Below are 115,343 nucleotides of genomic sequence, written 5' to 3' on the forward strand. Positions count from 1 at the left end.
GCAGGTGCAAAGTGGATCATTGTTAACATTCATAAAGGTCCTTACACTACCTCTAATCATGCAACAGATTCTGACATCATGGATAAGAATGGAGTTCGTAACCAAATCGCTCCACTAATGGCCGAACTTGATATCGACTTTGTCGTGCAAGGGCACGATCATATTTACGCTCGTACGAAACCAATCAACCAAGAGGGTAAAGCAACAACGCCAACAAAATTAAAAGATACATTAAATGATAAGACGATTGAATATAGTGTGAATCCAGATGGAAGTATCTATGTCATCCCAGCAACCGCTGGCCCCAAAGTCTACTACAAAAACCCAAGTGAAAAACTTGGAGATAAGTACTATAATCTCTTTGAACTAGCTGAAGAGAATCATGCGGCAGTATATGGCCCAGATCCGAGTGACAATCGTAGACCAACACGTGGACAGGTACAGAATTTTGTTGGCATTACTGTAGACGGAAATAAACTTACAGCCGTAACGTATGAAATTGATCAAAACAAAAATGATGCCAAACCTTTTATTGTGGATCAATTCGGAATCATCAAAAAAGATTAGTATAATTGATTTAATAGTTTCTAAATGATCATAAAAGGATATCCTACAGTCTGGTTGGCTGCATGGATTCCTTTTTCATTTTCTTAGGGGATATCTACTATTGTACTTGTAATACTTACGCCCTGTTCGGAAGCTGGTAAAACGTACATAATGCAATTAACGACTTTACAAGTTTAAACATGGAGTGACTTACAGGAGGATGAAACGACGATGGCTTATCAAGAAATCAATGGAGTACGCGTATGGGGAGTACCTGATCCAGGGGCATTATCTCAAGCTCGTACATGTGCCGAAAACGGTAATGTAATTCAAGCGCTGCTGATGGCAGATCATCATAAAGGCTACAGTCAGCCGATTGGCGGTGTGATGGTGTATGACGGACAAATTTCGCCTTCAGGTGTCGGGTATGATATCGGTTGCGGAAATAAGGCGGTAAGAACCAAGCTGTTTGCAGCAGATATTATGCCGCGTATTTCAGCCGTGATGGATGAGGTTGCATGTCATATTTCGTTTGGCGTAGGTCGTGTGAATGCAATTCAGATAGACCATGAGCTGTTCGATGACCCGGATTGGGCAGTATATGCGGCGATTGGGAAACAAGAACATGACAAACTGAAGTCCTTGGCGAGAGAACAGCTGGGTACAGTAGGGAGTGGTAATCATTTTGTTGATGTATTCGTCGAGGAAGCGACAGGACAGGTCTGGATTGCCAATCATTTCGGCAGCCGGGGCTTTGGACACAAAACAGCAAGTGGGTTTCTAAATTTGGCCGCTGGACGAGAGTTTCTCGGAAAGGCGCCGGGAGAGCATATGGATCAGCCGCCTGTGCTGCTGGATATGAACAGTGAGTTGGGGGATATGTACTACCGTGCGATGCGCCTTGCCGGACGCTATGCGTATGCGGGACGTGACTATGTGATAGAACAAGTGCTTGGTATTATGGGGACCGAAGCGGACTTTACTGTGCATAACCACCATAATTACGCATGGAAAGAACAGCATGATGGGTGTGACACCATTGTGGTCCGTAAAGGCGCTACTCCCTCGGCACCTGGCCAGATGGGCTTTATTGGAGGAAGCATGGGCGATATTTCGGTGATTGTACGCGGAAAAGATTCGGTAGAAAATCGGGATTCCTACTATAGTACAGTTCATGGGGCAGGTCGTATTATGAGTCGTACCCAGGCAGCTGGTAAAATGAATTGGAAAACCCGCACACGGAGTGGTGGACAAATCACGGACGTACAGATGAAGGAGGCCGTTCTGAACTATAGTGTCGAACTGCGCGGAGCCGGTACAGATGAAAGCCCGTTCGTCTACCGTAAACTGCGCGAGGTACTGGACGCTCATTCCGAGACCGTGGAAGTTATGCATGAACTGAAGCCCATTGGGGTATGCATGGCTGGGGCTAATGAATTTGACCCTTATAAGGATTAATAAAAAGACTATGCCAGGCAGAAGTGTTCATTCGCCGAGCATAGTCTTTTGAGTACATAAATGAGTATATAATAGAAGGAATTCATTGCTTGATGCGTTTGTTAGTAGCTCTATGTTTACAGCTTGTCAGCAAAAAGCTGTTCTTTAATATAAGCGACTGGCATTTCTTGGCCTGTCCACAGTTCGAAGGCAAGTGCGCCCTGCCACAGCATCATGCCCAGACCGTTAATGGCAGTTGCACCTACGGATTCGGCTTGTTCCATCAACTTGGATTTAGCTGGGCTGTACACTACATCGGTTACGATCAGGTCGGAACGAAGCATGGACACATCTTCAATCACACTTTTGCCTTCCAGTGGTTTCATACCAACACCTGTACCGTTAGCGAGAATGTGACTTGTGCGGATCTCTTCACGTAGCTGTTCTTGATTTTCCAATGGATAGATATTCGCCTTAACTTGGGTGTGTTTCATATCTTCATTAATAATACGGACATTCTCTTCTGCACGAGCAAAGAACTGATCGTTACGGGCAAAGATTGAAATTTCAGCCAGACCTGCTTGAGCCGCTTCAATAGCAATCGGTGTAGCTGCGCCGCCAGAGCCCACAAGTGTCATTTTCTTGCCTTTCAGGTCAATGCCGTGTTCACGCAAGTTACGAACATAACCAGATCCATCTGTACTGTAGCCTTTCAGTTTACTATCTGTGTTCACGACGGTGTTGACGGCACCTGTAAATTTAGCGCTGTCGTCCAGCTCGTCAAGATACTGTAGAATAGCTGTTTTATTAGGCATAGACACGTTATAACCGCGTATGTTCAGAGCGCGCATCCCCCGTACCACTTCTTCAAGTTGTTCATTTCCTACTTCAAAGGCCATATACGCATTATTCAGGCCCAGCTTTTCAAACGCAAGATTATGCATAGCCGGGGACAAAGAGTGTCCGATTGGTGTAGCAAGCAGTCCGATTAGTTGTGTTCTTCCGTCAATACGTCCAGCATTTTTCATTATATAAGCCTCCAAGTAATCTGTGTAGTTTAATGAAATACTTTTTTATATCGATAAGCAACAAACACGGCCAGCAAAATACTGACTACAGCAATCGCAATATCCAGAATGAATACCGAGGTAATTCCCAAACTTTTGGACATGCCCCCGGTAGCCAAAGGCATCAGGATGAACGAAAGACTGGCTGCTATGTTCACGAGAGAAGTCGTAGTGCCTTTGTTCTTGCGGAAAAATTCCGTCATAACCGTGAGGGCAATTTGGAATATGCCTGCGGTAGACAAGCCGATCAAGAATGAACTGATCAAAGTAGCGACAGGATTGTGCCATGTAATTAAAGCCAACAAAGAAAGTAGGGCAATAAGCGGATATACAATCATGACAGTAATCGGTTTAATGAATTTACCAAGTACCACTGCTAACAAAATAACGGAAACCAATGAACCTATACTATAGTAGCTCAGCAGTTTAATGGCACTGGCTTTGTCCATGCCCAGGGCCTCTTGTCCAAAGGTAGGAAGCCATAGCTGCACGATCATGAACAATACAGTAGAAGTAAAACCGATAATAATCAGAGATAAACCTTCTTGCCAAAACTTAGGCTCGCTGCGGAAAGTATCTGTGGATTGAGCAGCCTCGGTTGGAGCCTTTTGTTCCTCAGCTTTGTGGTTGGGGAAAGCTGTCATCGATAAGAAGATACCGTTCAGCAGATAAATCCCTGCTGGAATAAAGAAGGAATATCCATAGAACATATCGTGATTAATAAAGAATGCAATCATGAACGGAATCACAATAGCACCGATAGAGATGGATGCTTTGACCAGTACAGTTGCAGATCCAGCTTTTTTTCCAAAGCCTTCAATTAATGCAGGATACGTTCCTGAATCCATCATAGAGTTGCAAAGCCCTGCGATAATGGCAAACACGAATGCCAGCGAATAGTTAGGTGCAAGCGGAATGCCAATCAGAAAGATTAAATAAGCAAATGATGCAATAACAATGAGTGGTTTTCTTCCGTATTTGTCTGACATTTTTCCGGCTACCCCGAGAGCGAGCAGCTTACCGATCCCAATCGCGGACACCAGATAGCCGATGGCTGCTTTATCCGTGTTCAATTGGACGGTCAGGAAGCTCATATTCGACGAGAGAATAACATTGATCATACCCAGAAGAAAATAGTTGATGTAAAGCCCTGCTGCCATTCTGATATAAGGATTTTTCATAAGTGTAACTCCCAACTTAAATTTTAGATCAATGGCCTAGGTAGGCATCGTCCAGCGGTATTGCATTACGCCTACAGATAAGTGAAATTATTCACATTCTTTCTATGTCATTATTATATAAGGAGTGTTATTATAAATCCAATGCATATTTCTATCGTTTTTCATAGTTTGGGTCTATAATTTAAAATATGAATTAAAGAAGGAGATTACATAATTATGAACCTGAAGCACTTACAATATTTTCGTGTACTTGCGGAGATGGAGCATTTTACCCAGGCAGCTATGCGACTATGTATTACTCAGCCCAGTTTAAGTCATGCGATTTCAGAATTAGAAAAAGATTTGGGAGTTCATCTGTTCGAGAAGCAGGGGAGAAATATTCGGTTAAACAAATACGGACGATTTTTCCTGAAGTATGTGGAGCACGCGATGGATGAATTAGAAAAGGGAGAACACAATTTACGGGAGCTAGTGAGTCCAAGCCATGGAAATATAGATTTGGCGTTCATTTACACGTTAGGCTCACACTTCATTCCAGCGATCATTCAGGCTTTTTCAGCTCTAGATGCCCGTAAAGATATCTCCTTTTCGTTTCACCAAGGGAATACGAACGATATTATCAAGGGGCTGAAGCAGGAACATTATGATGTGGCGTTCTGCTCTCACATGGAAAATGAACCGGATGTGGAGTTTATTCCGTTGGCTCAGCAGGAACTGGTTGTCATTGTTTCGCCTGATCATCCACTGGCGACTCTAGACCAAATTGATCTCAAGGATACAGCGGATTATCCGGTGATCTTCTTCAACAAAAAGAGTGGGGTTCGGCCCATTATTGAGAATTTGTTTGTCAAAGCGGGCGTCACGCCACAGATTATTTGCGAGATTGAAGAGGATACAGCAATGGCAGGGCTGGTGTCTGTCAATTACGGAATTGGGGTTATGCCTCGAATTTCATCGTTAGATTATTTTAACGTCAAAACATTGCCTATTGTAAATCCAGAATACGAGCGTTTTATCTACCTGGCCAGCATCAAAAATAGATATTTATCCCCGGCAGTAGTGGACTTTCGGAACTTTGCACTAAGCTACGGCAAGGAGTTTTATCTGAAAACGCATCAGCGCGTCTAGGTTGGGGTCCCGCAATATTTAAACTTGATAAATCTTAAAATGTGTTCTATACTTCATCATCGACACAGGTAATGTGAAATGATTCACATTTTAATACTACAAGACTTACTTACAAAAGCAGGTGAATTCATGATGAAACGTTCTTCTTTTCCAGTGGCGACAGGCCTTTATGTAAACTATCTTTTGTTCGGCATGTTTAATATTATGCTGGCGTCCCACATGTCCTTTTTAACAGAGCATTTGCATACAGATCAGGCGGGCATCAGTCTCTTGGTTTCTGCGATGGGATTTGGCAGGTTGTTTACGCTGTACATATCCGGGGTGCTCTCCGACCGTTATGGTCGTAAGCCGTTTATTGTGGTAGCAGGGCTACTAATGGCTGTATTCTTGGTCGGTATACCGCTGAGTCCCAGCTTTGAGATGGCGATCGTACTGGCAGTGCTGGCAGGCGTAGCGAATTCTTTTCTTGATTCAGGTACTTATCCAGCGCTGATCGAAGCTTTCCCCCAATCCTCTGGTTCGGCTACAGTGTTGGTGAGAGGCTTTATATCCATCGGGGCGGCATTTTTACCGTTAATGATTATCTTTTTTATGAATCACGACATTTTCTACGGATTCTCTTTCTTTTTACCAGCCTTCATATTTGCTTTGAATGCAATTTACCTGTTCAAGATGAAGTTCCCAGACATGCGGGTTCAGTCACCCAAGGAGCCAGTTGGTGATACTTCTGTATCGAGCGTTGAGCAAGCGGGAAAATTGGAGGCAAATGATCGGAGTAAGCCGCGGTTTTGGCAGGAAGGGGTATGCCTTATCTTGCTCGGATTTACCGGACCGACTTTGCTTTATATTGTGCAGTTATGGCTGCCTACTTTTGGACAACAGTTTATCGGTATGACCCAATCAGAGTCTCTCAGATTATTAGTTTATTACAATGTCGGTTCACTGATTTCCGTGTTTGTATTGGTAATTGTGTTAAGAAAATGGGTTAAACCTGTTCACATTATTCTTATTTATCCATGTATTTCCCTGTTGGCTTTTGGAGCGCTTCTCTTATTCAAGTCAGGGGCTGCGGCCATTATTTGTGCGAGCGTCATTGGGTTTTCAATATCAGGTGTACTTCAGCTGACATTAACCGTAATGAGTGAATTTTTTAGTCAACGAAAAGGACAGATTACCGGGTTTGTGTATACAGCAACCTCGCTGTCATACACGGTCATTCCCGTGTTTACAGGCTTTCTTTTGAAACATTCTCAGATATCGAGTGTTTTTATGCTAGCTATTATTGTGAATGTGCTAGGGATCGTACTGGCGGTGTTTGTTAATTTTCGGTACAGTTTAGTTTTTCCAGCAAGTCGCAAATTGTCCCCTAAAATCGTACTTGATACCAAATAAATGACGACTGGACCTAATCATCTGCATGCTTATTCAGAATGCGTTATACTATGAATTATTGTACATGTTCGACTTGAAACTGTAATTTGGGAGTGAGATAGAGATGGCTAAAATCGTAAAGGTGAAAGATGTTCTGATCGGTGAAGGAGCGCCAAAAATTTGTGTGCCCATGGTGGGAGAAACGTTGGAGCAGTTGAAGGAAGAGGCCACTTATTTACGTACGCTCGACCTGGATATCGTGGAGTGGAGAGTCGATTTTTTCGAGCATGTGGAGGATCTGGAAAAGGTTAAAGCTGCCTTACATGAAATTCGGTCTATTTTAGCAAATGTTCCGCTCGTATTTACGTTCCGTAGCGCTCGGGAAGGCGGAGAAAAGGAAATCAGTGCAGCGAGTTATGTGGAATTGAACCGTACAGTAGCCGAAACGGGGCAAGTCGAACTTATTGATGTAGAGCTTTTTAATGAGGAAGCTGATGTGAAGACGCTGGTAGAAGCAGCACATAAGCATAACGTATATGTGATTATATCTAATCATGATTTTCATAAGACGCCGTCGAAGGAGGAGATTGTGTCCCGGTTACGTAAGGCGCAGGAATTGGGAGGCGATCTGCCTAAGATAGCAGTGATGCCAACCAATACAGCCGATGTGCTCACTTTGCTGGATGCCACGCGTACCATGGCAGAAGAGCATGCAGATCGGCCGATTATTACGATGTCGATGGCGGGGAAAGGTGTCGTGAGCCGCCTGACCGGAGAACTGTTTGGTTCGGCTCTGACCTTTGGTGCTGCTAAGAAAGCTTCCGCTCCGGGGCAGATTCCTGTCACTGAACTGAGAGAGATATTGACGGTGCTGCATAGCCATTCTTAAAAGATGGATAGCATTACTCGCTAGTCAGTAATATATCCGCAGTGAACCAAAAAGGAAGGCCCCCATGCGGTAAGCATGCGAGCCCTCCTTTTTGTGTAACTCTTAATTCAATCCCCGAGTAGGTTCATACAACTCCCAACCTAGATTCAGCGTTTGAATAATATAGTCTGCGACTTCTTCCGCATCCAACTGATCCGTATCGATCTTGGAGTGATTCACCGCGTAAATGTCCTGTCTGGAACGGAAGAGATCCTCAATTTCCCCTAAAGTCTTGTTTTGTAGATTGGGACGGGTGTCAATCAGCATCTTGAGCCGATCTTTCCAGGAATCCCAATTTAAATCCAGGAAGAAAACAATCGATGAAGCCAAACAAGCTTGCTTCACCTCTTCCTGTAAAAATGCACCACCGCCAACGGAAATGATTTTGAGGCGTGTGTTGCTGCATAGCTTCAAAATATGCTCTTTTTCAATCTCACGGAAACGCTTCTCTCCATAAGTTTTGAAAATCTCTGTTGTTGGCATGTTGTATTCTCGTTCAATCTCCTGGTCAATATCCACGAAATCGCGATACAGCTTGCGAGCTAGATGGGAACCGATCGTTGTTTTGCCTACACCCATAAAGCCGATGAGCACAATATTTTGTTCTTTTAATGGAATCTCACTATTGTTTTGCACGATAACCACTCTTTTCTCACCAGTAATGTTGAGATGTGACGCTTCAAAGCACTAAATACATTATACGTTCATCAAACGTGTCATTCAATAGTATAGACTACATCAAAAATGAGGTATAGAACGAAATAAGGTTCTGATTACCATTGTAGTGACATAGAGCACGCATTCGAGACTAGATACTCAGTAATTTGATGCGTAAATTGTCAAAAAATAAACTTATACAAGTATAAAAGAGGCAATATTGTGTACTTAATTAAAAAAAAGGACATATTTTGGCGGGAAATATATTGAAATTACTGGAAGTATGATTATAATAGAGTTATGCAAATTGTAAATGTAATCGCTCTCTTTACAATTTGTGCTTTGTATTATTTATAAGACAAGATTGCTTTGAACCAAAAACCAAGTATACATATGCAAATAGTTAAATAATGCTTTATAGACATGTATCGGTTAATGGGTTCATTGTGCGAAGGTGGTGATACGGTCTACGCGTTCTAGTCAACGAAGAATTGGAACAATAAAAAATTATCTACGAGAGGGATGAATTGAAATGAAAACAAACACAGCTAAAGTATTGAAAAAGGGAATCAGTATCGCTTTATCAGGAATGTTGGTTGCTTTATTTGTCGGCAATTATTCTGCTCATGCAGCTCCAGAAGTCGTTCATAAGACCATACTTGTTAAAGCTGGAGAAGTATACGATGGTAAAGGCAAGACTGTAGTGGCTGATCCTGATACCTTGGGAGACGGAAGCCAGAAAGAGGCTCAAAAGCCTATTTTCAAGCTTGAAAATAATGCAACACTGAAAAATGTGACCATCGCTGCACCTGCTGCGGATGGTGTGCATGTATATGGCAATGGAACTATCTCCAACGTAACGTGGGAGGATGTAGGTGAAGATGCATTGACGCTTAAAGAACCAGGCACGGTAAACATTACGGGCGGTGGAGCGTTCCATGCGTACGATAAAGTATTCCAAATTAATGCCGAAGGCACGATTAACATTAAGAACTTTAGAGCCGATGATATCGGAAAACTGGTTCGCCAGCTGGGGGACTCTACTTTTAGAGTGAATATGACTTTGGATAACTCGGATATTTCCAACGTGAAGGATTCGATCCTGAGATCGGACGGTCCTAACAGCAAAGCTAAAATTACGAACACTCGTTATCACAATGTGAAACAATTGTTCAAAGGCTTTAAATCCAGTAATACGAGCGAGTCCGGCAATACTCAATATTAATCGGAGTAAGATAGGAGTAGAGATATGATAAGGGGCTGTCCAACAGGTCTTGTGATCTGATTGGACAAGCCCCTTTTTTGGTACGGCGAGTTTCCCCAAGATGATCTGGACTTCGTTCGGAACGAGGACTGTGATATGATCGTGCTATTACATTTTATACAAAAAAGTTGGGTAGCTATGAATCCTTTTCATCAATATGTGAATGTTGACGGCACTTTGAATGATACGCTGGCGCGGAATCGTGAAATTTTATATACAGGTACGAATGGTCGGCATGTGGAACGTTTTTACGTGTCTTCCTCTGAAAGTTATATATTCAAACCGCTAACCAACGATGATCAGGAGGGGCGGGAGAGATGGGTGTACGAGCATGTGCTTCCTGCGTTATCACCAATCTATCCCCGATTGCTAGCCTGGTCTGACGCAGACGCGGATGGCGGAGGAGAATGGATGGTTTTTGAGGACCTTGGTCCGTTACATCATCTACACGCAGACGAAACCCTGTTACGGGCTATTGGACTTGTTGCATGGTGGCATGCTTTGCCGACGGATCGTTTTGCTGGAATGCCGCTGCGGGGACCGAAGCCACTCATTCAGGAGATGGTTTCCGAGCTATACACGCGCAAGCCGGATGTGTTAAAGCTTTGCAGCTCACTGGGATTATCTAAGCAACAGATGCAGCGTATGTATGTACAGCTGGAGCATTTATCTTTTTCACAGCAGCTAGTACTGTCTCATGGTGATCTTCATCCGGGGAACTATGCGCTGAGCGGGGAACGGCTTATGGTACTGGATTGGGAGCATGCTCATCTGAACACACCGCTGTGGGATGTATATCACCTGATCGACATGTCCCATCCGTTGTTTCCCCGACGGATGACGTCCGAATTGCGTATTCGTATACTGGACACATACGTGGAGCAGCTGGAGCTGTTGGGGATAAGAGTGGATCGAACGGCATTTATGCTGGAATATGGCATGTTTGCGGTGGTATTTTCGCTCTGGATGCTGTTGTTAATCACAAGTGATTTGCAAAGGATTGGAACGAACCTGCATAGAAACGGCGATAAATGGTCAAAAGAGCAATTAGAGTCCCAGTTGGATGAAACGTTAGCCTGTTTGAACCAATGTGCAGCGATGATGGATTGGGGACAAGCCCAACAATGTAGATAGTAGCTTAAGACATAGACTGTATTTAGTTAGTAAAAGAAGGTGGGGAAATAAATCCATGAAAAAAGTCGGTTTGGTCATGAGAAAAATACAATTTGCTGAAGCACAGGGTCCTCGTATTTTTGCAGAACGTCTGAAGCAGATCGGGTTGGAATTGGGGGTGGACATCGTATTTGTATCACCAGAGCGCCATGTGAGCAGCCATGACTGGCTTCCTGGCTATGAGCACGAAAAGGGCGACCTGGTCAACTATGACGTCGTACTGGACCAACTCCATGAGCAGCAGATTGAGCACGTTATTTATACGGTATCTGGCTTTACCTATTTGAACATGTTTTTTAAAAACAGCGTGCTTTTTCCGCATAGTTTTCCTGATCCGGCACTTACAGGCTACGAGATGATGAAGCCTTTTTATCAGATCGTGGACAAGGCTATCGTACAGACTGCCTTTCTCAAGCAGGAGATGGCTTCGAAGTTTGGCGTAACCGATGTGACAGTCATCCCGATCGGATTTAATGAGCCGCTGGTGGAAAAGCATTTTGATCCCTCGCAAGTGGTAGAGAACCGGGTGATGTGGATTGGTAGAGATGAGGAGAACCGACGTCCGGATTTGGTGCTGGAGTATGCGAGGCATAATCCTGACAAGGATGTCTATATGGTATTTGGCGGTGAACGCTACAGGGAAAGTATGAAGAAGTACGATATCCCGGACAATGTTAAACTTCAATTTGCGTTGACGCAAGATGGGGTGTTTGCACTGATGAACACGGCAAAGGTGTATTGGAGCTGCTCCAAATTCGATACGTTCGCGATGCCACTGACCGAAGCGCTGGCTATGGGTAAAATCGTCGTGAAGCCAGAGCATCCTTGCTATGGACATATCAGCTCTACGCATTCTTTTTCAGGGAATGAGAAAAACTGGTTCGAGCTGGTCAATATGGCTGCCGCCTCACCGCGCCGGGTTTCTACAGAAAATCAGGCATACGCTATGGAACAGTTTTCAAGTCAGGTGATGAAGCAGGGCTATCGGGACTTTTTTGATCATTGGTTAAGCTGAACGGCGAGGCAAAACACTGTGGTTGCAACAAGCGTCTGAATGTCCAGAGTGAAATAAAAATAACCCGCAAGGTGGTCACTTTTTTTCAAATATCCATCATGCGGGTTACGGTTCGGTTCTTTGACTTATCGTTTGGACTTTACTGGAACCGGGGTTCCTTTTTTAAAGCGAGCCGGTCTTCTCGGAATTCTGCGAATGCCGGAGTCCTCCGATTTAGAAGGTAATGCTTTATGAGTTGTCTTTGTTGACAGTTGGCTGGTTCTGCCGAACTCGACAGTGTAACTGTCTACAGATGAGTCAATGGAAAGTCTACGCATCCCCACTCGTCTGGATGATCCGCTGCTATAGTTCCAACACCAATGAAAATCACTGCTAGTGCTTCTCGGAAGCCGTGTGCGGTACGTACCACGCCACGAATTGGAGTGATCTTCAGCATAATAATAGAATGTGGTTCCCCCGACAGAACCGCTCCATACTTCTCTCGTATCACCAGGTTCTATCCGATACCAGCCCATTTTAGAATAATTGGTGGGATGACAGTCGGAACTAGGATAAGCATAGGCGGCATAGATGGTATTACTCGTGTTGTTTGTAAAAAAAAGGCTCATCATACACACTTCTTTCCTCATAAATTTGTATTACAATGTCATACTATGAGGAATTTAGAAGAAGAGAGTGGACAATATCTCTCAATCTATGAAAAATGAACCATTCGTTTACTTCCAACCTACTAAATGATTCTATGACTGTATCTCAGCTATCGCTTCAGTATGAGCCGTCTTGCGATCCTCAATGTAGCTAACTATCATGAGTAGCAGACCGCCGACAGTGATTAGCGATGCAACCCATGGAATAGCGGCTAGCCCCATTTGATTAATAACAACTCCCCCGATAAAAGCACCGCCTGCGTTGCCCAGATTTAATGCGGAATGGCTGGAGGTAGAGGCAAGTAAAGGAGCCTCATAGGCCAGATTCATGATGCGAACCTGAATACCCGGCATGATGCCGAACGCAGCAATGCCCCAGATAAAGACTGTGATGACGGCCAATATCTTGCTTTGAAGCGTAAATGTCAGAATGGCCAAAATAATAGCCAGCACAGCATAGTTTGCGATCAGGGATGGAAGTAGTTTCCAATCTGCGAGCTTGCCGCCAACGATGTTGCCGATCGTTACCCCTAGGCCAAACAGGACGAGAATCCAGGTAATGCTATGCTCGGCAAAGCCACTAATATCCGTAAGCAAAGGCGTAATGTACGTAAAGACAGTGAACAGGCTACCACAACCGACTGCACCTGTGAGCAGCATCAGCAGCACTTTTGGATTAAACAGGCTTTTGACTTCTTGTTTGAGACTGGAAGGCTTGTCCTGATGAATCACCGGAATGTAGCGAATGATACCAAAGAGAGAAATCAAGCCGATGACCACAATGGCTCCAAAGGAAGCACGCCAGCCGAGCTGTTGTCCGATAAAGGTACCAAAGGGCACGCCAATAATGTTCGCCACGGTCAAACCGGTCAGCACCATAGAAATAGCACCCGCGCGCTTGTCAGGACGAACCAGTCTGGCAGCGATCAGGGAACCGGCTCCCAAAAAGGTTCCGTGCGATAATGCAGTAGCCATACGGGCCGCAATCAGAAGTTCGTAATTGGGAGCAATGACAGAAAAAAGATTGCCTAAAATGAATATGGTCATTAGGAGGCATAGCAGCTTTTTCTGCGGAACCTTATGGGTTAATACAGTAAGTACAGGTGCGCCAATGGCCACACCAAGCGCGTAACTGGTGATTAACTGCCCGGCTTGCGGAATCGTAACATGAAGATCATGGGCTACATTGGGCAGAAGTCCCATAATGACGAATTCGGTCATGCCGATGGCGAAGGCACCAAGGGTCAACCATAGCAAGGAGGGGGGGAAGCGATTTGCTGTCATATTTTCTTGATTACTCATAAGTGTCTTGTATCCTCCTGAAAAAATAGTAATGCGAGTATATCATTACAGGCGATATCTGGCGACCCATTTTGCAAGAATTTTACATACTAAGTTGATAAGTTTTATGTAATTTACAAAAGCGACAGGTAGGAAGGAGCCAAGTATGTTATTTTGGTAGTATGATATTAAGATCGTAAAATGACGCTGTAAGGAACGATCCAAGGAGGATATAACAATGGCACCTAAAGTGGTACATAGTATTACAGATTTAATAGGAGATACACCTTGTGTAAGACTCCAACGGCTCACACGGCCGCAGGATGCGGAAGTGTATGTGAAGCTGGAGTATTTTAATCCAAGCGGCAGTGTTAAAGATCGGGCGGCGGGCAACCTGATTGCCGAGGCGGAAAAGGCAGGACGTCTAAAGCCGGGAGGCACCATTATTGAGCCGACGAGTGGCAACACAGGAATTGGTCTTGCGATGAATGCGGCAGCCCGAGGTTACCGTGCAATTTTGGTGATGCCTTCGAATATGACGAAGGAACGGATCAATATTTTGAAAGCCTACGGGGCTGAGGTCGTACTGACACCAGCGGAAGAACGGATGCCAGGAGCGATTCGCAAGGCACTCGAACTGGGGGCTGAAATTGAAGGGAGTTTTATCCCGCATCAATTTGAAAATGAGGCAAATCCGGATATCCACCGTACGACGACGGCACTTGAGATTTTGGAACAGACAGAAGGGAAGCTGGATGTGTTCGTCGCTTCTTCGGGAACGGGCGGTACCATTACGGGAACAGGTGAAGTGCTGCGTCAGCATTTGCCGGATCTGCGGATTGTTGTAGTTGAGCCTAAGGGCTCGCCAGTGCTATCTGGAGGAAAACCCGGTCCACATAAGCTGGTTGGCACCAGTCCAGGCTTTGTTCCCACCGTGCTGAATACGGAAGTGTATGACGAAATCGTGCAGGTTTCCGATGAGGATGCGATTGCAATGACACGGGCGATTGCTGCCCAGGAAGGGATTCTGGTTGGCCCCTCTAGCGGAGCTACGATATGGACGGCGATTCAGGAAGCTCGGCGTTTGGGAGCAGGCAAACGGGTACTTTGCATTGCCCCGGATACCGGAGAGCGTTATCTGAGCATGGGGATATTCGGATAAAAAGATGTGGATTGGGGCCAAAGTGATACACGACCGTAAGTAAGTGGTAAAATAGGTGTGTGATAGCGGTTCCACGAACTATTCATATGTGGATGAAGCAGGGAATATTTTGAGGGTTGAAGGAGGAGCAGCATGAAGATTATGCCTTTACAGAAACGTGGAATCTCCGATAGTCGGCTGGCGCTCGGTTGTATGCCTTTTGGTGGAGAATGGAGCCATGCACCGTTTACGCAGGCGCATGTCGTTGAAGCGGAAAGAGCTGTAGAAGCTGCACAATCTATTGGGATTACGATGTTCGATCATGCGGATATCTATCGTATGGGGAAAGCGGAAGAAATTTTCGGTCGGGTTTTAAAGGGACAGCCGGGCTTGCGTGAACAAATCGTAATTCAGTCCAAATGCGGCATTTTTCTGCCGGATGGTACGCTCCCGGGCCGTTTTGATTTCTCATATGCACATATTATGGAGTCCGTGGATGGTATTCTGAAGCGTCTGGGTACGGAATATTTGGACATCCTGCTGCTGCATCGCCCCGATCCGCTGGTAGAGCCGGAAGAAGTAGCGAAGGCGTTCAGCGAGCTTAAGACGTCTGGCAAAGTACGGCATTTTGGCGTTTCCAATATGAATGTAAGCCAAATTCGTTTTCTGGAGCGGAGCCTAACGGAGCCGCTGATCGCTAATCAGCTGGAAATGAGCCTGGCGCATCTGCATTTTGTAGATCAGACAGTACATGTGAACCAGCAGGCGGGGACGAATGTACATTTTGGCGAAGGTTTGCTGGAATATTGCCAAACCGAGGATATTCAGCTCCAAGCCTGGGGACCGCTGGCGCAGGGACGTTTTAGCGGAGGTTCTTTGAAAGGGGAGCCTGAGCATGTCGTTAAGACGGCAGAGCTGGTGCAGAAGCTAGCTTCTGAAAAGGAAACGACACGTGAAGCGATCGTCCTTGGCTGGCTTATGAAACATCCGGCACGGATTCAGCCTGTCATTGGCAGCGCCAATCCTGAACGAATCAAGGCATGTCAGGATGCGGAACGCCAGAGCGAGCTGATGACCCGTGAGGAATGGTATGAATTGTACGTCAGTGCGCGCGGACAAGCCTTGCCATAACTCGTATAGCGGACCAGCTTGTTACAGCAGGCGTATGTGGATGTAAGTGTATGACTTCGTTTATACGAACCGTAGTTTAATAGCCCCTCCCTTCGTCTCATTAACAGACGGAGGGAGGGGCTATTTACATGGCTGCATCTCATATTGTCTCAGCAGCTATTCCTCTTCGTAGCGTGCAAGGGCCTTGGCCGTTGTTTCCTTCATTCGTGAAATCAGCCGGGAGCCTTGGACGACCTTGACACGTTTGCCAAGGAAACGGATTTTAGATAGTACATATTCACATTCGTCTGCCTGGAAAGTGAGCGTAATACGATAGGTATCTGCTTCCTGAACATATTCGACCTCTTTTTCAAAGCAGGAAAAAGCATATAAAATACGTGACATTTCCCCGTTGTATACAGGAATAATTTCGATGATGCCCTGTTCTTTTCGCGACTCCAGTATACCGAGTATACGTTGGGTGAATTTTTCGGCCTCTTCAGGCAGAAGCTCATCTTCCGTGACGTTCACGATATTAGACAGCTTGGTAGACATGAGCGCGCGGTGTCTGCGGTTATACCACAGCAGGCTCCATTCTTTTTTGACCATGGAAAACTCCAGCTTATATGGAAAACCCGACATCCGTTCATGCATACGCCCGTTGCGCAACCTGTAGCTCAGGCAGATGCCTGAACGGGAGCGTAGGATCGGACGCAATGTGAGCAGAAGCGGATGATATACGGAGACAGCAGGGATACCTGCTTTTTCCCGCAAAATTCCATCGGCCTCCAGAGGCTCGTCGTCTGCGAGCATCTGCCGAAGCTTATCAAGCGTAGACGGGGTGAAAGCGTCTATTGCTGCCGAGTCTGTCAGCATAGATTGGAGCCAGACTCTTTCCTGCGATGTGGTGGCAAAAGCGCCCGATTCATCCAGCCGAGAGACGATCTGATAGTTAAATATTTTCTCGAACAGGCTCATAATAGGCTTGCAGCTCCTTCCATTCCTGTCTGAATTCCTTACGCAGCCGCTGAGGCTCCAATACCTCACAGCTTGATCCGAAGCTGCGAATCCACGGTTTAATCTCGGTGATTCCATTCACTGTGATTTCATAGATAAAGGATTCACTTTCTTCCTGTACGATCGTACCCCATTGTCCCTGTGACAGTACACGTTCCCGAATAAAGTTGCGCTTCGCGCCCTCAGGATTAAAAAAACGTACCCGTACCTTCACAGGACGACCGGTATCAACAAGCCAGCTGTACCGCATTTTTTCTTCCAACACCGCTAGCAGGTCGGCATGAAACTGCTCTGGTACAGGCTTGCCCTCCACCAATTGAGTCATGCCCTCCATACGAAACTTCATGATTCCTTTACCGCCTACATGACCAAGAACATACCAACGTCCATATTGATGATCATAGATGACTTGCAGGGGCAGAATGGTATGTTCACGGCCCTCCGTCTCTTTTTCAAACAGCGGGTTTGTGTTCTGTGACCCGTACATGCTTCGTTTGGACGTCGAAAAATATAAAAAAGTTACACAGCGACGTTGCCGAATCGCGTGTAGAAGCGGATGAATATGGGCTTCGTCCAGAATGCGTGAATAATAGTGGTATTTATATAAAAAAGGTTCGGCCAACTCCCGATCTCCGGCCTGACGGCGCATGGCTTTTTTTAGATGATCTCGCAACAGATATCCCTGAACAGAGGGAAGCTGGGTGTTGGCCATAATGTCTACAAAATCATATAAGTCCAGTAATTCCTCGTCCGTCAGTCCTGTCACCAGATCGTTGCGGACAGCATAGCGATAAGGTCTGCCGCCGGGTTCCTTGCGAACCACGCCGACTTCGACCAGATATTTCAGATCGGAACGAATCGTTTTCTCATCCGGCAGCGAACTGTCGGAAGGCAGCCCGTTGCAGCAAGCATCCAGCAATTCCATAGTGGTCAGAGGCTGTGACTGTAGCGCTGTCAGCAGAAGAGATAAGCGGACGCTTTCTGATTCCTTGAGCGATTTGGCCCGAAACAAGAATAGTAGTAATGGATCAGCGGATTCATAATAATTAAAGCGCAGCATTTCATTAAAATCATGTCCCTGGTCCTCAGGCAACTGCTGTTGTACGGATTGGACGATTTCCTTGAGACGCCGGATTGTTTTATCAAAGGTATGCACTGAAATGCCCAGTCTGTCTGCAAATTGCTGCCGATTATAAGCGCCGCTGGTCAGTGTGAGCATGCGCAGGAATTGAATTTCTTTATCAAAACTCTCTCTCGCCATGATGCATTCCCCGTTTCTGTTGCCGTTCTCCGAAAGCAATTATCCCTTTATTCTAACAGGGAAGGGATGCTGGAAAAAGGGAAATTATTCTTCTTTGTAATACTTTCACCATGTTCACGATTTCCAAAATAAAGCATCATAGAAATATAAGATAGCACGATGAAATAAGAAGCAATACATAACAGAAGGGTGATGCAACATGTTTGGACGACGCAAAAATGAAGTGTTATATCCATGGGTAGGCAAGCTTTCGATTTATGAAACGATTATGCAGGGAATGGATACTCAGGGCAGGCTTACTGATGATCAATTACCGGACGATGAAGAATATTGGGCAGGTCACACGATGCGTTGGGTGGCAGGAGGATTAGATGGAGCATTTGGGCATCATGGTGCTGGCGAGCATGTAGCCGATAAAATCAAGGATCTGGTGCAGCTGTTGTCCAGACAATGTCGTAAGCCAGGAATGAAGACGAGACGTGAGACGTATGTACGCTTGATGGAGGAAAATGCGCTCAGTCTGATTGATCCGTTGCTGGATGCGGTGCGCCAGCATCCAGCAATTCAGCCGGATCGTTTGTATGAGGAAGCGCGTTGGCTGGCTGAACACGGAGCACACCGCAATGTGGTGAAGATTGGTATTGCGTTGCTTGGATTGCTGGAGACAGAGCAGCATCACGAGCTTATTTTAACGCTGGCAAAGCATGATGAATTCACGCTATATGCGGCTGTAGCTATCTGTAATATTTCGGAGCAAGCCAACGAACAGTTGTATACGTTAGCCCGCCAGGTACATGGCTGGGGACGTATTCACGTAGTGGAACGGCTGGAACCTACGCGTCAGGAAATACGTGATTGGCTACTGCGGGAAGGATTCCGCAATAATGTCATGTATGAATATCTTGCTTATGAGTGCGCTCATAAAGGCGAGCTGCATACAGCCATCGCCGTTCCGCAGATTGATCAGGAGTTGTTTGACGGAGCAGGCGAGATTCTGTCGGCTTTGCTGGCAGCAGGCGGACCTGCGGAAAGTATAGACGATTATGAGCATGCCGCTATGGTTATAGGTAACTACCTTCGTCATGCCAAGGCCATGTGCACGACGGTGCAGCATTTTACGATCATCATGGATATTGCAGACTTTCTGGATGAAGAGGACGATTCATGGGAGACTCGTTATGAGCATGAATGGACACCGGAATTGCGTAGACGTTACGCGTCGCTGTGCCAGCAGATGATGGACGATCCGCAGTGGGTGCAATTGGTGGAGCAGGAATTGCAGCATGCAGATTCATCTCATCTCCACTATGCCATTCGTGTAGCTCGAATGCTGACACTAGATGTATGGCCCGTGCTATTTGATCAATTAAGCAGATACCCAGTCAAGCCTATTTTGTACTTTGAACTCATCAAGACAGAGGATGAACAGCGGGTGCGCAAGTTGGTGGCTTTTGCAGAACAGCACTTGCCCTTGGGAGAGATTGCTTCCGGCCCTGCTGATGTGCCAGGCTTTGGACCGGAGTATGAAGCGCATCAATGTCTAGGTATGCTGCTGCAACTATTGTCTTCTTACGAAGGAATGGGACAAGAGCTAGTTGCTGCCGGACTTTGGAGTCCGGTGACCTCCAATCGCCGTGCAGCGCTTCATGTACTCAAGGTATGGTCTTCTGAGATGTGGGGAGAGAAAACGACAGAGCGCCTTCGCCGCTTATCGGTAGCTGAAACGGAGGAGTCGATTAGAGAACAGATTCGGGAAATACTTTAATGATAAGGGAGGGAACAACATGACAGATGTGAAGCATGGGCAGGGTTTCATTCAACCGGACATGTGCGAGACGATTTTGCGTGAGCTGCGCGCGTTGGAGCAGGCGGAGCAGGTGCGCATTGTATACGCTTGTGAATCAGGCAGTCGGGCATGGGGGTTTCCTTCAAAAGACAGTGACTATGATGTACGATTTATCTATGTAAGATCCGTAGAATGGTATTTGTCTATTTTTGATAAGCGGGATGTGATTGAGCGACCCATCAGCAATTTGCTGGATATGAACGGCTGGGATTTGAAAAAGGCACTCCATTTGTTTCGCAAGTCCAATCCGCCTTTGCTGGAATGGCTGCAATCTCCGATTCCCTATCTGGAGCAGTATTCAGTGGCTGACCAGATTCGTGCGATATCGCCGTTAACCTTCTCTCCGAAGTCCTGTGTGTACCATTACCTGAATATGGCGCGGGGGAACTATCGGGATTATTTGCAAGGAGAACAGGTGAAGATTAAAAAGTATTTTTATGTACTGCGCCCACTGCTGGCCTGTGGCTGGATTGAACGTTACAACATCATGCCTCCGATGGAATTCGTAGACTTGCTAGAGGAATTAATTCCGGCCGATACAGAACTTTATCAGGTGATCGGGCATTTGCTGCAACGTAAAAAAGCGGGCGAGGAACTGGATATGGAGCCACGGCTTTCGGTGGTGAATGATTTTATCCAGCAGCAAATTGCTTATTTTGAACAAAAGGCACCCTTGCTTCAGCATATGGAGAGTGGACTTGATCAGCAGTTGGATGATTTGTTCCGCGCTGCGGTGAATGAAGTATGGAAAGCATAAGCTGGGAAGGAGAAGTGGAGTATGCACATCACGCTAAAAGCAACCGGAACCCATGCAGGGATGATTTCGCATTTGCTTGCTAAGAATCCTTACAATACGTATGATCGCACAGAAAAAGGCGCACGTGTACGCATGGTGTACACTGTTTTTACCGAGGAAGAGGCTGAGATCGTCATTCAGGCTTCGCCAGATTCGATTGATTTGGTCAAAAACAGTCCAGACAGCTATGATATTACACAATATATAAATGATCGGGAGTTTGTAACCAGCAGCTTATTTTGCACCTATATTCGTGGCTCGCTTGGCACAGCCCTGAACGGTAAACCCAAAGAAGATTATGCAGGATGGGTGACGCACCCTTTTGCGCTGGAGTTATCGTTTGGCCCCGTTGCTTCGGATTTGCCGGATTCAGTGGTGGAGGGGCTATTCGCTCCGCTGGGCTATCAAGTGGCCATAGAACGAGGGGAAGCAGATTATTCTTTTCAGCTGAAAAATCGAAGCACCGTCAGATATGTCACGTTAAGTGGCCACCAGACGGTGCAGTATGCGCTGCGTCAGTTATTGCTGTTGATTCCGGTGCTGGATAATTATAAGCATTACTATATTAGTGAAGAAGAGTTCGACAAGCTGAGACGTTACGGTGAAGGCTGGCTGCCAGAGCATCCGCTACGCGAGCTCATCATTCGACGCACGCTTCGTTTTACCAATCTGATTGAGCAATTTGAGCAATCTGATTCTGCTGAAACAGGTACTCAAAAACATATTGAAAAACATACTCAAAAACATATTGTCCAAGCTCAAAAGGATAAGCACGAACAGGTTCAACAGCAAGAACAGCCACAGGAGGAAGGGAAGCAACAGCCTACTGTACGGCTGAATGAGCTGCGGTATCAAGCTATTATGGACGTGATTCGCAAGCTGCCTCGAAGACAGAAAATCGTAGATTTTGGTTCAGGAGAAGGGAAGCTTTCGGCTCGGATGGCCCGAATGACGGGCATTGAAGAAATTTGGGCGGTGGAGCCGTCTGCGTATGCACAGGTGAGAGCCATGGAGCGTTTTGCCAAGCTGGAAAGGCATACCGACGCGATCATTCCTACACCCATGATGGGCTCACTCTTTTATTATGATGAACAATTGCGGGGCAAAGATGTGATGATCCTATGTGAGGTCATTGAGCATGTGGACGAGCATCGTCTGAACCGGGTGATGAAGACGATTGTGACGGAGTATCAGCCGGGCGTGCTGATCGTGACGACTCCCAATCGTGAATATAATGAAGTGTATCGTATAAATCAGCAAGAGCTACGGCATGGCGATCACCGTTTTGAATGGAGTAGAAGCGAGTTTCAGGAACGATGTGAGCAGTGGATTGCGGAAGCTCCTTATTCGGTAGCGCTGAAGGGGATCGGAGAAGAGGTCGAAGGCTTTGGACAACCGACCCAAATGGCTATATTTACGCGCAGAAAGGAGCAGAAGGAAGCATGAGCAATTCATCCAAACGTACGATTCATTTACCGCATGCTGGACTGGTTGTGTTGGTGGGGGCCTCCAACAGTGGCAAAACCACATTATTGGACAGGCTGGTGAGCGAAGGGATTCTACTGGAGACAGAAGTGGTATCCTCGGATCATTTTCGCAAGCTGGTCGGAGATACGGAATTTATAGACTGGAGTGGACTTCCAAGGCTGGAATCGGACGTACTGTTCTATGAGTATCAGCAAATGTCAGCCAAGGCGTTTGAGGCGATGGATACGATTCTGGCTATGCGTTGTCGCTTGAATAAGCTAACGGTTGTGGATGCCACCCATTTGTACGCTGAGGATCGCCAGAAATATGTACAGCTGGCAGCCAAGGCGCACGTTCCTGTTATGGCCTGGGTACTGGATGTACCCGAATCTGTGCTGCTGGAACGTGATTTAGGCAGGGAGCATCCGCGTGGCCGCCAACGGGTCAAGCAGCAGGCACAGCTGTTAAAGCGGAATCTGCGTGGTATCCGTGAGGAAGGCTTTAACGCTTGCTATGTTATTAAGGATGTAGAAGAAATGAACTTTGTTCGCCGTGTGCAGCCACTGTTTCATGAGATTGGCTCAGGTATTGACATCATTGGTGATATCCATGGGTGCTACCGTGAGATGCTGGAAGTGATAGAGCAGCTAGGATATACGGAAGATACGGAAGGACTATACCATCATCCAGATGGCAGAAGACTGGTATCTGTCGGGGATGTGATGAGCCGTGGCCCAGAATCGTTACAAGCGGTGCAGTTCTGGAAAAAGCACGTGGATGCCGGACTAGCGTATATGATTGACAGTAATCATGGCTGGAAAATCGGCCGTTATCTCGATGGAAGAAAGGTGACTCTCAGTCATGGGGATGAACGATTTGCAGAGGAACTGGCCCAATATGAACAAAAAGCGGGCAAGGCAGCGGCGGAACAGCTTAGAAGCGAGTTGAGAGATTTTCTGCTACATGCACCCTCTCATCTTATTTTTGGCAGAAATGGATTTCGACACGTGGTCGTGGCTCATGCCGGGATTAAGGATCATTTTATTGGCAAACAGTCGGCACGTATTTCTGATTATTGCCGCTATGGAGATACGGAGGGGCAGGATGCGAACGGAAAACCGATTCGCAAGGATTGGTTCGTAGACCATGAATCGGGAGAAATAGTAGTATGGGGACATGATCCGAGACCGCAGCCTACCCTTGTGAACCAGACGGTGAATATTGATCAGGGTGTGGTATTTGGCGGTATGCTGACCGCTTATCGTTATCCAGAAAAGGAATTTGTCAGCGTTTCGGCACATGAGAATTATGCGAATGATCCCGATAGCCCACTTGTCCGGTGGCAGAGAAAACGGTTTTCCCCGCCGAACTTACGCAAGCTAATCGCTGGTTACAGTGTGCTGACGGAATCGTATGGCGAAGTGCGCGTACAAGGAGAATGGATCAAATCCGCTATAGATACCGTGTCACATGTGACTGTACCCATGGAGGAGCTGGTGTATATTCCACCGACGATGAGCCCTGCTCCAGCGGTGTCTGCAGAGGAAGGATATCTGGAGCATCCACGTGAGGCGCTGGCTTATTATCGCGGGCAAGGAGTACAAACGATGGTGGCCGAGAAAAAACATATGGGTAGCCGGGCTATTTTGCTATTATTCAAAAACGAACAGGCCGCTGTTCAATATGTAGGCTACCCGACATTGGGCACGATCTATAGTCGGAGTGGGAGAGCTTTCTTTGAACAAAGCCTTGGGAAGCAAGTGATGGAGAAGCTTAATGTGGATTTACGGACTGCTGGATATTTTGAACGGAACCAGACGGATTTTGTATTGCTGGATGCGGAAATTGTACCGTGGAATCTCAAGGCTCGGGAACTGATTGCTGCACAGTATGCGCATGTGGGGGAGGCAGCTCTGTTGGATCGCAGTAAGCTGGTAGACAAGCTGAAGCAGGCGAAGGTTGCAGGTCGAGAGGTTGGAGACTGGTTGGAGGAAATGGAACAGAAGTACGCGAATGCCGTAACGTTTCAAGATGCTTTTCAAAAATATTGCTGGGATGTGGACGGTCTGGATGAAATTCGTATTGCACCGTTCCATACACTGGCACACAGCGGAAAGACTTTTTTCGACCATTCTCATATTTGGCATATGGAGCAAAACCGGGAGCTGGCTGGGCTGTCTTCCCTGTTTATGGAGACAGAGTACCGCGTGATCACGGACGAAGCAAGCGAGGAAGAGGTCATTCGCTGGTGGAACGAGATGACAGAGGATGGTCATGAAGGGATTGTGATCAAGCCGGAACGCTTTTTGATGAAAAATCGGGACAAGATGATTCAGCCTGCAATCAAGGTGAGAGGCCGGAAGTATTTGCACATCATTTACGGTATGGATTATCTTGCCTCTGAGAATTTAAAGCGTCTGAAGCAGCGTCGAACGAACAAAAAGGAGCGTCATGCCCTGATGGAAGGAGCGCTTGGTATGGAAGGCGTGGAACGTTTTGTCCGCAAGGATACGGTAGATCGTATTCATGAATGCGTCCTTGCCGCGCTATCTCTGGAATCGGAGCCGATTGATCCGAGATTGTAGTTTGCGAAGGAGGGATTGAGATGGAAAGGGGTACACCGTTAATTGATATTGGCGTGAACTTGATGCACCGTTCGTTTCATGCGGATCGGGAACAGGTGGTAGAGAGAGCCGCAGCTGTAGGGATTTCACCCCTGATTATTACCGGGACCAGTGTCCGCAGCAGTCGGGAGGCTTCTCAGTATGCAGCACGTTATCCGGGCAAGCTGTATGCGACAGCTGGCGTGCATCCCCATGATGCCAAAGACTGCAGCGCAGAGACGGTTCAGCAGCTCCGTCAGCTGGCGAGTCAGCCGCAGGTCGTATCCATAGGGGAATGCGGATTGGACTATAACCGTGATTTTTCGCCGCGTGATGTGCAGCGCCGATGGTTTGGCGAGCAAATCCAACTGGCGGGTGAGCTGAATATGCCGTTATTTCTGCATGAACGAGATGCACATGAGGATTTTGCCGCTATGCTGCGGGAGTATCAAGGGCTTGTCGATAAAGCAGTGGTGCATTGTTTTACAGGCACGGAACAAGAATTGCATACGTATGTAGAGATGGGACTGTATATCGGGATCACCGGCTGGATTTGCGACGAACGGCGTGGCAAACATCTGCGTGAACTGGTCAGAGATATTCCCTTGGACCGTCTGATGATTGAAACGGATGCTCCATTTTTGACCCCGCGTAATTTGCCCGTGAAGCCCAAAGAAGGGCGTAATGAGTCGATGTATCTCGCTCACATTGCTGCTACGATAGCCGAATGTACAGGCCGAAGCATGATGGAGATCGAAATCGCCACGACGGAGACAGCCAAACGTTTCTTCGGATTATAGGATTGTCAAAGCCATAGATGTGGTATATATTATAGTGAATTAAAAAAGCATTGTCGGGAGCTTGAGAAAGTCAGGCTGAGAGGGTGGCCCTTGCCACTGACCGTGAAATCTGATCTGGGTAATGCCAGCGTAGAGAAACCAAGAACACTATACAGGAATGCCGCTTGTTTCGCGGTTGTCGATAGATACAATGTATGTCCTAGCATTTTACCTTGACCCTGACTTTGGCTTGGTATCAGTGTAGTAGCTTAGACTACTGGTTATATAAGGCATATCGACGAATGATGTTTTGTATGGTGCTTCACCTTTTACTGCGCATAAAGCTTGCCTGGAGATTCAGCTCCAGACAAGCTTTTTTTTATGGCCAAGAGGCCAATTATAAGGATAAGGGGAGCACGCAATAATGAATACTGCTGTAAGAGCGTCCAAAGGGTTGAAGCTGACTGATATTTTGGTCACGATTGTGATCGCTGTTGTGTTCGGGTTAGTCTACAAAATATGGGGACCTGCCTATGATTTGATGAAACCATTCGGTCTACACGCCGAGCAACTGATGTATGGCATGTGGTTTATGGCAGGCACGTTTGCTTATCTCATCATTCGCAAGCCGGGTGTTGCAATTTTGGCAGAGGTGGCAGCGGCAACGGTCAGTGCTTTTTTGGGAAGCGAATGGGGGATGTCCACCTTGTACTATGGCCTGCTGCAAGGCTTGGGAGCGGAGCTGTTTTTTGCAGCTTTTCTGTATCGGAACGCAAACCTGTGGGTTGCTTCGCTAGCTGCGGCTGGGGCGGCTGTCGCTTCTCTAATTCTAGACTTCAGCTACGGGTATATTGATCAGCTTTCGACCTGGAACTATGTTTTGTATATTGGTTTTCGCATGATTGGCAGCATTGTGATTGCCGGGGTATTCGCGTTCTATCTGGCCAGGGCATTGGAGGTAACCGGAGTCACGCGAAGTTTGAGACCCGCAACGGAACAAGATTATAAGGGGCTGGATTGATGAGCCAGGCAACCGAAGATGTGGTGGCTTCGATCACCCGTCTTCGGTTGAAATTTCCCGGTGAGCAGGAGCTGCTTTTTCACAATATGTCTTTGTCTGTCCGCAAGGGGGAAAAGCTGCTGCTGCTGGGACCGAGTGGATGCGGTAAATCAACGCTGCTCCAAGTGTTAAGCGGTCTGATTCCACGCACGATAGAAGTGCCTATGAAATGCGATGCTGCTGTAATCCCAAGTGTCTCAGGTATTGTATTTCAAGATCCTGATACGCAGTTTTGTATGTCATATGCAGACGAGGAACTGGCTTTTGTGTTGGAAAATAATCAGGTTCCTCGTGAGCAGATGCGATCCCGTATTCGCGAGCTGCTGATACAGGTTGGTCTATCAACGGATGATATACACATGCCCATTGGCAGCATGTCACAGGGAATGAAACAGCGGCTGGCGATTGCGTCTGTGCTGGCTATGGAGCCAGAAGTGCTTTTTCTGGATGAGCCCACGGCTTTGTTGGACGAGGAAGGCACTACACAGGTGTGGGATACCATTCGAAACATTTCGGTAGACCAGACACTGGTGATCGTGGAGCATAAAATTAATGAAATTGTCCATGATGTGGACCGGATTGTGGTGCTTTCTGCTCAAGGGGAGATCATTGCGGATGGAAGGGCGGAAGAAGTATTTCATGGGCAGCGGCAGGCATTGTCCGAGTATGGCGTGTGGTACCCGGGAGTATGGAGTGAATCGTCTTCGCCGCGTTGGAGTGAATCAGTGACACAGCAGAATGGTACGGGGAATGGTACAGGGATTGATTTGCTGGAGCTGGAACATTTTAGTGGCCTCCGCGGTTTAAGTTCAGTGATTTATGTGGAGCATGCGCAGGTGAAGCCTGGCGACTGGATTGGCGTGGTCGGTGAAAACGGGGCTGGCAAAAGCTCACTGCTGCTCTCCATGATGTGCTTACTTCGCACACAGGGACGTTATAGCGTGCGCGGAATTGAGGCAGGCAGTACGGAACAACTGGCAGAGCGTATCGGGTTCGCGTTTCAAAATCCCGAGCTGCAATTCGTAGCACACACCGTACGAAAGGAACTAGAGTATTCGTTACCCAAGAGCTTGTTCACCGTTGAACAGTGCCGGGAACGGGTCGATCGGATGCTCGTACAGTTCGGACTGGAGCGGCTGGACGAGCGTCATCCGTATCAGCTTTCATTGGGCCAAAAAAGGCGGTTGAGTATTGCTACGGCTATGATCCGTGAGCCGGAAGTGCTGCTGCTGGATGAACCGACTTTTGGGCAGGATGCGCGTAATACCTTTGTCATGCTGGATATGTTGGAGCAGCTGAGAGCGGCAGGCACGGCCATTGTGATGGTCACGCATGACCCGGAAATTGTCCGTCGATATTGTACCAATATATGGCGGATTCAGAAAGGGGAACTCCAGTATGAACCTATCCTTTCCCCATCATAAAACATGGCTGCATCGCGTGAATCCGGGCCTAAAGCTTGTTATGTTTTCCATACTGTTTGTGGTCGTTATAGTCATCCATGATCCGAATGTCATGTTTAATGTTGCGTGTGCTATGCTGCTGCTGCTTGTCTGGTCAGGCCATCCATGGAAGCGGCTGCTGCTGTATGGATCTCCCTTTATATTGGTGTTTATTTCAACCTCAACGGGCATGATGATGTTCGGCAAAGGGGTGACGACCTGGTGGACATGGGGCCTGATCCATATTACGCAGGAAAGCTTTTATCGGGGTATACATCTGGGCTTTCGTGCGCTGAGTATGGCGGCGGTAGGGTTGCTGTTTGGTTTAACGACTCGTCCAGTGAACCTTTTTTATTCACTGATGCAGCAATGGAGGCTCTCTCCGAAGTATGCGTATAGCTTTTTGGCAGCCATGCGGTTGATGCCCATGATGGTGGAGGAATTCCAGGCATTGAGACAAGCCCATCGTATTCGAGGTTTACATCAGCATGTGTCCAAATGGAATATGTATGCCACGCTTCGCAGGTATGCAATTCCGCTGCTCGCTCAAAGTATCCGGCGTGCACAGCGAATTGCTATTGCCATGGAAGCCAAGGGTTTTACCAATGAAACCAAACGCACGTATTATTATGCGATTGGCTATTCGGCTGTAGATATTGTGTTCATATTCTATTTTGTCATCATGCTTACGCTGGCTTGGGGACTCGGTATCTGCTTTCCTTACGTGGGGGTGTGGGATGTACGTTAATTGTTGTCAAAAGGCTTTGCCCGTTTTCTGCTCTGTGGTATATTAATGCAATGGGAATTGACGGCTCGTACAGACCCGCCTGGGCTGGCGGGCTTATTACATTTTCCCTGAGAAATGGATCATCAGGAGGCCAGGTTTCATGATTACGCTGCATCAGGTAAGCAAGCATTATACCACCTCAAGCGGCCAATTTCATGCGGTTCAATCCGTGTCCCTTCAAGTGGAGGAGGGGGAAATTCACGGTATCATAGGTGCCAGCGGTGCCGGTAAGTCTACGTTGCTCCGGTTGATGAATGTATTGGAAAGGCCGGATGAGGGAAACGTGGTTGTAAACGGGGAAGATCTGACTCGCATGCCGGAAAAACGTCTCCGTGAAGCGCGGCGATCGATAGGGATGATTTTTCAGCATTATCATCTTGTTCACAATCGGAAGGTCAGTGGAAATGTGGCAATGTCGTTGGAGCTGGCAGGTGTCGCGAAAAAAGAGAGAGCGGAACGTGTGCGCGAATGCCTGCAATTCGTCGGTTTAGCTGATAAAGCAGAACAGTATCCGGCACAACTGAGCGGAGGCCAAAAGCAACGTGTGGCGATAGCCAGAGCGCTGGCGAATCGACCTGCGGTGCTGCTGTGTGATGAGCCGACCTCGGCGCTTGATCCGCAGACGACCGCGGATATTCTGGGCGTGTTACGGGAGATCAACCGGGAACTGGGAGTTACCATTGTAATCGTAACGCACGATATGGACGTGGTACGCAATATTTGTACCCGTGTATCAGAAATGCGGGATGGGCAGCTGCTTTCAACGCAACGTGTAGTTGACGCTGCGGTAGGTTCAACAGCGGAAGCAGGTGAAGCTGATGAATGAAATGCTGAGCATCATTGTGCAATACCAGTCAGAGATATGGAAAGCCATCGGGGAGACGTTTATCATGGTGGGGATTTCTATCGCAGCAGCTGTACTGTTAGGGCTTCCGGCAGGAACGATTTTGTATTTGTGCGGCAAAGGGCAAAAATATGAAAATCGACTGCTGTTCACCTTATTGAACAGTGTGGTCAATGTCATCCGCTCGTTCCCGTTTTTGCTGCTCGTCGTGTTTATGATTCCATTTACACGTCTGGTCGTAGGGACGGCGCTGGGCACGATGGCTGCAACGGTTCCCTTGTCAGTGGTGGCCATCGCCTATTATTCGAGGCTGGTGGAGCAATCATTGCTTGAGGTGCCCAAGGGTGTAATTGAAGCCGCTACTTCTATGGGGGCATCCACCCTCCAGCTTATTTTTAAATTTCTGTACGTGGAAGCTCGTTCCGGGCTTGTACTGGGTTTGACCACGTCCACCATTAGCTTCATCTCCTACTCCACGGTGATGGGCATTGTGGGCGGCGGCGGGGTAGGCGATTTTGCCATCCGCTACGGTTACCAGCGTTTTGAAACAGGCTTGATGGCGTTCACCATCGTCGTCATGATTATTTTCGTACAAACGATCCAGTTCACCGGAAGCACCATATCCCGCCGGATCGACAAGCGATAGGGCAAAAATGTAACTTTTCGCTACACTTGCACCACCCACTATGGGAAATAAAAATGACTTTACAGTACCTCAAAAGCGGAGCGGACAGAATTGTTCTGGAGAAGCGTCAGCGTTCGCCTTTGAAATGGGATTCTAACCTATAAATTGTGTTATAAATCAGAGAGAATCCCATTTCAACAGCGATCGGAAGAACAATCTGCACGCGAAGCGGCTGCGGCTGTACTGTAACTCATTTTTATCTTCCCAATCACAATTTACTTGGAGGTTCCTCATCAAATGAGTCGGAAAAACAACATGAAAACGAACTTGAAACTACTCACACTATTTGCTGTCGTTATGCTACTGGTTGCCGGATGCGGTGGTCAAAAGCAGGCTGCTCCAGAAACACAGTCTAAAGAAGCAACTTCCCAAAAAGAAGTGACCTTGAAAGTAGCAACGCTAATCCCACCGATGACAGATGTGCTGGATATCGTGAAGCCGCTGCTTAAACAGGACGGAGTCAATCTGGAAATCGTCGTGCTTTCAGACAATATCCAACCGAATAACGCATTGGCAAGCCATGAAGTGGATGCTAACTTCTTTCAGCATGCTCCTTTTATGCAACAATATAATGAAAGCAACAAGTCCGATTTGGTAGCGGTAAAACCAATTTACAATGCCATTTATGGCGCGTACTCCAAAAAATACAAGAACATTAAAGACCTGCCCGAAGGTGCGACCATTGCTATTGCCAATGACCCGGCCAATACCGGACGCTCTTTAGTAATGATGGAGCAAAACGGTTTGATCAAGCTTAAAGAAGGCGTAGGCTATAATGCTACACAGGCTGATATTATTGAGAATAAGAAAAAATTCGTGTTTAAAGAAGTGGATTTGTTGATGCTGGCGCGGTCACTGGATGATGTGGACATGGCTGCCATGTATCCCGCATATGCCAAGCCGCTCGGTCTGACACCGAAGAAGGACGCGCTGATTACCGAAAAAGACGATACGCACTTTGCCATTAATCTGGTAGCGCGTAAGGATAATGCAGATTCCGATGCTATTCAAAAGCTGGCAAAGCGAATGACTGGACCGGAAGTACGTAAATTTTTTGAGGATAATTACAAGGACAGCGTTGTTCCAGCATTTTAAATAAATGAGGATTTTGCAAAAATCCAATAAGCGACTTCCAATGAATAAGATATAGATCGAAATGGTTTAGTTCGTCTATATCTTGCACGTTGGAGCGACTGGAATCGAATTTTGCAAAATCCAGAAATAAGTATGTTGAAACATCGTTTTATGATGAAATACGACCTGTATAATGGAAGGAAGTCTGTGAAGAACAGATGGTCTCCCTTGTGCAGGTCTTTTTTTCATCCTTAATATGGAAAGGAATGATCGAAAACAGGGTATAAAGTCTTATTTTTTAAGATTTTAGGGTGTTACACCGCTGCGAATTTTGGTCATAAAGGGCGATGGAGTAATGATAAGGAACATATTAAAATAAATATACGAACAAACATTCGTTTTCGATTTCGTTAACGGTGTTTTTATATGGGTCAAAAAATTCAGCTGACAACGGGCCAAAAGCGTGAATAAAAAGGAAGGGGAACGACATGAAGCTGTTTGTAACTGTAAAAAGTCTGGGAAAGCGCAAGCCCGCACTCGCACGACAGGAATTAGAACTGAGTCCTGCTCCAGAAACATTGCGAGATTTGATTACTGCAACCGTTGCTCTGAATGTTCAAAAGCTACGGGAAAAGCAGGAGAGTGTCGCGCTGATTCCGTTCCTCACGGGAGAGGAAGTTCAGGCACAAGGCGAGATAGGCAAAGTAGGATTCGGTTCCATATATAATGAGGGTGTCCCGGATATTAAGGATGCTGTGAACACGGCGATGCAGGCTTTTGAAGATGGTTTATACAGAGTTTTTGTATGTGACGAGGAAATTATTGAACTGGATGCTCCTTTGTCACTTAAGGATGGGAATGAGATTGTATTTATACGCTTCACAATGCTGGCTGGAGGCCTATGGTAGAGGGGGAAACGAAATATGCATCAAGAGAACAATGAGCAAGAATATTTCACCACACTGAAGGAGCGCGCGGCGCAACTGGATGGACAACAACAGGAGTTAGCCCAGTATGTTGTGGAACTGGGGAAGCTTCATTACATACAGGAGAACGAGGAGCCATTTAACGAATGTCAGCGAATATTAAAAGAACGGGCGACAGAAAGCGGAGAACCGCTGTTTAAGCCACTGACAGAGGTATTACATGCTCTAATTGGACAAACAGCGGGCGATGTATTCGCCCATCTAACAGAGCATGTGACTGAATATCCATACAGCACAGGGTATGCGCGAAAACCGTTTCGCACTTCGGATATTACGGCCCATACTTCCCGGATTTATAAAAGAATGGTGCAGTTGATTCGAATGGACTGTATCGGGTTCTCTGTAATGGATTATTTAACAAAAAAGGATTATGAACCAGGCAGGGATTACCGGATTCAGGAAACGATTGGTGACTGGATTGCTTATGAGCTGGATAACGATAATTTACAGGTGCTTGAGGCGTTAAAAGCTATTATTTATGGAGATAATCAGGCTGCGTTACTTACGCGCAATATGATTAAAGGCATGCTCCTGAGTCATCAGGAGGAGAATTATCGCATGATCGGCGAGCTCTTGGCAGCCGCCAAGCTCCAGGAGGGATTACGCCAAAGTATCGTGGAACAAATGGATGAAGGAACCCCGGAGGCTCTAATATATCTGTTAAAGGTGATCATCGACCAAGGCTTCATTCGTTACAGCTCGGTAGTGCGGGCGCTTGCAGTATGGACGGGCATGGGGCTGGAGTCCGCCAACCAGCGGGTCGTTCGTCAACTGATCGAGCAGGCATATGAAGCATTGACTCGTAGTGAACTGCGCCAAGAATGGCTGACCAGCTCAAATGCTAATGAAGTATATATGAGTTTGTGGGCTACTGCAGTACATGAGGAACGTGATCTGTATGGACAGGTTCAGAAACTCATGGAGCAGGGAGCACCCTACCAGAAGATCGTAGCGCTTTATGTACTGTCTAACAGTGACAACAAGGATGTGCGCCTCGGAATCGCGAGAGAATATCTGGATGAAACGGACCCGGAGCTTCAATATTGGATATTGACGAACTATACAAGCAATTATTTTTATGAATGGATAGAAGGCGGGACGGTCGCGGATCGGATTGTTAAAGTGGTGCGCACTCCTTTGCTGGAGAGCAGAGAGGAGCGGCGTAAAGATTTTGAACGACTTCATAACCTGTTTGTACATATGAAAAAGGGTGAGTCCACCGAGCCCTCCAAGGTGCTGGATTTTGTAAATCTGTATCACCGCTCAGATGCACCTATTCAAAAAATGCTGTATCTCGCTGGTTATGATATGGACGCTTCCTGGATTGGGGAAATCATAGCCTTAAAGGAACAGATTAGCCCTAATCTGCGTGGCGAACTGTTGAACCATTTTGTGCAAAACCCTGAGGATACGGTACAGCGTGATTTTATTTTTTCCAGTTTGTCTGACAAAAGTATGAGTATCCGTGAGTTCGCTGTGGCCAAGGCGCGTAAGCTGACGCTGTCGGAACCAGAAATGCAACAAATGGAAACCTTATTAAAGCTCAAGACGGGATCGTTGCGACAAAGTGTCATTGGTGTGTTGCTCTCACAATCGGAAGGGCCGCTGGCTGGCTCATTGGAACGCTTGCTTCGTGCTAAGGCGGAGCTGCAACGATTGGGTGGACTGGAAGTATTGACGAAGATATATGCAGACCCGGATCGTGCCGAACAGTATGAAAGCCTGCGGGCTTTGGCGGATATCATTCAGCAACCCACAGCCAAAGAGGAGCAACTGCTGTCCAAGCTGGGACAGGAGGATGCTTATACAGGGGCTAACGGTTTTGGCCTGTACGATCCGAATGTCAAGGAAGCTTGGTTGGAAGAGAAAGTTGATCTGGGTGATTTTCGATTGTCCGATTTTTTTGTTAGTCCATTGGAGAAGCTCAAGCAGTTCTTGAGCGGACTGGATGAGCTTGTTCATCATCATCGTGATGTGGAATATACTGCGGAGTATTATTCGGGCTACAAAGATACATTGCTTATTGGGACGAACCTTCGTCCTCTACGGCTGGTTCAGGTCGATGAAGAAGTAGATTCCAGACTGTCTTTATATCCTCTATATGAGGAGTGGGACCGTTATTTGCAGGAAAGCGGCATGGAAGCGCGTGAACTGCTGGAGCTTGTTTTTTATGACCGATTGGAGCCTATGGACCGAACGTTGGATCGCTACTATCGATACTTTTCTTTTAACATGAACTATTCAGAACAAAGCAAGCACAAGCTGCTGGAAGGATGGCGTAAAGACTTCGCTGAGCAAATGTATCCTTTGGATCGGATTAACGAGGTTCAGAAGTGGATGGCAGAGCTGACCTATTCCGATCAGGTAAGTACATTAGTTAATGCTTATTTTATGGACACATCCGGTGACCAAACATTTGACGTAATTGACCTTGCTTTAAATTCACTAATGCAGGGCGTGCCTAAGGACAGACCTGCTGAGGATATGGGAATGCTCCATCTATTGTCCGGCCCGTGGGTGGCACTGGAGAAGGGGCAGGTTCATGATGGTGAGTCCTTTAAGCGCTTTTTCCATACCTTTGTGAACTACGCAGAACTGCCAGGAGCGGAAAATCGTTTTTATTCTCCGCTGGATCTGGAGGATTATTTCAAAGCATATGAAAAAGGGTTGATCGGTGTAGGGGAAGTCTATCGGGAACTGCTGGCCGGTAGTGAAAGCAGAAGACATATGAGTTCCTTAACCAATGCCCGCAATACATGGATTTCTAGCAAACATGAATTTTTGGAAATACGTCGCACGGTTATTGATCGACTGTTAGAGGTTGAATTGGTTCGAGGAGATTTGCCTACCGAGGCTACGCCAAAGGTTATGGGATTGAGCCAATTTGAAGGTATGGATTATTTCATCCGTATTCTGGAGGGTCTCGACAAGGAAACGTTTGTGCGTGGTTATGTGTACGGCTACGGTGATCGTATTACCAAAAAAGAATCGTTCAGCCACTTGCTCAAAGCATGTTATCCGAGTGATGGCGAGGATGCCACATTGCTCAAGGAAAAGCTGAAAAACACTAAAATTACGGATAAACGTCTGCTGGAGGCTGCTATGTATGCTCCACAGTGGATTGAGATTGTAGCAGACTATCTCGGTTGGGAAGGGCTTCGCAGTGCGGCATGGTATTTCCATGCACATATCAATGAAGGTTTTTCGGCCGAGAAGGAAACGATTGTAGCCCATTATTCGCCGATTGCTCCGCAAGATTTTAATGATGGTGCCTTCGATATTCACTGGTTTCATGAGGCCTATGAGACGTTGGGCGAGGAACGATTTGATCTGCTGTACGATTGTGCCAAGTATATTTCAGCTGGAGCCAATCATCGTCGATCCCAGTTGTTTGCGGATGCGACGCTGGGTAAACTCAAACGGAGTGAAATGGAAAAATCAGTGGAGGACAAGCGAAACAAAGACCATTTGCTGACCTACAGTCTGATTCCACTTGCTCAGCCGCCTGAACCAGATGTACGCGAACGTTATGATTTTATCCAGAGGTTTCTGGAACAAAGCAAAAAATTTGGGGCACAGCGTAAGGCCAGTGAGGCACTGGTTTCACGGATTGCACTCGGGAATTTGGCACGTAACGCAGGTTATGATGATGTAACCCGTCTCGTATGGGACATGGAAGCTCGTAAGCTGGATGATCTCCGGTCTTATTTTGAGCCACATGCTTTGGACGAGGCTACAACGGTGCAGCTCGTCATTGATGCTGAAGGAGCGGCAGATATTGAAATTGTCAGCAAAGGCAAGACGCTGAAATCCATTCCGGCTCGTTTCAAGAAGGATGAGTATGTTACGTCGCTGAAGGAGCTTAAAGGAGATCTAGTGGATCAGTACCGCAGAGCTCGCAAAGAATTGGAACGCTCTATGGAGTCTGGTACGACCTTTATGGTGAAGGAATTGAGAGGACTGCTGGGTAATCCTGTGCTTGCTCCGTTGGTGCGAACACTGGTTTTCAAGGCCGATGATCACCTCGGATATTTTAATGAGGAAACGTTGGTATTGACGGCTCCTTTTGCTGAACAGCATACTATAGGAGAAGAGGACAAGCTGATTATTGCTCATCCCCTTCATTTGTTCGAAAGTGGTCGTTGGAGCGACTTCCAGAAGGACTTATTCGACCGCCAGATACGCCAGCCATTTAAGCAGGTGTTCCGTGAGCTGTACTTGCTGAATGCTGATGAACGTGCAAATGCGACAGTTTCCCGTCGATATTCAGGACACCAGGTACAGCCGAATAAAACGGTATCCCTATTGAAAGGTCGCCAATGGACAGTCAGCTATGAGGACGGACTCCAGAAGGTGTACTATGCCGAGAATCTGATTGCGAACCTGTATGCCATGGCAGACTGGTTCTCACCAGCGGATACCGAGGCTCCTACGCTGGAGACAGTACAGTTCTTTGATAGGACAACGTATAAGAGCGTACCGTTGGACGAAGTTCCTCCTGTTCTGTTCTCCGAAGTTATGCGGGACGTGGATCTGGTCGTCAGTGTTGCCCATGTAGGCGGCGTTGATCCAGAGGCCAGTCTGACGACCATTGAAATGCGTAGGGTGATTGTGCAGGAATCACTTCGCCTGCTGAAAATTAGCAATGTACGCTTGGATGGGAATTATGCACGTGTAGATGGGACTCTTGGCGAATATGCTGTGCATCTGGGAAGCGGGGGTGTCTATAAGCAAGCGAAGGGAGCACTGCATATTATTCCGGTGCATTCGCAGCATCGTGGACGTATCTTCCTGCCGTTTCTGGACGAAGACCCAAGAACAGCGGAGATTCTATCCAAAATTGTGTTGTTGGCCGAGGATCAGAAGATCAAGGACCCGCAAATTCTTACACAGCTTCAAGCGTAGAATAGAATTCTGATATATAGAGATTCATAATTAACTCAACGTTCGCACCTAGACAATGGTTTCAAATCCTCTACTGTGTAGGTGGAAACTTAGTCTAGTTGCGGAGGTTGAATTATTTAATATTGAGCGTGTATCGAGCGCGAATAAGGAGATATGGGTAATATTTTAGGCTCTGTGGTTTGATGAGAATCTAACAGTATAACAATTGACGATAATAGGAGAACACAACGATGATTAATAGTATCTTTCTAAAAGAGTACTCAACCGAGTATCAATCACAAGTTGTCGATTTAATTTTACATATTCAAAAAGATGAATATAATATCGCCATAACCAAAGAAGATCAGCCAGATTTGCTTGATATTGAAAACTTTTATCAGCGTGGTAACGGCAACTTCTGGGTAGCTCTTAGTGAAGAAACCGTAGTAGGGACTATAGCTTTGTTAGATATTGGGAACCGTAAGACAGCACTCAGAAAAATGTTTGTAAAACAAAACTATAGAGGTAAAACATTCAATGTTTCGAATCAATTATTGCATCATGCCATAGGATGGGCCAGGGTAAGGTCTATTGAAGAAATCTATCTTGGAACAACACCACAATTCGTAGCAGCTCATCGTTTCTATGAGAAGAACGGCTTTGTTAGTATAGCTCCAGGAGAATTGCCGATTGGTTTTCCAGTCATGAAAGTGGATAAAAAGTTTTACAGATACGTCATTCAATAATGGGTATAAATGAAGATGCTGCTGGGTCACAAAAGAAACCGTCGTCTAGCAAATGTTTCTTTTGTTTAGGACAGGCGTTTGCTAGAATAAAAGGGTATGTTGCAAGTAACGTTAACCAAATTGCTGGGAGGGACACAAGTATGAGCAAAAAGATCAAATGGGGAATTGTCGGCACAGGCTGGATCTCAGATCAATTTGTGGCGGATTTGGCGCATGTTTCGAATGGAGAAGGGTATGCTGTTGGATCACGCACTATTGAAAGCGCTACCGAATTTGCAGCTAAGCATCAAATATCAAGGACTTACGGGAGCTATGAGGAATTAGCACAAGATCCCGAGGTAGATGCTATTTACGTAGGGACTCCTCATCCTTTTCATAAAGAAAATGTTCTGACGGCTCTTCGGGCGGGCAAAGCAGTCTTGTGTGAGAAACCCTTCACCGTCAATAGCAAAGAATTGGAGGAAATGATCGGCTTTGCACGTGAGCGTAAGCTATTCCTGATGGAAGCAATGTGGACACGTTTTTTGCCTCCGATTCGCCAAGTGTGGGAGTGGATACATGCGGGACACATTGGCGAGGTAAAGCTGGTTAAGGCGGAATTTGGTTTTCGAATAGATTGGAACCCGGAGGGGCGGCTTTTGAACCCTGAGCTGGGCGGAGGTGCTCTATTAGATGCAGGAATTTATCCGGTTTCTTTTGCTTCAATGGTCTTCGGCCCTGAACCTGAGCATGTATGGAGCACTGCTCATATCGGGGAGACAGGCGTTGACGAGACATTTTCGATCTTGCTGGATTATGGAAAAGGACGCACGGCTATGCTTAACGGGGCAGTCCGTCTCGGATTGACGAATGAGGCATACATCCATGGAACAAAGGGCTATATCCACATTCCGTCATTCCTGAACAGCACATCTGCTACTTTAGTTGTGGACGGTGAAGAGGCACAAAACTTTCAGGATGACCGATCCTCTACAGGCTATGCCTTTGAAGCAGAAGAAGTCGGGCGTTGCTTGAACGAAGGTTTGCTCGAAAGTTCTACTATTTCTTTAGATGAATCGTTAGGAATTATGAAACTGATGGATCAGATTCGTTCACAATGGGGGCTTCGGTATCCGTTTGAATAATCACATTAATTCCAGGGACCTTTCAGGTTCTCTGGAATTTTTTTGTTTATGAGCGTTGTTTTTTATACCAGGATTTTGCAAAATCCTTATACATAAGTATTTCCAATTCCCAAATAGCGACTTTGGTCGCACGCTAGGTAACGCCATATGAGTAAGTCAAGAGTGGGACATATGAATCATTTTTATGGATTAAAATTAGTTAAAAAACCGTCATTAAATAGTTACAAAAGTGTAATTTTATTATCGGTTAACTGAATTGTTAACGCTCTCTTTTCATGAAAAAGAATGAAGGTCCTAGTGTTGTACTTCCAAAAACTTTCAATGAAATTTTCGAAAATGTACGGTAGGGTGGTAAACGTGTCACTTGAGCCATTGCGGCTTTTGCTGACTTGCTTGCTTATCCCGTGGCTCTGGATTCTTGTCGGAGCTCGCAGGATCGAGAGCCTTTGCAAGCCTGTGAGAGTTGAATAGGCATTCACCTCATGATCTAACATCAAGGAGGAATTACAAACGTGAAAGTGAAATCAACATGGTTGTTCCGTATGGTGATGATGACAGTTATCGCGGCTGTTGTGATCGGACCTATGAATATTGCAGGAGCGGCAGGAAGCCAGACAGATCGGCCTTGGATGAACACGGCCCTGTCGGCTGAGAAACGGACAGCGTTGCTGCTGCAGGAAATGACGCTGGAAGAAAAAATAGATTTGGTGACTGGCAAGGTCAACAATTACTATGGATTCTATAATAATTCGATGGAGCGGTTGGGCATTCCGGCGCTGACGATGGCAGATGGACCAGCGGGTGTGCGCATCGCTAATCCAGATGTGCAGGACAAGCAATCTACTGCGTTGCCTGCTCCAATTGCGTTGGCTGCAACGTGGGATACCCAAGCTGCCAAACAGTATGGTGATTTGATTGGAGACGAGGCTTTTAATACAACTCATAATGTTGCGCTTGGACCGGGGATGGATATTGCCCGTATTCCATGGGGATCGCGAAACTTTGAATCTATGGGTGAGGACCCGCTACTGCAATCGCAAATGGCGACCGCTTATGTCAAAGGTATACAAAGCCACCCTGTTTTGGCGACTGCGAAACATTATCTTATGAATAATCAGGAAACAGAGCGCTTCACGACGAATGTCAAAGTCAGTGACCGTGCGTTGCATGAGATTTACATACGCCCGTTCCAAGAAGTCATCGCCGAGGCAGATTTGGGAGGGGCAATGTGCTCCTTTAACAAGGTCAACGGCGAGTCTGCTTGTGAGAACAAAACTCTTTTGACGGACCTCTTGAAGAAGGAATTGCAATTCAAGGGCTTTGTGATGAGTGATTACGGTGCGAACCTGAGTACAGTCGAATCGGCAAATAGCGGATTGGACCTGGAAACACCGGGGACCCCTTATGGTAAATGGGGAGATCAGCTGCTGGCGGCTGTCAAAAATGGTAAGGTAAGTGAAAAAACGATTGATGATAAGGCTGGGCGCATTTTGATGCAAATGTTCAGCAAAGGTTTATTCGATCACCCGGCTCAAAATAATCAAATTGATGCCCGTGACCATGGCAAGACAGCCCGTCAATTGGCTGAGGAAAGTATGGTACTGCTTCAAAATAAAAATAATGCATTACCGTTGTCTAAAGATAAACTCAAGTCCATTGCTGTGATTGGCCCCGATGCAGATAACGGCACTGTGGCAGGCGGAGGCAGTTCGTTGGTGAACCCGACGTATACCGTGAGTCCGTTAGAGGGCATCCGCAATCGTGTCGGCAAAGGTGTTACCGTCCAATATGCACCGGGTACAGACCCGATCTCTGCAGGAGACATTATGCCTGGCCCATCGGCTGTTCCGTCTTCACTGTTGACTACATCTGATCAGAAAGAGGATATCAGTGTTGGATATGCGACTTATGGAGATGGCGAACAGGGGCTTCGAGGCGAATACTGGAAGAATAACAAGATGGAAGGAAATCCGATTCTTGTACGCAATGATGACCAAGTCAATATGAACCTTGGATTTTATAATTATCAGGGCTTCAATGCGAAGTCTCCTAAAGTTCCAAATACACCAACGACACTGAACGGCTTGATATCTGCACGCTGGACAGGGGCAATTGCAGCTCCCAAGGATGGTGACTATGCATTGTCATTAACCAGTTTGGGATCAAGCAAGCTGTATCTCGACGATAAGCTTTTCGTGGACAATCAAGGTGAAAAGCTGGGCACTACGAAGAAGAACATCTCCCTTAAAGCGGGTGAAAAGCACAAGATACGTATTGAATACCGCGCTGATTATCCGACAAATGGTCGTGATTCCGGTGGTATGGTTCGTCTGGGCTGGGAACCTCCGGCAGATACGTCAGATAAGTTGATTGACAACGCTGTGAAATTGGCGAAAAAATCGGATGTTGCGATTGTTGTTACGCGTACGTATGAGAGCGAAGGATATGTTGAGCGTTCCGATATGGAACTGCCGAACAATCAGGATCGGCTGATCCGTGCGGTTGCGGCTGCAAATCCGAAAACTATTGTCGTACAAATGAGCGGCAGAGCCGTGCAAATGGATACCTGGCAGGACAAAGTCCCTTCCATCGTACAAGCATGGTTTGCTGGACAAGAGCAAGGGAATGCTATAGCACGCGTCTTATTCGGGGATGTGAATCCTTCGGGTAAGTTGCCGGTAACCTTCCCGGTTAACGAGCAGTCTACACCCGTGTCCTCACCAGAGAAGTTTCCGGGTGTGAACGGTATAGGTGACTATTCAGATGGTATTTTTGTAGGCTATCGTGGGTATGAGAAATCGGGTATTCAACCGGCGTTCTCCTTTGGACACGGTTTATCCTATACGACATTCGGATATAGCGATCTGAAAACAAAACAGCATGCGAGTGGAAAAAAATCCGATCGTACGAGTTCCGTCGAAGTTTCGCTAAAATTGAAGAACACGGGTAAAACAGCCGGAGCTGAGGTTGTACAGGTGTACAACGGTAAGCTTCCGACAAACGTAGAGACTCCATCCCGTCAACTGGCAGGCTGGTCCAAGGTAGAGTTAAAGCCGGGTCAAGAGAAGAAGGTTCGCATTGAGCTCGACCCGAAAGCTTTCTCATATTGGGATGAAAAGTCCAAAGCATGGGTTATGCCAGCGGGTGAAGTGCCCATTTATGTGGGCAGTTCCTCTCAGGATTTACGACTGACAGGAAGTGTTACGATTCCGGCAACCTCTACAGAAAAGGCAAAAAAGTAATCCCGTTACATTTGTTTTAAAATGGTTATATTCAAGAGAGCGCGGGCACAAGCACCGGCTCTCTTTTTGCTATCGGTATGTAAACGTCCAACAGGTATGCAAAGGGAAACCCAAGTGAAAGCTGAAATAGTAGGGAGGATGGGGACAGGATAATGATGGGGAGAGGAGGATATAGATGAAGAAACTCCAAAAGCAACGACGTACTGACATCTGGCTGCTTATAGCTGCAGTAGCCATTTTGATCTGTGCGGTCCTGGCCAGTATGGCTATACGGAATGTTCCGGGGCCGAAAGCAGAAAATAACGTCAACATGTGGCTAACAACACCCGATCCGGCGAATCGCCTAACCCAACAAACCCCGATCCGTTGGGATAGGGATCACAGTAAAGAAAATGCAGCGAATGCGGATACACTGACGATTGAGATTAAGCCAGATATTCGTTACCAGACGATGGAAGGGTTTGGAGCAGCGGTGTCCGGTTCGTCCGCATACCTGATGAATTATGGCATGTCTGCCAATCAGCGTGATCAGCTGCTAAATGATTTGTTTACAGCCAGTGGCATTCAACTGAGTTATATTCGCCATACCATTGGAGCCTCAGATTATTCCGTAGATGGACAGGGGGAGCCTGGCAGCTATACCTATGACGATGTGGCAACAGGTAAGGACTATGAGCTGAATCATTTCTCCATCGCCAAGGATCGGGATGTGATCGATGTGCTGAAGCAAATCTTGAGAAGAAACCAGGATTTAAAGATTATGGGAACCCCATGGACAGCTCCGCCCTGGATGAAATATGGGGAGCAGATTTATAACGGCTGGTATTTGGACTATACCAATCCGCGCGTCTACCAGGCGTATGCTGACTATTTTGTTCGTTATCTACAGGCTTATGCGAACGAGGGAATTCCGATTCAGGCGATTTCCATTCAAAATGAGCCAGAATTCACGACGTCCAAGTATCCCAGTATGAGCATGGGAGCAGCAGAACAGGCGAATTTTATTAAACAATACCTGGGCCCGACCCTAAATCGAAACCATTTATCTACTCACATTATTGCCTTTGACCATAACTGGGATACAGGGAGCGAATATGCCAAGACTGTGTTAGGAGATGAACAGGCTCGAAACTATACGCACGGAACGGCCTTTCATTGCTACAAAGGAGAGCCCACAGCGATGACAGATGTGCATAATGCTTTCCCTGATAAGCCTGTATATATGACAGAATGTAGTGGAGGAGCGTGGAGTCCGGGCTTTGGAGATGATTTGAGCTGGGACATGTCCAAGCTGATCATTGGTGCACCCCGAAACTGGTCGCAAAATGTCCTCTTTTGGAATATCGCACTTGACCCGTCCGGGGGTCCGACCAATGGGGGTTGCGCCAACTGTAGAGGTGTAGTGACCATCGACCCGTTAAGCGGTGCAGTTACGAAAAATGTGGAGTACTATGCGATTGGGCACGCCAGCAAATTTGTCCGTCCAGGTGCGGTACGTATTGATTCTACACATTATAGTGGAAGTATCGAAACGGTCGCCTACCGCAACCCCGACGGTACGCTTGTCCTGATTGCCGCCAATACGGGAGAGAACACAAAGACATTTAAGGTTCGGCAGGGAAATAAGGTTTTCAAATCTACCCTTCCCTCCAAGTCCGCAGCTACCTTTCAATGGAATCCTACGGTTTCCTGATATGGCATGTACATCAACGTTTTATAGAAGTTTTAGAGCGCTTAGCCCATCTGGCTGAGCGCTCTTTTTTCATTTGCTACAAAGTCCAGACTGTGAAAAAGATAAAATTTTAATATTGTTCAGAATTGGTTCAGAGGCGGATGATAAGATCTTTTCACTAATAACAAGAATGAACCGTTCACGGGGGAGAGTCTGATGAATCAAGAAACAAATAAAGAATGGCAAAAAGTGCTGATGGTGACGTTGCTGGCAGGTATGGCATGGGGGCCCCAGCTTGTTCATGCGGAAACGAAAGGGGAGACGTCAGCGATTGTGACTAAAGCCAGTACAGTATCTTTTACAGATCAGTCCACTATGTCATCCCAGGCATTACAGGCGGTACAGGAGGCTGTGAAGCAAGGACTGATCACGGGTTATCCAGATGGTTCTTTCCGTCCAGATCAACCGTTAACGCGTAAGGAAATGGCAGCTTTGCTGGCTAATGCACTTAAGCTTGACGCAACGGAGAAAGCAGTAACTTTTAAGGATACGCAGGGGAGTTGGGCAGCTTCTTATATAGAAGCTGTACGTGCGGCAGGTCTAATGACCGGAGATGAATCAGGTGCTTTCCGTCCGGATGCTGCAGTGAGTCGTGAGGAATTGGCAGCCATTCTGGTGAGAGCGATTGGAGGAACCCATGTTCAAGGCGGAGATGTTCAGGACATTTCTGATGGGGATCAGGTGAGCGCATGGGCCAAAAGCAACGTAGAGGCAGCTCTCAAACTGGGATTAATGGATACGCCGGATAATCGGTTTGACTCTAAAGTACAGGTAAAACGTCAGGATATCGCAGCCTTTTTGGTGAATGTATTCCAATCGGGTGAACGGACGGGAATCCTATCTCGTATCGACGGGGATATCGCCTATATGGATGGAAAGCCCTATTTGATCGGCCAGCAATTGAAGCAACTGTTCGGAGCAGACAATGTGCCGGCGCTTCAAGGGGCTACCCTGACCTATCAGGCATCGAACCGAAACGTAGCTGATCTGTCAGCACTTCAAATTGTGCAAAGTGGTACAGCCCAACAACCGGTGACTTTGTATAGCAAAGGGACAGAATTTAAAGGCAAGTTAGCTATTGCAGCGGATTATGTGCGTATTCAAGGTGATACGTTACCTCAGGTAACCTTGATGCAGGGTGCCAAAAATGTAGAGATTCATGCAGACGTAAACGAAATGATCGTGGATACGCATGAGCCTATTCAGATTCAGGGAAGTGGTGTATGGCAGCAGCTTAAACTGAATTTTGCCGATACACAGGTACGTCTCGCCAATGGGATACAGACTGTACAGACCCGTCTTGCGGAGCGGGGAACAGAGACTCAAATTATACGTGATACCACGTTGGGTGCATCTTCGGATACATCCTCAACAAGCACTAAAAAAAGTTCATCTGGTGGTGGCGGTGGCAGTTCTACAACGAATCCAACGCCAACATCTAATCATGTACCTGTCTCAGCTATCGTTCCTGCCGATCAGTATGCCATTTTGGGTTCTGGAGATACGCTAGTGGATTTGAAAAATGTGTTTTACGATGCCGATCAGGATGAACTGTCGTACCATGCGGTCACTTCGGATGTATACGTAGCAGAAGCAGAAGTGGCAAATCAACAGCTTACACTAAAACCTAAATCAGTAGGAAGCACGCAGGTATTTGTTACGGCAGAGGATGGAAAAGGCGGTAAAGCGAGCGTGTTTTTCAGCTATACAGTGACCAGCTCTACTTATGAGGAGGACATTAATCACAGTCCTGTCGCGAGCAACAGCCTAAATGACATTCCTTTGCTCTTAAATGAAGGTGGCAAGCAGATTAGCCTGTCTGACTTGTTTAACGATGAGGATGGCGATGCACTGACCTACACGGTGGAATCGGCTTCGCCAGAAGTGGCCACAGGAGAAGTAACAGGCGATCAGCTTATGCTTACGCCGCTTCAAGCCGGCATTAGTCTAATGACGATAACAGCCCATGACGGCAAGGGAGGTACAGCCTCACTTCAGTTTGCTGCTATGGTGAATGCGCCTTTGCCTGATCCGCAGCCTGAGAATCACATACCTGTGGCTTTACCTCATTTACCTATCGTAGTTGCTAATGTGTTGCAGGACAAGCTGATGCTGTATCCGGGCTCGTTATTTATGGATCAGGATGGCGACACCTTGACGTATACCATAACTTCCTCCAACCCCCTAGTAGGCAGTGTGGCGGAGAATGGAGAAGATTCATTTGTAACACTGCATAATGCTGGTATTACGATGATTGGAATTACGGCGAATGATGGACGTGGGGGCGTTTCTTTCACTTCATTTATGCTGCAAGTTGAAGCTCCTCAACCAGTAAATCATCGTCCGGTAGTGACCCGTGTGCCTGAACCTCAATATTTGGACCCGGGAGATGGTCAGCAAATATTGCAGCTGAATGATATGTTCTCTGATGAGGATGGAGACACGCTGACCTATACTGTGGTGTCTTCTGATCCATTGGTGGCAGGGGGGCAGGTAGAAGGGAATGCACTTTTCATACAACCTTTGCGTAATGGTCTGACGTTCCTTACGATTACAGCAAATGATAATCGGGGTGAAACGACATCTTTTACGATTCCAGTGATTGTTGAGAAAAGAGACTTGTTCATTTCCGAAGTCGTGTGGCAAGGCGAACCGGATTATCTGGACCAGGCGATTGAATTGTATAACCCTACCAACAGACCGTTGGAGAAAAATAGAATATGGATTGAGCGATCCGACCAACCAGACCCGATTATTATAAATGCCAATGACGGAGATGTAATTATGCCTGGGCAAACATTTGTTATTGCGGATGATCTGAGTTCATTCGTATCGGAGGAGTGGTATTTTACCTTCCTGCAGTTACAAAATAACAATTCGGAACCTGTTACGCTTAAGCTGTATTATAACAACACGCTTATAGATATCGCAGTTATTGGTCAAGGGCAGGCATTGGGACGGAATAGCGGTACGGTCATTGGTAATCCAGACCATTATCAATCTGGTGAATGGAATGTTGAGGGGACGAACTACCCTGTTAATTTAGGAGTCTTTATCGGTCGTCCTCGGCCGTAAAACATACGTATCCTATGATTTTAAATACATGATTACATTTATCGGTGGGGAGAGAATTGCACCATGAAAAATAAGAAGTTAACCGCTCAGCTGGCAGCTGCTTTGCTGCTGCTGACCCCCTCGTTTCCTGCCGGAGCAGAGCAAGCTACCGTGATAGATACGGCTTCCGTATCCAAGGGGTCCACACGGAACAATACTGCCACCTGGACGGATGTACAGAAGCTTACAGCACAGCAATTGGAACAACTACAAAAAGCCCGTGAACTCGGGATTATCCAAGGCGATCCCGCCGGAACGCTCAGACCTGAGCAGAAGCTCACACGTCAGGAGCTAGCCGTGCTGCTAGTCAAAGCGTTGCAGCTTCCGACGGGCAACTTGGACGGCGCTGCCTCCTTCACGGACGTGCCCGCCGATAGCTGGGGGCGCCCGGCTATAGAGGCAGCCCGTAAGGCCGGGCTGATGCAAGGCGACGCCAACGGACACTTCCGTCCGAATGACCTGATCAGCGCCCAAGAACTGGTCGCGCTGTTGGTCAGGTCCGCTGGGACGGGTACGTCTGCGGGCACGCCCGCCAGCACAACCGACTCGCCGTCGGCGCAGACGCTGCCGACGGCGTGGAAGGACGCCAGCCCGTGGGCGACCCCGATGATTCGGGCGGCGCTGAATGACGGGCTGATGAGTGAATTTGGCGGAAATCTGCACGCCAAAGACTCGGTAAGCCGCGTAGATGCGGCCAGCCTGCTCGTATCTGCTTTGTTTCCACAGGAGCGTGCTTCGCAGCTCCAGGAAATGGACGGCAAGCAGATACGGATCAATGGCATCGCTTATGACGTTGCAGAGCCGCTGCGCGGCATTTTTCACGCGGATAATCAGGCCGCGCTGCGCAACGCAGGCATCCGTTTCCATGCCATAGGCCGGACGGTGGATAAGGTCACTTGGCTGGAGCTTCGTAGCAGTGGGACTTCGGCTCGTGACGGCGAAGCGGAGTTCAGCGGCAACGTTGTGCTGGACGGACACGGCTCTACGTTAAACGGAGATTTGGTGATTGCCGGGGATTTTACATCGGTGCTGCATTTGAAAGTGGAACAGCAGTTAACGGTGGATGCCCGGGTGCAGCAGGATTTTTATGCACAGGATGTACAGGTACAGGGACAGACCCATATTAACGGCGGAGATAACAATACAGTTGTATTTGATAGCTCAACGTTGACACAAATGGATGTCACAAAACCGGACGTTCACGTTGTACTCAGTGGTACCGCAAGCGCGACAGTCATGAACGTGCAATCCAACGCAAGCATTGAGGTTAGCGTCGATGCATCCTTGCCGCAGCTGAATGTTAATGAAGGGGCGAACAAAGTCAATCTTCAGGGAACGGTTCAGACCGTTCAGGTAAATGGCAGCCAGTCCGTCGAAATGACAGGTAATAGCACGATCCAGCAGCTGACCGTCACAGGGACGGGTGCCTTGGAATTGAAAAATACAGGTAGTATTGAAAATATTCAAGTCAGCAACCCGGCAGCAAGGGTGAATGTGAGTGGAAATGTACAGGTATCTGCGGTCACACTGGGTACAGGAGTAGCTTCCAACGCTGTTACGGGTCTAGCTGTGGCAAGTGTAACAGGTACGTCCTCATCTTCTGGAAGCTCATCCGGTTCATCTAGCAGCGCTAACCGTTCACCGGAAGTCGTGAATGCTTCTGTAGAGCGTGTAATTACAGAAAGCGCTGGTGAACAATTGTATGATTTACGCCAATTCTTTACCGATCCTGATGGGGATATCTTGACCTTCTCGGCAGCTTCTCTTCAATCCGGCATCGTACGGGCGTCCGTATCGGGCAATACATTAAAGCTTACGCCGGTCAGTGTCGGAAAAGCATCCATCAGTGTATCGGCTAATGATGGACGGGGAAAAAGGGTGTCGTCTACCTTCAAAATTATCGTGAATGGCAATCCTGTATCTGCAGATATACCAGATCAGGCGCTTACTGTGGGACAGTCCGACTCGGTACTGCATTTGAACGACTATGTTCAGGACCCGGAAAATGCTAGCTTAACGTATCAGGTTACTGTTGATAATCCTGCTGTAGCGTCGGTGGTGCTTACAGGAGATGAATTGCGTTTGAGTCCGCTTCGCGCGGGCAGTACGATCGTTCATGTCACTGCCAATGACGGACAGCAAGGAGAAGATGGCAGCACAGGCCAAAAGCAGATTGAATTCAAGCTAACGGTTCAGGGCACTCCTAACCATGCTCCGCATGGACAAGACCCTCAACCGCTAACCGTCACATTGGGTCAGCCGAATACGACGCTGGATCTTTCCACGATATTTACGGATGTAGATGGTGACCCGCTGGTGTTCACAGCGACCAGTTCGGATGCTTCTATCGTGCAGACTGCCATAACGAGCGATCAGCTATCTTTGCAGTCGCTGCAAGCGGGGAGTGTAAGTATTACCCTGACGGCAGACGACAGCAAGGGTGGAACAGATACAGTTACCTTGATTGTAACGGTTTTGCCTATACCGAACAGTAGCCCGGTGGTAACCCGTGTACCAGACGCGGTACATCTGATTTTAGGCAAGGCTGACGGAACCGTGGATCTGTCCACTATCTTTGCCGACCCGGATCATGATCCGATTCGTTATGAAATCAGTTCGTCTGATCCAGCCGTGGCAGCTGCTACAGTTCAAAATGAACAGCTTGTCATTCATGGGCTGACTAGCGGCAATACCGTGATTACCATCACGGCTAAAGACGATAGAGGCGGAGAGATTAGCACAGACCTACAGGTCCATCTATTGGAAAATGCAGTTATTACAGCAATTCCTGAGCAGTTGCTTCAATTGGGAGATGCTGCATCAGAACTGGATCTCTCGCCGTTCCTGTTGAACTGGGATCTAGCATCCCTGTCAGTGACAGCAGACACGTATGATCCAGGAATTGCTACGGCCCATATGAATGGTCAGAAACTACAGCTAAACCCAGTGAGTGTAGGAACCACAAGTGTAACACTCAGTGTGTATGATCAGTACGGACGTGCAGAGGGAGCGACGTTCCCGGTTACCGTCAGCATGCCTCAGCTTAATCAAGCTCCTCAAGTCATAGCGGCTATAAACGAGCAGGTATTGACTCCCGGAGTTACACAGCAAAGGGATTATGATCTGCAACAACTGTTCTATGACGAGGATGGGGATGAGCTGCGATTTACAGTCAGCTCCAGTGATCCGACGTTGGTGAGTGCATCGCTTAATGGCAGCATTTTATCACTGGCTTCGGGTACAGGCAGCGGCCTTGCTGAAATTACTATTACGGCTGCGGATGATCGGGGTGGCTCAGTTCAATACACGTTGAATACACGCAACGCGGAGCTGGTTTCCGGCGGTATCACTCCGATTGGGGTTAAATATGGCTTGCCGCACAGAACCGTGGATCTGTCCAGTTATTTCCCAGGACAATCTAAATTCCTGGTATATAGAGGAACACCATCATCGACATTCCTCGGTCCTGTAGAACTCATGGGCACCTCCATCCCCCTTTCCCCCGAACCTTTACTGGTATGGGTAGTAGGAGCAGATGGAAGGGCTGCTGTGTTTCAGGTCCAACAGGAACCACAGCAAGCGCCTGCTGTATATTTCTCGCAATATGTGGATGGCGGGGATGGAAGAATTGTTTTGCAATTGCATTATAACGGGAATGGAGACCCTTCCCATCGGGCAGACGGTTACTCACTTGAGTTTCATCAATGGATGAAGAAAACAAACCAAATGAAAGTTACCACTTTACCGATTAATCCGCTTTATCCTGCCATGCCATATATAATCATCGACAGTATCTTTTATGATTTCATGGATATTACGAATGCTTGGTATTTCAATGATGAGGGCGATTTCTACAACCCGAGCGAATTTAATACCGTTGCATATGTTTTAAAATACCAAGGACAAGTGGTAGATGTATTAGGAAATCCAAATTCGCATGAGCAATTTGCACCGCAAGGAGGAACGTTCGTCCGCAAGCCAGGAATATCCTACGGATCGTCTGCCTATAATCAGCCAGATGAGTGGAATGCGTTTCCGAAAGGGACCTATCAATATGTCGGCACTCATACACCATAAACGGTATGCTTTGCAGCACCAAGGAGACTCCTGTCCCCTCGAGAATTTTTTAAGAGTCCAGCTTAAGTAGGTCGTAGGAGTTGCTGGCAGAGCGACTATATTTCAGGTTCATCAGGAACCACAGGAGGCATTTCTTTTGTTTTTTTCACAATATGTCGATGGTGGAGACGGTCGCATCGTGCTGCAATTGTTTTACAACCGAGAATGTGACTTCTCTCATAAAATAGAAGGATATGAGCTGGAGGTTCACCAATTCATGAAAAACACGAACCGCATGAACGTATCCAGCATAGCGCTATATCCGGTTAATCCAGTAATTCCGTATCTGATCATAAACAGCATCTTTTACGATTTCATGGATGTCACGAATGTTGCCTATTTTAATCAAGAGGGTCATTTCTACAACCCAAGTGAATTTAATACGGTCGCATATGTACTGAAGTATCATGAAACTGTGGTAGATGTGATTGGAGAGCCTCATTCGCAGAATCAATTGTTTCCTCAAGGGGGGACATTTGTTCGTAGACAAGGTATATCATGTGGCTCACCCGTTTTTAATCAGCAGGATGAGTGGATTGTATACCCGAAAGGTACTTATCAATATGTAGGCAGGCATACACCTTAATCGGTATGTTTGTCCGCGATCGCTGTCTTTTGAAGACAGGTCATAAATTCTTATAAAGGTGTAACCCAACAACTATGGAGGGTTACACCTTTTTGTATACTGAGCATTTTGTATTCATCCAAGCCTTTACTGTACAAGGAGATTTTCAACATGAAACTAGAGGCACGGGGAGTTCTTCCACAGCAGTATCAATATGCTTGAACAATGTACTCAACTGAATTACAATACAATTGATAATGATTTTTAATATCAATTAGGATGAGAAGGGGGAGTTGAACTACATGTTTGGATTGACAAAAAAGCTACATATTTATATAGCACTTATTCTGATGATATCGGTGCTGGCTGGTTGTGCCTCGGGTGGAACTACAGGGACAACTGACCCTTCAAGCAAGTCTGCAAGTGGTAATAAGAGCAATACAGTAGGCAGTGGTGCGGACGAGCAGACCAGAGTTATCAAACATGCCATGGGTGAAACGACAATTAAGGGAACTCCGAAGAGGATTGTAACCTTGTTTCAGGGTGCCAATGATGTTGTTGTTGCACTTGGTGTGAAGCCAACGGGTGTTGTGGAATCCTGGGTTCAGCAACCCGTATATAAATATTTGAAAGCGGATCTGGATGGCGTGACGCAGGTAGGTCAGGAATCACAGCCGAATCTGGAAGAGATCAACAAGTTGAAGCCGGATCTAATCATTGCCACCAAAACAAGACATGAGGATATCTATGATCAACTGTCCCAGATTGCTCCAACGGTAGTTACCGAGACGTTGTTTGACTGGAAAGAGACGGTAAAGACGGCTGGTGAAGCGATGAATATGAAGGAACAGTCGGACAAGTTGCTTGCCGATTGGGATGCAAGGGTAGCGGATTTCAAAGGCAAAATGGGTGACCGTCTTCCCATTGAAGCGACTATTACGAATTTCAGAGCCGATCAGGTTCGCATTTTCTATATGGGATACGCCGGGAAAATTTTGAAAGAGCTTGGATTTACCAGACCGCCTGGACATGATGAAGACACCTGGGGTGTGGAGTTGACTTCGAAAGAGAACATCCCGGATATGAACGCAGATATGATCTTCAACTTCAATTCAGGTACGGAAACAGAAGCTATTGAGAAAAATTATAAGGATTGGACCAGCAGTCCGCTCTGGAAAAATCTCGATGCGGTAAAGAATAACCAGCTGGTACAGGTTGATGAAGTGGCCTGGAACATGGGAGGCGGATACACATCGGCCAACATGATGCTGGACGACCTATACAAGCAGTTCAATCTGAATTAATGGGAGCAAGACCTGCCATGCACCAGGACATCGTATACGAAGTGTATGGGCAGGCAGGTCTTTTTGCATTTCACGAATGAAAGAGTGAGAATATGTTTCCCCTTTTTACGAAGGCAAGTACGAAGATGTATGGACTATCCGGCTTATTCATTTTACTATTACTCGCCTGTGTAGCCAGCATGATACTGGGACGCACACACATAACATTTCAAATAGCAGTGGATGCACTACAACACTATGACGAAAGCTCAGTGGAGCATGTCGTACTTCTGACAGAACGTTTACCACGCACAATTATTGCCGCTGTTGTTGGTGCAAGTTTGGCGGTGGCGGGAGGACTCATGCAAGCGCTAACTCGTAATCCGCTCGCTTCACCAAGTGTGTTTGGGATCAATGCGGGCGCCATCTTTTTTATCGTTATTGCCATCGTGGTGCTGTCGGTGTCCTCGCTCAGTACGATGATGTGGTTTGGTTTTGCTGGGGCAACCATTGCAACAGTGATTGTGTACGCGCTTGGGTCCATCGGTCGTGATGGTCTGACTCCCATCAAGATTGTGCTGGCGGGTACCGCCATCTCTGCACTTTTTGCTTCGTTCACGCAGGCAATCCTGGTGCTGGATGGAACGGGATTACAGGACGTGTTGTTCTGGCTTGCAGGTTCAGTGAGCGGTCGGACACTCGACATGCTGTATCCTGTACTGCCATATATGACGGTTGCCATTGTGGTATCCCTGTTTATGGGCCGGGCGATCAATCTGCTCCTGACCGGTGATGATATCGCCAAAGGCATGGGACAGAACGTGCTACTGGTTAAGCTACTTATGGGAGTCGTTACGGTATTGCTAGCCGGTGGTTCTGTTGCGGTGGCCGGTTCGATTGGTCTGGTAGGATTAGTTGTACCGCATATCATGCGGGCGTTTGTTGGCAACGACTACCGCTGGCTTGTTCCCTACTGCATTCTGGGCGGCGCCATTTTGTTATTGGCGGCGGATGTTGTTGCACGGCTGATCATCATGCCGCAGGAGGTTCCGCTTGGCGTTATGACAGCGCTCATTGGTGGTCCCTTCTTCGTCTATATTGCCCGCAAGGGGGGGACGAAGATATGAGGAAGATGATTACTTTTCGCAATAAGAAAGATACGTTATCCTTGCAAATGGAGCGCAAATCGCTGTTCATCATCGGAATCTGTATGGTTTTGGTATTGATTGCATCCATTCTAGGAACTAGTGTGGGTAATGATTTCATATCTCCGCTGAATGTGCTGCAGACGATTTTCGGTCTGGGCGCAGGCGATCATGACTTTGTCGTGTTGACGCTAAGGCTGCCGCGTGTGCTGTTATCGTTGCTTGTTGGTGCAGCACTAGGCATGTCCGGTGCCCTATTGCAGGGGATTATTCGTAATCCGCTCGCTTCACCGGATGTGATCGGGATAACGGGAGGAGCTGCCGTTGCCGCTGTAGGTTTTGTCACCCTGCTGGGTGGAACCATCAGTATCAAGCTGTTGCCGCTGTTTGCCATTATGGGCGCGATGATTACCACAATCATCATATATCTTCTTGCCTGGAAAAAAGGAGTAAGCCCGATTCGACTGGTGTTGATCGGAATCGGAGTGTCAGCCATTACGGGGGCCGGGACGACCTTCATGCTGATTCTTAGTCCATTCTATACGGCTGGTCAGGCGTATATCTGGCTGACGGGGAGTGTGTATGGCGCATCGTGGACCGATGTCAGAACGATCATCCCGGTGATTGTAATCGTGCTTCCGTTGGCGATCTGGTTTGCCCGTAGTCTGAACGCACAGGAATTCGGGGATGATCTAGCCACCGGGCTGGGGGTCACTGTACAGCGTCATCGTTCAGCACTGCTACTGTGCAGTGTACTGCTGGCCGGGGGTGCTGTAGCTGTCGCGGGGACGATTGGTTTTGTCGGTCTGATTGCGCCGCATATTGCCCGGAAGCTGGTAGGGCGTATGTTTGGCAGCATGCTCATCGTTTCGGGACTGGTCGGTGCCCTGCTTGTATTTGCTGCTGATCTGATTGCCCGTACAGTATTTCTGCCGCTCGATGTTCCGGCAGGGGTATTTACCGCCGGGGTAGGAGCACCGTTTTTCCTGTATCTGTTGTTCAAGAATCGAAATCAGTTTTGAGGAGGAGAATGCTGTGAGTATTCTGGAAGCCAAGGACCTTACGATCGCCTATGGCGCAGAGCCTATTATTGAGAATCTGAACCTGACTATTCCCAAGGGGAAAACTACTGTCCTGATTGGCAGCAACGGTTGCGGAAAGTCCACCTTGCTGCGAACGATGGCGCGACTGCTGAAGTCCAGTTCAGGCTCGGTGCTGCTGGATGGCGAGGAGATTGCGAAGTTGCCTACCAAGGAAATTTCAAGACGTATGTCCATTCTGCCGCAAGGCCCTTCTGCTCCAGAGGGACTGACAGTGAACCAACTAGTTCGGCAAGGACGGTACCCACACCAGACCTGGCTGAAACAGTGGTCAGGTGTGGACGAACGCATGGTCAGGCTCGCGCTGGAATCCACACATCTGACTGCTCTGGCTGATCGGCCCGTGGACGCATTATCCGGCGGACAACGCCAGCGTGCCTGGATTGCGATGACACTCGCACAGGGAACAGAGACCTTGCTGCTGGATGAACCAACGACTTATCTGGATATGACCCATCAGATTGATATTCTGGATCTGCTGTTCGATTTGAATGAACGGGAGGGGCGCACCATAGTGATGGTTCTTCATGATCTGAATCTTGCGTGTCGCTATGCTCACCATATCGTGGCTGTCCACAACAAGTCCATCTACGCGGAAGGAAAACCGGAAGACATTGTTACGCAGGACATGGTCCGCACGGTCTTCCAGATGGAGTGCGACATTGCGGTTGATCCGCTGTTTGGCACACCAATGTGCATTCCGCACGGGAAGGGAAGGAAGTTAAATGAAACCACACGCTACAGCCACTTGGCTTGATGATCAAGAGATGCAGGCCTTGGCTGCCGAATACCGTTTGACCTGGGAGCCTTCGACAGATCGTACATTTTCGATGCCATTTACGGACTTGCTGGACCCGTCCAAAAGCCTGAACTATTTGCAAGGGGTGAGTAGCATCTTTGAGACGGATTCTGAAACGGCTACTGTATCTCTCTTTGCTAAACGGTATGCTTACTTGATTTTGGCTTCGGGTCTCTATGCCATGTCACGCTTCAACAAAGGCCTAAATTATGAGATTGCCAACGGCACGATCGAATCCAGTTATCAGGGGGAGGCATGGCTCCCCAAGGCTCGTCTGACTAATTGGCAGACGACCTCACCGGAGGCGGATCAGCGTGGCGTATGGAGAGATCAGGTGATTGAACAGATGTTCGCCGGTAATCTGGCCAAGGTGTGGCAATCGCTGTCCAAGGCAACGCGGGTTTCACGTTCAGTCCTGTGGGAGAACACGGCCATTTACGTATACTGGCTCTATGAGAACAAGTTTGCTGAAGGAGCCACGCCTGAAGAAAAGCAGCGTGTCGAAGAGGACTTCCATTATCTAATTCGTGATGCACCTGCACATCTCTTTGGTGAATCCCGTAATCCGCTCAAGCAGTTTAACACGCCCAAGCGGGCAACAGCTGTCTCAGATACACCCATTCGTGTGCGCAAAACCTGTTGTTTCTATTATCTCGCTGCAGATGATCCAGAAGATTACTGCCCAACCTGCCCCAAATTAAAGCATTAATGCCGATGATCATCATCCACATCCCCAGCCTATACTTCATTGCATCTCAATACAGCGAATAGCACAGGCAAGCTTATGACATAACGAAATTCAGAGCTTGCCTTATTTGTTGTGCCCATTGTTCCATGAACACTCCTTCATTTGGGGATTCTCTCCCTGCAAAAACCATCTTATTTTTCCTAAAAAGCTTATTATTGACAAGGTGACTGAAATTGCCATAAAATAGATTTTGTTTGAAACTGATAATCATTATCAATATTATTTCCATCAAATCAATCCGATGAAAGCACAACCAGGAGCGAACGCCTTCATTCGGTCGGGGAGGATTTTCATTGTTTCCGAAAGGAATTCATAATCTGCAAAACCGACTCATCATAAGCAAAGCAAGAGAAATGGGAATGACCTGCGAGCCACTTCTCGCAGAATGTGAAGATTTTTTGGAATTATCCTATGGGGATAAGCGCAGAGTCATTAATAAAACCAGATCGCATCGTCTACCCTTGATCGCTGGACTGCTCGCCAAGAACAAGCAGGTTTGTAATATGCTACTGCATGAGCGGGGAATGCCTGTGCCGCCGTTTATCGTTATCGAGGCAATGGGTGACAAGGCAACGCAGTTTCTGAAACTGCATCGTTCCGTTGTAGTGAAGCCGCTGGACGCAAGCGGCAGTGCAGGTGTGACACTGGACGTTCGAACAAACGAGGAACTGGAAGCGGCTATTGCCCGGGCGGGTACCCATAGTAACAGCATCATGCTGCAGCAATTCGTAACGGGTGTGGATTACAGGGTACTGGTCATTAACGGGGAAGTGGCGGCAGTAAATGAGTATCGACCTGTCTATGTAGAAGGAGACGGCACCTCAACCATCCGGGCGTTGATTCGAATGTTGAATCAGCAGCGAATCCAGCATACCAGTATAGGGAAGTTCGAGGCCTTTCCCAAGATTAATGAAGACGCAGAGCCTTTGCGAAAGGTTCTGCTTGGACAGGGAATCACACTGGAGGAGGTACCTGCGGCAGGAAGGGAGATCGAGCTATATGATCTTCGCAATTCGGCCGCCGGGAACATCAGTGAATTTTATATGGACTGTACGGAAGCGATTCTTCCTGACAATGCACAAATGGCAATTGAGGCCGCAGGAGCCCTCCGGATTGATGTGGCTGGCATTGATATCCGTTGTGAGAATATCCGCCAGCCGCTGACAGGAGATCAGGGAGGCATTTTGGAAGTCAACGCATTGCCGGACCTGACCCACCATGTCTTCCCCTTTGGGGGGACCACACGTGATGTCGTCCGGTTGTACCTGGAGTATCTTTTTCAGATGGAACATCATTTCGAAAAGTCGATTGCAGAATAAGGGCAAATCATTGCTTGTTCTGGCTCAATAGCCCGCTTGCGTTTTGCGTTGTTCTTGCTCCTATGGTGTGATCGGTATATTCGAATGGACGTGCCTGCCCGCCGCAAGCGGTGGCATCCATCCAGCATTCCGCTGCTGGTCAGCAGTGTAGGTACTCTGGATGATTAGTCTGCTAATGGTTCAACGGGTCAGAACACCAGCAGATACGGCCAGATGGGCGGCACTGAAAGAGATTAGTATGGGTCTCGGCTGTGCCATCCTGTGACCTTGTCCCTTGTTTTATTTATAACCCGAAAGAAGGTTGGCAACATTGTTCGAGATGGAAAACAGGCTCAGGTCTGAAGCAGAGCAGCAGGCGAATATACACTCTTGTAAGCTGCTGCTCAATTGTTATATCCGGGAGCTTGCGGTGGAGAAGGAGGGCGACATTCGGATTGATCCGAATGCGATGACGTACGCAGTTGCTTTTCAGGCCAGCGGGGTGATGATAACCGGACAATTAGCGTATTACTCGGCTATGGGAGAGCATGAGTACCGAAGCGTACAACAGCACGGGCAAGCGGTGCATTATCAGGACCTGGTTCGCTGGATCACACGGGAGTTGAGTGAAGACACGGCGTATGGAAACAGCCGGCATGAGCAAGGCAGGTTGACCCATGCGGCTGATGTGCGTGATTTTGCGGAAAAGGTAGATAACAGCGTGAATAATCTTGCGCTGTATATCGAGCAGGCTGCTGGACTTGGCATATATGATTACTGTACTTCTGAACAGTCTCTGGTATATGGTCATCCCTTTCACCCGTTTCCGAAAAACTCCAAAGGCTTCACCGAATACGACGTACGGATGTACAGCCCAGAACTGCGTACCTCGTTCCAACTCTGTTACGTTGCTGTGAGGAAGGATGTGTACATGCAGGAATGGGTGGATGATTACACTAGGATCAATCTGCATGCCAGCCTGCACGGGCATGTGGAACAAGCTTGGGAAGCAGAGTGGGGTGAGCATGGGGATGAGTATGAACTACTGCCTATCCATCCCTGGCAGTATGCGTACGTGTTGGGCTTGTCCGAGGTCCAGCAGTATATTCTGGATAAGAAACTCATTCCGATGGGCAGCGGCGGGCCGAAGGCCTACCCGACCTCCTCGGTACGCACCGTTTATATTCCAGAGCTGAATTGCAATATCAAGCTGTCGCTGAACATGCAGATTACCAACATGATTCGCACCAATAGTGCGGAGCAGATGCGAAGGACGCTGGACGCCTCCAGGTACATCAAGCAGCAGAATTGCTTCGGTGCAGATCAGCATACGCAGATTGCCTATGAGACAGGTGTAGCTACTTGTGACTTTCAGGAGGGAGAATTAACGAGTCTGTTTACCGTCGCATACAGACCGATTGAGTTTGACCCGGAATGTACATATGTCCTGTCGAGTCTGGTAGAAGCCCCCTTGCCGGGAATGCAATCACGACTTATGACGATGCTGGGTGGCGTACGTGCTGAAGCCGAGCGCTGGTTTGCACGTTATCTGACCTTGTCTTTGCTGCCCATTGTACGAGCGGCCGGAGAGCGAGGCATTCACTTTGAAGCTCATTTGCAAAATACTCTCGTGACGCTAAGAGACGGAATGCCTGAGGCATTTATCGTGCGTGACTTGGAAGGAGTCAGTGTCGATGAGGAGCTGATCCATGAGGTGGATACCGCTCCCTCTAGATTGTTGTTTTATCCACGGGACAAGGCTTGGGCGAGGACATCCTATTACTTTATTATCAATCATCTGGGTTCCCTCATTCATGCGATGGCAAGGGATGTGAACGTATCGGAGGAGCATTTCTGGGCAAAGGTCCGCGAAGTGCTTGTGAAGGAACTGGATCGAACTGGAAACGTGTATGTGCAGCATTTGCTGACCGCGGACAGTTTTCTGGCGAAACAAAATCTGGTGAGCTGTCTTAGGGGGATCAGTCAGACCCCGGCGTATGTGCCGGTGAGCAATATAATGAACCGAATAGGGAGTGAAGTGGCGTGGGGTTCATAGGGTACAGGGCTGAGAAAGGTCACAAGACGGCAGTATACACGGATGTACAGGAACGGATCATGCGGCAGGCGCTGGAAGCCATGTGGTTCGAGGGTATCCTTGACTGTAAGGTGGGGGAAAACGAATGGTGTACTGTGGGGCGGAGTACGTCAGGGCAGGCTGTGACATACAGCTGTGAGGCGGAGCGAAAATTTTCATTTGGCCGAGTGAAGGTGGCGAAGGGTTCGATTCGAAGAGAGGGTGCGCCCTGCACCGATCTGGATCTGTTTCTGGAGGAAATGGTACTGAACCTTCTGGAGGGTGCGAATGTGACGGCCTTCATTCAGGAATTGCTGGAGACGATGGCGAAGGACAGTCAGTGCCGGGCTTTGCTGCCTGAGAAGATTCCGGATGAAGACCTGCACTATGATGCCCTCGAAAGCCATATGAGCGATGGTCATCTCTACCATCCAAGCTACAAGTCGAGGCTTGGCTTCACCCTAAAAGACAATCTTGCTTACGGTCCAGAGTTTAACTCGGATGTGACCGTATACTGGATTGCCGTGAAAGAAGGACTTGTGCAAACGGCTCTTTCCACAGGCTACACGTCAGAACAGTTGGTGAGACAACATCTCACAGAGGAGGATATCAGCCGATTTAATCAGATACTTCAGTCGGAAGACACGGAGGGTAAACGCTATATATTCATTCCTGTTCATCCGTGGCAGTGGGAACACCAGTTGGAATCGGTGTTTGCCCGGCAACGAATGGACAGAGATATCGTTTTTCTCGGCCCTTCGGACTCAACCTATCGCGCCCAGCAGTCCATTCGTTCCCTGTCGAACCGGATGAATTCGAAGGCACCGTATCTCAAGCTGTCGCTGAGTATTACCAATACATCGAGCATACGCATTTTGGCACAGCACACGACCCAGAATGCACCGCTAATCAGCGACTGGCTGGAAGCACTCATTCGAGAGGATGAGTTGTTGCAACGGGAAGAGTTTTCCATTCTGAAAGAGATCATGGGACTCTCGCTCCGGTACGAGAATTTGCCTGCAATCCAGTATGGACGGGCGTATGGCACAACAGGGGTGATCTGGCGTGAAAATGTATCTGTTCATCTGCAAGAAGGCGAGACTGCCTGGCCCTTAAATGCACTTATGCTGGTACAGTCGAACGGGGTACCGTTTATCCAGGGTGCAGTTAAGCATCATGGCATTCAGAAGTGGAGTGAAGCGCTCGTTAGAACGGTATCGCTGCCTATTATTCATCTGCTCTATGCACACGGCATCGCGCTGGAATCGCATGCCCAGAATATCATTTTGGTGCTGGAAAATGATCTGCCGAAACGGATCATCATCAAGGACCTTCATGATGGTGTCCGCTATGTACCCGAGAAGTTGCTGAATCCAGAACGAGCCCCGAAGCTGCACCCCGAACCGGAGACCCACCGCAAGTTCAATCGGTATTCCTTTATCTACGCGGGTGACGTGTCGGAAGTCCGGGACTATACGTATGATGCGTTCTTTTTTATTTGCATGACGGATATTGCGCTGACGCTGGAGAATTTCGGTCTGACGGAAGAAGCGTTCTGGCAGCTGTGCGCGGCCACGATTGTGGACTATCAGCGAGAGCACCCGGAGTACGAGGAACGGTTCGAGTGGTTTGATCTTTTTGCCGAGGATGCGCTGATTGAAGAGATGACCAAGCGCCGCCTGTATGGGGATGGGGAACTGTATTTCCGTAAGGCCAGCAATCCGCTGAAGTTGGCGAAGGACGTTCTCAGATGAGAACCAACACGCTGAAGGAGAAAATTGAACGTAAACAGCCGGTGTTCGGTCTTTTTGTCTCCATTCCGCAACCGGTCATCATTGAGATGATTGGACATGCGGAGTATGATTTTGTAATTATCGACCTGGAACATGCCGCAACGAATATGGAATCGGTGGAAGAGCTGGTTCGTGCTGCGGAACTGGCAGGGATGACCCCGCTGGTACGCATCTCGAAGGTAGAGCGAGTAGAGATTCTAAAGGTATTGGATTGCGGCGCACAAGGCATCGTCATACCTCATGTGGAACAGCGGGAGCAGGTGGAGGAAGCGGTTCGTCATGCGTATTATCATCCGCTTGGCATGCGGAGTCTGAACAGTGGGCGACCGGGGGTATTCGGCAAGTATCCACTCACCGGGTATATTCAGGAAGCGAATGAACAGGTGATGGTTGTACCGATGATCGAAAGTGTGGAGGGCGTCCGGCAAAGTGCGAGCATTCTGTCTCATCCCCAGGTGAGCTGGGTACTAGAGGGGGCGGCAGACCTGTCGCAATCACTTGGTGTACCGTGGCAGACGGAACATCCAGACGTGCAGCGTGCGCTAGGCGCATTATACGAAGCCGCGAAGCAGTGCCAGGTACCGTATGCAACGGTGGCCAGAAGCCAGGAAGGCATGGCGTTGTGGGCCGAACGAGGGGTATACATATACGTGTTGGGCGATGACCGGAATACGGCTTTTCGGGCATACGAACAGAAACGGAATGACTATGGAAATGCGGGTGGACTGATATGAAATCAAGCGTATGGAATATGATCCATGAACTGCAAAGAGATAGTGAAGATCCGGTATGTGCTTATGTTTACGATCTGGTTGGTATTCAGGAGCAGGTCCGTCACATGCTGCATACGCTGTCCAGAGGCACGCGGCTATTCTATGCCATAAAGGCTAATCCGGATCCTCGAATTATTGAGGCTTTGCTGCCCTGGGTTCACGGGTTCGAGGTAGCTTCCATTGGTGAGTTGCTCAAGGTGAGGAGTGTAAGTAGCGAGGTTCCAATCCTGTTTGGCGGTCCAGGGAAAAAGGAGAGTGAGTTGAAGCAGGCTATCGAGCATCAGGTGAGTTTCATTCATGTGGAGAGCCTGCTGGAACTGCGGCGTGTCATCACCATTGCTACAAGGAGAGAACAGGAAGTCCGCATTCTGCTGCGGATCAATCTGAGAAGCAGCACATTGCCGCGGACCCGGATTGTAATGGGCGGCGGTCCGAGTCCATTTGGCATGGATGAGGAGAGCGTGGAAGAAGCAGTCCGGGTCATTCGTGAGGAAGGCGCGGGTTTGGTGCGTTTATGCGGATTTCATTTTCACTCGTTATCGAACAATGTGGACGCGAGACTGCATGCCGAGATGATTGAGATGTATTTGCAAAAGGTGGAGATGTGGCAGCAGGCATATGACCTGCATCTTGAAGTAATTAACGCCGGAGGCGGGTTTGGCGTCACATATGATGGTAGCCCCGGGTTTGACTGGTCCCTGTTCACATCCTTAATTGAGCGCAGTGAAGCCAGAGGGCGCCTTGCTTCACGCGGCATACAGTTGTATTTTGAGCCGGGTCGCATGCTTGTCGCTGACCACGGTTATTATGCGGCAGAGGTTACGGACATCAAAACATCGCATGGTCAGCATTTTGCCGTGTTAAGAGGAGGTACACATCATAATCGTTTGCCCGCATCATGGGGACACAACCATCCGTTTCACATTATGTCTACGGACCGTTGGGGGCATTCGTTTGCAAGACCAGAGGTACGGGACAACAAAGTTCACGTGGTCGGAGAACTGTGTACACCCAAGGATCGTATGCATTCAGATGCGGAAGTAGAGCGGCTGCGGGTAGGCGATATTGTTGTATTCGAGAAGTCGGGAGCCTATTGCTGGACCATCTCGCATCATGATTTTCTGGGTCATCCGCACCCGGCATTCCATTATTTGACGGAGGACAATAACCATGTCAACAGTGATGAAGCGTGCCAGTCTGCAAGACGCTGAGCGCCGGATTATGGAGGATCTGATCAATGCATTTCTGGCCGAGCAATTGCTTCCGCTGGAAGGGCATCCGTTCATTGAACTCTCTACTTCACCAGAACCGTTCCACCGAATGTTTCTGGGGGATGGTAATGGAGGTCCTTCGCAGAGCAGATGGGGAACGGGGAACGGAACCGACGGCAATGTCGCAGGTAAGGATAAGCAGGATGAGAATGGGGCAGGTAGACATAGTGGACAGCTTATGCTGCATCAGAAAGGGATTTTGTTTCTGGTGAAAGCAGGCAAAAGGCAGGGATATCAATGGGTACAAGGTTCACCCGTCTATGGAGAGACACCGGATGGAGGCTGGAAGCTTCTTGAATCTCCGGCAGTCGTAGGACAGGCTGTGCTTCGGATGACGCTTTCGGATGAAGCATACGCGCATCCCGGGGTTGCGGAATTCTTCGCAGGCGTGAAAATAGCCACCGAGCAATTGGCACTGGGACTCCAGCAGGTACAACGTCTGAGAGAACAAGTTCCGTTCAATGCCTACGATTGGTTTACCAAGGGAGAGCAGGTTGCAGCGCTGCGAGATCGTCCATTTCACCCCACCTCCAAGGCCAAGGTGGGGTTCACAGAAGCGGATGTGACCCGGTATGCAGCGGAATTCAGGAAGGAGATCCCGCTGCGATGGGTGGCGGTGCGTTGGGATGCCGTACAACAGGGATGTAAGGAAGGATTGTCCACACTGGATGTACTGGATGAAGAACAGCGGAGCAGGCTGGAAGCAGAATTGGCCCGGAAGGGCCTGAATCTGCAAGAATACATGCCCATGCCAGTACATCCATGGCAGATGGAACATATCATCTTGCCACGTTTCAACGGAGAGATCGCGGACGGTACCATCGTTGTACTGGATATTGAATTGGGAGAGGTTCAGGCGACATCGTCCCTGCGCTCGATGGCCCCGATGGAAGGATCCACACAGATGCTCAAGCTTCCGGTCAGTGTGTTGTCTCTCGGGGCCGCCCGCTATCTCCCGGTGGTGAAGCTACTGAATGGTCTGGCTGGAGAGAAGATGTTACGACAGGCGGTGGCCTGCGATGAATCGCTCACAGGTAAAGTGTGGCTCTGCGAGGAACGGAATTGGTGGGGATACATGCCGGAATCCATGGGATTGTTCGATGATCATCCTCGCCATCTGGCCGCCCAGATTCGCATCTATCCGCCAAAGTTGCTGGAAGAAGGTGTCCAGGTTATTCCCATGGCTGCGCTTGGGGTGACGCTGGAAGGTCGCCATATGTTATCCGACCTGTTGGGCAGAGAGTTAACCAGTGAAGAGGTTATAGGATTCTATACCAATCTGACTGCGTTATTCTATGATGTGGTGATGCGGCTGTTCAAGGTAGGCGTTGTACCCGAAATTCACGGTCAGAACTGCTGCGTGGTCCTGCGGGACGGACAGGTGAACGGCCTATTATTCCGTGACCACGATTCCGTACGTTTGCATCAGCCGTATCTGGACAAACACGGCATTGCGGACCCAGGTTATCATATCAGGCCGGGATACTCGAACAGCTTGTATAATGAGACGATCCGCAAGCTGATCTTCTATGTGCAGTCGCTGGGCACGCAGGTGAACCTGGCTGCGATTATGGAAGCGCTAAGCGAGGTGTATCCTATCCCGGAAGCGAAATTATGGGATATCACCGAGCAGGCGTGGAAGGAAGCGCTACGGGTGGTGCTGCTTCCCGAAGCTGACCGGGCCGAGCTGTTCCAAGCGGTATTCGAGAGCAGGGAATGGCCGGTGAAGCTCATTGTCCGTCCGCTGCTTGAAGCGGACGGGGTGCCTGGGGCGATGCCATCGGGCAAAGGCACAGGTCATAATCCTTTTTACAAAGGATAGAAGTTGTGACTAGAATGTTGGTTTAGATAAGATGAGAGATGACGGAGGTGACCCGGTGTAATCGGGTTGCCTTTTTATGTAAGAGTTCATTGATAGCAGTGAGTGCAGTCACATAGACACATTCGAAAACATGACTATAATGAACACATAGTTAAAATTTAGTCTTTATGGAGCTGACGGTTCCAAACATCTCATTTACAAAGGAGAGAATTCATCTCATGAGCATACATTTAGAATTGGATTCCTTGTCCGTTGAAAGACTAGAATTGGCTCTTTCAGGACGACCGGGAATGTTCAAGTTGTTTTATGACACCGAGGATTGTGGATGCAATGGCGTACTCGTCATCTTGGTTGTCACTACACCGAATACAACTGATAAAGTAGTTCAGTCTGAGCCTTATTCTTTTTGGGTAGATCAGCAGCAGGAGCAGCAGTTCGATAGCAGAATGCGGCTTGAGGCAGACCCTAGTTACCCGTCATTCAAGCTAAGTAGTGATGCCGGTTTATTTAGTAGCAACATTAGAATTAAAGATGTCCGCATAAAATCGTCTGAGGAGTGATAGGGAATGGAAAAAAATAATCTTACCCAATTTCAATAATATCAGGAGAACAAATTCAACAAACGTATTATTCGTAAGGAAGCGGCGGTAGTCAAAGGGGATATCATTCATATCACTGGGGACGAGCATTTTGCTTATCGCAACGGCGCAGATACTACGTCCAGCCTGTATGTCGTTTTAATGAAAATACCAAGTGAGGATTATGCTCAGAATAGATAATAAGAATTCATTAGGCACCCAAAAAGCATGAATGAATACCAAACTCCAAAAGACGAACCTGATCCAGCCCAATTGGAAGAGGTTCGTCTTTTGCGTTATATTCAATTCGTTCCTCCAAAAAACGAAGTGTTTAGTGGTCTGCTCTGAAGTGGTACAATAACCTTTATGATAATCGGAGAAGGACGTTGAGAAGATGAAAAACTTGCTTGTTTCGGGCTATCGTGCCCATGAGCTGAATATTTTCAGTCAGAAGCACGAAGGCATTCCATATATTAAAAAGGCGATTGCAGGCAGGCTTATTCCCCTGGTCGAAGAAGGGTTGGAATGGGTGATTACCCCCGGCCAATACGGGGTGGACTTGTGGGCCTGTGAGGTCGTTACTGCACTAAAACAGCAATATCCCCACCTCAAATGCTCTATTATGATGGCTTATCAAAATATGGAAGAAAAATGGAAAGAGGACAAAAAGGAATATTTTCAGCAGATTTGTGCCGAAGTTGACTATGTGGGAGTAGTCAGCCGCCAGCCTTATCAGGGAATATGGCAACTTAAGGCACGGGATGAACTCCTTTTCCGCAAAACAGACGGTTTATTGCTTGTTTACGATGAGGATGCGGGAGAGGGCAGCCCACGTTTTATGAAGGAACTTGCATTGAAAAAACAACAGGCAGAGGGCTATCAGTATATCAGCATCAGCTCGGAGGATATCCAGAGCATTGCGGATGAAGAACGATTATTCATGGACCTCTGATTTTTAAAGCATTAGCCCGGATTTTTGAACAAAAAGGACGTATTCGTCCCTTTACATTTATGTAAGCGCTATCATAAAATTTAAATAACAATAACTTATCAGTCACATAAAATAAATCTATTGAAAATACAAACCATGAAAGGAGCTAATGATTCAGATGAACAAAAGGTTTCGGTATACTGCGTTGCTCTGTCTCGGTGTAATGTTGAGTGGAGTGGTCACCCCGATGGATAGCCAGGTCTCTGCTGCTTCTACGAGGCAAATGGAAAAGCTAAGCCGGGGAGCTGTCGCTGTTAAGGTGCCTGAGGGTGTACTGGTGAGCTGGCGCTTGCTGGGCACGGAAGCGGATTCGGTCGGCTTTAATTTGTACAGAGGGACAAGCAAGGTGAACGATGCGCCGATTACATCGAGAACCAACTTTTTGGACAAGGCAGGTACGACCTCATCTTCGTATACCGTTCGTGCCGTGGTCAATGGAGCAGAGCAGGGCGCTTCTCCTGCGGTGAAGGTATGGAACAACAACTACCTGGATGTTCCGATCCAGCAGCCCGCGGGAGGCACAACTCCGGATAATGTGAACTACACATACCATGCCAATGATGCCAGCGTAGGGGATCTGGATGGGGATGGCGAGTATGAGATTGTGTTAAAATGGGACCCTTCCAATGCCAAGGATAATTCGCAATCCGGTTATACGGGAAATGTATTTTTGGATGGCTACGAGCTGGATGGAACACGCAAATGGCGGATCGACCTGGGACGGAACATACGGGCTGGAGCTCACTACACGCAATTTCTCGTCTACGATTTTGATGGAGATGGTAAAGCAGAGATCGTATGTAAAACAGCAGACGGCACAGTGGATGGTACAGGTGTAAAGATTGGGGACGCTTCGGCTGATTATCGAAACACGAGCGGATATATTTTGAAAGGTCCTGAGTTTCTAACTGTGTTCTCAGGTGATACAGGCAAGGCTCTTAGTACGATTGACTACGTGCCACCGCGCGGAACGGTATCGAGCTGGGGAGATAATTATGGTAACCGTGTGGATCGTTTTCTCGCCGGGGTTGCTTATCTGGATGGCGTGAGACCCAGCATAGTGATGGCACGTGGTTATTACACCCGCACCGTTCTGGTCGCATATGATTGGCGGAACGGTAACCTGAGCCGACGCTGGACCTTTGACAGCAACAGCTCCACCAATGCCGGGACGGCTGGACAGGGGAACCACAGTTTGAGCGTGGCGGATGTGGATGGAGATGATAAGGATGAGATCGTGTATGGCTCGCTGGTTGTAGACGATAACGGAGCGAAGCTGGCTAACACGGGGATGGGACATGGAGATGCACTTCATGTTGGCGATCTGGACCCCGACCGTTCAGGTTATGAAGTGTTCAAGGTGAACGAGGACAAAAATGCCACCTACGGAGCTGCCATGTACGACCCGCGTAATGGAAATATTTTATGGGGCGTAAATACAGGCAAGGATACCGGAAGAGGCATGTCGGCAGACATTGACCCGCGGACCAAAGGGAACGAGCAGTGGGCACCGGGTATTGGTTTGCGTTCAGCCAAGGGGCAGCTCATCACCAACACGCTACCGTCTTCCATTAATTTTGGCATCTGGTGGGATGGGGATCTCCTCCGTGAACTGCTGGATCATACCTCATCAAGCGCTGGAAAGATAGACAAGTGGAACTATACGAACTCGACTACTTCCAACTTGCTTACGGCAACAGGAACGAGTTCCAATAACGGAACCAAAGGAACACCGTCCTTGCAGGCCGATCTCTTCGGTGACTGGCGTGAGGAAGTCATTTGGCGCAAAAGTGATAATTCGGCGCTGCGGATCTACACAACACCATACGAGTCAGAACATCGATTCTATACGCTTATGCATGATCCAGTGTATCGCCTGAGTGTTGCCTGGCAGAACGTAGCTTATAATCAGCCGCCGCACACCGGGTTTTATCTCGGAGAAGGGATGTCCAAGCCCCAGCAGCCGAATATATATACTCCTTGATATGTCGTTCGAAAGTGGTCTGAAAGCAGGTAGAATGAACAAAAACAGAGAGGGCTCCTAGCTAATTGGAGCTCTTTTTGTCATGAGAGCCCAAAAGATAACGTATGATTTCCATAAAAATGGGAACATTAGTTCTTATTGATGGAACATATGTATGAAAAAGGAGGCGGAATCTGTGAGTTCTTTAACGACAGAAGGCATGATCGAGCTCGTAACTAATGTCGGATTCCCTGCTGCATTGAGTCTGATTCTGTTAAAATACATCCTCGTCACTTTGAGTCGCAGATTGGAGGAGCTGGACCGATCTGTTAAGCAACTGTCACTATCCTTGGAAGAGATGGAGGCAAAGCAGTTGAAACAATCAGAACAGCCGTCCCCGGCAAATACGGACAAACTTCGTGCAGAATGAACAAAAAAAGGCAAATAGAAACAATTTAGCAACCCAATCGAGAAGCGAAATTCTTATAATAGAAACGTGTGCAGTTTATGCAGACATATGATTATGGAGGTGTATATGAGTATGAAAATAAATACGAAGCTATCCGCGCTGTGCATTGCGGCCACACTTATGAGCGTGGCACAGGCCGCCGCTGCCGCGCCGGCTGTGACCGCTCCAGCGGAAGCGACGCAACCGAGCGTGGCCAGTCCGGCCGCATCCGTCCCAGCCCAGGTGCCAGCACCCGCAGCGTCTGCGTCGGCTACGATGCCAGCCCCGGCGCAAGCGCCGTCGGTTCCAGCAGCCTCGACCCCGGCTGCAGCCGCAGGTTCTGCTAAAGCCGCTACACCAGTAGCTCCGTCTGCACCAGCACAGCGTCCATCTACATCGGTAGCACCAGCGGCTGCTCCGTCCGTACCGTCGACTGTGAAGCCGTCTAAGCCGCAACAGCCGTCCACTTCGGCGCCAGCAGCCGCGGCTACCAGCGTGAAACCGACGCAGCTGGACAAGCTGAACCACGAGAGTGCGGTTCCGCTAGTGCTGGAGGCGCAGTCTCGTTATCAGTATGCGATTAGTGGTGGCAGCCCGGTAGGTGAGTCGTTCCAGTTGAACGGTAAAAGCTACCGCTATCTGTCCGAGGACATCGGCACGAAGACCAAATTGATCAGCTATCTGACGCAGGCTTACACAAAGCAGGCCAGTGAGCAATTTGTCGGTAAATTTTTCGTTGAAGTTAACGGCAGATTAGCTCAGTTGAACGCAGATGGCGGCAATTTGCTAGAGTTCAGCCGGGCTACGGCGAAAATGGTAACCATGACTCCGGTGAAGCGCAGCTACCTGCTAACCGTGCCTTATCCGGCAGAAACCAAGCAGCCGAATGCGAAAATCACCGTGAATTTTGAAAAGGTCGGCAGCTACTGGAAAATCAGCTCCGCGCCGCATGTCATTTTCTAAATTAAGATTTTGCAACAGGCTTCATATGGGGTAAAGTGATGTTAAGGCTTGTTTCGTAAGCCCCAATTCAATACAGGGGAGTGCTGTGCAATGATGACACCCATCAAGGTAAAAGACGTGAAGGATATTGAAAAAATCAATCAAATCGTTTCGAATTATACCTATGACATCTGGATTCATGGCAAAAGCGGCATGGCAGATGCCAAATCCATTTTAGGCATGTATGTGCTGAAGCTGGATGAGCCGCTAACTCTGGTTGTACCTGACAATGTTAATCCCAAGAAGCTGTTCAAGGAGTTGGAGGAGTTTATCCATTTTCCTGCTCAAGAAGGATAAAAGGCAAGAAAGCATCTGCTCTATTACTAAAATAACGCAAAGAAGCCGTGGAACCTAAGTCCCACGGCTTCTTTTTTTAGTGTTCTTCCTCGTCCAAAAACGGGAGATTCACCGAATAGTACATAACCCCCATAAGCAGCACGCCACCAACCAGATTTCCGAGCGTAACCGGAACGAGATTATGGATCACACCAGCGACAGAAACCGTACCCGGATGATCCAACACGAGCGCAATGGCGAAAGTACACATATTAGCCACACTATGCTCATATCCCGAAATGAAAAAGCAGAACACAAACAGCATCATGGCAAACATCTTTGCACCATTTTCCTTCATAAACATTGGAACAAAAAAGGCAAGACAGACCAGCCAATTACACAAAATAGCTCGGAAGAATAGCTGCATTGCAGGCGCTTCCATTTTATGCTCAACCACGTTCAGTAGAAAGCTGTTCACGCTGGAGGAGTCAAACAGCCCGGTCAAGTAAATAAGGAGTGCAAATACCCCTGCACCCAGCAAATTACCACCATAGCTGGCAGCCCATAATCGAAGCACCTGCCCCCAGCGCAGCTTTTTACGGAGCGCAGCATACGTGTAATAGAAGGTGTTACCTGTAAACAAATCCCCGCCGCCGTAAGCGATCAGAATGATGGCCGCTCCGAACGTGAGTGCCGCCATGGGATAAGTGAATGGAGAATGCTCCATGTAAAAAAAGTTGCCCGTCTTGAAGGCTACAATAACGCCGAACCCGATGAACATACTCGCCAGCATGGAACGTGCCAAATACCGGAGTAGGCTCTGCTTGTAAATTTTGTACTTCTTCATGGCTAGCTGTTCGACATTGCGTAAGCCTTCCGTCTCCATATTTAAGGACAACCTCCTATTTTCTCATATGTAAGTCTTTAAACAGACTTTATTTTTCCCGAAACATGCCCAGTCTATCAGCAATCCTATTAGCTTAACAAGCCAAGCTTTTGCAGTCCGTACAAAATACCGTCTTCATCTGCGCGTTTTGTGACCATTTTAGCTGCGGCTTTGGCTTCATCACAGCCGTTGCCCATCGCGACGCTGTTATGTATAGCTGTCAGCATCTCCACATCATTTAAGCCATCGCCAAAGGCGTATTGATTTTCATCGGCAATGCCCAGTCTGGATGTAATTTCGCGAATGCCCTTCGCTTTGGAGCCAGCATGAGGAACAACGTCCACAGAACTCGGATGCCAGCGCACAAAGTCAAACGCCTTGAATACCGCTTCATAGAAAGGCTCTTCTTCTGCTGTACACATCAACAGCGTCTGATAAATATCTCTTCCCTGGAAATAGAGCGGGTCGTATCCAACTGAAATCTTGGCCTTAAGCGTTTGGACTGATCTCTCCACAAGCTCATCGTTAGGAATATTGGCCTTCATGTCCATATGATCCATATATACGAGAGCATGATTATGTGTGAGGGCCAGATCGGTCATTGCTTGCAAGGCTTCTCTGTTCAACGGATTGGTAGCGACCACTTCCCCGCGAAGCACGACATATTGCCCATTAAAGCTGACGTAGGAGTCAATTTCCAACTGCTCGCGGATATCTTTGAACATAAAAGGCGCACGGCCTGTTGCGATGGCTACCTCATGTCCCAGCTCTTTCAAAGCAAAGACGGCCTTTTCTGCCGTTAACGGCATTTTCTTGTCATCGTCCAGTAATGTACCGTCGATATCGAAAAAGATAATTTTTTTGTCTGACATGTCCCTACACCTGACTTTCAATAATGTATTGTCGAAATAAACTCATATGGATTCATTATATCAAAGGAACTGCTTCTGAATACACAAATACGTATAAATCCTCATGAATGTCCGACCTCTATAGCTTACAATATGAAATAAGGATTACTGTAAAATATAATTTCTATCTCCTATTTTCATAGATGGGATGTGATCACCATGACAAAAATCCAAGTCACACCGGAGCAGCTGGACAGCGTGGCCTCCCAATTTGCCAATGCCCACGGCACACTGTATAACCAGTTAAACGGCCTGGATAGCACAATGAACCGCCTTCACAGCCAGTGGGATGGTATGGAGAGGAATCGTTTTTATAATGACTATCGTACGGCTAAATATACACTTTCTTCTGTATTAAATAAGGTTCAATCCATTGAAATTGAGCTGAAAAGCATCGCTTCGAAGTTTAGAAATGCGGATGGTGAAAGCACACGTGGCTTCTGGACAGCCCTAGCAGCGGCAATGAACGCTAGCGCAGCGCTGGCAGGCAGTGGAGAGGCTGGAGATCATGATGGTGAAATTGCCAAACAGCCCAAAAACATAGACAAATGGGATCGGGCAGACGCGGATAAATATCATCAATATGAGGAACTGCTGAAAAACGCCGAGGCCATCGGCGACAAGCAGGTTATGCAGAAAATTCATGACCAGATGAATGTCCTGTGGCTGCAATATGAGGACTCAGTTCCCCGTACAGATTACAATACAGGAGAGACCTCCAAGATCACATCCGATTCCCTTGTCGCCGTCACCGAACTGACAGGTAAAGACGGAAGCAAAACGGATATATCTATCGATAAAAAAGGGAATGTTGTGAGTTATGAGCAAAATACGGATAAATACGATTACTGGGTCCAAAAGCATACCCAATCAGCCGGAGAGCACGCTCTAGGTAAAACGGCCCAGACCGTCACCGGATATGGAATAGGTCTTATTTTGTCGCGCGGGGCTGGAGTTAGTGGGGCAGGTTCGGGCATCGGTTCTGGCGCAGCCTCCGGGTGGGGGGAACACGTCGTCGGCATTGGTGGCGGCATGCTCAGTGACAAAGTACTCTTCTCTGTACCCGATGAGGGCGAAACTCGTACCATGATCTACCGAACGAATAAAGAAACCGGACATATTGAAAATATGATCATCGTCACCAAAGGTGAGAATGAAATGGAGTATCGCTATTGGGAGGATTATAACTAGGTCTTGAGCTGTGAACGATAATAGCGTGAATAGGAGTATCTATAAAATCTACAGTCTTTTTTTCTGGAACATGTGAGCGGCAGGTGGAAACTGTAAACTCGCTAGCTGGAGAAGTCTGTAGATTTTTTGGTTACCAATTTTTTTCGGAAAACCGATATATTAAATAGATAGAATACATATCCAAAGAGAAGTGAAAATTAAGTAGAACTAAATTTATAGATGGATAAACCGTGGATTATGGTCAAAGGCACAGTGCTTCTGTTGAAATTGGAAGGCTGTGCCTTTCTATCAACTCTACCATTTCACAGACTTGCAATTGGGGTACCAAATGATGGATGATGGAAGAGAGGGTTTTATGTAGAAATAGGGCTAAAGATAGAGAGGATACCAATAATAAATAGATCGGATTTACCGTATTTTTGTATATTATTGTAGAAAAAGATCGTAATTCAGGTTATAGTAAAGGAAGAAATTAACTAGGATACCTTTACCCAAATACGTAATTGTGGAGGGAAACATGAGTACATTTAAAAATTGGTTGAATACAACTAAAAAAGGACTTGGAGACCAAGTTAAGAAGTTTAAGAATAAAGATTTTATGGAAGCTGTTGTTGCAGGCTGTGCGTTAGTAGCATTTGCTGACGGTACGATTAGTCCGGAAGAGAAAACAAAAATGGCCGGATACATAAATATCAGTGAAGAATTGAAAGTGTTTGATATGGGTGAGGTCATCAACCGTTTCAATCACTATGTAGCGAACTTTGAATTTTCACCTCAAATCGGTAAACAGGAAGCACTGAAGGCGATTGGTAAATTGAATGGCAAGCCTGAAGTAGGCCGACTCGTCGTTGGCGTATGTAGCGCTATTGGCGCAGCTGATGGTGACTTTGATACCAATGAGCAGCGAATTGTGGCTGAGATTTGCGGCGCGCTTGGTTTGAATCCGTCTGAATTTAGTCTGTAAATTTTACGGAAGGGAGGTGTGTTAATCAGTGGCTGTAATTAATCTGGTCAAGGGCCAGAAAATTGATTTGACCAAGGGAAACACAGGACTAACCAAGGTTATAGCAGGATTGGGATGGGACCCTGTACAGTCCAAAGGATTTTTTGGCTTCAAGAAGCAACCCAATATTGATTGTGACGCTTCTGCCATTTTGCTGGACGCCAACGGAAAACTGACTCAGTCAGATAACGTAGTGTGTTTCCACAATAAAAAAAGTCCATGTGGCTCTGTCGTGCATTCCGGTGATAATTTGACCGGACAAGGCGACGGTGATGATGAACAAATTGCGATTGACCTGGCACGTATTCCTGCCAATGTCGACAAAGTGCTTGTTGTTGTGAATATATATGATTGCGTAAACCGGAAACAGGACTTCGGCATGATCGAGAAAGCGTATATCCGTATTCTGGATGGTGCTAATTCCAAGGAACTGGTGACGTTTAATTTATCTGATAATTATGAAGGGCTGACCGCACTGGTCTGTGGAGAACTCTATCGTCATAACAACGAATGGAAGTTTGCTGCAATCGGTGAAGGAACCCATGCCGTACATATTGATGTGCTGGCTCAGCGTTATATGTAATTTTAGGTTGCTCATACAAAACTTAATGTGAAAAGGGGTTCTTACTCATGGCAATTAACTTATCCAAAGGTCAAAAAATCGATTTGACGAAAACAAATCCAGGTTTGTCTAAAATCACAGTTGGTCTCGGTTGGGACACAAACAAATACGATGGCGGTAAAGATTTTGACTTGGACGTATCCGTGTTTTTGGCTAATGCGGAAGGTAAAGTAGAATCCGATAAGAACTTTGTCTTTTTTAATAACCCACAAAATGAGAACGGCTCTGTCATTCATACAGGGGATAACCGCACAGGTGATGGCGACGGAGATGACGAGCAAATTAAAATTGATCTGGGTAGCGTGCCAGCTAACGTTGAAAAGATCGCTTTTACGATTACAATCTATGAAGCACAAGAACGCAGCCAAAACTTTGGACAAGTGTCCCGTGCTTACGCTCGTATCGTAAATGAAGCAAACAATGAAGAATTGGTCCGCTTTGATCTGGGAGAAGATTTCTCGATCGAAACAGGCGTTGTTGTAGGCGAACTGTATCGCCATAGCGGTGAGTGGAAGTTCAATGCCATTGGTAGCGGCTACCAAGATGGTCTTGCAGGATTGACGCGCGATTACGGTTTGGCGTAAAAAATCTATACAAAGAAAGCAGGTATGCGGAATGACCATTAGCCTTTCCAAAGGACAGCGTATTGATCTGACCAAAACGAATCCCGGCTTGACTCGTGTCGTTGTAGGTCTTGGATGGGATACGAATAAATACAGTGGTGGCGCGGACTTTGACCTGGATGCTTCGGCTTTCCTACTTTATGAAGACGGTAAAGCCAAAGCTGCGGATGATTTTGTATTTTACAACAACCCGACAGGCGGAGCAGGATCGGTTACTCATACGGGCGATAACCGCACAGGTGAGGGCGATGGGGATGACGAGCAAATCATCGTTGATTTCTCGAAGATTCCTGCGAACATCCACCGTATCGGGATTACGGTTACCATTTATGATTACGAGGCACGCGCGCAAAACTTTGGTCAAGTGTCCAATGCTTTTGTACGTGTGGTAGATGCGGCAACAGATCGTGAAGTGCTGCGCTACGATTTGGGAGAAGATTTCTCCACCGAAACGGCCGTCGTATTCTGTGAATTTTACCGTCAGAATGCGGACTGGAAATTCCAGGCTATCGGTAGTGGCTTTGCTGGTGGATTGGGTGCGCTTGCTAAAAACTATGGCTTGGACGCTCAATAATATCCACTTGGGGTGGTGTCCATAGGGCGCTACCCTTTCTTTTTAAGCTATTAAATTAGCGTACGCTGACACATGACAAACGGACAGAAAGGTGACACAATCATGGCTGTTATCGTAGTAAAGGGACAGAAGGCGGATTTGACGAAAACAAATCCGGGCCTGACCCATGTCAACGTAGGGATTGGCTGGGAGTCCCCAGCGTCTCTGGAGCTGGATACTTCGGCATTTTTGCTGGGTCCTGGAGGAAAAGTATCGGGCGATGAGGACTTAATTTTTTATAACAATCCGACCACGCCCTTTATCACCTATTCAGACGGACAACAGTCCGGTGACAAAAAGCAATTTGCCCTTGATCTGACGCGAATTCCTGCAAACATCGAGAAGATTGCGTTTACGCTAACGATTTATGATGCGGATCAGAAACGGCAAAATTTTGGACAGGTTCAAGGTGGGTTCATTCGTTTTGCTCATCCGGTTAGCGGAGAGGTTTTGCGGTTTAATTTGGACAGTGGATTTACAGTAGAAACGGCGATTGTCATTGGTGAACTGTATCGTCATAACGGGGAATGGAAATTCAACGCGATTGGCGCAGGTTTTTCCGGTGGATTGGATGCGTTGTGCGTTAATTTTGGGATTGAAGTGGAAAATAATCCAGCTCCCCCCACGCCAGTGCCTACACCTCCGTCCACAGCGCCTCGGCCAGCACCAACGCCGCCACCAGTACCACCTGCTCCAAAGCCAGAGCCATCTGCAACACCGGTGAATCTGAATCTGCGGAAAATTGAGCTGAAGAAGAAGGGCGACACCATCAACCTGAAAAAAGGCTCAGGCGGATTGGGTGAAATCCTGATCAATCTGAACTGGAATCAGGTGCAGCAAAGCAAGGGCTTTTTCAATCGCGGCTCCAAGGGTGTCGATCTGGATCTGGGCTGCTTGTATGAGATGAAGAACGGAGATAAAGGCGTTGTGCAGGCGCTCGGGGAAGTTTTCGGTTCTCTAAATCGCTTCCCGTACATTGCTCTGGATGGCGACGACCGTACAGGCTCTGTGAAAACAGGGGAAAATCTTCGCATTAATGGTGCTAAAATTTCTGAAATTAAGCGAATTTTGGTATTCACCTTCATCTATGAAGGAGTCACGAACTGGTCACAAGCGGACGGGGTAGTCACGCTGTACCAGAAGGATGGGCCGGACATTATCGTTCACATGAATGAACATGACAATCGCAAAGGGATGTGTGCGATTGCCATGATTCAAAATGTAAACGATGAAACGTTCAGCATTGAAAGACTCGTGCAGTTCTATGGCGGTCATCGTGAGTTGGATCGGGCCTATAACTGGGGCATGCGCTGGTCGCAGGGTAGCAAATAAATTGAATTATCGGAGGCACTCTTTTCATGTTGAATGATTTGTTTAAAAATATCAGCGAAAACTATGGCCATTTCTTTTCATGGAGTGATGTTGTAGCTACGCTTACTGATCCAGTGAGTTGGGGGATTATAGGAACTCTCATTTTGCTGGAAGGACTTTTATCGGCGGATAACGCCTTGGTTCTCGCAGTTATGGTTAAACACTTACCCAAGGAACAACAGAAGAGAGCCTTATTTTACGGGATTTTGGGTGCGTATATATTCAGGTTCCTGGCTATCGGCTTGGGTACATTCCTGATTAAGTTCACACTGATTAAGGTACTGGGTGCGGCTTATCTGCTCTATATCGCTTATAAGGGCTTATTCAAGTCCGAAGGTGATGGAGAAGTGAAAAACAAACCTACTTCTTTTTGGAAAACCGTATTAATGGTCGAACTAATGGATATTGCCTTCAGTATTGACAGCGTCATTGCCGCTTTCGGTGTGAGCGAGAAAGTATGGGTTCTGTTCCTGGGTGGTATTCTCGGCGTTCTGATGATGCGTGGTGTTGCTCAAGTGTTCCTCAAGCTCATTGATAAATTTCCGGAACTGGAACAGACAGCCTTTATTATGATCGCCATTATCGGGGGTAAAATGCTGGCTGCTGCTTTTGGCTTTCATATGTCGCAGGTTTTATTCTTCGGCATTTTGATTGCTGTCTTTGTAGGCACAATGGTTATCAGCTCGGCGAAAAGAAAGAAAAAGGCCGACAAAGAGGCTTAATGTACAAAGTATAGCGAAATCCCTCCTGAAACTAAGGGGGGATTTCTTTTATACCCGAAGCACAGGGCTTCAGTCAGGCAAGAAAGAGCAAGAGGAGGGGAAGGGCCCTGAAATATTTTAATGATTTAACCTCTGAGGAAGTAGAAGCGATCTTTTATACTCCACCGTTGGAGTTTCATAACCGTTCTCCCAAAAGTATATTGGCTTATGCAATAGGAGCAGCTTTGTACATGCCTGCTACCCGCTCGGAGGTAGCGGAAGAGATCAAAAATGGAAAACATGAAGGACTAACAACGGTCATTTTGGATTTGGAGGATGCTATAGGGGATCACCAAGTCGGACAGGCGGAACAATCACTGGCACAGCAGCTGCTTCAACTATTATCCTATGTACGGACGGGGATGATGAGTGAACAGCAATTACCTTTGTTATTTGTGCGTGTGCGCTCTGTGGAGCAGTTGGAACGACTGCTGAACGGTTTGGGAGAATCTTTGTCGCTGCTCACGGGCTTTGTCTTACCCAAGTTCTCTTCTGATAATGGACGGGCGTATTTTGCACTCATTTCCGAATATAACCGGAATATGCATACAGGGGCAGGAAACGCAAGCGACATGCCTGTGCTGTACGGATTACCGATTCTTGAAAGCTCCAAAATCATATATCGGGAAACCCGCTGGAAAGAGCTGCTGTCAATTAAGGAAATTTTAGACGAGTACCAGGAATATGTGCTCAATGTACGAATTGGGGCAACCGATTTCTCCAGTCTGTATGGCTTGAGACGCAGCCCGGATATTACGATTTATGAAATTGCCGTCATTCGGGATTGCATCGCAGATATTATTAACTTGTTTGGACGCGTGGGCTCAAATTATGTCATTTCCGGTCCTGTATGGGAATATTTCTCTCACCGAGAACGTGTCTTTAAACCTCAATTAAGAGTGTCTCCTTTCGAAGATGCACTTGGAAAGCCGGGAAGACACTTGCGGATGGACTTCATCTCAGATGCCGTAGACGGACTGATTCGAGAAGTCATGATGGACAAAGAGAATGGGATTATCGGCAAAACGATTATTCATCCCTCCCATATTAAACCGGTACAGGCCATGTATGCGGTGACACATGAAGAGTATATGGATGCACTTGAAATTGTTGAGCGTAACGACGGTAGTCTGGGTGTATTCAAAAGTACCTATGCCAACAAAATGAATGAAATTAAGCCGCATTTGAATTGGGCTCATCGTATTATCAATAGATCAAAAGTATACGGGGTGTTACATGAACAACAACATTTTGTCAGTCTCTTACCCAACCACGAAAACACATCTGCTGCCAATCCTGGAGCAGTTCAGCGTTAAAATTACGGAGACGCATAATCCATTCCGCCTTCCTGTGGACAAGCTGTTTGCGATGGCGGCACGGGTCAATAAAAAGCGTTCGTTTTTGTTTGTCAGCAAGGTGCTGGGCAAGCATATTCCGGTAAACCCATACACTTCTCTGCTCAGTGGTGCGGCGCTGGCGATTCTACTATATAAGGAGCTTGTCCCGCAGGCAGGACAACAAATGGATGAACTGATTGGAGAGGCCGTGAGAGGACTTCTTGACCCGGACTATGCGAAAGAGGCCTACCGAAAGCTGATGGATGAACGTCTAGCTTTTGCTTTTACGGAGCCGATCAAGTTTGTTGGTTTTGCCGAGACGGCTACAGCATTGGGACACAGCATGTATCGGTTGTTTGACGACGGAGCCTCGTATATTCATACGACGCGCGAGGATATTCCGGGCCTTCGGCCTATTATTCGGTTTGAAGAAGAGCATTCGCACGCTGTTGACCATCGTTGCTATGCACTGGATGAAGATGCTTTTGCGGGAGATGGCTCGATTGTGCTGGTAGATGATGAAATTACGACGGGAAAAACAACGCTTAATATCATACGGGATATTCAGGAGCATTTTCCGCGTAAGCAGTATGTGATTGCTTCATTATTGGATTGGCGGACAGACAGCGATGAGCAGGCTTTCACTGATCTGGAGGCAGAGCTAGGCATTACGATTACGCCTTTAAGCTTGCTCAAAGGAAAGATTGAGGTACAGGGAGTACCCATATTGGATCACGCAGAATATGCTGGACAGGCTGGGCACCCAGAACATGCAGCCACTAGCATGGCAGAGGTTAATAAAGACGCTTCTGGGATAATTGACCACCGTTTTGAAAAGGATACTTCCGGTTTTGAGCGGGTAGTACACAGTTCCATGTCAACGGACGGATACGCGAATACAGCTCCTTATCTAAAATATACAGGCCGTTTTGGTCTACAATCCGCTGACAATTCAGCGTTGGATGAAGAAATCACGCGTACAGCTGAACGACTGAACGAACTTCGTTCTGGGCAACGCACGCTGGTTATGGGCACGGGGGAATTCATGTACATTCCAATGCGGATTGCAGCAGAGTTAGGTCCGGATGTGTATTTTCAATCGACGACACGCAGCCCGGTGTATCCCCACCGCGAAGAAGGGTATGGAGTCGCTTGTGGTGTGACATATCCATCACCTGAGGACAGTACGATACGCAATTTTATTTATAATGTAGACCCCGGTCAGTATGACGAAATATTCGTTTTGATGGAAAGGGAGTCGGACCCAGAGCGGATGAACCCCATGCTGGAGGCTTTGACCCGTCTGGGCTGCGATAAAGTGCATGTCGTTTATTTTAACGGTTTAACTAGTCAGGAGAGTAAAGGAGCGCGGATATGAAGCAAGCACTCATGGAGCAAATACAGCAGAAGAACATTCATCCGCCCGAACCGCTGGGCAGTTATCCTGCCTCGGATGTCACTTTTTTATTGAAGGATTTGAGCCGGGTTACGTTGGAAAAAGGGACGGAGGATCGTGAAGAGGCGATTCAGTCGGGAGTCCATTATTCAGAAATGCTGCCAGTGGAATACGAGCCCACAGCAGAGTATATTGCACTGTTTCACGAAACGCTTGCCCAATCTGCCAAAAAGGTTGCATTAGCGGCAGCTTCTGTGGCTGAGATGATTGTGAGAAAAAGAGGCCTGAACACGGCGATTGTTTCTCTTGCCAGAGCAGGGACGCCCATTGGTATCCTGATCAAGCGTTATATTGACTGGAAGTATGGCGTATCCTTGCCGCATTACAGCATTTCTATTATTCGTGGCAAAGGCATTGACCGGAATGCGATTTTATACATTTTACAGCAGCATGGACTGGAGATTGAACTTCAGTTTGTCGATGGCTGGACGGGGAAAGGGGCGATTCGCCAGGTATTGATTGAGGCCTGTCGTGAGATGAACGCGGATTACGGGTTGCGTCTAAATGATGATCTGGCGGTGCTGGCCGATCCGGGCAGATGTTCAGAAACCTTTGGTACACGAGAAGATTATTTGATTCCAAGTGCTTGTCTGAATTCGACTGTATCAGGTTTGATGAGTCGGACGGTATTACGCGACGATCTCATAGGCCCTGACGATTTCCATGGGGCCAAATTTTATGAATCCTGGCGGTCAGTGGATCAGTCCAATACGTTTGTGGATACGGTATCCGGGTACTTTCAAGACGTGGCTGAAACGGCCGTTGCATATGCTGAACAAATGACATTGAATCCGCCTGCGGTGACATGGCAGGGCTTACGGGATATTGAGGCGATTCAGCAGGCATTTGGTATTCGGGATATCAATTTGGTCAAGCCCGGAGTGGGGGAGACGACTCGTGTACTGCTGCGCAGAGTGCCGTGGAAAATTCTGATTGACCGCGAAGATAATCCGAATCTTCAGCATATTATGCTGCTGGCAAAGGATCGTGGAGTGCCTGTAGAGGTATTTGAAGGATTGACTTATTCCTGCTGCGGAATTATCAAGCCGCTCAAGGGGGGACAAGAATGATCTACGCAAGTGATCTGGATCAGACACTGATTTACTCCAAACGTTCGCTTGGCGTACCGCTGGAATCCCCTGGTCTGTTGCCTGCGGAACAGATAGACGGGGCGACGTCGGCTTTTATTTCTGAACAAGCCCTGCAATTGCTAAAGACACTGCCTGAAGATGTGATGTTTATGCCCGTGACGACTCGGACGATAGAACAGTATAGACGAATCACTGTGTTTCAGACGGAGTTGGTTCCCGCATATGCCGTGACGAGTAATGGTGGAAACATCATCGTCGGAGGCGAGGTGGATCGAGAGTGGAATCGGCGTATTCATGAACAAGTACGCCGTGATGGTGCTCATGCGGAAGAAGCTCGTCAGGTGTTCGGACAGGTGCTGGATGAAGACTGGGTCGTAAACGAACGCTTTTGCGACGAGTTATTCTATGCTTTCATGATTGAACGGGATCGTATGCCGCTGGAACAGGTGCTGGAGAAGGCGCGAATCATGCGTGAAATGGGCTGGGAGGTATCCATTCAAGGTCGTAAGATATATCTGGTGCCTGCGGCGGTGAATAAACAGGCAGCCGTGGAGCATATCCGTAATCTCACGAATGGAGGGGCTGTGGTTGCGTCCGGTGACTCTTTGCTGGACCGATGTCTGCTGGACTATGCCGATTATGCGATTGCTCCCCGTCATGGTGAATTGTATCGGGAACAGCTGCGGGATAAGCTGGAGGTCAATTACCGTTTTACAGAAGTGTCGGGGGTTTATGCAGCGGACGAAATCATGGCGTATGTTCATGCAATACACCGGAGTGTATTCGCAGCTCAAACTTCATTTTCAGAATAGATAGGGGACGTGGCTCTGTGAAGAAGGTTAAGGTGTATTTTAACCGCTGGTTTTCAGTGGCGTATCATTATATGAATGCTATTCGTAACAATGAGGACGGTATTCCGTTCGAGATCTATGCGACACACTCAGATCCGCAGCACATGGCGCTACAGGCCAGTGATGTGGCTGAAGTAGAGCCTCGCACCAGTGGTGTGGAGTACGCACAATTCTGCGCTGATTTTTGCAAGCGGCACGGAATTGATGTCTTTATCCCACGGTGGAATATGCTCGATATTAGCAAGCATCTTTATTTGTTCGATGATATTGGGACAAAAGTGATGGTATGCCAAGATACCGAACTGCTGGAGCAACTGATGGAAAAGGATTTGTTTTATGAATCCATTCGTCAAAAGGACATTGTCACGATTCCCGATTATGCCATTGCCAGCAATGCCGAGCAATTTAAACAGGCATATGAGTCGTTAATAGCACTTGGACATAAGGTATGCTTCAAGCCATGTAATGCAGAAGGCGGAATGGGCTTTCGTATCATCGACAATGAACGTAATCCGCTGGAGGAACTGTTCGGCCATGCGCTGAATCATATTTCGTTCGAGGAAGCACACCGCGTATTGTCATCCACAGAATCATTTCCCAATCTGATGGTGATGGAGCTGCTGGAGGGATACGAATACAGTATTGACTGCCTGGCTGACCGGAACGGAAAGCTGCTAGCGGCAGTTCCGCGTAGGAAGGCAGGAGGACGATTACGGCTGCTGGAGCAGCATCCCGAGCTGTTGGAGGTGGCACAGAAGGTCGCTGAGGCGTATCACATTCCGTACAATTATAACATTCAGGTAAAATATAACGGCGAGCATGCCAAGCTGCTAGAGATCAATCCGCGGATGTCCGGAGGACTTCATGTATCATGTTTGTCTGGTATCAATTTTCCTTATCTAGCGGTGAAATCGGCTTTGGGTCATGAGATCGGTTCACTTCATCCGCAATACGACATTTTAGCCAGTCATATCGAGCAGCCAATCACCATACGTAAATCCGTACATTGACACACACAAATATTGTTTTCTACAATATGGTAAGGGTTTACGTCAGGAGGTACAAGCTATGACGTCAAAAATGTGGGGTGCCACGATTGCTGTGGTTAGCTACCTGATTGCGCTTTTACTAAGTTTTTGGTTGCCACTGTTTGTGTGTTTGGCGATTCCGATCATTGGTTTGGGAGGATACAGCGCCATCATGGCTGTTCGCCATCCTCGCCCCAATCTGACCGGTTCCGTGATTCCGGTGGTGCAGGAGCAGGTCGGTGAGACACAGCAGCATGAAAAGGAAGCTGCCGTTCGACCGGAGTCTATGACAGGACAAGTACGTAAATCAGTTCAGGTGAGTAGTGAATTTGCTCAGGTGATGGAGTATTTGGAGGTACTGGAGGATATGGTGATCTCCGAGGGACAGAAGGATGCGCTTGATAACGAGATTGTCGAGAAGGCGCTGGCTCTATTTGCACGTTTGCAGCGGGTCATTCCACTTTTGCATGAACTGAACAACAGCGAAGTGAATCATACGGTTCGGAGATTGATTTTGAAGGATTTGAACGGACTGATTAATCCGTTTCTTCGGCTCAGCGGCGATGCGAAGCGGACTAACCGGAGGATGTTATTAAACGGATTACGGGATGTGGACAGCAAAATATCGGTAATTGTATCTACGGTGGAGCATAAGGATCTGTTGGAATTACAGAGCAAAGCGGAGCTTATTCACCAGCGATATAGCAGTTCCGAATTGTAGGCGATTTTTTGGGAAAATAAAAAAAGTAGCAGTATAGCTGCTCTGAATAACAACGATTAGACTTGGGTAACAGTTGTTTTCAGAATAGGAGGTAGCGTATGGCGACCCCATGGGCTGAATTGAAAAAAGAAGATGAACAAAAGGTGACTGAGGAGGCTTCACAGCTGATTCAGAAGGTATCACAAAGCGATGTCATGAGCCTGGATACCTTAATGGATGATATCGGTAAGTTGGGGGTTAAAACGCAGGAACGTGCGGGGCAGACCCTTAAAATGCTGGATCGTCCGGTAAACGACCTCATGTCCGGTGATCGGAATGAGGTATCCAATATGATCTTAAAGCTGCGTGATGAATGCGAAACGCTCCAGCAGAGCAAAAATATGAGCTTTTTTGGCAAGCTCCTGCGTAAAAGCCCGTTAAAGAACTACATTTACAAGTATCAGTCGGTGAAGACGAACATCGAGAAAATCATTACTGCCTTGAGAGATGGTAAGGATAATCTGGAAGAAAACATCGTCAGCATGAGACAGTTGAAGAAGGCTTCCATTGAAGAAATCTACAATTTACAGACGAAGATTGCCTTTGGTAATCGCTTGAAAGAACTGTTTGAGACCGAGATTGCCAAGCCGGAAAACGAAAACCGTAAGCCACATCTGGAGCGGGGATTGCGCAAGGTGGTTACTCGTACACAGTCGATGACAGAAATGATTTTGTTATACAATCAGGCGATTGCAGCAACGGATATTATTAATGATAACAATGATAAACTGATTGATTCTGTAAATAATGCGATTGATAAAACATCGAATCTGATCACTGTATCGGCTATGATCGCGATGGCCCTGGCGGATCAGGATAAAATCATTTCAGCCGTCGATGCGACCAACCGTACCATTGAAGATCAATTCAAGGAAAATGCGAAGCTTCTCAAAACGACGACCGAGAGAACGACAGATCTGCTTAGCAAGCCTTCTATGTCACTGGAGGCTGTGAATCAGGCGATTGGTGATTTGGTATCTGCTTTGGATCTGTCTGAAAAATCGAATCGCCAAATTATTGAAAGCTGCCATGATTACACAAGTAAAATGACAGCAATCAATGCCAACCTTAGCCAACGCTTGGGGATCGAAGGGAAAGAACCATCCAAAACACTGAAGGATAGCAATTCTTCTGAGGGTTTAAGCTCGTTTTTGAACTGATGACAATGTAGAATAATAGCCCCAATCTATTAAAAGACGCCGGATGACTCCGAAAGGCGTCTTTTTTGGTTTGGCAGTAGCTAATAAAGGACATGATGAACATACATAGCATTCTCGTGCATAAACTTTTAAAAAGCGAATGACAAAAAGGAGAGAGCGAGCGTATGATGTCCTTTATTTTAGGGTGTGTGATTGTCTATTTACTTGTGGCTGCCAGCAGCGAAAAAGCAGATTCAATTGCGGAGTTAAATGATTCTGTGAAATAAAATTTATTATTGAAAATCATGCATTTTCTGATAGGATAGAGTTAAATATTGGAATCCCAAAGGAGAATGCATGCTGGAATTTTCATTTGAAATTATCGACGAATCGAAAATCAACATTGTATATCAGTATGGAAGCAGCAACTTCAATTTTAATTTATTTTTTAACTACGGTGTGTGGACGCTGCATCCTTTTGACGGGATTCTGCTGCAGAACAAGGAAATGTGCCGTCTGATCGTTACGGATCTGTTTAAGAACAAAGATTTTCATGTCATGCTGGCGCGCGAAAATATTTTATTGTCAACCCTGCGTACCTCTATTGATCTCAATCCCGAAACTCGGGGAGAGCGATATCAGGAACAGGAGTTTGATGAGCTGTCTGATTTTGCTGAGACACACAGCTTTGAAGAGGTACTGCAAATCGAGCAGGATTCCGTCCGCGAGCGTATGGATTTCTTCCAAAACATCATTCAAAAAATGTATATGGAAGGATTCGGTCCGGAAGACAATGATTTTAACAAGGTACAAGCTATTCTTCGCATTTATAAGGCTGCACATGACCAACTCGGAGAATTGAGCGACTTTCCCCTGAGAGGCGACGAACGACGCAGATGGTAGAGTAGGCGTACAAACGCAAACATCATAGAGGAGCGTGGGGAACATGAGCGGTATTTCTTTACTTAAAAAGAATGCGCAACTGGTACTGACTAAAAAGAATCTAACAAATGTGACTGCGAGAGTTGGATTGGTGCTCGATATTTCAGGATCTATGAGAAGTTTGTACAAAAATGGTACCGTTCAAAAGGTGTTGGAACGAATTGTTGCAGTAGCGAGTTCTTTGGATGATGATGGTGTACTGGACGTATGGGTGTATGATCACCGTTTTTCACGTTTGCCGTCCGTTACCGAAAATGACGTTGACAACTATGTTGAAAGACATATTCTGTCCAATGATTATTTGCCCAAGTTCGGTCGTAATGATGAGCCGCCTGTGATGCGCGATGTCATCGCCAAATACACCAAGGAAGAACCCTCTTCTGATCCGGCCTTTGTTATTTTTATTAATGATGGCGGTGTGAAGCGTGGAAAAGGAGATAATATCGATAACGCAGTCATTGATTCGTCAGGAGAGCCGATTTTCTGGCAATTTATCGGTGTGGGTGAGTCCGATTTTGGCGTATTAAAGAAGCTGGACAACATAGAAGGCCGTGTGGTAGATAACGCTAACTTCTTTCAAATTCAAGATATCGAATCTATGGAAGACAATGAATTGTACGAACTATTGCTTAACGAGTTCCCGTTATGGCTGCAAGAAGCCAAGGAAAAGCATATTTATTAAGGCTACTAAGTATTGTAGTATGAGCCCTTTTCAAAGTTTAATATAAAAAATGCAAAAAGAGAGAGTTCCGCTAGCAAACGCTTTGCGAAACTCTCTCTTTTCATTTTCACACCTCTAAAACGTATGGAAGCTCTACGGCGGTTGCCAGCGGAGCGGGCAGAATTGTTCTGAAGAAGCGTAGCGTTCGCGATCGGAAGAACAATCTGCACGCGCAGCGCCCACCAACCGCGAGAAAGCTTTCATACACCTAACTAGCTTATCCCCATTAATATCATCGAGCAAAGTATAAGCCCTGTCCCGCACCCCGAAGTGTATACCTTGAGATGGCGGAACATGGATGTTTTCCAGGCTGACAGAGATTCATCGGAACGCAAACGCTCATTTTCCTCTCGTAATGCCTTGGATTGACGAATGAACAACTGTCTGATGTCGGCAAATCCCCGCAGGAAGAGGGTTAGAAAACCGCTTTGCAGAACGTGGAAGATTGCACCGATCACCAAGCCCAGCAACCCCAACAGGAATAGCAGATTTGCAGTAGCCATGTTTTCACGACCATACAAGAGATGGGGTGTGGCGTACAGAATTCCTAAAGTACCGACAATCAGGGCAGAGATCCCGAAACGTAAAATCATTATTTTTCGACCCGTTTCGCAAAGCGCAGGTCTGGGTTCGAACGAGCATCAAATACGATACCTTGAATCTTAGGACTGATTAATGCCGTGTCCGCAGAGAACTGGATCGGAATAATCGGCAGATCTTCCATCAATACGTCTTCTGCCTGATGGAGCTGTTCAAAGCGTTTTGCCGGATCAAGCTCAAAGGTTGAGGATTCGATCAGTTTGTCATACTCCGGGTTGCTCCAGTTGGTAAAGTTGTTCGAATTTTTGGAAGTATAATGCCCCAATACGCCGAGTGGATCCAGGAAGTTTCCTTCCCAGCCCATACGGGCGATCTGGAAGTTCTTCTGTTTAAAGGTATCAATGTACGTTTTCCATTCCTGATTCTCCAGCGTCACTTCAACACCCAGGTTTGTTTTCAGCATTTCCTGAATCGCTTCAGCTACTTTTTTATGCTTGTCCGAAGTGTTGTATTTGAAGGTGATCGGTGGCAGCTTGGTCAAACCTTCTTCTTTCAGACCTTCGGCCAGCGATTGTTTCGCTTTTGCAGCGTCAAACTCATAGTATTTTTTCGGTGCTTCATCACGGAAGTCTTTGCCGGATGGCGTTGTTGTTCCGTATGGAACATAGCCGTAAGCCGGAGTTTCGCCACCTTTGGTTACGCTGGTAGCCAGTGCTTCGCGGTCAATCGCGTAGGCGATGGCCTGTCTGATTTTTTTATTGTCAAACGGCTTTTGTTTTACGTTAAAAGAATAGGTGTACACACTGAAAGATGGATGCGACAGGAATTCCTTGTTGCTCTTTTCCTGATCCAGTGTATCCACGGGAAGGCTCAAAATCAGATCCAGATCGCCCGTTTTATACATTTGATAATAAGTTGTGGAGTCTTGAACCATTTTAAAATTAATCGTTGCCATCGTAATGGCATCTTTGTTCCAGAATTGATCGTTTTTAGCCAGCGTAATTTGCTCGTTATGTTTCCATTCCTTGGCTACATACGCACCGTTGCCGACAATTGTGCCCGCTTCTGCTGCCCATTTGTCATTTTTCTCAACAACCGATTGGTTTACTGGCAGATAGGCATGACCCACTGCGATCGTTGGGAAGAAGCTCAGCGGCGATTTCAGCTCAACTACAAGAGTTTTATCATCTTTGGCTGTAACTCCCACGTCTTCAATTTTACCTTTGCCTGTGTTGTACGCTTCGGCACCTTTGATGTAGTAGAGGGCAGAAGGATCGTAGGCAGCTGTTTTCGGATTCAGTACCCGTTTCCAGGAGTATTCAAAATCCTTAGCTGTCAGTGGGTCACCATTCGACCATTTTGCATCATCACGGATAGTAAAGGTGTAGGTTTTGCCGTCAGGAGATACATCTACTTTGCTGGCAGCGCCTTCTACGATTTTACCGGCCTTATCGTATGTATACAGCCCTTCATACAAGTTATCAATCACAAAGTAGGACGTTGTATCTGATGCGAAAGCAGGGTCTAGCGTATAAGGCTCCCCACCTGCCAGATTGGCAGTAATTTCTTGCGGGATATCTGCTTGAGGCGTAGCGGACGGGTCGTTGCTTGCTGTTTTGTCCGAAGTACCCGAGCATCCAGCCAAAGCCGTTACGGCCAAAAGTAAGATGATCGTCATCCAATGCATTTTTTTCATCGTGGTTTTCCTCCATTACTGTGATTAGTTATGCCAAAAATAAGGTATACGTACCGGGATTTATTCATCCTCCTTTCCCGCAGGTATGCCGCGTGTGCGCACTTCGATAAAGGAACTGCCGTTTTTCCTGCGGTTAGGCGAGAAGCTGCGGATCATGGTGACACCCCTCCTTGTCCAATTTGGATCTCTCTGTTGTTAATGTTGTGAGCGCGGGTCAAGTGCATCCTGAAGTCCATCTCCAAGTGTATTGAACGCCAGCATGGTGAGCGATATCATCAGCCCGGGGAAAAATAGGCGCCACCATTGACCGCTTAAAATAACGCCAAGTGAATCGTTAGCCATCGTCCCCCAGCTGGCCGAAGGAGACTGAATCCCCAGACCGAGAAAGCTCAGGAACGATTCGGCAAAAATAGCCGACGGAATAGTGAACGTCAAATTTACAATAATGATTGCCGCTGCGTTCGGTAGCAAATGTCTGAAGATAATACGTGAATGAGATGTCCCCAAGCTGCGGGCTGCTAACACATATTCTTGCTGCTTCAGCTGTAAGATTTGCCCACGCACTACACGGGCCATACCGACCCAGCCAGTAATAGATAATGCAATAATCATCGTGAGTAGGCCTGGCTTCATAATGACGAGCAGCAGAATGATGACCAGCAGATAAGGAATACTATACAAAATTTCAATAATACGCATGAGAATGCTGTCGATCCGGTCGCCCGTTTTACCGTGCCCAGCACAATAGCCAGCAACACAGCCGACGAGAATGCCAAGCACCAAATCAATGGCGGCAGCGGCAAAGCCGATCATGAGTGAAATTCTAGCCCCGGCCCATGTCCGTGCCCATACGTCCCTCCCCAGATCATCCGTGCCAAACCAGTGCTCTCCCGAAGGAGAAAGATTCGTCTTCAAAAGGGATTGATCACTGGGTGCATAAGGAACCATGGAAGGTCCAATAATCGCCAGCACAATAATAATGATAAGTAGGGAAAGCCCCAACAGAGCAAGCTTGTTGTTAAAAAGTCTGCGTAGCCGATCCCGCCAGGGTGATTCTTTGGGTCTGGTCAACGTGGGGGTGGGGATCTGGCTGCGGTCTACAAGACTAAACAGGCTGTCCTTTTCGACAGTAGGTGCTGCTTTCATGTTAATCTCCTTTGCTGTCTAATTTGATTCGCGGATCGACAAGGCGATAGGATATATCAATTAAAAATAAAGTAACGACCAGAATGGCACTATAGAAAATGGTCGTCCCCATAATCACTGGATAATCCCGGTTAAAGATACTGTCTACGAAGTATTTACCGATGCCGGGAATGGCGAATATTTTTTCAACGACAAAGGTACCTGTAATAACGGAAGCGAATAACGGTCCGATAAAGGACAGCACCGGAATCAACGCGTTGCGTAATCCGTGACGAATGACTACTGCCCAAGAGGACAACCCTTTTGCTTTGGCAGTGCGTATGTACTCCTCATGCATAACTTCCAGCATACTCGTCCGCATAAAGCGGGCGATAACGGCAAGCGGTGAAACAGCGAGAGCCAGCGACGGAAGCACCGTATGCTGCCAGGTTCCCCATGAGGCGACCGGAAGCAGGTGCCATTGGACGGCAACATACTTGATTAACAGCGGTGCCAATATGAAGCTGGGTACGGAAATACCAACAATGGCGATAAACATCGAGATATAATCCAGTGGTCGATTATGGTGTAGAGCAGCCAGCGTTCCGAGCGAAATACCGGCAATAATCGCGACCACGATGGATTGAATACCCAGCAATGCAGAAGGTGGAAAACCTCGGGCGATAAGCATATTGACGTCCGTCGTTTTCGATTGAATAGACGGGCCCATATCCAGCACTAGCAGATTTTTTAGATACAGCACATACTGCACAGCGAGCGGCTTGTCCAGATTGTACCTGGCACGCATGTTTTGCAATACCGCTTCCGGAATCGTTTTGGAATCGTTCGAGAATGGATCACCCGGAATGATGTGCATGATGATAAACGTTAAAGTGACGATAATCCACAACGTTATGAACATCGTAAAAAGACGCTTTAAAATGTACATGGGGCTTTATTTCTCCTGTCTATCAAGCTGATTTACATACTATTGCTGCTGAAATTTTAAAATAAATAAAAGTATATAAGAATACTAGGAAATAATAAGACGGTTTAGGTGACATGTCAAGGTAAGGTTTTACATTATAGAACACAGGTCAAATTTTCGTCACAGGTTTTCCATTTATATGAGGCTAAGATTCCGCTCATTCCTCTCGACGAGTATCCTGCGGTGTGTTATGATGATACTCTGATAACGTGTTAACGAACTAAAGCGTTTGCCACCTGTTCTTGGATACGGGGGTCACCATTGTTGGAGGGGAATAAGATGAGAAAAGCAGCCATGTTTACGATGTTAATTGGATTGATGATGATCGTGTTGGCCGGATGTTCCGGCGGTAAGGATGACAGTAAATTGATTATTGGAATTGATGATAAATTCGCCCCGATGGGCTTTAGAGATGAAAATAACGAGCTGACCGGCTTTGATATTGATTATGCAAAAGCGGCCGGGGAACAAATGGGTAAACAGGTGGAATTTCAGCCGATTGACTGGTCTGCCAAAGAATCCGAGCTGAACAGCGGACGTATTGATCTCATTTGGAATGGATACACCATTACGGATGAGCGTAAGGAAAAAGTGCTGTTCACGAAGCCATATCTGAAAAACAGTCAGGTGATTGTCATTCCGGCTACTTCCAGTCTATCCAAGCTGGCTGATCTGACGGGCAAAACGGTCGGACTCCAGACGCTGTCTTCAGCAGCCGATGCATTGGATGCAAATCCGATCAAAAGTAAATTGAAGCAAGTGTCCGAGTTCCCGGATAATGTTCTCGCTTTGACAGACTTGAAAACCGGACGTCTGGATGCGGTTGTCATTGATGAAGTTGTTGCCAAGTATTATATGTCAAAGGAACAAGGGACGTATAAGCTGCTTGATGAATCTTTGGCCCCTGAGGAATACGGCATCGGCGTGAAAAAAGGAAATGAAGAGCTGTTGACGCAGCTGCAATCCGCTTTGGATGAGCTGCACAAGAACGGAAAAGCTGCTGAAATTTCGAAAAAGTGGTTTGGTGAAGATAAAGTATTAAATTAATACGTAGTGTATTGAACTAAGGGTTTAGGAGTCGAAGGTCATGAGTATGGAATATATTTTACGAATTATGAAGCCTATGCTTGAAGGGGCACAGATGACGGTTATTTTATTTTTCATCACGCTCATCTTGTCTATTCCATTGGGTTTTATCGTTACGTTGCTGGCCAAAAGCCGGATTAAGCCAATCGCCTGGCTGATGCATACGTACATTTATGTTATACGCGGCACGCCGCTATTGCTGCAATTATTGTTCTTTTGTTTTGGTCTGCCGATGTTGCCTGTCATTGGGGAGTATCTAGTATTGGACCGGACAACGGCTGCGGTACTGGCATTTGTACTGAATTATGCAGCTTATTTTGCAGAAATTTTCAGAGGCGGGATGTTGTCGATTGATAAAGGGCAATACGAGGCTTCGCAAGTGCTGGGCTTGAGCAAGTCGCAGACGCTGATTAGAGTCATTGTGCCGCAAATGGTACGGATTGCTTTGCCTGCGGTAACCAATGAGGCGACAACACTGGTAAAAGATACGGCACTACTGTATGCAGTAGCGGTACCGGAACTGCTGCATTTTGCCAATACGGCTGTAAACCGTGATTTCTCGATTGTACCTTATGTTGTAGCGGCGGTTATTTATTTGTTGTTAGCTTTGGTGCTGACGCTATTCTTCAGGGCGCTGGAAAAACGTTTTAAATTCGAGTAAAAGGAATGTCGAGATATGAATACTAATGCAATAGAAGTTACCGATTTGAAAAAATCGTTCGGCAAGCTCGACGTTCTGAAAAGAGTGAGCTTTAACGTTAAAGCGGGCGAGGTTGTAGCCGTCATTGGTCCTTCAGGTTCAGGAAAAAGTACCATGCTCCGTAGTTTGGTGCACCTGGAAGATGTGACGGGCGGGACGATCCGCATTCATGATAAAGCACTGGTGGAAAACGGTCAGTACGCTCCAGCAGGTGATATTAAGGGCATTACTACCGGGATGGGCATGGTGTTCCAGCATTTTAATCTGTTCCCTCACTTGACGGTGCAGGATAATCTGGAGCTGGCTCCGAAGCTGGTGAAAAAGGTGAGCAAGGCTGAACTGCGTCGCCAAAGCGCTGAGTTGCTGGCTAAAGTCGGATTGGCAGATAAAGCAGATGCGTATCCATCCCGACTGTCGGGAGGACAGAAGCAGCGTGTGGCGATTGCCCGGGCAATGATGATGAACCCTGATATTTTACTGTTTGATGAGCCGACCTCGGCTCTTGATCCCGAGCTGACGGGTGAGGTGCTGCGGGTTATCAAAAAGCTGGCTGAGGAACATATGACGATGGTCATCGTGACCCACGAGATGAACTTTGCGAGAGATGTGGCGGATCGTGTCATTTTTATGGATAATGGAGAAATTGCAGAATCCGGTACACCAGAGCAGATTTTCAACAATCCGCAACTGGAACGGACGAAGGTGTTTTTGAATCGGGTGGGGGATTAAAAATATAGTTGCTTGTTGGGTGTGTGTCGGGGAGGCGCTGCGCGTGCAGATTGTTCTTCCGATCGCTGTTATCCCCGGATTTTTTCATTGGAATAGAAATTTAAAGGTGAAAATCCGGGGATAAAGGCGAACGCTCCGCATCTTCAGAACAATTCTGCCCGCTCCGCTCACTGACCATCTGGCAAGCAATATGTTTTTAAGCAAGTAATGTGGAGTTAGAATAAGAGAGGGAGATGGCCAGTGCCATCTCCCTTTTTGTAGTTGCAGGGATGTGAACTGTGTAACCACATTTGGGCAATATGTAGATTTAAGCGCGTGTACAGCTAACTTAGTGAGGGGGAGAAATCCTTAACTGGTATATAGGATAGAGATTAATATTTTTTAATCTTTACATACCTACCGAAGGTAGGTTTTAAATGATGAGAGGGCGAGTCGATCATGAATAAATCTCGCAACGAAATCATCTTTACGTTAATCATCAACCTCGTATTGCCTTATTTGGCTTATCGTCTATTAATTCCACACACAAGCAGTCTGATAGCTCTGTCCATCGCTGCACTTGTACCGCTATGCGACTCGATCTACAGCCTTATACGGACCCGTAAAGCAGATGCTTTCTCCGGATTCATTTTTCTCGGCCTAATTCTTAGTGTTGTTGCTGTTCTCTTGGGCGGTGATGAACGCTTCATTTTGCTGCGGGAGTCTTATGTGACTGGTATTATGGGGGTGGTGTTTCTAGGTTCGCTGTTTTTTAGCAGACCATTAATTTATTATTTTGCCGAAAGATTCACAGGCCATAATCCACAGATGAACGATAAATGGGAGAAAATTCCGCGCTATCGCTTTAATTTCCGCCTGATAACGGCGGTGTGGGGACTCAGCCTGTTGCTGGAAGCCTTCATCAAAGTTGTGCTGGTATATTCGCTGTCGATACCGACCTTTCTGGTCGTATCGCCGTTCTTCACCTACGGGCTTATTGGTTTGACGATCTGGTGGAATATTGGTTTCATTAAACGAATAAAAAGACAGACAACCGGGAGGTAAAAGATTATGCAAGACAAAGCGATGAACGACAGTCTAAAAAAGCTGCTTGAGATTGCCGAAGAGATGATTATGGAGAAAGGCTGTCGGGCGACGACACTACAGGATATTGCGGATCGCAGCGGACTGACTAAAGGAGCCATTTACCATTATGTCAAAAGCAAAGATGAATTGTTCGGTATGATTCTGGAGGCGGGAATGGAGAAAACCAATCAGCGTTTTTTTGAATCTGTCGCCCGGACTCCCGCAGGACCAGAAGGAATCAAGTCCCCGCTTAACACCTTAACTGAACGGCTTCGTAACATCGGCAGTGGGGACAGCGCTACCAGCCTGATTTTTATCTATCTACTCAGCCAACAGGATAAGCCCGCCGTGGCAGGAATTCTGAAACGTTATCATGAAGCATCTATCCTCACTGCCAAAACGTGGATCGAAGTCGGACAGCAGAATGGAGCTATCCCTATTTCAATCGATGCGGACAGGACAGCTCGGATGTTCACCGTGTTCAAGAACGGACTGCAAGTTCAGCATAACATAGTGACCGATGGCGATAAAATCAACGAACTGGAAATTTACGAGTTCTTGATGAATGCGCTGGGGGGCGCAGGCAGAGGCTAGTGAGCCCCTCCATTCGTTTTGTTATCCCCGGATATTACCTTTAAATTTATATTTATTGAGGAAAAATCTAGGGATAACAGCGATCGGAACGGGTAATTTGCATGCGTAGCGGGTTCACCACCATAACTCCTCCATCATCTATCTATTACGATCAACAATTTCTTTGTCCTCGCTAAATACTTCAATCATCGTTAATGCCCCCGCCCGGTACCCGTGAATGAATGCTGCTGCGGAGTGCAGGGAAGTTGACTCGCTTAATAAATCAAACATGACTTCAATTGACTCAAACTCGACTGCTGGTAATTTGCTTTTCAACATCTCCATGAGATCACTAATTTTTTGATTCACTTTTTGAGATTCAGGGTCGGTTGAATTTATCTGTTCACTGGGACGCCAATTCCCATAATACATATCCTCCAAAATCATTTTCATCATGCCTCCTTATGAATACTGATTATTTATATAAGTTGAGCTAAAGATGTACATACGGCGCCACTACGCGGTCGGATGGTGCTTCCCATCGCTGTTGTGCCCGGATTTCTTAATCAAGCTAAGAAGGTTGAAATCCGGCCACAAAGGCGAACGCTATCGCTTGTACAGCACCATTCCGCCCACTCCGTTCTTATTCCACTTGTTATACTCTTTAAATAAATTTATGCGAAAAACGCATAAAAATCAATATGCAGTTTTCGCATGGAGTAAACTTTGCTTGGGTGATGAGCAATGTATAAGAGAATTCGCGATTTACGTGAGGACAAAGACTTAACACAACAGACCATGGCTGAATTATTACATATCTCACAAACGACCTACTCTCGATATGAAAATGGGACCTTGGACGTTCCCAGTGTCGTCTTAATCAAATTGGCAGATTTCCACAAGGTAAGTATCGACTTTATTCTTGGTCAGACAGATGATCCTGAACGTTGTACCGGTAAAAAGAATAGCATGCAAAATAAAGCTCTATGATGACCGCAGGAGCTATATTTCAATATTCTGTTATATGCTTCGTTGGGAAATATACACTTTAATAAAACGAATTTAGGAGAATCCGTCTGTCCCCATTAAGAGCTTTTGCATATGAAGGGACAACTCAAGATTTCAAGGTAAAGTTGAAGATAAATAATTTTTATGCGAAAAACGCATAAAAATCAATATGCAGTTTTCGCATGGAGTAAACTTTGCTTGGGTGATGAGCAGTGTATAAGAGAATTCGCAATTTACGTGAGGACAAAGACTTAACACAACAGAGCATGGCCGACTTTTTAGGTATCTCACAAACAACCTATTCCCGATATGAAAATGGGAATCTGGACGTCCCAAGTGTGGTCTTAATCAAATTGGCAGATTTCCACAAGGTGAGTATCGACTTTATTCTTGATCAGACAGATAATCCTAAACGTTACAGGTAAAAAGGCATAACATGCACAGCAAAAAAAGCTCCCGTGATGATTCACAGGAGGTTTTTTGCTGGAATTATTCATTAAGTCGTCCCATCATAACTGTGTTGAGGTAATTACCATCGGACAGAATTTTGTCCTTTTTTAATATGCCTTCGCTCTCAAACCCCAGTTTTTTTATACTGAATTGCACTCCTTAAAATTGACATTGGAAAAACTCCATATGGGAAACCGACGGGACTGACCCCAGTTGCCATTGGCAGCTTTTTGGTTTTAACGATATAAGTTCTTGTCTTCAGCTTGGGACAAGAACTTATATTGTTTCCGATTAGATGAATATCTAAAAAATCCGACATAAAAATAGATTCGCATATTGCTCGAATAATTAAAAGCAGCGAAGACCTTCTTCCAACGTTACGAAACTCGATTACCCTTCAACGGCTTCTATAAAATTCAAAGAGAGCTAAACATAATAGAGTTAAAGCTTTAATTTGCTAGGTTTATATGCAAACGCTATCATTCTATAATTTACACATAAGGGAGGTAAAAGTAAAAAAACGGGATATGCACAGATAAGAGATGTGTTACAAACAGAATCAACTAACAAGCAGGTGTATGGGACAAACACAAAAATTTTAGGAGGTAGATTATGTTTAATTTTAGTAAGAAAATGATGACGGTAGTTCTTGCAGCTTCCATGAGTTTTGGGTTGTTTGCAACAACCTCAAGTGCAGCGACAGACTATTGGCAAAATTGGACCGATGGCGGTGGGACGGTCAATGCTGTTAATGGATCAGGCGGTAATTACAGCGTAACATGGAAGGATACCGGGAATTTTGTTGTCGGGAAAGGCTGGACTACTGGATCGCCAAACAGAACGATTAACTACAATGCCGGTGTCTGGGCGCCGTCCGGTAATGGATACTTGGCTCTCTACGGGTGGACGAAAAACTCACTCATCGAATATTATGTCGTTGATAGCTGGGGGACTTATCGACCTACCGGAACGTATAAAGGTACGGTGACCAGTGATGGGGGCACATATGACATCTACACAACAATGCGATACGACGCCCCTTCCATTGAAGGCGAAAAAACGACGTTTATTCAGTACTGGAGTGTTCGACAGTCGAAGAGACCGACCGGGGGTAACTCCACGATCACTTTCAGCAACCACGTGAAAGCATGGGCGAGCAAAGGAATGAATCTGGGGAATAGCTGGTCTTACCAGGTGTTAGCAACAGAGGGGTATCAAAGTAGTGGGAGTTCTGACGTAACGGTGTGGTAATCACTCAACCACAAGCTGTTCAACGAACAGGCGCGGTTGGGACTGTCTCACGGGATAAGCGGGTTTTGAGAGCTGTCTGATAGATAGGGTTTAAATGAATCGATCATAAGTGATTTGACTTGGTAATTTAAGCGCAAAAAAGGCACGTTTTCAGTTTTGAAAATGTGCCTTTTTTGCCATTAATTTAAAGTCGAAATGGCAAACGTAACAATGCGTGTCATCTGCTTAATTTGCGCCCTTCTTTGTCGAGAAACAACAGTTCGTAGTATTTTTTTGGTCGCCCTTTACTGTTGTCTCGTTTTTCAAATACCGTTTGTACGTATTTACTTTCTTCAATTTTGTTAAGGATACGGTTTGCACCTCTGACGGTCATGGACAGGCATTGAGCAACATCCTCAGAGGATAATTTATTTGTTCTCATGATTTCTGCGTAGGACATGATTTTTTGCAAGTTAATGTTGTTTATTCCGATAGTTTTGGCTAACGCGATGATTTCCGGGTCCCCCTGTTCAGAGAACTGTATGACATTCATGCTCCGCATTGGGCCGATAACCTTCTGATCCTCGTTTATAAAAAAGCTGCAGCTGCCCGTAAAGGCTTCCGCCTGTCTGTGAGCTTTGGTGGCGTTAATGTTAGCTTGAAAATATTCATGCCCTGAGCCCCACCCGATCTTCACCTTGTCGCTTATGCGCTCTTCCAGATACTCCAGCAGGGTGCAGTTATGCGCGTTAGAGGTGATTTTCATGAAATTTCCATAGGTGGTGTATAGTCTGACAAAGCCTTCCGAAATTTGGGCCGTGTCTGCCAGATTCACGCTGCGCAGAAATCTGCCGACAAGGACCTTTAGCTCATGAAGCTGCTCTTCAGATGGCGGTTCCGCCGTTTTGGTCGATAAGCATGCGACAACTGCCCTCTGACTCTTAAGCTTGAGGATGGTAATCTCGTTGATGATCTCTCTTATGGTCTCTTTAACGTTTTCCAAAGTGGGCCGGATTAAGATATATCTGACTCCGTGCTTTTTGAGTTCTGGAACAAAGTGGCCGAACGCCGTGATGGACAGGTCTATTTTCTTATCTTCCCACAGAGTGATATGGTTTTCGAGCATTGTTTCCACCCGTTCGAGCAGATCGTCGTTGTTAATGGGCTTTCCCTCATGAGTCAGGTATTGTTGGAATTCACTGAAAGAATCGATAATATACGCATAATCCACATAGATCCTAGATATATCAAGCTCAGGATATGTAACCAGTAGCCGGAAAAGTTCCCTATATAGAAGGTTTTCATTATCCTGCAAAATGTGAATAGGTACTTTTTCATCCAAGCATTCCTTATCAATTGACTCGTAAAGCATCCTGCCACTGATAACAAATCCATCTACCGAACCTAAGTTTTTAAGATATATGTCTTTTGTTTCCCGGAAGTTGTTGATCGTAAGAAAACGGAACTGACATACCGACCGCATTTCTTCTTCAATGGCGCGGAAATAGTCCATATGGGTCTCAGGCGTGATAATACCCAGCTTGATTTTCATGGTAGATTCCTTTCATAAACAGTTCAATCAAAAGAGTTATATCACAATAAATGTGATATTTCAATGTTCCGGTAGCCTCCAAAAAAAAGCGTTCTTAAAATGTCTTATTTTCTCTTTACATTTAATAAATTTAAAAGTACGATAAAATTGTTCTTAAAAAGTCTTAAAATAAGAAGGGGGGGATGTTTACTCTGTTCTTACGTTCATTCAATTTGTGTTTTGGGAGATGTTCATTGTGATTGAAGAAGCTGGAGACTTTTTGAGTATGGCCCATCAGCTGCAGGAAAAATTGGTCATGTACAGGCATCATCTGCATGCGATTCCGGAACTTGATTTAAGTTTGCCCAGGACAACTGCCTACGTAAAAGAGGTGTTGGAGTCGATGAGTCTTAAGCCCACTCCCGTAGGAGAATCAGGTCTAACGGTTACGATCGGCGGACAACATGCCGGGAAGGTGATTCTTATTCGTGCGGATATGGATGGGCTGCCCATTCAAGAAGAAACGGATATTTCTTTTGCGTCGTTGAATGGAAACATGCATGCATGCGGTCATGACTTGCATACTTCCATGCTGTTGGGAGCTGCGGAGATCCTGAAGGCAAACGAAGAGCAGCTTCGCGGGACGGTTAAGCTTATGTTTCAGCCGGGTGAAGAGACTCTGCACGGGGCAAAGATGATGCTTGAGAATGGGATTCTCGAAAATCCTAAAGTGGATGCAGCCATGATGCTTCACGTGTTGACTGGAATGCCAATTCCTGCCGGGCAATTTGTAGTGCCTGAGGCCGGAGAAGCGATTTCAGCTTCTTCTGATTGGTTCGAAGTAATCATCCGCGGAAGGGGCGCACATGGAGCGATGCCTAGTGCCGCAGTAGACCCATTAAATGTAGCTGCTCATCTTCATCTGGCGCTGCAGGGGATCGTAAGCCGTGAAATTTCGCCAATGGAGAGTGCAGTTCTTACAATTGGAGTGATGGAAGGTGGAAGTACAAACAACGTGATTCCCGATACTGCCAGAATGAAAGGCAGCGTACGCACATTTAACGCCGCATTGCGGGATGAAATGGAAACCCGTATCCACGAAATTTCTGCAGGTATTGGAGTAACTTTTCATGCAAAGGTGGATGTGATTTATACCAGGGGCTGTCCTGAGGTGAAAACGGAAAGCGGGCTGAACCATCAAATGAGAACTACTATTGCCAACACTTTTGGCGCCAGTTCCTTTATCGGTATAACACAATTGATACCCGGTGGTAAATTAATGGGATCAGAAGACTTCGCATTTGTATCACAAGCGGTGCCAAGTACCTCAGTGTTTATTAACGCAGGCAATACCGAAGAAGGTTATGGTTACCCTATGCACCATCCAAAGACGATGTTCTCGGATGAGGTACTTTATAAAGGGGCTGCGGCATACGCTGCTTTCGCCAGAGATTGGCTTGAAAGTAATAGATAATATCTAAACAAAACTAGGAGGAATTGAAATGACTGAGCGACGTATGATTGGACCAACAAAATTTGAAGAGTACTCGGTGAAGTACAAAGACTTTCTATTAATGACCCGTCGTGACGGAATAATTGAAGTGCGGTTGCACACCGACGGAGGGCCGTATCAACATTCTTGGGAAGCCCATACTGCATGGTCCCATGCATGGTCAGATATTGGCCGTGACCCTGAAAACGAGGTAATGATCATTTCTGGAACAGGGGATAAATGGGTAATAGGGAACCCTGATGTCTGGAATACAAAATTTATGGACTGGCCGAAGCAAAAGAAGCTCGAACAGTATCATGAATCGCTGAGACTGCTTGAAAATTTGATATTCTGCATTGACATCCCCACAATAGGGGCGATCAATGGGCCGGGAACGCATTGTGAACTCGCAACTCTCTGTGATATTACTATTTGTACAGAAGACGCGGACTTTTTTGATCCTCATTTTCTGGGAGGCACACCTCCCGGAGATGGAATGTTACTCACGCTGCAGAACATGATAGGTTTCAAGAAAGCAGCATATTACGCTTACACTGGCAAGAATATCAATGGTCAAACCGCATTGGACCTAGGCATAGTTAGTGAAGTCCTCCCCCGCGAAAAGCTCCTTCCACGTGCTTGGGAACTTGCGGAGATGATCATGCAGGCACCACGTTCAACGAGACATCTCTCACATTCAATTATATCCCGTCCATGGAAACAAGCCTTGGTCAGTGATCAAGGGTTCCAGCTTGCTCACCAAATGTTCGATATGGCTATTGATGAAGAAGGTGCTCTTGAGAGACTGATGAAGATGCAAGGACGTCTAATGGGCAACGAAGTTCAATAGAGATATGGCGGGACCTACAAGATTCGAAAAATATTCGGAGAAGTACAAGGACTTGTTCTTCATGACTCGCCGTGACGGCATACTCGAAGTGCGTATGCACACTCGCGGGGGACCTCTTCAATTTGACTGGGCGACCCAAACTGCATATGGCAATGTATGGTCAGATGTTGGCCGTGACCCTGAAAATGAGGTGATGATCCTTACAGGGACAGGAGATTTGTGGCAAATAGGCAATCCTGAAGTCTGGACAACAAAATTCATGGATTGGCCGAATAACCGGAAACTGGAATTATATCATGAATCGTTGAGAATGATTGAAAATATGATCTATTGCATCGACATCCCCACAATTGGGGTGATCAATGGTACAGGCTCACACTGGCAAATGGGAACGCTTTGTGATATTACCATTTGTGCTGAAGGCACAGAGTTTTTCGATGCTCATTACCTAGGCGGTGTACCGCCTGGAGATGGAATCGTCTTAGCACTTCAAAATATACTGGGAATCAAGAAAGCGGCATTTTGCGCATACACGGGTATGAATATTAATGCACAAGCGGCATTAGACCTCGGTCTGGTTAGTGAGGTACTGCCTCGTGAAAAGCTTCTTCCACGTGCGTGGGAACTGGCAGAGATGATCATGCAGGCACCTCGCTTTGTAAGACATCTTACTCATTCGATTGTGTCGCACACATGGAAAAAAGCCCTTGCCAACGATCAAGGTCTCCAGCTTACTCACCAATTGTATGACATGGCCATTGATGAAGAGGGTGTTCTTGAGAGGCTGATGAAAATCAAGGAACGTTTTCAGAGGAACGAGCGATAGTTTAAACGATGCCGAACGTTTATATTGGTCAAGCAGTAGGAAGATCTTATGCCAAAGAAAACTGAAAACTGAGAAAGGATGTAAGGGTGCTATGAAATCTTTGACAGAACTCTATAAGGTTGGCAGTGGACCATTCAGCCCCCATACAATGGGGCCGGAGAAAGCCGCCAGAATCTTCAAATCAGAAAATGAGGATGCCGAACGATTCAAGGCATTGATTTATGGTTCCCTTGCAAAAACAGGCAAAGGCCATATGACGGACAAGGCCATTATTAAAGCACTGTCACCATTTCCAACGGAGATTGAATTTGTTCCACACGCAGATTTTATTCTGCCCCATCCCAATACCATTGATTTTTTTGCTTACAAAGACGGGCGGCAAACAACATCCATGCGTGCTGTAAGTATCGGCGGCGGGGACATCGTTATTGAGGGACGGGAGGAGATGCTGGCGCCCGATGTCTATAGGGAGAATAGTTTTGTATAAATTAGTAAAATTTGTAAAGATAACAATATCCGCCTAAGCGATTACGTCGAGCAGTGTGAAGGCAAACAGATATGGGATTTTTTCTATGGGATTTGGGAAGCGATGAAGCATTCGGTCAACGAGGGGCTTTCAGTCACAGGTATTCTGGAAGGCGGTCTCCATGAGAACGCAAGGCGCAATTTCTTTATAATCAGCGGCATATTGATGAGAGCCCGGAGACGCGGGAAAACAGGATTGTCAGCGCATATGCTTTCGCGGTCAGCGAACAAAATGCCGCCGCCGGTGCAATCGTAACGGCCCCGACCTGTGGGGCCAGTGGTGTCATGCCGGCCGCGCTCCTTTATATGCAGCAAAAGAAGCATGTCTCGGACGAACAGATCCCCCGGGCTCTGGCAGTAGGCGGGCTCATTGGCAATCTGGTCAAGCAGAACGCCTCCATCAGCGGTGCTAAATGCGGCTGCCAGGGGGAGGTTGGCACTGCTTGCTCTATGGCATCGGCTGCACTGGCAGATCTGTCTGATATGGGTATCGACCAGATTGAGTATGCAGCGGAGGTTGCGTTGGAGCACCATTTGAGGTTGACCTGTGATCCTATTAACGGACTTGTTCAGATCCCTTGCATCGAGCGGAACGCCGTGTGGCTGAAAAGCCTGTGCAAACATTGGGCCGCAAGCGAGATCACACGCGGGATGATAAAATCCTTGAGGCGACAATCGACATCCTCGCCGATACGAGTTTCGATGGTATGACAATGGACATGGTCGCGGCTCGAGCAAAGGCTGGGAAGGCGACGGTTTACCGCCGCTGGTCTTCCAAGGCGGAGTTAGTCCGAAACGCCTTGGCCTGGATGAATCGAAATCATCTTGAGCTCGAAAGCTTGCCTGATACAGGAACCTTGCGCGAAGATCTCCTCGTGCTTTTGAAGCCGCAATCGATCGCGGAAGAAGAACGAAAATTTCGAGTCTTAGCGGGTCTAGGCTCCTTTTTGCAGCATCCGGAATTTGCCGAAGCAGGAACAGCCGGGATTTTCGAGCCATGGGTTGTTGTGAACCGCGAGCTTATGAACCGAGCCGTCGTCCGCGGTGAAATTCCCGCTCACGCGGACATTGAGATGGCTTGCCAGGTCATTACTTCAATGGCTTCCTTTCGCGGACTCATCCAGCGCAAACCGTTCGACAAGCCTTTCTTCACAGCGCTAATCGATGGCATTCTACTGCCTGCACTCAAAAACCCGCAAACAGCTCCAAATATCATGGACAGATGATGACGAGGCGCTTACCAGAAGAATCTACAAGGTGGATCAATCACAGAAATGATTCAACTAACGGGAAACAATATTTGAATTTAGAACAGGGTTTGAAAAGTGAAATATAAGGGATTAGGAGGCACGGGTTTGCTCGTTTCGAAGTTTGCGCTGGGAACGATGATCTTCAGAGGTAAGAACTTTCCGATGAGTGTGGCGATGGGGGCGCTGAATAAGCAAGATCGTGCAGGTAGGGGGCATTTTCCTTTTTTAAATGACAATTGCCCTTATTCCCCGTCCACGTACCTAAAAAAGGCAGGATCGGGGAGTGTCCTTATCCTGCCTTCTTGGGTGTTATATGTTTTCTACTGTACTAACTTATCCAATTCTGGCTGCAATTTGGTCCGCAAAACATACAACATGATGGCACCAACAAGGAATGCGACCGCATCCGCAATGACAAGCGACCAGACCACCCCGTGGAAGCCGTTCATTTGATTGGCGATAAACAACACAGGAATCAGAGTAATCCCTTGAATAATTGACATAATAAACGCGGCAGTTCCTTGCGCTGATGCTTGGAAGATCCCGGTAAACAATGTGGTCATTCCTGTAATGAACAAGGATAGGAACGTCACATGTAGAATGTAGCTGCCCATTCCAATTAATTGCGAGTCATTTGTAAATAAACCAATTAAGTGGTCGGAAATCAAATAGACGATAATGCCGAATACGACTGCTAACGCCACAATCACTTTGATCGTAAATCCAATGGTGTTCTTCATGCGTAATTTATTCGCTGTGAAAGAGAAGGCAATCAACGGCACGACTCCCTCGCATAAGCCCATCAGAATAAACTCAGGAAATTGCAATAAACGTGATGAAATTCCGTAAGCCGCTACGGCCTGATCCCCGTATTCGACAAGAAAATGGTTAAAGATGAGCGACATTGCACCCAAAAAGATACTCATAATAAAGACGGGAACTCCGATTTTGAATACATTGCTCAGAATGTCCTTGGTAGTCTTGAACCATTTTACGGAGACGGTTAAGAATTGGCTCTTATATCCCATATGGAAGGCGTAGAATGCACTCGCAACCAAGTTAGAAATGACCGTAGCAGACGCAACGCCGATCACATCCCAATGGAGCACGAAGATGACTAACGCGTCGAGAATAATATTTATAACAACACTGAGAATCATACCGATCATCGACGTGATTGCTGCACCCTCCGAACGCACGATATTCTCCAGTGTGAAGAATAATACGACGAATGGTGAGCCAATAAGCATAATCGTGACATAGTCCTTCGTGAATCCGAAGGAGCCAGACGTTGCTCCCAGGCCATGAACGATTGGATTGATCAACGGGAGACCGACCGCCATTACGATAAGACCGAGAACTAAACTGCTGTAAAAGGCGAATGAAGACACATGCTTCACATCGTCATATTTTTTCTCTCCCAGCAAACGGGAGATGAATGTGCCACTACCCATGCCTATCAAGTTGCCTAGCGCCATAATGATCGCGAATAACGGCAAGGTTAGTGCGAGTGCGGTTAACATAGCAGTATTGCCCAGTGTACCAAGGAAATAGGCATTTAAGATGGAATAAATGACACTCATTGACGTGCCTAGCATCATTGGTATAGCGAAGTGAGCTACGGCTTTTGCGACCGGTGCTTTTTCAAAGTAATGGAGGTTTTCTGCATCCATGCGGATCACTACTTTCTTTATTTATTTTGCCTTTCAGTCTAACACTGTTAGGTTGTACCTTACAGTGTTAGATGGTATCATGAACCAATGAACCTGTAAAGCATAAACTTACACTGTTAGATAAAAGGGCGGATGACATGAAAAAGCAGCAACCTCAGATTTCGGAGGATAAGATTTTGGAAACCTCGTGGGAGCTTCTTGGAGAGGAGGGCATCGAGAAATTAAGCATGAGACGATTGGCCGACAGGTTAGGGATTCAGGCTCCCTCTCTGTACTGGTACTTCAAGAGCAAACAGCATCTCTACCAGCGTCTGGCCAACCAGGTATCGAAAATGATTCTGGAAGAGTTCCACTCCGAGGGGGAATGGAAGGAGCAGCTGACGGGGCTTGCGGTAACGGTACGGAGCGTGCTCAGCCGATATCCCTGCTCCACGCAGCTCATGATGATGACGCTGCCCCACGAACCGGACATCATCCGGTTCACCAACCGTATGCTGCTCTGCGTGGAATCGACGCCGCTTGAGCAAGAGCAGAAAATGCAAGTGGTTACTACGCTTGTGAACTATGTCTTCTATTTCGTTCTAGACGATTATCAGCATGAGCGCAATGTCTCCGCTATCTTTAAGGACCAGAAAGCGCATCCGGGTGAGGAGATGATTCGCCTTCTGGACTCCATGAGCGAGACGGATGTGGGACTGTTTCGGAGGATGTTCACGAACGGGCTGTTCAATCTGATGGGAACCGACGGGGCGTTTGAGTTCGGCTTGAAGCTGATTCTGTTGGGGATTGAGCAGGTGATAAAGGAGCAGGAAAGTAGTATGTAAAAACCGCCCATCCGGTTATTGGATGGGCGGTTTCAATTAGGTTATGTTTACCCTAAATTGTTAGTGAATTTATAATCTTCTGCCTGTCTTTTTTCCTTTGTAAACGTGATTTACTTGTATTAATCATCAAGACAGGAAATATGTATCTTCAACTCAATTACTAAGCATAAAACCAAACGAGTACGTTATTTATACAAGGAACCATAGAATGGCCGGATATGTATAATATCGCCGAGCACTTCAAGCGTGTACCTGCGATTAGGTTTGCCGAAATCAAAGGAGCTGATCATATGCTTGTCCTTACTCATGCGGAAGAACTAGCAACTAGCATCCGACAGTTTTGTCACAGGTGAGAACCATCCGTGAATAGATTGGGTATCTCTTGAATCAAAGTATTATAATGAGGTGATAAGAAGTTTTGAACCTTAAGAGCAACCCGGAAGAAACATCTTGGTGCTTGGAAGCGGCGGATGAGTGAAAAGCGTTTGTTTACAGATAACATCAACACGATGTCTCTTAAGCATGTCTATACCAAGACCTTACATTCGGAGCAGTTGAATTGACGTACCGCCCATCAAAAGAAGATTAACGCTTTTCACCAAAAATCAGGAAGTGTTTATTGAATTAAAGGGACACGTTAGTTCAATAAAACAGCGGCAGGCTCAGACTGATAAAAATAAAGTCCGAGCCTGCCGCTGTTTTATATTGGAGCCAGTCATATAATTATAATCCGGAGCCTGACGGTAAACTATACCCAGCTACCTTGTATCCCACAGACGGTTCTTGCGAGCTGTTACTCTGAAAATAAAGCATCCGTTGCAACCGGATGAAGGATAGGCAGTGGCTGAAGGGAGATGGTCCGGTCGAGATGAACAAACGCATCATAACGATCCGTCATGCTGGAAGGCACATAATTGCCGAAGCTTTATTGGCTTACTAACACAATCGGGTCGTCAACGCGGATATATTATGAAAATTCACATTCTCTGCCGCCATTAGGCTATATAAAAGTACCAACTGGGGTTGCATTATTCCGTGTTTCCTTTTAAAAGATATCCGTCGACAATGAAACCCGAACCAGGGAAATTATCTTTAGGAAAGGTCACGATCGCGCATGTTTGATCTTCATCATAATTTTGCGTTACTCTCGCCCAGAAGGTTGACGATCCTGTACGTAAGAGAATGGAGGCCTCCTTCTGTTTTCACATATAAGCAGATAACATACGAATGGTTGGCATTGTACTTATAACGTCTGGCCGGCCACCGTGAGATTCAACCATTTCTACTTCAATGATTTCTCCGGTTTGTACAAGAGATTTGATGACGTTTCCGCAAGTCGCCACGCTTAAACCGGTAATGTTAGAGACCGATGAAGTTGTTCCATGCTGCATTGACTTTAACTTGTTTTTACCAATTATACATTAAATTGTTAACTCGAATCGAGTTGTGTGGTAGATTTGGCAACTTGATCCTTATTTTTATATAAGTTATTATAAGTCATATAATATTAGATAATAAAAAGAATGTTAGGTATAAAGTCAGACGAAAGGGAGTGCTTGAGTGACTTTAAAAGAGCAATTGAGAAGCGGAGAAATGTACAACGATTATTCGGAGGCGTGTAGTGCTGCAAGACACAAAGCGTCTAAATTAACCAAGCTGTACAATAACAGCGATGATAAGCAGGAAAGAAAAGAAATCTTAGACAAGCTGCTAGAGAAATGCGGAGAAGACGTCCATTTTGCGAATGATTTTCGCTGTGAATTTGGGTTCAACATTACGATTGGCAATCACTTTTTCGCAAATTATGATTGCGTGATTTTGGATTGCGCGGAAGTTATGATTGGTAATGATGTTTTGTTCGGGCCTCGAGTTGGAATCTATTGCGCGAATCATGCAACAGATGCCGTTGAACGCAGAAATGGTGGTTGTTATGCGAAACCAGTAACCATAGGAGACGATGTATGGATCGGCGCCGGTGTTCATATTAATCCTGGAGTCTCAATCGGTAGCAATTCGATCATTGGTTCCGGGAGTGTCGTAACTAAAAACATCCCGGCTAATGTTATAGCTGCCGGTAATCCCTGCCGAGTGATTCGAGCTATTACCGAAGCCGATAAAACCGGATTTATGGATGCATGACAAAACCGATAGGTGGGATCATAAAAGAAGACTGCTGAAGTAAGCTTCAGGCAGTCTTCTTTGTGTTTTCTTTTCGAGGCGGCCCAAGGATATTTAAAAATAAGGAGAGGAATGCGAGTTTTTTCTACTTAAAATGATGCCCGCTAAAATTTCGCATAACGTCGTTATGCCTTCACGAAGCAATTCCTGACTGACGAACGAAAAACTTAATCGGATATGATGATTCTCATGTTCAACAGAGAAGCAGGAGGATCCCGGCAAAAAGGAAATTCCCTTTTTATTGGCTTCTGCTAGAACAAGATGCGATTGTACCCATTCCGGAAAGCTAAGCCACAGATTAAGTCCTCCTTGTGGCACCATCCAAGACACTTCTTTCGGGCAGCGCTCTGACAGAATTTCAAGCGCTAAATCGCGTCTTATTTTCAGTGTCGTTCTTAAGTTTTGCATATGACTTTCTACAATCGAAGGCTCGAGAAAAGGAAGCAGTATTTTTTGAGTCACCAATGGAGTACCTAAATCCGCGTTAGCTTTTGCAGCTAACACTCGCTTGAAAATAGAACCTGAAGCCGATAAAACGCCGATCCTACAGCCGGGTGCCAATATTTTACTCAATCCTTTTAAATAAATAACATGTCCATATTCATCCATGCTTTTAATTGGAGCAGGGGGGTGCTGATCATAATAGATTTCGCCCCAAGGATCGTCTTCGATAATAAGTGTTTGTGTATTTTGCGCCATTTCCAGAAGTTTCCTTCTTCGCTTATGGCTCATTAAGACACCGGTCGGATTATGAAAATTCGGAATCGTATAAATAAGTTTAGGATGATGTTTATCAAATAATTGCTGCAAAATATCCAAACGCATTCCTTCTTGGTCGAGAGGAACGGTTAGAATCGTAACGCCTCGATTTCGGAAAATATCGATAGCTCCGGGATATGTCGGAGCTTCAAGAATCACAACGTCCCCAGGACCTACGAATGTTCGAGCAATTAAGTCAATTCCTTGCTGCGAACCGTTCGTGACCAACAAATTTTCAATTTGCGTGTAAACGCCTAGACCGCTTAAATATTGCTGCATAGCGAGCCTAAGTTGTTGATCGCCCTGAGTATGACCGTATCGCGATAAAAAGGTTCCATCTTCTTGAATCAAGTGTTCAAACGCCGTTTTCAAATGTTGGTTAGGAAGCAATTCGGGATCGACCATGGAAGAAGCCAAGTGAATTTTTTGCGGCACATGATGAAATTGAGCGAGTTGGGAGCGCGGTAAATAATCCGGAACCGACAATTGCCAGTCCTGAGTTAATGGTTCTTCGATGCAGGCAGTCTCAATATCATTGTTTTTTTTACGGACAAATGTCCCGCTGCCTTGTACGGAATAAAGAAAATTTTGCTGCTCTAATTCGCGATATGCTTTGACTACTGTTAATAAACTGACATTAAGCTGCTTGGAGAGTACTCGAACAGAAGGCAATTTTTCACCTTCCTGCAGGAAACCGGATAAAATTTGATCAATCACGGCCAGCACAATTTGCCGAGTAATTGAAATCCCATTGTTTCGCTGAATATAGATGTGCATACGAAACCACCTCAAGTGTTATATCATCTAGTTGATTGTTATACATATAAGTCCTTTATAATGTCTACATTGTTTCATCATAACATAACACTTTAAGTGTTATTAGCGAAAAAAGGAGGAGAAGGATGAGATACTATGTAGTAGATGCTTTTGCGGAAAAGGTATTCGAAGGGAACCCTGCGGGCGTATGTATTTTGGAAGAATGGCTTCCGGAAGCAACGATGCAAAGCATCGCAACCGAAAATAATCTTTCTGAAACGGCATTCGCTGTTAAAGAAGGTGAAGATTATCGGTTAAGATGGTTCACACCGGCAGCAGAGATTGAGCTATGTGGACATGGGACTTTGTCTACTGCTTTTATTCTCGCCCAGTTTTATGAGCCAAACAGCAACAGGTTTGTTTTTCATACGTTAAGCGGGATCCTGACTGTTTTGAAAAAACAAAATCTGTTTGAATTGGATTTCCCGAATCGGCTTCCGGAATCTTTTGCTTTGACTCAGGATATGGTCGATGCGCTCGGAGTCACTCCTATAGAAACCTATTTAGGTCGTGATCTGATGTTTCTATTAGAAAACGAGGATCAAGTTCGTCAGTTAACCCCGGATTTTTCGAAGCTTAAACAGCTGCCGGATGGGCTAGGGGTCAATGTGACATCTCAAGGCAGTCAGTTCGACTTTGTCTCGCGAAGCTTTTTCCCAAAACTTAATGTCAACGAAGATCCGGTATGCGGTTCGGCTCATTGTAATTTGATTCCATTCTGGGCAGGACGATTAGGGAAGAACGAATTGGTGGCTCGGCAGGCGTCCCCTAGAGGAGGCACTTTGTATTGTCGTCTGGAAGGCGACAGAGTCGTGATGGGCGGTACAGCAGTTCTCTATGCTACATCTGAACTGCATCTCGATCACCTATAAAAAAACCTGAACGAACTAAAATAGCAGTTCAGACCTTTTTTTATTCGTATGTATTGAGTAGAGGAGTATCCTGAAATGAAATTGCATTATGGATGGATTGTACTATTTGCCACGTTCTTTGCGCTGTTTGCTGTCCAAGGCGTGCGATTGGCTTTTGGCGCATTTATTATTCCATGGGAGAACGAATTTTCCCTGGACCGAAGTATGACTTCTTTGATTTCGACCGTCAGTTTTATCGTGTATGGCCTTTCTCAACCTGTTGTGGGACGACTAATCGATCGATACGGCGCGAGAATGATTGTGATAGGGAGCACGGCTTTAGTTGGAGTAAGCGTCATATTGACTGCTATGACTCAGCAATCATGGCAGTTATTTTTATTGTATGGTTTCTTTGTTTCCTTAGGCGTAGGGGGAGCTTCCAATGTAGCAGCTGCAGCAATCGTGACGAAATGGTTTACAGCTAAGCGCGGTTTTGCTTTGGGGATCGTGGAAGCGGGTTTCGGAGTCGGGCAAATGATCATGGTTCCGGGCTCTCTTTTGCTCATTCAAGTTATGGGCTGGCGAGGGACGGTTGTCGTACTGGGATTGTTTTTATTGCTTTTAGTCGTGCCGGTGGTTGTTTTTTTATTACGAAATCAACCTGCTGATAAAAATCTTTCGCCGTATGGCGGCGTCAATGAACAAGGCGATACCGTAGCTGAAAACAAAAATTCTTCCCTATGGAGTGTTTTTGCCGTTTATAAGTTTTGGTTCATTATTATGCCATTCGTCATCTGCGGTTTTACAACTACGGGATTAATGGATACCCACTTGATTCCTTTCGCACATGACCATGGGTTCTCAACTCAAGTCACCGGGAGTGCGGTCAGTATCTTAGCCGCTTTTAACATTGCCGGCATCATACTGTCAGGATATTTGGCCGATCGCTGGAGCAGTCGTCGAATGCTGATTTTCTTTTATAGTGTTCGCAGTCTGTCTTTAATTCTTTTACTGGTCAGTCACGAACCGGTATTGCTGCTTATATTCGCGGCAGTATTTGGATTAGTCGATTTTGCAACAGTAGCGCCTACTCAACTGCTGGTTACCAAGCATTTCAACAAACATCGGGTAGGATTTATTATTGGATGGTTATTTTTGGGGCATCAGGTAGGTTCAGCTTTAGGGTCGTATATTCCAGGGTTACTATATTCTCATAATAACAGCTATTCCAGCGCATTTTACGCGGCTATTTTTCTTCTGGTTTTGGCCGTTATAATGACTTATCTATTACCCAAGAAAGAACTTGCTTCCTAACTTCAATACTTCATTTTCAGGAGAATATTCATGAAGCAAACCGTGGATTTTATAAACATGAAGCAGCGCGAAGAAAAAATCGTTGTGCTGACTGCCTATGATTATCCTTCTGCTAAGCACGCAGAACAGGGTAGCGTAGATATCATTTTGGTTGGCGATTCTCTCGGGATGGTGGTACTGGGTTACGATTCCACCGTCCCGGTTACGCTTGAAGATATGATTCATCATACTAAAGCAGTTAAACGAGGGGCAAAGAACACATTTATTATGGCGGACATGCCCTTTCTAAGTTATCACCTTACGGTGAAGGACACCTTAATCCATGCCGGCCAATTGGTCCAAGAAGCCGGTGCCCATGCTGTAAAACAGGAAGGAGCCGGTGAGGTTATCGAACATATTGCTGCATTGACGAGAGCCGGAATTCCTGTCTGTGCCCATTTGGGCCTGACGCCGCAGTCTGTCGGTGTCTTAGGTGGCT

100 protein-coding genes, 2 pseudogenes and 1 riboswitch (2 of these 103 running past the window's edge) are annotated in these 115,343 nt (G+C 46.8%); of the genes and pseudogenes, 84 read left to right on the top strand and 18 right to left on the bottom strand.

The window, feature by feature from the left end; genetic code table 11:
- Both MKY24_RS04685 and MKY24_RS04690 read left to right on the top strand, forming a co-directional pair.
- A protein-coding gene (locus MKY24_RS04685) for a metallophosphoesterase family protein (protein ID WP_068938579.1) crosses the window boundary here: on the top strand, window positions 1–567 show its 3' portion. 867 nt of this gene lie to the left of the window's left edge; only the last 567 of its 1,434 coding nucleotides appear in the window; its start codon lies beyond the left edge, outside the window; it ends in the stop codon at window positions 565–567.
- 210 nt (window positions 568–777) lie between these two features.
- Entirely contained in the window at window positions 778–2,004 is a 1,227-nt protein-coding gene (locus MKY24_RS04690; protein WP_068938580.1) for an RtcB family protein, read from the top strand.
- Between the two features lie 116 nt (window positions 2,005–2,120).
- On the opposite strand, the gene MKY24_RS04695 is transcribed toward MKY24_RS04690, so the two are convergent.
- The gene (locus tag MKY24_RS04695) at window positions 2,121–3,011 is read right to left on the bottom strand and encodes a shikimate dehydrogenase (RefSeq protein WP_339201482.1); all 891 of its coding nucleotides are present in this window, start codon (window positions 3,009–3,011) and stop codon (window positions 2,121–2,123) included.
- Between the two features lie 29 nt (window positions 3,012–3,040).
- Window positions 3,041–4,231: an MFS transporter gene (locus tag MKY24_RS04700; RefSeq protein WP_076160067.1), complete on the bottom strand. Its 1,191-nt coding sequence runs from the start codon at window positions 4,229–4,231 to the stop codon at window positions 3,041–3,043.
- 216 nt (window positions 4,232–4,447) lie between these two features.
- Between MKY24_RS04700 and MKY24_RS04705 the strand changes: the two genes are divergently transcribed.
- The 3 genes from MKY24_RS04705 to aroD all read left to right on the top strand — a co-directional run bounded on the left by MKY24_RS04705 (window position 4,448) and on the right by aroD (window position 7,619).
- On the top strand, window positions 4,448–5,359 hold the full coding sequence (locus MKY24_RS04705) for a LysR family transcriptional regulator (RefSeq protein ID WP_023987140.1): 912 nt from the start codon (window positions 4,448–4,450) through the stop codon (window positions 5,357–5,359).
- A 129-nt stretch (window positions 5,360–5,488) separates the two neighbouring features.
- Window positions 5,489–6,751 carry an MFS transporter gene (locus MKY24_RS04710; RefSeq protein WP_080751598.1) on the top strand — a complete coding sequence of 421 codons (1,263 nt, stop codon included), beginning with the start codon at window positions 5,489–5,491 and terminating at the stop codon, window positions 6,749–6,751.
- A gap of 103 nt (window positions 6,752–6,854) precedes the next feature.
- A complete protein-coding gene (gene aroD, locus MKY24_RS04715; RefSeq protein WP_028542038.1) occupies window positions 6,855–7,619 on the top strand; it encodes a type I 3-dehydroquinate dehydratase in 765 nt (254 codons plus the stop codon).
- 102 nt (window positions 7,620–7,721) lie between these two features.
- On the opposite strand, the gene MKY24_RS04720 is transcribed toward aroD, so the two are convergent.
- Window positions 7,722–8,294 carry a shikimate kinase gene (locus MKY24_RS04720; RefSeq protein WP_023987143.1) on the bottom strand — a complete coding sequence of 191 codons (573 nt, stop codon included), beginning with the start codon at window positions 8,292–8,294 and terminating at the stop codon, window positions 7,722–7,724.
- 553 nt (window positions 8,295–8,847) lie between these two features.
- On the opposite strand from MKY24_RS04720, the gene MKY24_RS04725 reads away from it, so the two are divergent.
- The 3 genes from MKY24_RS04725 to MKY24_RS04735 all read left to right on the top strand — a co-directional run bounded on the left by MKY24_RS04725 (window position 8,848) and on the right by MKY24_RS04735 (window position 11,767).
- Window positions 8,848–9,540: a pectate lyase gene (locus MKY24_RS04725; protein WP_339201484.1), complete on the top strand. Its 693-nt coding sequence runs from the start codon at window positions 8,848–8,850 to the stop codon at window positions 9,538–9,540.
- A gap of 135 nt (window positions 9,541–9,675) precedes the next feature.
- The gene (locus MKY24_RS04730; RefSeq protein WP_175405209.1) at window positions 9,676–10,713 is read left to right on the top strand and encodes an aminoglycoside phosphotransferase family protein; all 1,038 of its coding nucleotides are present in this window, start codon (window positions 9,676–9,678) and stop codon (window positions 10,711–10,713) included.
- A gap of 55 nt (window positions 10,714–10,768) precedes the next feature.
- Window positions 10,769–11,767 (top strand): glycosyltransferase, encoded by a 999-nt coding sequence (locus MKY24_RS04735; RefSeq protein ID WP_339201485.1) that lies wholly within the window; start codon window positions 10,769–10,771, stop codon window positions 11,765–11,767.
- A 125-nt stretch (window positions 11,768–11,892) separates the two neighbouring features.
- On the opposite strand, the gene MKY24_RS04740 is transcribed toward MKY24_RS04735, so the two are convergent.
- Together MKY24_RS04740 and MKY24_RS04745 are read right to left on the bottom strand one after the other, a co-directional pair.
- Window positions 11,893–12,378, bottom strand: coding sequence for a DUF1036 domain-containing protein (locus MKY24_RS04740; RefSeq protein WP_158451748.1), 486 nt, complete (start codon window positions 12,376–12,378; stop codon window positions 11,893–11,895).
- A 129-nt stretch (window positions 12,379–12,507) separates the two neighbouring features.
- Entirely contained in the window at window positions 12,508–13,716 is a 1,209-nt protein-coding gene (locus MKY24_RS04745) for an MFS transporter (RefSeq protein WP_339201486.1), read from the bottom strand.
- Window positions 13,717–13,933: 217 nt separating this feature from the next.
- Between MKY24_RS04745 and cysK the strand changes: the two genes are divergently transcribed.
- Window positions 13,934–14,857: a cysteine synthase A gene (cysK, locus tag MKY24_RS04750; protein ID WP_264454138.1), complete on the top strand. Its 924-nt coding sequence runs from the start codon at window positions 13,934–13,936 to the stop codon at window positions 14,855–14,857.
- Between the two features lie 132 nt (window positions 14,858–14,989).
- Window positions 14,990–15,967, top strand: coding sequence for an aldo/keto reductase (locus MKY24_RS04755; protein ID WP_023987149.1), 978 nt, complete (start codon window positions 14,990–14,992; stop codon window positions 15,965–15,967).
- Between the two features lie 156 nt (window positions 15,968–16,123).
- On the opposite strand, the gene MKY24_RS04760 is transcribed toward MKY24_RS04755, so the two are convergent.
- Together MKY24_RS04760 and MKY24_RS04765 are read right to left on the bottom strand one after the other, a co-directional pair.
- On the bottom strand, window positions 16,124–16,924 hold the full coding sequence (locus MKY24_RS04760; RefSeq protein ID WP_339201487.1) for a WYL domain-containing protein: 801 nt from the start codon (window positions 16,922–16,924) through the stop codon (window positions 16,124–16,126).
- Complete coding sequence (locus MKY24_RS04765) at window positions 16,899–18,224, bottom strand: WYL domain-containing protein (protein ID WP_339201488.1); 1,326 nt, start codon at window positions 18,222–18,224, stop codon at window positions 16,899–16,901. Before MKY24_RS04765 ends, MKY24_RS04760 begins: the two co-directional genes overlap by 26 nt.
- A 199-nt stretch (window positions 18,225–18,423) precedes the next feature.
- Between MKY24_RS04765 and MKY24_RS04770 the strand changes: the two genes are divergently transcribed.
- The 39 genes and pseudogenes from MKY24_RS04770 to MKY24_RS04960 all read left to right on the top strand — a co-directional run bounded on the left by MKY24_RS04770 (window position 18,424) and on the right by MKY24_RS04960 (window position 71,501).
- A complete protein-coding gene (locus MKY24_RS04770; RefSeq protein ID WP_339201489.1) occupies window positions 18,424–19,989 on the top strand; it encodes a limonene hydroxylase in 1,566 nt (521 codons plus the stop codon).
- Window positions 19,990–20,008: 19 nt separating this feature from the next.
- Entirely contained in the window at window positions 20,009–20,827 is an 819-nt protein-coding gene (locus MKY24_RS04775) for a nucleotidyltransferase domain-containing protein (RefSeq protein ID WP_028542045.1), read from the top strand.
- Between the two features lie 21 nt (window positions 20,828–20,848).
- Entirely contained in the window at window positions 20,849–22,312 is a 1,464-nt protein-coding gene (locus tag MKY24_RS04780) for a 3' terminal RNA ribose 2'-O-methyltransferase Hen1 (RefSeq protein WP_339201491.1), read from the top strand.
- On the top strand, window positions 22,309–24,918 hold the full coding sequence (locus MKY24_RS04785) for a polynucleotide kinase-phosphatase (protein WP_339201492.1): 2,610 nt from the start codon (window positions 22,309–22,311) through the stop codon (window positions 24,916–24,918). Before MKY24_RS04780 ends, MKY24_RS04785 begins: the two co-directional genes overlap by 4 nt.
- Before the next feature lie 20 nt (window positions 24,919–24,938).
- Window positions 24,939–25,736, top strand: coding sequence for a TatD family hydrolase (locus tag MKY24_RS04790; RefSeq protein WP_028542048.1), 798 nt, complete (start codon window positions 24,939–24,941; stop codon window positions 25,734–25,736).
- Between the two features lie 43 nt (window positions 25,737–25,779).
- A riboswitch (TPP riboswitch) is annotated at window positions 25,780–25,891 on the top strand.
- Between the two features lie 248 nt (window positions 25,892–26,139).
- Window positions 26,140–26,736 carry an ECF transporter S component gene (locus MKY24_RS04795; protein ID WP_023987157.1) on the top strand — a complete coding sequence of 199 codons (597 nt, stop codon included), beginning with the start codon at window positions 26,140–26,142 and terminating at the stop codon, window positions 26,734–26,736.
- A complete protein-coding gene (locus MKY24_RS04800) occupies window positions 26,736–28,199 on the top strand; it encodes an ABC transporter ATP-binding protein (protein WP_339201493.1) in 1,464 nt (487 codons plus the stop codon). Before MKY24_RS04795 ends, MKY24_RS04800 begins: the two co-directional genes overlap by 1 nt.
- Entirely contained in the window at window positions 28,174–28,965 is a 792-nt protein-coding gene (locus MKY24_RS04805) for an energy-coupling factor transporter transmembrane component T (RefSeq protein WP_023987159.1), read from the top strand. The genes MKY24_RS04800 and MKY24_RS04805 overlap by 26 nt, the downstream gene beginning before the upstream one ends.
- A gap of 139 nt (window positions 28,966–29,104) precedes the next feature.
- Complete coding sequence (locus MKY24_RS04810; RefSeq protein WP_339201494.1) at window positions 29,105–29,830, top strand: ATP-binding cassette domain-containing protein; 726 nt, start codon at window positions 29,105–29,107, stop codon at window positions 29,828–29,830.
- Window positions 29,823–30,494 (top strand): methionine ABC transporter permease, encoded by a 672-nt coding sequence (locus MKY24_RS04815; RefSeq protein WP_028542051.1) that lies wholly within the window; start codon window positions 29,823–29,825, stop codon window positions 30,492–30,494. Before MKY24_RS04810 ends, MKY24_RS04815 begins: the two co-directional genes overlap by 8 nt.
- Before the next feature lie 276 nt (window positions 30,495–30,770).
- Window positions 30,771–31,628: a MetQ/NlpA family ABC transporter substrate-binding protein gene (locus MKY24_RS04820; protein ID WP_028542052.1), complete on the top strand. Its 858-nt coding sequence runs from the start codon at window positions 30,771–30,773 to the stop codon at window positions 31,626–31,628.
- Window positions 31,629–32,095: 467 nt separating this feature from the next.
- Window positions 32,096–32,515 (top strand): hypothetical protein, encoded by a 420-nt coding sequence (locus MKY24_RS04825; RefSeq protein ID WP_023987163.1) that lies wholly within the window; start codon window positions 32,096–32,098, stop codon window positions 32,513–32,515.
- A gap of 15 nt (window positions 32,516–32,530) precedes the next feature.
- Entirely contained in the window at window positions 32,531–37,498 is a 4,968-nt protein-coding gene (locus tag MKY24_RS04830) for a DUF4132 domain-containing protein (RefSeq protein ID WP_339201495.1), read from the top strand.
- 230 nt (window positions 37,499–37,728) lie between these two features.
- A complete protein-coding gene (locus MKY24_RS04835) occupies window positions 37,729–38,223 on the top strand; it encodes a GNAT family N-acetyltransferase (RefSeq protein ID WP_103744805.1) in 495 nt (164 codons plus the stop codon).
- Window positions 38,224–38,363: 140 nt separating this feature from the next.
- Window positions 38,364–39,347, top strand: coding sequence for a Gfo/Idh/MocA family oxidoreductase (locus MKY24_RS04840; RefSeq protein WP_339201497.1), 984 nt, complete (start codon window positions 38,364–38,366; stop codon window positions 39,345–39,347).
- Between the two features lie 512 nt (window positions 39,348–39,859).
- Window positions 39,860–42,589 carry a glycoside hydrolase family 3 C-terminal domain-containing protein gene (locus tag MKY24_RS04845; RefSeq protein ID WP_339201498.1) on the top strand — a complete coding sequence of 910 codons (2,730 nt, stop codon included), beginning with the start codon at window positions 39,860–39,862 and terminating at the stop codon, window positions 42,587–42,589.
- A 175-nt stretch (window positions 42,590–42,764) separates the two neighbouring features.
- Entirely contained in the window at window positions 42,765–44,282 is a 1,518-nt protein-coding gene (locus tag MKY24_RS04850; RefSeq protein ID WP_339201499.1) for a glycoside hydrolase family 30 beta sandwich domain-containing protein, read from the top strand.
- 195 nt (window positions 44,283–44,477) lie between these two features.
- The gene (locus MKY24_RS04855; RefSeq protein ID WP_339201500.1) at window positions 44,478–47,396 is read left to right on the top strand and encodes an S-layer homology domain-containing protein; all 2,919 of its coding nucleotides are present in this window, start codon (window positions 44,478–44,480) and stop codon (window positions 47,394–47,396) included.
- A gap of 63 nt (window positions 47,397–47,459) precedes the next feature.
- A complete protein-coding gene (locus MKY24_RS04860; protein WP_339201501.1) occupies window positions 47,460–51,512 on the top strand; it encodes an S-layer homology domain-containing protein in 4,053 nt (1,350 codons plus the stop codon).
- A 136-nt stretch (window positions 51,513–51,648) separates the two neighbouring features.
- A complete protein-coding gene (locus MKY24_RS04865) occupies window positions 51,649–52,137 on the top strand; it encodes a hypothetical protein (RefSeq protein ID WP_023987171.1) in 489 nt (162 codons plus the stop codon).
- A gap of 281 nt (window positions 52,138–52,418) precedes the next feature.
- Window positions 52,419–53,420 (top strand): iron-siderophore ABC transporter substrate-binding protein, encoded by a 1,002-nt coding sequence (locus tag MKY24_RS04870; RefSeq protein ID WP_028542061.1) that lies wholly within the window; start codon window positions 52,419–52,421, stop codon window positions 53,418–53,420.
- A gap of 125 nt (window positions 53,421–53,545) precedes the next feature.
- Window positions 53,546–54,526, top strand: coding sequence for an iron ABC transporter permease (locus MKY24_RS04875; RefSeq protein WP_231517218.1), 981 nt, complete (start codon window positions 53,546–53,548; stop codon window positions 54,524–54,526).
- Window positions 54,523–55,566, top strand: a complete 1,044-nt coding sequence (locus tag MKY24_RS04880) for an iron ABC transporter permease (protein WP_023987174.1) — start codon at window positions 54,523–54,525, stop codon at window positions 55,564–55,566. Before MKY24_RS04875 ends, MKY24_RS04880 begins: the two co-directional genes overlap by 4 nt.
- Before the next feature lie 13 nt (window positions 55,567–55,579).
- A complete protein-coding gene (locus MKY24_RS04885) occupies window positions 55,580–56,401 on the top strand; it encodes an ABC transporter ATP-binding protein (RefSeq protein ID WP_339201502.1) in 822 nt (273 codons plus the stop codon).
- Window positions 56,370–57,152 carry an IucA/IucC family C-terminal-domain containing protein gene (locus MKY24_RS04890; protein ID WP_053324715.1) on the top strand — a complete coding sequence of 261 codons (783 nt, stop codon included), beginning with the start codon at window positions 56,370–56,372 and terminating at the stop codon, window positions 57,150–57,152. The genes MKY24_RS04885 and MKY24_RS04890 overlap by 32 nt, the downstream gene beginning before the upstream one ends.
- Before the next feature lie 332 nt (window positions 57,153–57,484).
- Window positions 57,485–58,510 (top strand): ATP-grasp domain-containing protein, encoded by a 1,026-nt coding sequence (locus MKY24_RS04895; protein WP_023987178.1) that lies wholly within the window; start codon window positions 57,485–57,487, stop codon window positions 58,508–58,510.
- Window positions 58,511–58,546: 36 nt separating this feature from the next.
- Entirely contained in the window at window positions 58,547–58,678 is a 132-nt protein-coding gene (locus MKY24_RS04900; RefSeq protein WP_256703678.1) for a hypothetical protein, read from the top strand.
- Window positions 58,679–58,829: 151 nt separating this feature from the next.
- Window positions 58,830–60,545 (top strand): IucA/IucC family protein, encoded by a 1,716-nt coding sequence (locus MKY24_RS04905; protein WP_254664399.1) that lies wholly within the window; start codon window positions 58,830–58,832, stop codon window positions 60,543–60,545.
- Window positions 60,533–62,317, top strand: a complete 1,785-nt coding sequence (locus tag MKY24_RS04910) for an IucA/IucC family protein (RefSeq protein WP_339201503.1) — start codon at window positions 60,533–60,535, stop codon at window positions 62,315–62,317. The genes MKY24_RS04905 and MKY24_RS04910 overlap by 13 nt, the downstream gene beginning before the upstream one ends.
- A complete protein-coding gene (locus MKY24_RS04915; protein WP_339201504.1) occupies window positions 62,314–63,090 on the top strand; it encodes an aldolase/citrate lyase family protein in 777 nt (258 codons plus the stop codon). The genes MKY24_RS04910 and MKY24_RS04915 overlap by 4 nt, the downstream gene beginning before the upstream one ends.
- The gene (locus tag MKY24_RS04920; RefSeq protein ID WP_339201505.1) at window positions 63,087–64,340 is read left to right on the top strand and encodes a type III PLP-dependent enzyme; all 1,254 of its coding nucleotides are present in this window, start codon (window positions 63,087–63,089) and stop codon (window positions 64,338–64,340) included. Before MKY24_RS04915 ends, MKY24_RS04920 begins: the two co-directional genes overlap by 4 nt.
- A complete protein-coding gene (locus tag MKY24_RS04925; protein ID WP_339201506.1) occupies window positions 64,300–66,222 on the top strand; it encodes an IucA/IucC family protein in 1,923 nt (640 codons plus the stop codon). The genes MKY24_RS04920 and MKY24_RS04925 overlap by 41 nt, the downstream gene beginning before the upstream one ends.
- 218 nt (window positions 66,223–66,440) lie before the next feature.
- Window positions 66,441–66,782, top strand: coding sequence for an iron-sulfur cluster biosynthesis family protein (locus tag MKY24_RS04930; RefSeq protein WP_023987184.1), 342 nt, complete (start codon window positions 66,441–66,443; stop codon window positions 66,780–66,782).
- 6 nt (window positions 66,783–66,788) lie between these two features.
- Window positions 66,789–67,001 (top strand): annotated as a pseudogene (locus MKY24_RS04935) (hypothetical protein).
- A gap of 193 nt (window positions 67,002–67,194) precedes the next feature.
- Window positions 67,195–67,752 (top strand): SLOG family protein, encoded by a 558-nt coding sequence (locus MKY24_RS04940; protein ID WP_023987185.1) that lies wholly within the window; start codon window positions 67,195–67,197, stop codon window positions 67,750–67,752.
- Window positions 67,753–67,978: 226 nt separating this feature from the next.
- Window positions 67,979–69,775 carry a rhamnogalacturonan lyase gene (locus MKY24_RS04945; RefSeq protein ID WP_081384278.1) on the top strand — a complete coding sequence of 599 codons (1,797 nt, stop codon included), beginning with the start codon at window positions 67,979–67,981 and terminating at the stop codon, window positions 69,773–69,775.
- 175 nt (window positions 69,776–69,950) lie between these two features.
- Complete coding sequence (locus MKY24_RS04950) at window positions 69,951–70,184, top strand: hypothetical protein (RefSeq protein ID WP_023987187.1); 234 nt, start codon at window positions 69,951–69,953, stop codon at window positions 70,182–70,184.
- A 111-nt stretch (window positions 70,185–70,295) separates the two neighbouring features.
- Complete coding sequence (locus MKY24_RS04955) at window positions 70,296–71,165, top strand: DL-endopeptidase inhibitor IseA family protein (protein ID WP_076265228.1); 870 nt, start codon at window positions 70,296–70,298, stop codon at window positions 71,163–71,165.
- A gap of 90 nt (window positions 71,166–71,255) precedes the next feature.
- Window positions 71,256–71,501 carry an HPr family phosphocarrier protein gene (locus tag MKY24_RS04960; RefSeq protein WP_023987189.1) on the top strand — a complete coding sequence of 82 codons (246 nt, stop codon included), beginning with the start codon at window positions 71,256–71,258 and terminating at the stop codon, window positions 71,499–71,501.
- A 76-nt stretch (window positions 71,502–71,577) separates the two neighbouring features.
- Here the strand turns inward: MKY24_RS04960 and MKY24_RS04965 are convergent, their stop codons facing one another.
- Together MKY24_RS04965 and MKY24_RS04970 are read right to left on the bottom strand one after the other, a co-directional pair.
- Window positions 71,578–72,366, bottom strand: coding sequence for a formate/nitrite transporter family protein (locus MKY24_RS04965; RefSeq protein WP_013308962.1), 789 nt, complete (start codon window positions 72,364–72,366; stop codon window positions 71,578–71,580).
- An 89-nt stretch (window positions 72,367–72,455) separates the two neighbouring features.
- Window positions 72,456–73,238 (bottom strand): Cof-type HAD-IIB family hydrolase, encoded by a 783-nt coding sequence (locus MKY24_RS04970; RefSeq protein WP_023987190.1) that lies wholly within the window; start codon window positions 73,236–73,238, stop codon window positions 72,456–72,458.
- A 198-nt stretch (window positions 73,239–73,436) separates the two neighbouring features.
- On the opposite strand from MKY24_RS04970, the gene MKY24_RS04975 reads away from it, so the two are divergent.
- The 16 genes from MKY24_RS04975 to MKY24_RS05050 all read left to right on the top strand — a co-directional run bounded on the left by MKY24_RS04975 (window position 73,437) and on the right by MKY24_RS05050 (window position 88,747).
- Window positions 73,437–74,468: a WXG100 family type VII secretion target gene (locus tag MKY24_RS04975; protein ID WP_103744801.1), complete on the top strand. Its 1,032-nt coding sequence runs from the start codon at window positions 73,437–73,439 to the stop codon at window positions 74,466–74,468.
- Window positions 74,469–74,985: 517 nt separating this feature from the next.
- Entirely contained in the window at window positions 74,986–75,432 is a 447-nt protein-coding gene (locus MKY24_RS04980) for a tellurite resistance TerB family protein (protein ID WP_023987192.1), read from the top strand.
- A gap of 28 nt (window positions 75,433–75,460) precedes the next feature.
- On the top strand, window positions 75,461–76,054 hold the full coding sequence (locus MKY24_RS04985; protein ID WP_013308969.1) for a TerD family protein: 594 nt from the start codon (window positions 75,461–75,463) through the stop codon (window positions 76,052–76,054).
- A gap of 47 nt (window positions 76,055–76,101) precedes the next feature.
- Window positions 76,102–76,677 carry a TerD family protein gene (locus tag MKY24_RS04990; protein WP_023987193.1) on the top strand — a complete coding sequence of 192 codons (576 nt, stop codon included), beginning with the start codon at window positions 76,102–76,104 and terminating at the stop codon, window positions 76,675–76,677.
- A 31-nt stretch (window positions 76,678–76,708) separates the two neighbouring features.
- Complete coding sequence (locus MKY24_RS04995) at window positions 76,709–77,290, top strand: TerD family protein (protein WP_023987194.1); 582 nt, start codon at window positions 76,709–76,711, stop codon at window positions 77,288–77,290.
- 102 nt (window positions 77,291–77,392) lie between these two features.
- On the top strand, window positions 77,393–78,661 hold the full coding sequence (locus MKY24_RS05000; protein WP_339201508.1) for a TerD family protein: 1,269 nt from the start codon (window positions 77,393–77,395) through the stop codon (window positions 78,659–78,661).
- A gap of 26 nt (window positions 78,662–78,687) precedes the next feature.
- Window positions 78,688–79,422 (top strand): TerC family protein, encoded by a 735-nt coding sequence (locus MKY24_RS05005; protein ID WP_023987196.1) that lies wholly within the window; start codon window positions 78,688–78,690, stop codon window positions 79,420–79,422.
- A 167-nt stretch (window positions 79,423–79,589) separates the two neighbouring features.
- Window positions 79,590–80,777: an HpcH/HpaI aldolase/citrate lyase family protein gene (locus tag MKY24_RS05010; protein ID WP_028542072.1), complete on the top strand. Its 1,188-nt coding sequence runs from the start codon at window positions 79,590–79,592 to the stop codon at window positions 80,775–80,777.
- Between the two features lie 52 nt (window positions 80,778–80,829).
- A complete protein-coding gene (locus MKY24_RS05015; protein WP_339202270.1) occupies window positions 80,830–82,176 on the top strand; it encodes a phosphoribosyltransferase family protein in 1,347 nt (448 codons plus the stop codon).
- A complete protein-coding gene (locus tag MKY24_RS05020; RefSeq protein WP_023987199.1) occupies window positions 82,173–83,324 on the top strand; it encodes a cysteine protease StiP family protein in 1,152 nt (383 codons plus the stop codon). The genes MKY24_RS05015 and MKY24_RS05020 overlap by 4 nt, the downstream gene beginning before the upstream one ends.
- On the top strand, window positions 83,321–84,157 hold the full coding sequence (locus MKY24_RS05025) for an HAD family hydrolase (RefSeq protein WP_023987200.1): 837 nt from the start codon (window positions 83,321–83,323) through the stop codon (window positions 84,155–84,157). Before MKY24_RS05020 ends, MKY24_RS05025 begins: the two co-directional genes overlap by 4 nt.
- Window positions 84,158–84,174: 17 nt before the next feature.
- A complete protein-coding gene (locus tag MKY24_RS05030) occupies window positions 84,175–85,206 on the top strand; it encodes an ATP-grasp domain-containing protein (protein WP_076161246.1) in 1,032 nt (343 codons plus the stop codon).
- A gap of 58 nt (window positions 85,207–85,264) precedes the next feature.
- Entirely contained in the window at window positions 85,265–85,945 is a 681-nt protein-coding gene (locus MKY24_RS05035) for a hypothetical protein (protein WP_339201509.1), read from the top strand.
- Window positions 85,946–86,043: 98 nt separating this feature from the next.
- On the top strand, window positions 86,044–87,144 hold the full coding sequence (locus MKY24_RS05040; RefSeq protein WP_339201510.1) for a toxic anion resistance protein: 1,101 nt from the start codon (window positions 86,044–86,046) through the stop codon (window positions 87,142–87,144).
- 336 nt (window positions 87,145–87,480) lie between these two features.
- Window positions 87,481–88,026, top strand: a complete 546-nt coding sequence (locus MKY24_RS05045; RefSeq protein ID WP_023987205.1) for a hypothetical protein — start codon at window positions 87,481–87,483, stop codon at window positions 88,024–88,026.
- Window positions 88,027–88,069: 43 nt separating this feature from the next.
- Entirely contained in the window at window positions 88,070–88,747 is a 678-nt protein-coding gene (locus tag MKY24_RS05050) for a VWA domain-containing protein (protein ID WP_071559138.1), read from the top strand.
- A 251-nt stretch (window positions 88,748–88,998) separates the two neighbouring features.
- Here the strand turns inward: MKY24_RS05050 and MKY24_RS05055 are convergent, their stop codons facing one another.
- From MKY24_RS05055 to MKY24_RS05070, 4 genes are all read right to left on the bottom strand, one after another.
- Window positions 88,999–89,379 carry a DUF3899 domain-containing protein gene (locus MKY24_RS05055; RefSeq protein ID WP_028542076.1) on the bottom strand — a complete coding sequence of 127 codons (381 nt, stop codon included), beginning with the start codon at window positions 89,377–89,379 and terminating at the stop codon, window positions 88,999–89,001.
- On the bottom strand, window positions 89,379–91,022 hold the full coding sequence (locus MKY24_RS05060) for a peptide ABC transporter substrate-binding protein (RefSeq protein ID WP_339201511.1): 1,644 nt from the start codon (window positions 91,020–91,022) through the stop codon (window positions 89,379–89,381). The genes MKY24_RS05055 and MKY24_RS05060 overlap by 1 nt, the downstream gene beginning before the upstream one ends.
- Window positions 91,023–91,217: 195 nt before the next feature.
- Complete coding sequence (locus MKY24_RS05065) at window positions 91,218–92,168, bottom strand: ABC transporter permease (protein WP_023987209.1); 951 nt, start codon at window positions 92,166–92,168, stop codon at window positions 91,218–91,220.
- Between the two features lies 1 nt (window position 92,169).
- A complete protein-coding gene (locus tag MKY24_RS05070; RefSeq protein ID WP_023987210.1) occupies window positions 92,170–93,096 on the bottom strand; it encodes an ABC transporter permease in 927 nt (308 codons plus the stop codon).
- A gap of 318 nt (window positions 93,097–93,414) precedes the next feature.
- On the opposite strand from MKY24_RS05070, the gene MKY24_RS05075 reads away from it, so the two are divergent.
- From MKY24_RS05075 to MKY24_RS05095, 5 genes are all read left to right on the top strand, one after another.
- Window positions 93,415–94,182 (top strand): amino acid ABC transporter substrate-binding protein, encoded by a 768-nt coding sequence (locus MKY24_RS05075; protein ID WP_028542078.1) that lies wholly within the window; start codon window positions 93,415–93,417, stop codon window positions 94,180–94,182.
- 40 nt (window positions 94,183–94,222) lie between these two features.
- The gene (locus tag MKY24_RS05080; RefSeq protein WP_023987212.1) at window positions 94,223–94,882 is read left to right on the top strand and encodes an amino acid ABC transporter permease; all 660 of its coding nucleotides are present in this window, start codon (window positions 94,223–94,225) and stop codon (window positions 94,880–94,882) included.
- 15 nt (window positions 94,883–94,897) lie between these two features.
- Window positions 94,898–95,650 carry an amino acid ABC transporter ATP-binding protein gene (locus MKY24_RS05085; RefSeq protein ID WP_028542079.1) on the top strand — a complete coding sequence of 251 codons (753 nt, stop codon included), beginning with the start codon at window positions 94,898–94,900 and terminating at the stop codon, window positions 95,648–95,650.
- A gap of 438 nt (window positions 95,651–96,088) precedes the next feature.
- A complete protein-coding gene (locus MKY24_RS05090) occupies window positions 96,089–96,694 on the top strand; it encodes a VC0807 family protein (protein ID WP_339201512.1) in 606 nt (201 codons plus the stop codon).
- 6 nt (window positions 96,695–96,700) lie between these two features.
- A complete protein-coding gene (locus tag MKY24_RS05095; RefSeq protein ID WP_023987215.1) occupies window positions 96,701–97,309 on the top strand; it encodes a TetR/AcrR family transcriptional regulator in 609 nt (202 codons plus the stop codon).
- A 138-nt stretch (window positions 97,310–97,447) separates the two neighbouring features.
- Here MKY24_RS05095 and MKY24_RS05100 read toward each other — a convergent pair whose 3' ends face one another.
- Window positions 97,448–97,735 carry a DUF6809 family protein gene (locus MKY24_RS05100; protein ID WP_023987216.1) on the bottom strand — a complete coding sequence of 96 codons (288 nt, stop codon included), beginning with the start codon at window positions 97,733–97,735 and terminating at the stop codon, window positions 97,448–97,450.
- A gap of 297 nt (window positions 97,736–98,032) precedes the next feature.
- Here MKY24_RS05100 and MKY24_RS05105 point away from each other — a divergent pair, with 297 nt between their 5' ends.
- Both MKY24_RS05105 and MKY24_RS05110 read left to right on the top strand, forming a co-directional pair.
- The gene (locus MKY24_RS05105) at window positions 98,033–98,278 is read left to right on the top strand and encodes a helix-turn-helix transcriptional regulator (RefSeq protein WP_023987217.1); all 246 of its coding nucleotides are present in this window, start codon (window positions 98,033–98,035) and stop codon (window positions 98,276–98,278) included.
- A 230-nt stretch (window positions 98,279–98,508) separates the two neighbouring features.
- Window positions 98,509–98,721, top strand: a complete 213-nt coding sequence (locus MKY24_RS05110) for a helix-turn-helix transcriptional regulator (RefSeq protein WP_023987218.1) — start codon at window positions 98,509–98,511, stop codon at window positions 98,719–98,721.
- A 64-nt stretch (window positions 98,722–98,785) separates the two neighbouring features.
- Here MKY24_RS05110 and MKY24_RS05115 read toward each other — a convergent pair.
- A pseudogene (locus MKY24_RS05115) lies at window positions 98,786–98,887 on the bottom strand (GNAT family N-acetyltransferase); the annotation flags it as partial.
- Between the two features lie 471 nt (window positions 98,888–99,358).
- Here MKY24_RS05115 and MKY24_RS05120 point away from each other — a divergent pair.
- Window positions 99,359–99,997 (top strand): glycoside hydrolase family 11 protein, encoded by a 639-nt coding sequence (locus MKY24_RS05120; RefSeq protein ID WP_023987219.1) that lies wholly within the window; start codon window positions 99,359–99,361, stop codon window positions 99,995–99,997.
- A gap of 217 nt (window positions 99,998–100,214) precedes the next feature.
- Here the strand turns inward: MKY24_RS05120 and MKY24_RS05125 are convergent, their stop codons facing one another.
- Complete coding sequence (locus MKY24_RS05125) at window positions 100,215–101,528, bottom strand: hypothetical protein (RefSeq protein WP_023987220.1); 1,314 nt, start codon at window positions 101,526–101,528, stop codon at window positions 100,215–100,217.
- A 214-nt stretch (window positions 101,529–101,742) separates the two neighbouring features.
- Between MKY24_RS05125 and MKY24_RS05130 the strand changes: the two genes are divergently transcribed.
- The 6 genes from MKY24_RS05130 (at window position 101,743) to MKY24_RS05155 (ending at window position 106,426) form a co-directional block, all read left to right on the top strand.
- Window positions 101,743–102,981, top strand: a complete 1,239-nt coding sequence (locus MKY24_RS05130) for a M20 family metallopeptidase (protein ID WP_233903838.1) — start codon at window positions 101,743–101,745, stop codon at window positions 102,979–102,981.
- A gap of 28 nt (window positions 102,982–103,009) precedes the next feature.
- Window positions 103,010–103,849: an enoyl-CoA hydratase/isomerase family protein gene (locus MKY24_RS05135; protein WP_023987222.1), complete on the top strand. Its 840-nt coding sequence runs from the start codon at window positions 103,010–103,012 to the stop codon at window positions 103,847–103,849.
- A gap of 4 nt (window positions 103,850–103,853) precedes the next feature.
- Window positions 103,854–104,675: an enoyl-CoA hydratase/isomerase family protein gene (locus MKY24_RS05140; protein ID WP_023987223.1), complete on the top strand. Its 822-nt coding sequence runs from the start codon at window positions 103,854–103,856 to the stop codon at window positions 104,673–104,675.
- Window positions 104,676–104,766: 91 nt separating this feature from the next.
- A complete protein-coding gene (locus MKY24_RS05145; protein ID WP_023987224.1) occupies window positions 104,767–105,162 on the top strand; it encodes a serine dehydratase beta chain in 396 nt (131 codons plus the stop codon).
- A 287-nt stretch (window positions 105,163–105,449) separates the two neighbouring features.
- Complete coding sequence (locus tag MKY24_RS05150) at window positions 105,450–105,911, top strand: L-serine ammonia-lyase, iron-sulfur-dependent, subunit alpha (RefSeq protein ID WP_231118758.1); 462 nt, start codon at window positions 105,450–105,452, stop codon at window positions 105,909–105,911.
- A complete protein-coding gene (locus MKY24_RS05155; RefSeq protein WP_196773809.1) occupies window positions 105,908–106,426 on the top strand; it encodes a TetR/AcrR family transcriptional regulator in 519 nt (172 codons plus the stop codon). The genes MKY24_RS05150 and MKY24_RS05155 overlap by 4 nt, the downstream gene beginning before the upstream one ends.
- A gap of 344 nt (window positions 106,427–106,770) precedes the next feature.
- On the opposite strand, the gene MKY24_RS05160 is transcribed toward MKY24_RS05155, so the two are convergent.
- The gene (locus MKY24_RS05160; RefSeq protein WP_339201513.1) at window positions 106,771–108,123 is read right to left on the bottom strand and encodes an MATE family efflux transporter; all 1,353 of its coding nucleotides are present in this window, start codon (window positions 108,121–108,123) and stop codon (window positions 106,771–106,773) included.
- Window positions 108,124–108,260: 137 nt separating this feature from the next.
- On the opposite strand from MKY24_RS05160, the gene MKY24_RS05165 reads away from it, so the two are divergent.
- Entirely contained in the window at window positions 108,261–108,947 is a 687-nt protein-coding gene (locus MKY24_RS05165; RefSeq protein WP_023987230.1) for a TetR family transcriptional regulator, read from the top strand.
- A gap of 1,560 nt (window positions 108,948–110,507) precedes the next feature.
- Complete coding sequence (locus MKY24_RS05170) at window positions 110,508–111,086, top strand: sugar O-acetyltransferase (RefSeq protein WP_023987231.1); 579 nt, start codon at window positions 110,508–110,510, stop codon at window positions 111,084–111,086.
- A gap of 93 nt (window positions 111,087–111,179) precedes the next feature.
- Here the strand turns inward: MKY24_RS05170 and MKY24_RS05175 are convergent, their stop codons facing one another.
- A complete protein-coding gene (locus MKY24_RS05175; RefSeq protein ID WP_339201514.1) occupies window positions 111,180–112,661 on the bottom strand; it encodes a PLP-dependent aminotransferase family protein in 1,482 nt (493 codons plus the stop codon).
- Between the two features lie 125 nt (window positions 112,662–112,786).
- On the opposite strand from MKY24_RS05175, the gene MKY24_RS05180 reads away from it, so the two are divergent.
- The 3 genes from MKY24_RS05180 to panB form a co-directional block, all read left to right on the top strand.
- Complete coding sequence (locus tag MKY24_RS05180) at window positions 112,787–113,572, top strand: PhzF family phenazine biosynthesis protein (protein ID WP_339201515.1); 786 nt, start codon at window positions 112,787–112,789, stop codon at window positions 113,570–113,572.
- Between the two features lie 75 nt (window positions 113,573–113,647).
- Window positions 113,648–114,865, top strand: coding sequence for an MFS transporter (locus MKY24_RS05185; RefSeq protein WP_339201516.1), 1,218 nt, complete (start codon window positions 113,648–113,650; stop codon window positions 114,863–114,865).
- Window positions 114,866–114,895: 30 nt separating this feature from the next.
- A protein-coding gene (panB, locus tag MKY24_RS05190) for a 3-methyl-2-oxobutanoate hydroxymethyltransferase (RefSeq protein WP_339201518.1) crosses the window boundary here: on the top strand, window positions 114,896–115,343 show its 5' portion. 389 nt of this gene lie beyond the right edge of the window; only the first 448 of its 837 coding nucleotides appear in the window; it begins with the start codon at window positions 114,896–114,898; the stop codon falls past the right edge of the window.

It is taken from the genome of Paenibacillus sp. FSL P2-0322 (assembly GCF_037975315.1).
GTDB classification, from domain to species: domain Bacteria; phylum Bacillota; class Bacilli; order Paenibacillales; family Paenibacillaceae; genus Paenibacillus; species Paenibacillus polymyxa_B.

Coding starts and splice junctions, on each gene's coding strand:
- MKY24_RS04690 (WP_068938580.1), top strand. CDS start 778: ATGGCTTATCAAGAAATCAATGGAGTACGCGTATGGGGAGTACCTGAT.
- MKY24_RS04695 (WP_339201482.1), bottom strand. CDS start 3,011: ATGAAAAATGCTGGACGTATTGACGGAAGAACACAACTAATCGGACTG.
- MKY24_RS04700 (WP_076160067.1), bottom strand. CDS start 4,231: ATGAAAAATCCTTATATCAGAATGGCAGCAGGGCTTTACATCAACTAT.
- MKY24_RS04705 (WP_023987140.1), top strand. CDS start 4,448: ATGAACCTGAAGCACTTACAATATTTTCGTGTACTTGCGGAGATGGAG.
- MKY24_RS04710 (WP_080751598.1), top strand. CDS start 5,489: ATGATGAAACGTTCTTCTTTTCCAGTGGCGACAGGCCTTTATGTAAAC.
- aroD (WP_028542038.1), top strand. CDS start 6,855: ATGGCTAAAATCGTAAAGGTGAAAGATGTTCTGATCGGTGAAGGAGCG.
- MKY24_RS04725 (WP_339201484.1), top strand. CDS start 8,848: ATGAAAACAAACACAGCTAAAGTATTGAAAAAGGGAATCAGTATCGCT.
- MKY24_RS04730 (WP_175405209.1), top strand. CDS start 9,676: ATGATCGTGCTATTACATTTTATACAAAAAAGTTGGGTAGCTATGAAT.
- MKY24_RS04735 (WP_339201485.1), top strand. CDS start 10,769: ATGAAAAAAGTCGGTTTGGTCATGAGAAAAATACAATTTGCTGAAGCA.
- MKY24_RS04740 (WP_158451748.1), bottom strand. CDS start 12,378: ATGATGAGCCTTTTTTTTACAAACAACACGAGTAATACCATCTATGCC.
- MKY24_RS04745 (WP_339201486.1), bottom strand. CDS start 13,716: ATGAGTAATCAAGAAAATATGACAGCAAATCGCTTCCCCCCCTCCTTG.
- cysK (WP_264454138.1), top strand. CDS start 13,934: ATGGCACCTAAAGTGGTACATAGTATTACAGATTTAATAGGAGATACA.
- MKY24_RS04755 (WP_023987149.1), top strand. CDS start 14,990: ATGAAGATTATGCCTTTACAGAAACGTGGAATCTCCGATAGTCGGCTG.
- MKY24_RS04760 (WP_339201487.1), bottom strand. CDS start 16,924: ATGAGCCTGTTCGAGAAAATATTTAACTATCAGATCGTCTCTCGGCTG.
- MKY24_RS04765 (WP_339201488.1), bottom strand. CDS start 18,224: ATGGCGAGAGAGAGTTTTGATAAAGAAATTCAATTCCTGCGCATGCTC.
- MKY24_RS04770 (WP_339201489.1), top strand. CDS start 18,424: ATGTTTGGACGACGCAAAAATGAAGTGTTATATCCATGGGTAGGCAAG.
- MKY24_RS04775 (WP_028542045.1), top strand. CDS start 20,009: ATGACAGATGTGAAGCATGGGCAGGGTTTCATTCAACCGGACATGTGC.
- MKY24_RS04780 (WP_339201491.1), top strand. CDS start 20,849: ATGCACATCACGCTAAAAGCAACCGGAACCCATGCAGGGATGATTTCG.
- MKY24_RS04785 (WP_339201492.1), top strand. CDS start 22,309: ATGAGCAATTCATCCAAACGTACGATTCATTTACCGCATGCTGGACTG.
- MKY24_RS04790 (WP_028542048.1), top strand. CDS start 24,939: ATGGAAAGGGGTACACCGTTAATTGATATTGGCGTGAACTTGATGCAC.
- MKY24_RS04795 (WP_023987157.1), top strand. CDS start 26,140: ATGAATACTGCTGTAAGAGCGTCCAAAGGGTTGAAGCTGACTGATATT.
- MKY24_RS04800 (WP_339201493.1), top strand. CDS start 26,736: ATGAGCCAGGCAACCGAAGATGTGGTGGCTTCGATCACCCGTCTTCGG.
- MKY24_RS04805 (WP_023987159.1), top strand. CDS start 28,174: ATGAACCTATCCTTTCCCCATCATAAAACATGGCTGCATCGCGTGAAT.
- MKY24_RS04810 (WP_339201494.1), top strand. CDS start 29,105: ATGATTACGCTGCATCAGGTAAGCAAGCATTATACCACCTCAAGCGGC.
- MKY24_RS04815 (WP_028542051.1), top strand. CDS start 29,823: ATGAATGAAATGCTGAGCATCATTGTGCAATACCAGTCAGAGATATGG.
- MKY24_RS04820 (WP_028542052.1), top strand. CDS start 30,771: ATGAGTCGGAAAAACAACATGAAAACGAACTTGAAACTACTCACACTA.
- MKY24_RS04825 (WP_023987163.1), top strand. CDS start 32,096: ATGAAGCTGTTTGTAACTGTAAAAAGTCTGGGAAAGCGCAAGCCCGCA.
- MKY24_RS04830 (WP_339201495.1), top strand. CDS start 32,531: ATGCATCAAGAGAACAATGAGCAAGAATATTTCACCACACTGAAGGAG.
- MKY24_RS04835 (WP_103744805.1), top strand. CDS start 37,729: ATGATTAATAGTATCTTTCTAAAAGAGTACTCAACCGAGTATCAATCA.
- MKY24_RS04840 (WP_339201497.1), top strand. CDS start 38,364: ATGAGCAAAAAGATCAAATGGGGAATTGTCGGCACAGGCTGGATCTCA.
- MKY24_RS04850 (WP_339201499.1), top strand. CDS start 42,765: ATGAAGAAACTCCAAAAGCAACGACGTACTGACATCTGGCTGCTTATA.
- MKY24_RS04855 (WP_339201500.1), top strand. CDS start 44,478: ATGAATCAAGAAACAAATAAAGAATGGCAAAAAGTGCTGATGGTGACG.
- MKY24_RS04860 (WP_339201501.1), top strand. CDS start 47,460: ATGAAAAATAAGAAGTTAACCGCTCAGCTGGCAGCTGCTTTGCTGCTG.
- MKY24_RS04870 (WP_028542061.1), top strand. CDS start 52,419: ATGTTTGGATTGACAAAAAAGCTACATATTTATATAGCACTTATTCTG.
- MKY24_RS04875 (WP_231517218.1), top strand. CDS start 53,546: ATGTATGGACTATCCGGCTTATTCATTTTACTATTACTCGCCTGTGTA.
- MKY24_RS04880 (WP_023987174.1), top strand. CDS start 54,523: ATGAGGAAGATGATTACTTTTCGCAATAAGAAAGATACGTTATCCTTG.
- MKY24_RS04890 (WP_053324715.1), top strand. CDS start 56,370: ATGAAACCACACGCTACAGCCACTTGGCTTGATGATCAAGAGATGCAG.
- MKY24_RS04905 (WP_254664399.1), top strand. CDS start 58,830: ATGGAAAACAGGCTCAGGTCTGAAGCAGAGCAGCAGGCGAATATACAC.
- MKY24_RS04915 (WP_339201504.1), top strand. CDS start 62,314: ATGAGAACCAACACGCTGAAGGAGAAAATTGAACGTAAACAGCCGGTG.
- MKY24_RS04920 (WP_339201505.1), top strand. CDS start 63,087: ATGAAATCAAGCGTATGGAATATGATCCATGAACTGCAAAGAGATAGT.
- MKY24_RS04925 (WP_339201506.1), top strand. CDS start 64,300: ATGTCAACAGTGATGAAGCGTGCCAGTCTGCAAGACGCTGAGCGCCGG.
- MKY24_RS04930 (WP_023987184.1), top strand. CDS start 66,441: ATGAGCATACATTTAGAATTGGATTCCTTGTCCGTTGAAAGACTAGAA.
- MKY24_RS04940 (WP_023987185.1), top strand. CDS start 67,195: ATGAAAAACTTGCTTGTTTCGGGCTATCGTGCCCATGAGCTGAATATT.
- MKY24_RS04945 (WP_081384278.1), top strand. CDS start 67,979: ATGGATAGCCAGGTCTCTGCTGCTTCTACGAGGCAAATGGAAAAGCTA.
- MKY24_RS04955 (WP_076265228.1), top strand. CDS start 70,296: ATGAAAATAAATACGAAGCTATCCGCGCTGTGCATTGCGGCCACACTT.
- MKY24_RS04960 (WP_023987189.1), top strand. CDS start 71,256: ATGATGACACCCATCAAGGTAAAAGACGTGAAGGATATTGAAAAAATC.
- MKY24_RS04965 (WP_013308962.1), bottom strand. CDS start 72,366: ATGGAGACGGAAGGCTTACGCAATGTCGAACAGCTAGCCATGAAGAAG.
- MKY24_RS04970 (WP_023987190.1), bottom strand. CDS start 73,238: ATGTCAGACAAAAAAATTATCTTTTTCGATATCGACGGTACATTACTG.
- MKY24_RS04975 (WP_103744801.1), top strand. CDS start 73,437: ATGACAAAAATCCAAGTCACACCGGAGCAGCTGGACAGCGTGGCCTCC.
- MKY24_RS04980 (WP_023987192.1), top strand. CDS start 74,986: ATGAGTACATTTAAAAATTGGTTGAATACAACTAAAAAAGGACTTGGA.
- MKY24_RS04990 (WP_023987193.1), top strand. CDS start 76,102: ATGGCAATTAACTTATCCAAAGGTCAAAAAATCGATTTGACGAAAACA.
- MKY24_RS04995 (WP_023987194.1), top strand. CDS start 76,709: ATGACCATTAGCCTTTCCAAAGGACAGCGTATTGATCTGACCAAAACG.
- MKY24_RS05000 (WP_339201508.1), top strand. CDS start 77,393: ATGGCTGTTATCGTAGTAAAGGGACAGAAGGCGGATTTGACGAAAACA.
- MKY24_RS05005 (WP_023987196.1), top strand. CDS start 78,688: ATGTTGAATGATTTGTTTAAAAATATCAGCGAAAACTATGGCCATTTC.
- MKY24_RS05015 (WP_339202270.1), top strand. CDS start 80,830: ATGGCGGCACGGGTCAATAAAAAGCGTTCGTTTTTGTTTGTCAGCAAG.
- MKY24_RS05020 (WP_023987199.1), top strand. CDS start 82,173: ATGAAGCAAGCACTCATGGAGCAAATACAGCAGAAGAACATTCATCCG.
- MKY24_RS05025 (WP_023987200.1), top strand. CDS start 83,321: ATGATCTACGCAAGTGATCTGGATCAGACACTGATTTACTCCAAACGT.
- MKY24_RS05035 (WP_339201509.1), top strand. CDS start 85,265: ATGACGTCAAAAATGTGGGGTGCCACGATTGCTGTGGTTAGCTACCTG.
- MKY24_RS05040 (WP_339201510.1), top strand. CDS start 86,044: ATGGCGACCCCATGGGCTGAATTGAAAAAAGAAGATGAACAAAAGGTG.
- MKY24_RS05045 (WP_023987205.1), top strand. CDS start 87,481: ATGCTGGAATTTTCATTTGAAATTATCGACGAATCGAAAATCAACATT.
- MKY24_RS05050 (WP_071559138.1), top strand. CDS start 88,070: ATGAGCGGTATTTCTTTACTTAAAAAGAATGCGCAACTGGTACTGACT.
- MKY24_RS05055 (WP_028542076.1), bottom strand. CDS start 89,379: ATGATTTTACGTTTCGGGATCTCTGCCCTGATTGTCGGTACTTTAGGA.
- MKY24_RS05060 (WP_339201511.1), bottom strand. CDS start 91,022: ATGAAAAAAATGCATTGGATGACGATCATCTTACTTTTGGCCGTAACG.
- MKY24_RS05065 (WP_023987209.1), bottom strand. CDS start 92,168: ATGAAAGCAGCACCTACTGTCGAAAAGGACAGCCTGTTTAGTCTTGTA.
- MKY24_RS05070 (WP_023987210.1), bottom strand. CDS start 93,096: ATGTACATTTTAAAGCGTCTTTTTACGATGTTCATAACGTTGTGGATT.
- MKY24_RS05075 (WP_028542078.1), top strand. CDS start 93,415: ATGAGAAAAGCAGCCATGTTTACGATGTTAATTGGATTGATGATGATC.
- MKY24_RS05080 (WP_023987212.1), top strand. CDS start 94,223: ATGAGTATGGAATATATTTTACGAATTATGAAGCCTATGCTTGAAGGG.
- MKY24_RS05085 (WP_028542079.1), top strand. CDS start 94,898: ATGAATACTAATGCAATAGAAGTTACCGATTTGAAAAAATCGTTCGGC.
- MKY24_RS05090 (WP_339201512.1), top strand. CDS start 96,089: ATGAATAAATCTCGCAACGAAATCATCTTTACGTTAATCATCAACCTC.
- MKY24_RS05095 (WP_023987215.1), top strand. CDS start 96,701: ATGCAAGACAAAGCGATGAACGACAGTCTAAAAAAGCTGCTTGAGATT.
- MKY24_RS05100 (WP_023987216.1), bottom strand. CDS start 97,735: ATGATTTTGGAGGATATGTATTATGGGAATTGGCGTCCCAGTGAACAG.
- MKY24_RS05105 (WP_023987217.1), top strand. CDS start 98,033: ATGTATAAGAGAATTCGCGATTTACGTGAGGACAAAGACTTAACACAA.
- MKY24_RS05120 (WP_023987219.1), top strand. CDS start 99,359: ATGTTTAATTTTAGTAAGAAAATGATGACGGTAGTTCTTGCAGCTTCC.
- MKY24_RS05125 (WP_023987220.1), bottom strand. CDS start 101,528: ATGAAAATCAAGCTGGGTATTATCACGCCTGAGACCCATATGGACTAT.
- MKY24_RS05135 (WP_023987222.1), top strand. CDS start 103,010: ATGACTGAGCGACGTATGATTGGACCAACAAAATTTGAAGAGTACTCG.
- MKY24_RS05140 (WP_023987223.1), top strand. CDS start 103,854: ATGGCGGGACCTACAAGATTCGAAAAATATTCGGAGAAGTACAAGGAC.
- MKY24_RS05145 (WP_023987224.1), top strand. CDS start 104,767: ATGAAATCTTTGACAGAACTCTATAAGGTTGGCAGTGGACCATTCAGC.
- MKY24_RS05155 (WP_196773809.1), top strand. CDS start 105,908: ATGACAATGGACATGGTCGCGGCTCGAGCAAAGGCTGGGAAGGCGACG.
- MKY24_RS05160 (WP_339201513.1), bottom strand. CDS start 108,123: ATGGATGCAGAAAACCTCCATTACTTTGAAAAAGCACCGGTCGCAAAA.
- MKY24_RS05165 (WP_023987230.1), top strand. CDS start 108,261: ATGAAAAAGCAGCAACCTCAGATTTCGGAGGATAAGATTTTGGAAACC.
- MKY24_RS05175 (WP_339201514.1), bottom strand. CDS start 112,661: ATGCACATCTATATTCAGCGAAACAATGGGATTTCAATTACTCGGCAA.
- MKY24_RS05180 (WP_339201515.1), top strand. CDS start 112,787: ATGAGATACTATGTAGTAGATGCTTTTGCGGAAAAGGTATTCGAAGGG.
- MKY24_RS05185 (WP_339201516.1), top strand. CDS start 113,648: ATGAAATTGCATTATGGATGGATTGTACTATTTGCCACGTTCTTTGCG.